The 112640-nt window shown below is 74.1% G+C and carries 111 protein-coding genes and 1 pseudogene (2 of these 112 cut by a window edge); 60 read left to right on the forward strand and 52 right to left on the reverse strand.

The window, feature by feature from the left end; translation table 11 throughout:
• From KKR89_RS05605 to KKR89_RS05630, 6 genes are all read left to right on the forward strand, one after another.
• Positions 1–336, forward strand: partial view of a GNAT family N-acetyltransferase gene (locus KKR89_RS05605; RefSeq protein ID WP_208197359.1) — the 3' portion only. The gene continues 816 nt to the left of window position 1, outside the view; the window shows 336 of its 1152 coding nt (coding positions 817–1152); its start codon lies beyond the left edge, outside the window; it ends in the stop codon at positions 334–336.
• Entirely contained in the window at positions 333–1427 is a 1095-nt protein-coding gene (locus KKR89_RS05610; protein WP_208197360.1) for a nitroreductase family protein, read from the forward strand. Before KKR89_RS05605 ends, KKR89_RS05610 begins: the two co-directional genes overlap by 4 nt.
• A gap of 272 nt (positions 1428–1699) precedes the next feature.
• On the forward strand, positions 1700–3439 hold the full coding sequence (locus tag KKR89_RS05615; protein ID WP_208197361.1) for an alpha-glucosidase: 1740 nt from the start codon (positions 1700–1702) through the stop codon (positions 3437–3439).
• A 45-nt stretch (positions 3440–3484) separates the two neighbouring features.
• Complete coding sequence (locus KKR89_RS05620) at positions 3485–4060, forward strand: pyridoxamine 5'-phosphate oxidase family protein (RefSeq protein WP_208197362.1); 576 nt, start codon at positions 3485–3487, stop codon at positions 4058–4060.
• A gap of 52 nt (positions 4061–4112) precedes the next feature.
• Positions 4113–5096, forward strand: a complete 984-nt coding sequence (locus KKR89_RS05625; protein ID WP_208197363.1) for an ABC transporter ATP-binding protein — start codon at positions 4113–4115, stop codon at positions 5094–5096.
• Entirely contained in the window at positions 5093–6091 is a 999-nt protein-coding gene (locus tag KKR89_RS05630; RefSeq protein WP_208197364.1) for an ABC transporter permease subunit, read from the forward strand. The genes KKR89_RS05625 and KKR89_RS05630 overlap by 4 nt, the downstream gene beginning before the upstream one ends.
• A 16-nt stretch (positions 6092–6107) precedes the next feature.
• On the opposite strand, the gene KKR89_RS05635 is transcribed toward KKR89_RS05630, so the two are convergent.
• The 4 genes from KKR89_RS05635 to KKR89_RS05650 form a co-directional block, all read right to left on the reverse strand.
• Complete coding sequence (locus tag KKR89_RS05635; RefSeq protein ID WP_208197365.1) at positions 6108–6728, reverse strand: AMIN-like domain-containing (lipo)protein; 621 nt, start codon at positions 6726–6728, stop codon at positions 6108–6110.
• Between the two features lie 107 nt (positions 6729–6835).
• On the reverse strand, positions 6836–7864 hold the full coding sequence (locus KKR89_RS05640) for an NAD(P)/FAD-dependent oxidoreductase (RefSeq protein WP_208197366.1): 1029 nt from the start codon (positions 7862–7864) through the stop codon (positions 6836–6838).
• A gap of 8 nt (positions 7865–7872) precedes the next feature.
• On the reverse strand, positions 7873–8397 hold the full coding sequence (locus KKR89_RS05645; RefSeq protein WP_208197367.1) for an isoprenylcysteine carboxyl methyltransferase family protein: 525 nt from the start codon (positions 8395–8397) through the stop codon (positions 7873–7875).
• Positions 8398–8401: 4 nt separating this feature from the next.
• Positions 8402–9478, reverse strand: coding sequence for a type III polyketide synthase (locus KKR89_RS05650; protein ID WP_208197368.1), 1077 nt, complete (start codon positions 9476–9478; stop codon positions 8402–8404).
• A gap of 54 nt (positions 9479–9532) precedes the next feature.
• Here KKR89_RS05650 and KKR89_RS05655 point away from each other — a divergent pair, with 54 nt between their 5' ends.
• The 7 genes from KKR89_RS05655 to KKR89_RS05685 all read left to right on the forward strand — a co-directional run bounded on the left by KKR89_RS05655 (position 9533) and on the right by KKR89_RS05685 (position 17287).
• On the forward strand, positions 9533–10420 hold the full coding sequence (locus KKR89_RS05655) for a UbiA family prenyltransferase (protein ID WP_208197369.1): 888 nt from the start codon (positions 9533–9535) through the stop codon (positions 10418–10420).
• Between the two features lie 299 nt (positions 10421–10719).
• Positions 10720–12588, forward strand: coding sequence for an acetolactate synthase large subunit (locus KKR89_RS05660; protein ID WP_208197370.1), 1869 nt, complete (start codon positions 10720–10722; stop codon positions 12586–12588).
• Between the two features lie 16 nt (positions 12589–12604).
• Complete coding sequence (gene ilvN / locus KKR89_RS05665; RefSeq protein ID WP_191780930.1) at positions 12605–13129, forward strand: acetolactate synthase small subunit; 525 nt, start codon at positions 12605–12607, stop codon at positions 13127–13129.
• A gap of 61 nt (positions 13130–13190) precedes the next feature.
• Positions 13191–14219, forward strand: a complete 1029-nt coding sequence (gene ilvC / locus KKR89_RS05670) for a ketol-acid reductoisomerase (RefSeq protein ID WP_208197371.1) — start codon at positions 13191–13193, stop codon at positions 14217–14219.
• 165 nt (positions 14220–14384) lie between these two features.
• A complete protein-coding gene (locus KKR89_RS05675; RefSeq protein WP_208197372.1) occupies positions 14385–14933 on the forward strand; it encodes an ASCH domain-containing protein in 549 nt (182 codons plus the stop codon).
• Positions 14934–14987: 54 nt separating this feature from the next.
• Positions 14988–16052 carry a 3-isopropylmalate dehydrogenase gene (locus KKR89_RS05680; RefSeq protein WP_208197373.1) on the forward strand — a complete coding sequence of 355 codons (1065 nt, stop codon included), beginning with the start codon at positions 14988–14990 and terminating at the stop codon, positions 16050–16052.
• A 128-nt stretch (positions 16053–16180) separates the two neighbouring features.
• Positions 16181–17287: a branched-chain amino acid aminotransferase gene (locus KKR89_RS05685; RefSeq protein ID WP_208197374.1), complete on the forward strand. Its 1107-nt coding sequence runs from the start codon at positions 16181–16183 to the stop codon at positions 17285–17287.
• Positions 17288–17359: 72 nt separating this feature from the next.
• Here KKR89_RS05685 and KKR89_RS05690 read toward each other — a convergent pair whose 3' ends face one another.
• Positions 17360–17923 carry a hypothetical protein gene (locus tag KKR89_RS05690; protein WP_208197375.1) on the reverse strand — a complete coding sequence of 188 codons (564 nt, stop codon included), beginning with the start codon at positions 17921–17923 and terminating at the stop codon, positions 17360–17362.
• 401 nt (positions 17924–18324) lie between these two features.
• Between KKR89_RS05690 and cimA the strand changes: the two genes are divergently transcribed.
• The 3 genes from cimA to KKR89_RS05705 all read left to right on the forward strand — a co-directional run bounded on the left by cimA (position 18325) and on the right by KKR89_RS05705 (position 22077).
• Positions 18325–19965, forward strand: a complete 1641-nt coding sequence (gene cimA, locus KKR89_RS05695) for a citramalate synthase (protein ID WP_208197376.1) — start codon at positions 18325–18327, stop codon at positions 19963–19965.
• 96 nt (positions 19966–20061) lie between these two features.
• On the forward strand, positions 20062–20964 hold the full coding sequence (locus KKR89_RS05700) for a sensor domain-containing protein (RefSeq protein WP_208197377.1): 903 nt from the start codon (positions 20062–20064) through the stop codon (positions 20962–20964).
• Between the two features lie 36 nt (positions 20965–21000).
• Positions 21001–22077, forward strand: a complete 1077-nt coding sequence (locus KKR89_RS05705; protein WP_208197378.1) for a lipoate--protein ligase family protein — start codon at positions 21001–21003, stop codon at positions 22075–22077.
• A 31-nt stretch (positions 22078–22108) separates the two neighbouring features.
• Here the strand turns inward: KKR89_RS05705 and KKR89_RS05710 are convergent, their stop codons facing one another.
• Genes KKR89_RS05710 through KKR89_RS05720 form a run of 3 tightly spaced genes read right to left on the reverse strand, consistent with a single transcriptional unit; the run spans position 22109 to position 23654 of the window.
• Positions 22109–22462: a DUF202 domain-containing protein gene (locus KKR89_RS05710; RefSeq protein ID WP_208197379.1), complete on the reverse strand. Its 354-nt coding sequence runs from the start codon at positions 22460–22462 to the stop codon at positions 22109–22111.
• On the reverse strand, positions 22459–22854 hold the full coding sequence (locus KKR89_RS05715; protein WP_208197380.1) for a YidH family protein: 396 nt from the start codon (positions 22852–22854) through the stop codon (positions 22459–22461). Before KKR89_RS05715 ends, KKR89_RS05710 begins: the two co-directional genes overlap by 4 nt.
• Before the next feature lie 41 nt (positions 22855–22895).
• Complete coding sequence (locus KKR89_RS05720) at positions 22896–23654, reverse strand: YggS family pyridoxal phosphate-dependent enzyme (RefSeq protein WP_208197381.1); 759 nt, start codon at positions 23652–23654, stop codon at positions 22896–22898.
• 116 nt (positions 23655–23770) lie between these two features.
• On the opposite strand from KKR89_RS05720, the gene KKR89_RS05725 reads away from it, so the two are divergent.
• Both KKR89_RS05725 and KKR89_RS05730 read left to right on the forward strand, forming a co-directional pair.
• The gene (locus KKR89_RS05725; RefSeq protein WP_208197382.1) at positions 23771–24322 is read left to right on the forward strand and encodes a YqgE/AlgH family protein; all 552 of its coding nucleotides are present in this window, start codon (positions 23771–23773) and stop codon (positions 24320–24322) included.
• Between the two features lie 59 nt (positions 24323–24381).
• Positions 24382–24780 (forward strand): YccF domain-containing protein, encoded by a 399-nt coding sequence (locus KKR89_RS05730; protein WP_191780956.1) that lies wholly within the window; start codon positions 24382–24384, stop codon positions 24778–24780.
• A gap of 31 nt (positions 24781–24811) precedes the next feature.
• On the opposite strand, the gene ybaK is transcribed toward KKR89_RS05730, so the two are convergent.
• The 5 genes from ybaK to mgtE all read right to left on the reverse strand — a co-directional run bounded on the left by ybaK (position 24812) and on the right by mgtE (position 30998).
• Positions 24812–25318 carry a Cys-tRNA(Pro) deacylase gene (gene ybaK, locus KKR89_RS05735; protein ID WP_208197383.1) on the reverse strand — a complete coding sequence of 169 codons (507 nt, stop codon included), beginning with the start codon at positions 25316–25318 and terminating at the stop codon, positions 24812–24814.
• A 17-nt stretch (positions 25319–25335) separates the two neighbouring features.
• On the reverse strand, positions 25336–25935 hold the full coding sequence (locus KKR89_RS05740) for a VIT1/CCC1 transporter family protein (RefSeq protein ID WP_208197384.1): 600 nt from the start codon (positions 25933–25935) through the stop codon (positions 25336–25338).
• Between the two features lie 202 nt (positions 25936–26137).
• Positions 26138–28738 carry a DEAD/DEAH box helicase gene (locus tag KKR89_RS05745; RefSeq protein WP_208197385.1) on the reverse strand — a complete coding sequence of 867 codons (2601 nt, stop codon included), beginning with the start codon at positions 28736–28738 and terminating at the stop codon, positions 26138–26140.
• Between the two features lie 71 nt (positions 28739–28809).
• On the reverse strand, positions 28810–29625 hold the full coding sequence (locus KKR89_RS05750; protein WP_251141033.1) for an aminoglycoside 3'-phosphotransferase: 816 nt from the start codon (positions 29623–29625) through the stop codon (positions 28810–28812).
• A gap of 20 nt (positions 29626–29645) precedes the next feature.
• Positions 29646–30998 carry a magnesium transporter gene (gene mgtE / locus KKR89_RS05755; RefSeq protein ID WP_307802239.1) on the reverse strand — a complete coding sequence of 451 codons (1353 nt, stop codon included), beginning with the start codon at positions 30996–30998 and terminating at the stop codon, positions 29646–29648.
• 154 nt (positions 30999–31152) lie between these two features.
• On the opposite strand from mgtE, the gene KKR89_RS05760 reads away from it, so the two are divergent.
• Both KKR89_RS05760 and rnhA read left to right on the forward strand, forming a co-directional pair.
• Positions 31153–32862, forward strand: a complete 1710-nt coding sequence (locus tag KKR89_RS05760; protein ID WP_208197387.1) for an AMP-binding protein — start codon at positions 31153–31155, stop codon at positions 32860–32862.
• A 91-nt stretch (positions 32863–32953) separates the two neighbouring features.
• On the forward strand, positions 32954–33394 hold the full coding sequence (gene rnhA, locus KKR89_RS05765) for a ribonuclease HI (RefSeq protein WP_214765778.1): 441 nt from the start codon (positions 32954–32956) through the stop codon (positions 33392–33394).
• Positions 33395–33430: 36 nt separating this feature from the next.
• On the opposite strand, the gene KKR89_RS05770 is transcribed toward rnhA, so the two are convergent.
• The 4 genes from KKR89_RS05770 to KKR89_RS05785 form a co-directional block, all read right to left on the reverse strand.
• The gene (locus tag KKR89_RS05770; protein ID WP_208197775.1) at positions 33431–34576 is read right to left on the reverse strand and encodes a Gfo/Idh/MocA family protein; all 1146 of its coding nucleotides are present in this window, start codon (positions 34574–34576) and stop codon (positions 33431–33433) included.
• 23 nt (positions 34577–34599) lie between these two features.
• Positions 34600–35736, reverse strand: a complete 1137-nt coding sequence (locus KKR89_RS05775) for a Gfo/Idh/MocA family protein (protein WP_208197388.1) — start codon at positions 35734–35736, stop codon at positions 34600–34602.
• Positions 35721–36407, reverse strand: coding sequence for a ThuA domain-containing protein (locus tag KKR89_RS05780; protein ID WP_208197389.1), 687 nt, complete (start codon positions 36405–36407; stop codon positions 35721–35723). Before KKR89_RS05780 ends, KKR89_RS05775 begins: the two co-directional genes overlap by 16 nt.
• Positions 36408–36490: 83 nt before the next feature.
• Complete coding sequence (locus tag KKR89_RS05785) at positions 36491–37504, reverse strand: LacI family DNA-binding transcriptional regulator (protein WP_208197390.1); 1014 nt, start codon at positions 37502–37504, stop codon at positions 36491–36493.
• Between the two features lie 98 nt (positions 37505–37602).
• Between KKR89_RS05785 and KKR89_RS05790 the strand changes: the two genes are divergently transcribed.
• Complete coding sequence (locus KKR89_RS05790; protein WP_208197391.1) at positions 37603–39879, forward strand: beta-L-arabinofuranosidase domain-containing protein; 2277 nt, start codon at positions 37603–37605, stop codon at positions 39877–39879.
• A 36-nt stretch (positions 39880–39915) separates the two neighbouring features.
• Here KKR89_RS05790 and KKR89_RS05795 read toward each other — a convergent pair whose 3' ends face one another.
• The 3 genes from KKR89_RS05795 to KKR89_RS05805 form a co-directional block, all read right to left on the reverse strand.
• Positions 39916–41232 (reverse strand): alpha/beta fold hydrolase, encoded by a 1317-nt coding sequence (locus tag KKR89_RS05795; RefSeq protein WP_208197392.1) that lies wholly within the window; start codon positions 41230–41232, stop codon positions 39916–39918.
• Entirely contained in the window at positions 41229–42170 is a 942-nt protein-coding gene (locus KKR89_RS05800) for a 3-methyladenine DNA glycosylase (RefSeq protein ID WP_208197393.1), read from the reverse strand. The genes KKR89_RS05795 and KKR89_RS05800 overlap by 4 nt, the downstream gene beginning before the upstream one ends.
• A gap of 62 nt (positions 42171–42232) precedes the next feature.
• On the reverse strand, positions 42233–43765 hold the full coding sequence (locus KKR89_RS05805) for a HEAT repeat domain-containing protein (protein WP_208197394.1): 1533 nt from the start codon (positions 43763–43765) through the stop codon (positions 42233–42235).
• A gap of 99 nt (positions 43766–43864) precedes the next feature.
• Between KKR89_RS05805 and KKR89_RS05810 the strand changes: the two genes are divergently transcribed.
• From KKR89_RS05810 to KKR89_RS05825, 4 genes are all read left to right on the forward strand, one after another.
• Positions 43865–44509, forward strand: a complete 645-nt coding sequence (locus KKR89_RS05810) for a pyridoxine/pyridoxamine 5'-phosphate oxidase (protein WP_251141034.1) — start codon at positions 43865–43867, stop codon at positions 44507–44509.
• Positions 44510–44783: 274 nt separating this feature from the next.
• On the forward strand, positions 44784–45566 hold the full coding sequence (locus KKR89_RS05815; RefSeq protein WP_208197395.1) for an amino acid ABC transporter substrate-binding protein: 783 nt from the start codon (positions 44784–44786) through the stop codon (positions 45564–45566).
• A 25-nt stretch (positions 45567–45591) separates the two neighbouring features.
• On the forward strand, positions 45592–46260 hold the full coding sequence (locus KKR89_RS05820) for an amino acid ABC transporter permease (RefSeq protein ID WP_208197396.1): 669 nt from the start codon (positions 45592–45594) through the stop codon (positions 46258–46260).
• A gap of 13 nt (positions 46261–46273) precedes the next feature.
• Positions 46274–47059 (forward strand): amino acid ABC transporter ATP-binding protein, encoded by a 786-nt coding sequence (locus KKR89_RS05825; RefSeq protein ID WP_307802234.1) that lies wholly within the window; start codon positions 46274–46276, stop codon positions 47057–47059.
• Positions 47060–47089: 30 nt separating this feature from the next.
• On the opposite strand, the gene KKR89_RS05830 is transcribed toward KKR89_RS05825, so the two are convergent.
• Positions 47090–48208, reverse strand: a complete 1119-nt coding sequence (locus tag KKR89_RS05830) for a heparan-alpha-glucosaminide N-acetyltransferase domain-containing protein (protein ID WP_264758019.1) — start codon at positions 48206–48208, stop codon at positions 47090–47092.
• A gap of 103 nt (positions 48209–48311) precedes the next feature.
• Between KKR89_RS05830 and KKR89_RS05835 the strand changes: the two genes are divergently transcribed.
• From KKR89_RS05835 to KKR89_RS05845, 3 genes are all read left to right on the forward strand, one after another.
• Entirely contained in the window at positions 48312–49130 is an 819-nt protein-coding gene (locus KKR89_RS05835) for a methyltransferase domain-containing protein (RefSeq protein ID WP_208197398.1), read from the forward strand.
• A gap of 29 nt (positions 49131–49159) precedes the next feature.
• Entirely contained in the window at positions 49160–49948 is a 789-nt protein-coding gene (locus KKR89_RS05840; RefSeq protein ID WP_208197399.1) for a fumarylacetoacetate hydrolase family protein, read from the forward strand.
• A 67-nt stretch (positions 49949–50015) separates the two neighbouring features.
• A complete protein-coding gene (locus KKR89_RS05845; RefSeq protein WP_208197400.1) occupies positions 50016–51473 on the forward strand; it encodes an alanine/glycine:cation symporter family protein in 1458 nt (485 codons plus the stop codon).
• 19 nt (positions 51474–51492) lie between these two features.
• Here KKR89_RS05845 and KKR89_RS05850 read toward each other — a convergent pair whose 3' ends face one another.
• The gene (locus tag KKR89_RS05850; protein WP_208197401.1) at positions 51493–52245 is read right to left on the reverse strand and encodes a GTP pyrophosphokinase; all 753 of its coding nucleotides are present in this window, start codon (positions 52243–52245) and stop codon (positions 51493–51495) included.
• Positions 52246–52333: 88 nt separating this feature from the next.
• Between KKR89_RS05850 and gltX the strand changes: the two genes are divergently transcribed.
• Both gltX and KKR89_RS05860 read left to right on the forward strand, forming a co-directional pair.
• Positions 52334–53845, forward strand: coding sequence for a glutamate--tRNA ligase (gene gltX / locus KKR89_RS05855; RefSeq protein ID WP_251141036.1), 1512 nt, complete (start codon positions 52334–52336; stop codon positions 53843–53845).
• Positions 53842–54567, forward strand: a complete 726-nt coding sequence (locus KKR89_RS05860; RefSeq protein ID WP_208197402.1) for an HAD family hydrolase — start codon at positions 53842–53844, stop codon at positions 54565–54567. Before gltX ends, KKR89_RS05860 begins: the two co-directional genes overlap by 4 nt.
• 66 nt (positions 54568–54633) lie before the next feature.
• Here the strand turns inward: KKR89_RS05860 and KKR89_RS05865 are convergent, their stop codons facing one another.
• The 6 genes from KKR89_RS05865 to KKR89_RS05890 form a co-directional block, all read right to left on the reverse strand.
• The gene (locus tag KKR89_RS05865; RefSeq protein WP_208197403.1) at positions 54634–55305 is read right to left on the reverse strand and encodes an alpha/beta hydrolase; all 672 of its coding nucleotides are present in this window, start codon (positions 55303–55305) and stop codon (positions 54634–54636) included.
• 67 nt (positions 55306–55372) lie between these two features.
• Positions 55373–56137 carry a class I SAM-dependent methyltransferase gene (locus KKR89_RS05870; protein ID WP_208197404.1) on the reverse strand — a complete coding sequence of 255 codons (765 nt, stop codon included), beginning with the start codon at positions 56135–56137 and terminating at the stop codon, positions 55373–55375.
• Complete coding sequence (gene hisN / locus KKR89_RS05875; RefSeq protein WP_208197405.1) at positions 56134–56916, reverse strand: histidinol-phosphatase; 783 nt, start codon at positions 56914–56916, stop codon at positions 56134–56136. The genes KKR89_RS05870 and hisN overlap by 4 nt, the downstream gene beginning before the upstream one ends.
• A gap of 84 nt (positions 56917–57000) precedes the next feature.
• Complete coding sequence (gene rsgA, locus KKR89_RS05880) at positions 57001–58086, reverse strand: ribosome small subunit-dependent GTPase A (protein ID WP_208197406.1); 1086 nt, start codon at positions 58084–58086, stop codon at positions 57001–57003.
• On the reverse strand, positions 58086–59417 hold the full coding sequence (gene aroA / locus KKR89_RS05885) for a 3-phosphoshikimate 1-carboxyvinyltransferase (RefSeq protein ID WP_208197407.1): 1332 nt from the start codon (positions 59415–59417) through the stop codon (positions 58086–58088). The genes rsgA and aroA overlap by 1 nt, the downstream gene beginning before the upstream one ends.
• A 35-nt stretch (positions 59418–59452) precedes the next feature.
• Complete coding sequence (locus KKR89_RS05890; RefSeq protein WP_208197408.1) at positions 59453–60001, reverse strand: DoxX family membrane protein; 549 nt, start codon at positions 59999–60001, stop codon at positions 59453–59455.
• Positions 60002–60128: 127 nt separating this feature from the next.
• Between KKR89_RS05890 and KKR89_RS05895 the strand changes: the two genes are divergently transcribed.
• Together KKR89_RS05895 and rsrA are read left to right on the forward strand one after the other, a co-directional pair.
• Entirely contained in the window at positions 60129–60899 is a 771-nt protein-coding gene (locus KKR89_RS05895) for a sigma-70 family RNA polymerase sigma factor (protein ID WP_372438587.1), read from the forward strand.
• Positions 60896–61213, forward strand: coding sequence for a mycothiol system anti-sigma-R factor (gene rsrA, locus KKR89_RS05900; RefSeq protein WP_208197410.1), 318 nt, complete (start codon positions 60896–60898; stop codon positions 61211–61213). The genes KKR89_RS05895 and rsrA overlap by 4 nt, the downstream gene beginning before the upstream one ends.
• 82 nt (positions 61214–61295) lie before the next feature.
• Here the strand turns inward: rsrA and KKR89_RS18610 are convergent, their stop codons facing one another.
• Positions 61296–61370: a 50S ribosomal protein bL37 gene (locus KKR89_RS18610; RefSeq protein WP_099052597.1), complete on the reverse strand. Its 75-nt coding sequence runs from the start codon at positions 61368–61370 to the stop codon at positions 61296–61298.
• Between the two features lie 138 nt (positions 61371–61508).
• On the opposite strand from KKR89_RS18610, the gene KKR89_RS05905 reads away from it, so the two are divergent.
• From KKR89_RS05905 to KKR89_RS05915, 3 genes are all read left to right on the forward strand, one after another.
• Positions 61509–62597 (forward strand): type IV pilus twitching motility protein PilT, encoded by a 1089-nt coding sequence (locus KKR89_RS05905; RefSeq protein ID WP_208197411.1) that lies wholly within the window; start codon positions 61509–61511, stop codon positions 62595–62597.
• A 131-nt stretch (positions 62598–62728) separates the two neighbouring features.
• Positions 62729–63619, forward strand: coding sequence for a DUF4097 family beta strand repeat-containing protein (locus tag KKR89_RS05910; protein WP_243883231.1), 891 nt, complete (start codon positions 62729–62731; stop codon positions 63617–63619).
• Positions 63619–64224: a PadR family transcriptional regulator gene (locus tag KKR89_RS05915; protein ID WP_208197412.1), complete on the forward strand. Its 606-nt coding sequence runs from the start codon at positions 63619–63621 to the stop codon at positions 64222–64224. The genes KKR89_RS05910 and KKR89_RS05915 overlap by 1 nt, the downstream gene beginning before the upstream one ends.
• Before the next feature lie 46 nt (positions 64225–64270).
• Here KKR89_RS05915 and KKR89_RS05920 read toward each other — a convergent pair whose 3' ends face one another.
• The 3 genes from KKR89_RS05920 to KKR89_RS05930 all read right to left on the reverse strand — a co-directional run bounded on the left by KKR89_RS05920 (position 64271) and on the right by KKR89_RS05930 (position 65657).
• On the reverse strand, positions 64271–64765 hold the full coding sequence (locus KKR89_RS05920; protein ID WP_208197413.1) for a hypothetical protein: 495 nt from the start codon (positions 64763–64765) through the stop codon (positions 64271–64273).
• Entirely contained in the window at positions 64752–65351 is a 600-nt protein-coding gene (locus KKR89_RS05925) for a GDSL-type esterase/lipase family protein (RefSeq protein ID WP_208197414.1), read from the reverse strand. Before KKR89_RS05925 ends, KKR89_RS05920 begins: the two co-directional genes overlap by 14 nt.
• 144 nt (positions 65352–65495) lie before the next feature.
• Positions 65496–65657: a hypothetical protein gene (locus tag KKR89_RS05930; protein ID WP_208197415.1), complete on the reverse strand. Its 162-nt coding sequence runs from the start codon at positions 65655–65657 to the stop codon at positions 65496–65498.
• Positions 65658–65750: 93 nt separating this feature from the next.
• On the opposite strand from KKR89_RS05930, the gene KKR89_RS05935 reads away from it, so the two are divergent.
• Positions 65751–66758: a GlxA family transcriptional regulator gene (locus KKR89_RS05935; protein WP_208197416.1), complete on the forward strand. Its 1008-nt coding sequence runs from the start codon at positions 65751–65753 to the stop codon at positions 66756–66758.
• 101 nt (positions 66759–66859) lie between these two features.
• Here the strand turns inward: KKR89_RS05935 and KKR89_RS05940 are convergent, their stop codons facing one another.
• The 3 genes from KKR89_RS05940 to KKR89_RS05950 all read right to left on the reverse strand — a co-directional run bounded on the left by KKR89_RS05940 (position 66860) and on the right by KKR89_RS05950 (position 72697).
• On the reverse strand, positions 66860–70642 hold the full coding sequence (locus tag KKR89_RS05940; RefSeq protein WP_208197417.1) for a multifunctional oxoglutarate decarboxylase/oxoglutarate dehydrogenase thiamine pyrophosphate-binding subunit/dihydrolipoyllysine-residue succinyltransferase subunit: 3783 nt from the start codon (positions 70640–70642) through the stop codon (positions 66860–66862).
• Positions 70643–70829: 187 nt separating this feature from the next.
• The gene (locus KKR89_RS05945; RefSeq protein ID WP_208197418.1) at positions 70830–71945 is read right to left on the reverse strand and encodes a HAMP domain-containing sensor histidine kinase; all 1116 of its coding nucleotides are present in this window, start codon (positions 71943–71945) and stop codon (positions 70830–70832) included.
• The gene (locus KKR89_RS05950; protein ID WP_208197419.1) at positions 71942–72697 is read right to left on the reverse strand and encodes a response regulator transcription factor; all 756 of its coding nucleotides are present in this window, start codon (positions 72695–72697) and stop codon (positions 71942–71944) included. The genes KKR89_RS05945 and KKR89_RS05950 overlap by 4 nt, the downstream gene beginning before the upstream one ends.
• 248 nt (positions 72698–72945) lie before the next feature.
• Between KKR89_RS05950 and KKR89_RS05955 the strand changes: the two genes are divergently transcribed.
• From KKR89_RS05955 to KKR89_RS05965, 3 genes are all read left to right on the forward strand, one after another.
• A complete protein-coding gene (locus KKR89_RS05955; RefSeq protein ID WP_208197420.1) occupies positions 72946–74262 on the forward strand; it encodes a hemolysin family protein in 1317 nt (438 codons plus the stop codon).
• The gene (locus KKR89_RS05960; protein WP_208197421.1) at positions 74262–75308 is read left to right on the forward strand and encodes a hemolysin family protein; all 1047 of its coding nucleotides are present in this window, start codon (positions 74262–74264) and stop codon (positions 75306–75308) included. Before KKR89_RS05955 ends, KKR89_RS05960 begins: the two co-directional genes overlap by 1 nt.
• Positions 75309–75544: 236 nt before the next feature.
• Positions 75545–76393 (forward strand): M15 family metallopeptidase, encoded by an 849-nt coding sequence (locus tag KKR89_RS05965; RefSeq protein ID WP_208197422.1) that lies wholly within the window; start codon positions 75545–75547, stop codon positions 76391–76393.
• Between the two features lie 63 nt (positions 76394–76456).
• Here the strand turns inward: KKR89_RS05965 and KKR89_RS05970 are convergent, their stop codons facing one another.
• Positions 76457–77365: an aldose 1-epimerase family protein gene (locus KKR89_RS05970; protein ID WP_208197423.1), complete on the reverse strand. Its 909-nt coding sequence runs from the start codon at positions 77363–77365 to the stop codon at positions 76457–76459.
• An 83-nt stretch (positions 77366–77448) separates the two neighbouring features.
• Positions 77449–77781: a SelT/SelW/SelH family protein gene (locus KKR89_RS05975; protein ID WP_208197424.1), complete on the reverse strand. Its 333-nt coding sequence runs from the start codon at positions 77779–77781 to the stop codon at positions 77449–77451.
• Positions 77782–77911: 130 nt separating this feature from the next.
• Between KKR89_RS05975 and KKR89_RS05980 the strand changes: the two genes are divergently transcribed.
• The 3 genes from KKR89_RS05980 to KKR89_RS18615 all read left to right on the forward strand — a co-directional run bounded on the left by KKR89_RS05980 (position 77912) and on the right by KKR89_RS18615 (position 81087).
• A complete protein-coding gene (locus tag KKR89_RS05980) occupies positions 77912–79375 on the forward strand; it encodes a serine hydrolase domain-containing protein (protein WP_208197425.1) in 1464 nt (487 codons plus the stop codon).
• Positions 79376–79501: 126 nt separating this feature from the next.
• Entirely contained in the window at positions 79502–80776 is a 1275-nt protein-coding gene (locus tag KKR89_RS05985) for a CpaF family protein (protein WP_251141092.1), read from the forward strand.
• Positions 80671–81087 (forward strand): DUF4145 domain-containing protein, encoded by a 417-nt coding sequence (locus KKR89_RS18615; protein ID WP_208197426.1) that lies wholly within the window; start codon positions 80671–80673, stop codon positions 81085–81087. Before KKR89_RS05985 ends, KKR89_RS18615 begins: the two co-directional genes overlap by 106 nt.
• Positions 81088–81662: 575 nt before the next feature.
• On the opposite strand, the gene KKR89_RS05995 is transcribed toward KKR89_RS18615, so the two are convergent.
• From KKR89_RS05995 to KKR89_RS06055, 13 genes are all read right to left on the reverse strand, one after another.
• Positions 81663–82172, reverse strand: a complete 510-nt coding sequence (locus KKR89_RS05995) for a hypothetical protein (RefSeq protein ID WP_208197427.1) — start codon at positions 82170–82172, stop codon at positions 81663–81665.
• Positions 82173–82504: 332 nt separating this feature from the next.
• The gene (locus KKR89_RS06000; protein WP_208197428.1) at positions 82505–82966 is read right to left on the reverse strand and encodes a hypothetical protein; all 462 of its coding nucleotides are present in this window, start codon (positions 82964–82966) and stop codon (positions 82505–82507) included.
• A gap of 76 nt (positions 82967–83042) precedes the next feature.
• Positions 83043–83351, reverse strand: coding sequence for a hypothetical protein (locus tag KKR89_RS06005; protein ID WP_208197429.1), 309 nt, complete (start codon positions 83349–83351; stop codon positions 83043–83045).
• Positions 83348–83707: a hypothetical protein gene (locus tag KKR89_RS06010; protein WP_208197430.1), complete on the reverse strand. Its 360-nt coding sequence runs from the start codon at positions 83705–83707 to the stop codon at positions 83348–83350. The genes KKR89_RS06005 and KKR89_RS06010 overlap by 4 nt, the downstream gene beginning before the upstream one ends.
• 146 nt (positions 83708–83853) lie before the next feature.
• Complete coding sequence (locus KKR89_RS06015; RefSeq protein WP_208197431.1) at positions 83854–84249, reverse strand: HNH endonuclease signature motif containing protein; 396 nt, start codon at positions 84247–84249, stop codon at positions 83854–83856.
• A gap of 1171 nt (positions 84250–85420) precedes the next feature.
• Entirely contained in the window at positions 85421–85699 is a 279-nt protein-coding gene (locus KKR89_RS06020; protein ID WP_208197432.1) for a hypothetical protein, read from the reverse strand.
• Positions 85696–85872, reverse strand: a complete 177-nt coding sequence (locus tag KKR89_RS06025; protein WP_208197433.1) for a hypothetical protein — start codon at positions 85870–85872, stop codon at positions 85696–85698. Before KKR89_RS06025 ends, KKR89_RS06020 begins: the two co-directional genes overlap by 4 nt.
• Positions 85862–85999 carry a hypothetical protein gene (locus tag KKR89_RS06030; RefSeq protein ID WP_208197434.1) on the reverse strand — a complete coding sequence of 46 codons (138 nt, stop codon included), beginning with the start codon at positions 85997–85999 and terminating at the stop codon, positions 85862–85864. The genes KKR89_RS06025 and KKR89_RS06030 overlap by 11 nt, the downstream gene beginning before the upstream one ends.
• Positions 85996–86745, reverse strand: a complete 750-nt coding sequence (locus KKR89_RS06035; RefSeq protein WP_208197435.1) for a hypothetical protein — start codon at positions 86743–86745, stop codon at positions 85996–85998. The genes KKR89_RS06030 and KKR89_RS06035 overlap by 4 nt, the downstream gene beginning before the upstream one ends.
• A 69-nt stretch (positions 86746–86814) precedes the next feature.
• On the reverse strand, positions 86815–87084 hold the full coding sequence (locus tag KKR89_RS06040; RefSeq protein ID WP_214765739.1) for a hypothetical protein: 270 nt from the start codon (positions 87082–87084) through the stop codon (positions 86815–86817).
• A 120-nt stretch (positions 87085–87204) separates the two neighbouring features.
• The gene (locus KKR89_RS06045) at positions 87205–88188 is read right to left on the reverse strand and encodes a hypothetical protein (protein WP_208197437.1); all 984 of its coding nucleotides are present in this window, start codon (positions 88186–88188) and stop codon (positions 87205–87207) included.
• Between the two features lie 303 nt (positions 88189–88491).
• Positions 88492–88833 carry a DUF7169 domain-containing protein gene (locus KKR89_RS06050; RefSeq protein ID WP_208197438.1) on the reverse strand — a complete coding sequence of 114 codons (342 nt, stop codon included), beginning with the start codon at positions 88831–88833 and terminating at the stop codon, positions 88492–88494.
• Positions 88834–89870: 1037 nt separating this feature from the next.
• Positions 89871–91370, reverse strand: a complete 1500-nt coding sequence (locus KKR89_RS06055; RefSeq protein ID WP_208197439.1) for a recombinase family protein — start codon at positions 91368–91370, stop codon at positions 89871–89873.
• An 88-nt stretch (positions 91371–91458) separates the two neighbouring features.
• Between KKR89_RS06055 and KKR89_RS06060 the strand changes: the two are divergent.
• The 14 genes and pseudogenes from KKR89_RS06060 to KKR89_RS06125 form a co-directional block, all read left to right on the forward strand.
• A pseudogene (locus tag KKR89_RS06060) lies at positions 91459–91806 on the forward strand (CpaF family protein); the annotation flags it as partial.
• Positions 91807–91809: 3 nt separating this feature from the next.
• The gene (locus KKR89_RS06065) at positions 91810–92670 is read left to right on the forward strand and encodes a type II secretion system F family protein (RefSeq protein ID WP_208197440.1); all 861 of its coding nucleotides are present in this window, start codon (positions 91810–91812) and stop codon (positions 92668–92670) included.
• Positions 92667–93596: a type II secretion system F family protein gene (locus KKR89_RS06070; protein WP_208197441.1), complete on the forward strand. Its 930-nt coding sequence runs from the start codon at positions 92667–92669 to the stop codon at positions 93594–93596. Before KKR89_RS06065 ends, KKR89_RS06070 begins: the two co-directional genes overlap by 4 nt.
• 63 nt (positions 93597–93659) lie before the next feature.
• Positions 93660–93872, forward strand: coding sequence for a hypothetical protein (locus KKR89_RS06075; protein WP_208197442.1), 213 nt, complete (start codon positions 93660–93662; stop codon positions 93870–93872).
• Between the two features lie 41 nt (positions 93873–93913).
• The gene (locus tag KKR89_RS06080; RefSeq protein WP_307802240.1) at positions 93914–94264 is read left to right on the forward strand and encodes a TadE/TadG family type IV pilus assembly protein; all 351 of its coding nucleotides are present in this window, start codon (positions 93914–93916) and stop codon (positions 94262–94264) included.
• Positions 94261–94746, forward strand: a complete 486-nt coding sequence (locus KKR89_RS06085; protein ID WP_372438588.1) for a TadE/TadG family type IV pilus assembly protein — start codon at positions 94261–94263, stop codon at positions 94744–94746. Before KKR89_RS06080 ends, KKR89_RS06085 begins: the two co-directional genes overlap by 4 nt.
• An 86-nt stretch (positions 94747–94832) precedes the next feature.
• A complete protein-coding gene (locus tag KKR89_RS06090; protein ID WP_208197781.1) occupies positions 94833–95249 on the forward strand; it encodes a pilus assembly protein TadG-related protein in 417 nt (138 codons plus the stop codon).
• A 98-nt stretch (positions 95250–95347) separates the two neighbouring features.
• On the forward strand, positions 95348–96232 hold the full coding sequence (locus tag KKR89_RS06095; protein WP_208197443.1) for a universal stress protein: 885 nt from the start codon (positions 95348–95350) through the stop codon (positions 96230–96232).
• Positions 96233–96271: 39 nt separating this feature from the next.
• Positions 96272–97387 carry a peptide chain release factor 2 gene (prfB, locus tag KKR89_RS06100; protein ID WP_208197444.1) on the forward strand — a complete coding sequence of 372 codons (1116 nt, stop codon included), beginning with the start codon at positions 96272–96274 and terminating at the stop codon, positions 97385–97387.
• 209 nt (positions 97388–97596) lie between these two features.
• Positions 97597–98286 carry a cell division ATP-binding protein FtsE gene (gene ftsE, locus KKR89_RS06105; RefSeq protein WP_191781057.1) on the forward strand — a complete coding sequence of 230 codons (690 nt, stop codon included), beginning with the start codon at positions 97597–97599 and terminating at the stop codon, positions 98284–98286.
• A 12-nt stretch (positions 98287–98298) separates the two neighbouring features.
• Entirely contained in the window at positions 98299–99213 is a 915-nt protein-coding gene (gene ftsX, locus KKR89_RS06110; RefSeq protein WP_208197445.1) for a permease-like cell division protein FtsX, read from the forward strand.
• Positions 99214–99215: 2 nt separating this feature from the next.
• Complete coding sequence (locus tag KKR89_RS06115; RefSeq protein ID WP_243883232.1) at positions 99216–100637, forward strand: M23 family metallopeptidase; 1422 nt, start codon at positions 99216–99218, stop codon at positions 100635–100637.
• 189 nt (positions 100638–100826) lie between these two features.
• Positions 100827–101273, forward strand: coding sequence for an SsrA-binding protein SmpB (gene smpB, locus KKR89_RS06120; RefSeq protein WP_243883286.1), 447 nt, complete (start codon positions 100827–100829; stop codon positions 101271–101273).
• Positions 101270–103201, forward strand: coding sequence for a DUF2207 domain-containing protein (locus tag KKR89_RS06125; protein ID WP_208197447.1), 1932 nt, complete (start codon positions 101270–101272; stop codon positions 103199–103201). The genes smpB and KKR89_RS06125 overlap by 4 nt, the downstream gene beginning before the upstream one ends.
• A gap of 29 nt (positions 103202–103230) precedes the next feature.
• Here the strand turns inward: KKR89_RS06125 and KKR89_RS06130 are convergent, their stop codons facing one another.
• Positions 103231–104580, reverse strand: coding sequence for an NAD(P)/FAD-dependent oxidoreductase (locus tag KKR89_RS06130; RefSeq protein WP_208197448.1), 1350 nt, complete (start codon positions 104578–104580; stop codon positions 103231–103233).
• 175 nt (positions 104581–104755) lie between these two features.
• On the opposite strand from KKR89_RS06130, the gene KKR89_RS06135 reads away from it, so the two are divergent.
• Both KKR89_RS06135 and KKR89_RS06140 read left to right on the forward strand, forming a co-directional pair.
• On the forward strand, positions 104756–106381 hold the full coding sequence (locus KKR89_RS06135) for a RecQ family ATP-dependent DNA helicase (RefSeq protein WP_208197449.1): 1626 nt from the start codon (positions 104756–104758) through the stop codon (positions 106379–106381).
• Positions 106382–106467: 86 nt separating this feature from the next.
• On the forward strand, positions 106468–106704 hold the full coding sequence (locus KKR89_RS06140; protein ID WP_208197450.1) for a DUF6480 family protein: 237 nt from the start codon (positions 106468–106470) through the stop codon (positions 106702–106704).
• A gap of 28 nt (positions 106705–106732) precedes the next feature.
• Here the strand turns inward: KKR89_RS06140 and KKR89_RS06145 are convergent, their stop codons facing one another.
• Positions 106733–107794, reverse strand: a complete 1062-nt coding sequence (locus tag KKR89_RS06145; RefSeq protein ID WP_208197451.1) for an ATP-dependent DNA ligase — start codon at positions 107792–107794, stop codon at positions 106733–106735.
• A gap of 346 nt (positions 107795–108140) precedes the next feature.
• On the opposite strand from KKR89_RS06145, the gene KKR89_RS06150 reads away from it, so the two are divergent.
• A complete protein-coding gene (locus KKR89_RS06150) occupies positions 108141–112301 on the forward strand; it encodes a polymorphic toxin-type HINT domain-containing protein (protein ID WP_208197452.1) in 4161 nt (1386 codons plus the stop codon).
• Positions 112298–112640 carry the 5' portion of a hypothetical protein gene (locus tag KKR89_RS06155; RefSeq protein WP_208197453.1) on the forward strand. It continues 122 nt past the right edge of the window, so only the first 343 of its 465 coding nucleotides appear in the window; it begins with the start codon at positions 112298–112300; its stop codon lies off the right edge, out of view. Before KKR89_RS06150 ends, KKR89_RS06155 begins: the two co-directional genes overlap by 4 nt.

Consider the following 112640-nt stretch of genomic DNA (forward strand, 5'->3'; position numbering starts at 1 on the left):
CGCGTCGGTGGCCGCCTCGGGCTGCTGCAGCAGCTGCTCCTGCTCGCGACACGGGGTCGCTACCGGCGCGAGGCGGTCCTCATCATCCAGGGCACCGATCCCGACCGGCAGGGGCAGGGCGTGCTCACGCTGCTGACGCGCACTCTGCACGCGCACCTCGCGACGGGCGGATACGCCCGGCTGCGCTCGACGTTCGTCGGGCGGGACAACCCCGCCTCCGCGCGGCAGTTCCAGCGCGTCGGCGGGCGTCCCCTGCACGGCGTGACGTTCTACCGTCGGCCGCTGCCGCCGCCGGACGCGACGACCGCCCGCGTGGCGGCGGAGGAGACCCCATGAGCTCGACGCACGACCACGACCTGCACGCCTGGGTCCGGACCGCGGGGCGTGCACCGTCCGCGCACAACACCCAGCCGTGGTCGGTGCGCGTGCTCGACGACCGCATCGAGGTCGCGGTCGTCCCCGACCGGGTCCTGGCCGCGGGCGACCCGTCCTTCCGTGACCTGCTGCTGTCGCTCGGGGCCTGGGTCGAGTGCGTCGCGGTCGCCGCGGCGGCCGACGGTCGGGGCGTGACGGTCGAGCCGATGCCGCACCTGGACCGCCTCGAGGACCTGCCGGTGCGGGGCCCGGCCGACCCGGACGCACCGGTCCTCGTGCTGCGGCCCGACGCGACGGCGTACGCGACACCCTTCACGCCGCGCGACGTGGACGAGCGACGGGCGGACCGCGGACGTCTCGACCGCGCCCCCGACCTGCGGGCCGATCTCCCGGCGCTGCCGCCGTGGCTCGTGCTGCTCCAGGTGGACGACCCGGCCATGCGCCACCTGGTGCGGCTGGGGACGGCGTGGACCGCCTCGCGGCGCGCGGTGGCGGCCGAGCTCATCCGGTGGCTGCGCCTGAGCCCGACCCACCCGCGGTACGCACGCGACGGCATGACCGACCGCATGCTGCGGCTGCCGCCCGTCGCGGCCCGCGTGGCCGCACCGCTCACGCGTCGCCCGGGGCTGCACGACGCGACGCTGACGGTGGCGGGCTGGGCGGGTCGTGCCGTCGAGGCGGTGGTGCGCGCGCGACCGCTGCCGCCCGCGCCCGGGCCAGGCGAGCCGCTCGAGGGCCCGCAGCACCTGGTGCTCGTCGCCCGCACGCCCGGCGTGCTCGGGGCCACGGAGGCGCTCGACGCGCGGCTCGGGCTGCCGCCGGCGGACGTGGTCGAGGCGGGGCGGGCGCTGCAGCGCACGTGGCTGCACGCGGCACGTGCGGGTCTCGCCGTCGCACCCCACTCCGAGGTGGTCGACTCGCCGCACGCCGTCGCCGGGCTGCGCCGTCGCCTGGGGCTGCGCCGGTCGCAGGTCGCGCTCGCGGTCTTCAGCGTGGGCCGGCCGGCGGCGCCGGTGCCGCGCTCGCCGCGGCTCACGGACCGCACCGGCTGACCGCTCGTGCGCGGGCACGCGCCGCGGCCGCGAACGGCGAAGCCCCCCGGGTTCGGCCCGGACAGCGTCCGGTCCCGGCTGGGTGCGGAGCAGGGCGATGAGCCCGTGCGTGAGCACGACGAACGTCGTGCGCACGTGTGCGATCTCCACGCAGTTGACAGAGTCAACGCGACGATGGGCCGAACGTCCCGATCTGCCCGACCTCGGGATGTGCGTGCGGTGAGCCCGTGCGAGGGTCGAGGTCCCGAGGCCGACGACCCCGAGGAGCACACGTGAACCCCACGCCTGACGACGCCCCCTGGTGGACCGGTGCGGTCGTGTACCAGATCTACCCGCGGTCCTTCCAGGACTCCGACGGCGACGGGATCGGTGACCTGCGCGGCGTCCTGCAGCGGATCGACCACCTCGTCGAGCTCGGCGTCGACGTCGTGTGGTTCTCGCCGCTGTACCGCAGCCCGCAGGACGACAACGGCTACGACATCAGCGACTACCAGGACGTCGACCCGCTGTTCGGGACGCTCGCCGACCTCGACGAGGTGATCGACGCGCTGCACGCGCGCGGCATCAAGGTCGTCATGGACCTCGTCGTCAACCACACGAGCGACGAGCACCCGTGGTTCGTCGAGTCGCGGTCGTCCGTCGACTCGCCCAAGCGCGACTGGTACTGGTGGCGCCCGGCCCGCCCCGGCATGGCGCCCGGCACGCCCGGTGCCGAGCCGACCAACTGGGGGTCGTTCTTCTCCGGTCCCGCGTGGGAGTACGACGAGGCGTCCGGCGAGTACTACCTGCACCTGTTCAGCCGCAAGCAGCCCGACCTCAACTGGGAGAACCCGCAGGTCCGCCAGGCCGTCTACGCGATGATGCGCTGGTGGCTCGACCGGGGGGTCGACGGGTTCCGCATGGACGTCATCAACCTCATCTCGAAGGTCGTCGCCGAGGACGGCACGCTGTCCGACGGCCCGGCGACCACGGGCGCGCTCGGCGACGGGTCCGCGCAGTACATGCACGGCCCCCGGCTGCACGAGTACCTGCAGGAGATGCACCACGAGGTGTTCGACGGACGCCGCGACGGCCTGCTGCTGGTGGGGGAGACGCCCGGTGCGACCGTCGAGGACGGCGTCCTGTTCACCGACCCCGCGCGCCGCGAGCTCGACATGGTCTTCACGTTCGAGCACGTCGGCCTCGACCACGGGCCCGGCGGCAAGTACGACCCGCGGCCCCTGGACCTGCGGGACCTCAAGGCCGTGCTCGGCCGCTGGCAGGCGGGCCTCGCCGACGTGGGCTGGAACTCGCTCTACTGGGACAACCACGACCAGCCGCGCATCGTGTCGCGCTTCGGCGACGACGGCGAGTACCGCCGCGAGTCGGCCACCATGCTCGCGACCGTGCTGCACCTGCACCGCGGGACGCCGTACATCTACCAGGGCGAGGAGCTCGGGATGACGAACGCGCACCTCACGTCGCTCGACGACTACCGGGACATCGAGGCGCTGCGCTACGCGGAGGAGGCGCGCACGCTGGGCCACGTCCCCGAGGAGCGCATCCTCGCGGGTCTCGCCGCGATGAGCCGCGACAACGCGCGCACACCCGTGCAGTGGGACGCCTCACCGCACGCCGGCTTCACGACGGGCCGGCCGTGGCTGCCGGTCAACCCGAACCACCGGCACGTCAACGCCGAGGCCGAGCGCGCCGACCCGTCCTCGGTGTTCCACCACTACCGCCGCCTGATCGCGCTGCGGCACGACGACCCGGTCGTGCGCCTCGGGGACTTCACGATGCTGCTGCCCGACCACCAGCACGTCTACGCGTTCACACGCGCGCTCGGCGGCGTGCGGCTGCTCGTGCTGGGCAGCTTCACCGGTGACGAGCAGACGGTGGAGGTCGGGCCGGGGTGGGACGACGCCGAGGTCGTCCTGGGGAACCACGCCGAGCCGGCCCGCGTGGCCGCCGGTGCGGTGACGCTGCGTCCGTGGGAGGCCGTGGTGCTGCGGGCCGGCACGCCGACCGGGTGACGGACGTGCCGGGCGCGGGCGTGTGACGGCTGGCACGATGCACCGATGGGCAAGGTCCACGAGCACATCGGGGAACGCATGCGCGCGTGGCTGCTCGCGCAGCACGTCTTCTTCGTCGCGACGGCGCCGAGCGGGCCGGACGGCCACGTCAACGTCTCGCCGAAGGGCGTCGGCGGCACGTTCGCGGTGCTCGACGAGCGCACGGTCGCCTACGTCGACCTCACCGCGTCGGGGTCGGAGACCATCGCGCACCTGCGCGAGAACGGCCGCATCACGCTGATGTTCTGCGCGTTCGAGGGCCCGCCGGACATCGTGCGCCTGCACGGCCGCGGCCGGTTCGTCACGCTCTACGACGACGGGTTCGACGATCTCCTCGCCCGCTTCGACGGGGATGTCGACGAGGCCAGTGGAGCGCGCGCGGTCGTCGTCGTCGACGTCGAGCGCGTCTCCGACTCCTGCGGGTACGGCGTCCCCCTCATGGACTACCGCGGCGAGCGCGACCTGCTGCCCCGGTACATGACGCGCAAGGGGGTCGAGGGGCGGGCGGCGTACCGCCGGCTGAAGAACCGCACGAGCATCGACGGCCTGCCCGCGTTCGACATGGACCCCGCGGACGGGTGAAACCCCGCGCGTCACCTCGCGCGCGGGGCCGGGCGTGCCGTAGCCCCGGGGGATGACTGCTGCACGGACGGCCGCCGGTGAGCCCGCCGTGAGGGTCCGGGGTCTGCGCAAGACCTACCGGACGTTCACGCTGCGGCAGGTCGTCGCCGTCGACCGCCTCGACCTGACCGTGCCCTCGGGCGGCGTGCACGCGTTCCTCGGCCCCAACGGGTCCGGCAAGACCACGACCATCCGCATGCTCCTGGGACTGGTCCGGCCCGACGCGGGGACGGTGCACCTGTTCGGCACGCCCGTGCCGTCCCGGCTGCCCGACGTGGTCGCACGCGTCGGGGCGATCGTCGAGAACCCCAAGTTCGTGCCGGGCTTCTCCGGCCGGCGCAACCTGCGGCTGCTGGCGACCGCCGTGGACGTGCCGCACACGCGGGTCGAGGAGGTCCTCGAGCGCGTCGGGCTGCGCGACCGCGGGCAGGACCAGTTCCGCCGGTACTCGCTGGGCATGAAGCAGCGGCTGGCCGTCGCGGCAACCCTGCTCAGGGACCCGGACCTGCTGATCTTCGACGAGCCCACCAACGGGTTGGACCCCGCCGGGATCCGCGACGTGCGCGCCACGATGCGCGGCCTCGCCGAGGAGGGCCGCACCGTCCTGGTCTCGAGCCACATGCTCGCGGAGGTCGAGCAGGTCGCGGACACCGTGTCGGTCGTGGCGCGCGGCCGGCTCGTCGCGGAGGGCACGGTGGCGGAGCTGCTCGGCGGGGGTGCCGCCGCCGACGTGCGGGTCGGCGTGGCCGACGCGGTGCGCGCGCAGGCGCTGCTGGGCACCGCGGGCTGGACCGTGCGGCGGGCCGGCACCTCGCTGCTCGTCGGGGGCTCGCCCGGCGCGGCGCAGGTCAACGAGGCGCTCGCCCGCGGCGGCGTGTACGCGCACGAGGTCGCCCTCGTGCGCCGCGACCTGGAGGCCGCGTTCCTCGAGCTCACCGGTCCGGGTCCCGACGGCGCTCCCGGGCCCACGGTCACCTCCGCGGCGGGTGCCGCGTGAGCGGGCTGCTGCGCGCCGAGCTCGCGCGGGCCCGCGCCCGCCCCTTCGTCTGGGGCGTCGTCGCGGCCGTCACGCTCGGCGCGGTCGGGCTCGTGCTCATCGGCTGGTGGGACACGCGCCCGCCGACGTCCGGACAGGTCGACGAGGCCCACGTCGCCCTCGCCGAGGCCGCGCAGCGGTGGGAGGCGGACGGAGCGGCGCTCGTCGCCCGGTGCCTCGAGCTGCAGGACGAGGTCCGGGCCGACGAGGGTGAGGCCGTCGACCTCGGGTGCGACGCGATGGAGCCGGTCCTCGAGCAGTTCCTCCCGTACCGCCCCGGGCTGGCCGACCTGCTCGAGCAGCGGCTCACGTCCACGGCGCTGATGGTGGTCATCGGCATGCTCATGACCGGCGTAGGCCTCGTGTCCGCGGAGTTCGCGTCGGGCGCGATGGGGACGTGGCTGACCTTCACGCCGCGGCGTGGGCGCGTCTTCGTCAGCAAGCTCGCCGCGGCGTCCGTGGCCGCCCTGGTGGTCGCCGTCGTGCCGACGGTGCTCGCACTCGCCGGTCTCACGGCCGTGTGCGCGCTGCACGGCACCGGGACCACGGTCGAGCCTGCGGTGGCCGCGGAGCTGGCGGGGCAGGCGGCGCGGTGGCTCGCGGTCGGTCTCGGGGCGACCGCGCTCGGCGTCGGGCTCGCGTTCGCCGTGCGGCACGCCGCCGCGGTGACCGGCATCGTCGTGTGGTGGATCGCCGCCGTCGAGAGCACGCTCGCGCTCGTGCTGCCGCCCGCGCGCTGGCTGCCGCTGTCGACCAACGTCCGCGCCTGGACCACGGGCGAGGCGATGTACGAGGTGCCCGCGTGCGTCCACGACCCCCAGGCGTCCGGCGGCGAGGTGTGCGAGATGGTGGTCCGCTACGTCGGGGCCGGCCAGGGTGCCCTGGTGATGGGCGTGCTGGTCGCGCTCGCGCTCCTGGCGGGGTGGCTCTCGTTCCGGCTGCGGGACGTGACCTGACGGGCCGCGGTGGGCTTCAGTCGTCCTGCACGTCCACGACGACGCGCACCGGGTCGGACAGCACGAGGACCCGGAACGGCCGCGGTCCGTCGTCGACCCCGACGAACGACTGCGTCATGCCCTCGAAGGTCAGGGGCCGCACGACGTGCTCGACGTCGCCGTCCGACGGGCGCAGGTCCTGCGAGAACTCCTGCGGGCCGCCCTCCACGGGGTACGTCGTGCCGACGAGCCGCACCTGCAGCACCGCGTCCCCGTCGACCTCACGGACCTCGTCGCTGGGGTCCTCCACCGCGCGGTCGACATAGCCGACGCGGTAGCCCGGGGTGCCATGACCGCCCGTGAGCTCGTAGACGACGCGGTCGTACCCGTCGTGCGAGCCGGTGCGCACCTGGGTCACCACGTAGCCGGACGCGTCGCCGTCAGCGGTGGCCTCGGTACCCGGCGCGGTGAACCCGCCGAGGTCCGCCGTCGGCTCTGCGGCCGCGGTCGGCGGCTGGGACGTGGGTGCCGTGGACGCGGTCGGGCGGGGGGACGGTCCGGCGGACGACGGCGTCGACGTCGGCGACGCGGACTGCGGGGGCGCTCCGGACCCGCCACCGCACGCGGCCAGCGCGAGCACCAGTGCCCCGGTCGCCATGCCCACCCTGCCGGTCCTCGCGCGCACGGTCCACCGTCCCTCTGCCGTCGTCGCAGTGCCCGGCCCCACCGTACGGTTCGGCACCGGCGCGGACGGCGACGTGCGCCTCACGCGGCGAGTCGCTCCACGACGGCCGCGAAGAGACCGGGGGACCGGCGCGCGAGCGGCACGATCGTCGGTCGCAGGGGCGACGCCGCCCACGCGACCAGGGCCGACGTCAGCACGCGGTAGTCGCGCGTCGCGGCCCACCAGGCACGCTCGTAGGCGGCCGGGTCGTCGAGGGTCGCCACGGCGGCCCGGGCCTGCGCGAAGCCCACGCGCAGGCCCTCACCCGTCAGCGCGTCGACGTAGCCCGAGGCGTCGCCGACGAGCCGCACCGGTCCCGCGGTGCGCCGTGTGCTGCGCTGCCGCAGCGGGCCCGCCCCGCGCACGGGGCCCGCGGGCGCGCCCGCCAGGCGCTCCGCGAGCTCGGGCAGCGCCGCGAGGGCGGCGTCCAGCGACGCGCCGCGCGGCCCGAGCAGGGCCACCCCGACGAGGTCCGCCGCGACGGGCGTCACGTACACCTCGGCGACGGGGGACCAGTGCACCTCGACGAGGTCCGTCCACGGCGCGAGGTGGTGGTGACGGCGAAGGCCGTAGCGACGTCCGTCCGTGCGGCCCGGCCGGCGCGCCGGGGGCTCCAGCCCGACGAGGCGCCGGACGGGCGAGTGCAGGCCGTCGCACGCGAGCAGGTGGCGCGCGGAGATGCCGGCCACCTCGACGCCGCCTGGGGTCACCCGCACCTCGCCGGCGCGTCCGGTCACGGTGACCGCGCCGAGCGCCGCGGCGCGCTCGCGGAGCGCGCGGTGCAGGACCGTCCGGCGCACCCCGCGGCCTGCCGAGCCCCGGAAGCGGTGGTCGACGTGCCCGGCGGGGGAGCGGTAGCTGATCCCCGCGATCGGGTGGCCCGCGGGGTCGACGTCCCATGCGTGCAGCAGGCGCAGCGCACCCGGCATGAGGCCCTCGCCGCAGGCCTTGTCGACCGTCCCCGTGCGCGGTTCGAGGACGACGACCTCGTGGCCGCGGCGACGTGCCTCCACGGCCGCAGCCAGGCCCACGGGCCCGCCACCGACGACCAGGACGTCCGTGTCGGGCACGTCGTCGCCTACGCCGGCGCCGGCGCGGCCTGCAGCGCCCGCTCCTCTGCCGGGATGCGGAAGCGCAGCAGCAGGACCGCGTTGAGCACCGTGAACACCAGCGCGGTGACCCACGCCGTGTGCACCAGCGGGAGCGCGATGCCCTCGACGACCACGGCCACGTAGTTGGGGTGCCGGAGCCAGCGGTAGGGCCCGCCGCCCACGAGCGGCAGCCCGGGCACCACGATCACGCGCGTGTTCCAGCGCGGGCCGAGCGTGGCGATGCACCACCACCGCAGCGCCTGGCTGGCCACGACGAGCGCGAGCGCGGGCCACCCCAGCCACGGCAGGAAGGGCCGGTGCGCGACGAGGACCTCGACGACGCACGCGACGAGCAGGGCGGTGTGGAGCAGCACCATGGGGGGGAAGTGCCCGCGGCCGCTCTCGACGCCGCCGCGTGCGAACGACCAGCGGGCGTTGCGCGTGGACACGACGAGCTCAGCGAGGCGCTCGACGGCTGTCAGGCCGACGACGACCAGGTAGAGGGTCAGCATGCGCTCAGCCTGCCGTGGACCACCGCAGGAGCACCACCTCTGCGCTCACCCCGGGTCCGAACGCGAGCAGGACCCCGGGCGTGCCGTCGGGCACGCCGGCGCGCTGCGTGCGGTCCAGCACGTCCAGGACGGACGCCGAAGAGAGGTTCCCGACCGCGGACAACGACGCCCGGCTCACGTCGAGGGTGCCCGCCGGCAGGGCCAGCGCCTCCTCGACGGCGTCGAGGATCCGGGGCCCGCCGGCGTGCACGACCCAGCGACCCACGTCCCCCGTCTTCAGGCCGTGGGCCGCGAGGAGACCCTCCACGTCCGGGGCGAGCCCGGCGCGCACGACGTCGGGCAGTCGGGCCGACAGCACGATGCGGAAGCCGGAGCCGCCGATCCGCCAGCCCAGGTCGCCCTCGGTGCCGGGGTACAGCCGGCTGCGGGTCGCCACGACGCGGGGTCCCGTGGCGGCGGCCGCCGCGGGGTGGGCGTCGCCGACGAGGACCGCGACCGCCGCGCCGTCGCCGAACAGGCCGTTGGCCACCAGCGCGGCGGGGTCCGCGTCGCCGTGCTGCAGCGTCAGCGAGCACAGCTCGAGGCACACGAGCAGCGCGGTGTCGTGGGGGTGGCCCGTGAGGTAGTCGTGCACCCGGGCGAGGCCGGCCGCACCCCCGCCGCAGCCCAGACCGAACGAGGGGAGCCGCTTGACGTCGTCGCGCAGCCCGAGCAGACCGACGAGCGCGGCGTCGACCGAGGGCGCCCCGATGCCGGTCACCGAGGTGAACAGGACGAAGTCGACCTCCTGCGGGTCGACCCCCGCGCGGGCGAGCGCGTCGCGCGCGGCCCGTGCCGCGAGGTCGGTGCCGATGGCGAGGTACAGGTCGTTCGCGTGCCCGAAGTCCCGGACCCCCGCGTACTCGTCCGGCGCGAGCGCGAGGTGCCGGGTCGTCACGCCGCTGCTGCGGTGCACGCGCCGCAGCAGCACCCCGTGGCGGTCGTCCGCGGCCGCGACGAGCGGCGCGACGATCTCGGTGATGGCACGCTGGTCGCGCGGGGGGCCGGGGAAGGCCGGTGCGACGGCGAGCACGCGTGACATCTCGAAATCGTGGCACGCACACCCCGTGTCGGCACGGGGGACTACGGTCGCACCGTGCCTGACGCCCCGACCGGTCCCGCGCGCCGCGCGCCCGCGGCCCGGGACGCACGGGCGCGTGCGGCCGCGCTGGTGCGCGCGTGCCACACGGGTCCGACGGTCGTGGTGACGACGCTGTGCACGGCGCTGGCGGTGGCGCTCGACGCCCCGGCCGGCACGGTGCTGCTCGTGCTCGGCGTCGTGCTGGCCGGTCAGCTCTCGATCGGGTGGTCGAACGACTGGCTCGACGCCGCGCGCGACCAGGCCGTCGGCCGGGCCGACAAGCCGGTCGTGGCCGGCGCGGTGACGCCGCGCGAGCTGCGGACGGCGGCCCTGGTCGCGCTCGCGGCGAGCGTGGTGCTCTCGGTGCCCACGGGCGCGGCCGCCCTGCTCGCCCACGCGACCGCCGTGACGATGGGGTGGGCGTACAACCTCGGGCTCAAGAGCACCGCCGCGTCGTGGCTGCCGTACGCCGTCGCCTTCGCGCTGTTCCCCGCGTTCGTCGTGCTGGCGGGACCCGACGACGCGGTCCCTGCCGGCTGGCTGCTGGCCGTCGGTGCGCTGCTCGGTGTGGGGGCCCACCTCGCGAACGTCCTGCCCGACCTGGAGGACGACGCGGCGACCGGCGTGCGGGGCCTGCCCCACCGGTGGGGCAGGCGGGTGACCGGTGTGCTCGCGCCGGCGGTGCTCGGGACGGCCGTGGTCGTCGCCGTGGCGGGCCCGCCGGCCCCCCCCGGCGCCGCGTCGGTCGTCGTCGGCGTGGTGGCCGTCGCGGTGGCACTGGCCGCCGGCACGGCCGGTCTGCTGCGGGAGCGCAGCAGGTGGCCGTTCCGGCTGGCGATGGTCGTGGCGGCGCTGTGCGTCGTGGCGCTGCTCGTGGGGGGTGCGCGCGGGGCGGCCGTGTGACCAGGGGTGCCGGTGTGCGGGACGTCCGCTCCGTGGACCTGTGAACCACGATGCGAGACGAGCGGCACGGCGCGTGACATCCCCCGGGTCCCGGGCGTAGGGTGACGGCGTGCAGATGATCCTCGTAGTACTTCCTGAGCGCGCCGGCTGACGCCACCCGCCCAGGTCGCACGTCGCGCGCGCTCGCCCCTCGTCCAGCCCGGTGCCCGGGTCGAGGGGCTTTTTCGTGCCCGACGTCCGTCCGGCGCGGCCCCCCGCACCGGACGACCACACCCGCACTCGACCCGCAGGAGACGACCATGGTCCAGGGTCCCCATCCCGCACCCCCCCGCAGCACCGTGCGCCCCGTGCGCCCGGCAGCGGACGGGCTGCCCCGCCCCGCCGAGTCGCCGGCCGACGCGCCGCGACGCATCGGGCCCGAGAAGGTCACGGGCGCGCAGTCGATCGTCCGCTCGCTGGAGGAGGCGGGCGTCGAGGTCGTCTTCGGGATCCCGGGTGGCGCGATCCTGCCCACCTACGACCCGCTCATGGACTCGACCCGGGTCCGGCACATCCTCGTGCGGCACGAGCAGGGCGGCGGGCACGCCGCGGCCGGCTACGCGTACTCCTCGGGCAAGGTCGGCGTCACGATGGCGACGTCCGGGCCGGGTGCGACCAACCTCGTGACCGCGATCGCCGACGCCAACATGGACTCGGTGCCGATGGTCGCGATCACCGGCCAGGTCGGCGCGTCGCTGATCGGCACGGACGCGTTCCAGGAGGCCGACATCGTCGGCATCACGCTGCCGGTCACCAAGCACAACTACCTGGTCACCGACCCGGACGACATCCCGCGCACCATCGCCGAGGCGTTCCACATCGCCTCGACCGGCCGGCCGGGCCCGGTCCTCGTCGACATCGCCAAGTCCGCGATGCAGGCGCAGACCACGTTCTCCTGGCCGCAGGACATCACGCTGCCGGGCTACCACCCGGTCACCAAGCCGCACGCCAAGCAGATCCGCGAGGCTGCGCGCCTGCTGGCGACGTCGCGCCGACCGGTGCTGTACGTCGGCGGAGGCGTGGTCCGCGCGGGCGCCTCCGACCTGCTGCGACGCCTCACCGACACCTCGGGCGCGCCCGTCGTCACCACGCTGATGGCCCGCGGCGCCCTGCCGGACTCGCACCCGCAGAACCTCGGCATGCCCGGCATGCACGGGACCGTCGCGGCGGTCGCCGCGCTGCAGAAGGCCGACCTCGTCATCGCCCTCGGCGCCCGGTTCGACGACCGCGTGACCGGCCTGCTGTCGTCGTTCGCACCGCTGGCGACCGTGGTGCACGCCGACATCGACCCCGCGGAGATCGGCAAGAACAAGCGCACCGACGTGCCGATCGTCGGCGACCTGCGCGAGGTCATCGCCGACCTGCTGCCGGAGCTCGAGCGCGAGCACGGCCAGCACGGCAGGCCCGACCTCGAGGCGTGGTGGCAGCAGCTCGACGCCTGGCGCGAGACGTTCCCGCTGGGCTTCGACGAGCCGTCGGACGGCCACCTGGCACCCCAGCACGTGATCTCGCGCATCGGGGAGATCTCGGGGCCGGAGTCGATCTTCGTGGCGGGTGTGGGGCAGCACCAGATGTGGGCCGCGCAGTTCATCAAGTACGAGCGGCCCGGCGCCTGGATCAACTCCGGCGGGCTGGGGACGATGGGCTTCTCGGTGCCCGCGGCCATGGGCGCGAAGGTCGGCGACCCCAGCCGCACGGTGTGGTCCATCGACGGTGACGGCTGCTTCCAGATGACCAACCAGGAGCTCGCCACCTGCACGATCAACGAGATCCCGATCAAGGTCGCGGTCATCAACAACAGCTCGCTCGGCATGGTCCGGCAGTGGCAGACGCTGTTCTACGAGTCGCGCTACTCCAACACCGACCTGCACACGGGCCACGGCACGGCACGCGTCCCCGACTTCGTGAAGCTGGCGGACGCGTACGGCGCCGTGGGCCTGCGGTGCGAGACGAAGGCGGACGTCGACGCGACGATCAAGCGCGCGATGGAGATCGACGACCGGCCCGTCGTCGTCGACTTCACGGTGTCGCGCGACGCCATGGTGTGGCCGATGGTCGCCGCCGGCGTCAGCAACGACGCCATCCAGTACGCGCGCGGCATCAGCCCCGCGTGGGACCGCGAGGACTGAGGAAGGTAGCCGAGCCATGACCCGCCACACCCTGTCCGTCCTCGTCGAGAACAAGCCCGGCGTGCTCACGCGCGTCGCCGGCCTGTTCGCCCGGCGGTCCTTCAACATCCACTCCCTGGCGGTCGGTCCGACCGAGCACGACGAGATCAGCCGCATCACGGTCGTCGTCGACGTCGACGCGCTGCCGCTGGAGCAGGTGACCAAGCAGCTCAACAAGCTCGTCAACGTCATCAAGATCGTCGAGCTCGAGGACGCCGCGTCGGTCCAGCGCGAGCTGCTGCTCGTCAAGGTCAAGGCCGACGTCGCGCAGCGCACGCACGTCCTCGAGGTCGTCCAGCTGTTCCGCGCGCACGTCGTCGACGTCGTGCCGGACACGGTCGTCATCGAGGCGACCGGCGGCCCCGGCAAGCTCGACGCGCTGCTCGCGGCCCTGGAGCCGTTCGGCATCCGTGAGATCGTGCAGTCCGGCACGGTCGCGATCGGCCGCGGCTCGCGGTCGATCACGGACCGGGCGCTCGAGCGCGTGAGCCGCTCCGCCTGACCGCACCACCCGCACCACCCCGTACGCACGACCGAAGACACCACTTCCGAGGAGATCCACCGTGGCTGAGCTGTTCTACGACGACGACGCCGACCTGTCGGTCATCCAGTCCCAGAAGGTCGCCGTCATCGGCTACGGCAGCCAGGGGCACGCGCACGCGCTCAACCTGCGCGACTCCGGCGTCGACGTCACCGTCGGTCTGCGCGACGGCTCGCCCTCGCGCGCCAAGGCCGAGAACGAGGGCCTGAAGGTCGCGACCGTCACCGACGCCGTCGCCGGCGCGGACGTCGTCGTCATCCTGGCGCCCGACCAGGTCCAGCGGATCATCTACCGCGACGAGATCGAGCCCAACCTCAAGGACGGCGCGGCGCTCGTCTTCGGTCACGGCTTCAACATCCGCTACGGCTACATCAAGCCGGCCGCCGGCCACGACGTGCTCATGGTCGCCCCCAAGGGCCCGGGTCACCTGGTCCGCCGCGAGTACGTCGACGGGCGCGGCGTGCCGGTCATCGTCGCGGTCGAGCAGGACGCGTCGGGCAAGGCGTGGGAGCTCGCGCTCTCGTACGCCAAGGCGATCGGCGGCCTGCGCGCCGCCGGCATCAAGACGACCTTCACGGAGGAGACCGAGACCGACCTGTTCGGTGAGCAGGCCGTCCTGTGCGGTGGCGTCTCGCAGCTGATCCAGTACGGCTTCGAGACCCTGACCGAGGCCGGCTACCAGCCGGAGGTCGCGTACTTCGAGGTGCTGCACGAGCTCAAGCTCATCGTCGACCTCATCTGGGAGGGCGGCATCACCAAGCAGCGCTGGTCGGTCTCCGACACCGCCGAGTACGGCGACTACGTCTCGGGCCCGCGCGTCATCACGCCCGAGGTCAAGGCGAACATGCAGGCCGTCCTCAAGGACATCCAGAACGGCGCGTTCGCGGAGCGCTTCATCGCCGACCAGGACGCCGGCGCGCCGGAGTTCGACGCGCTGCGCACCAAGGGCCAGAACCACCCGATCGAGCCGGTCGGCCGCGAGCTGCGCAAGCTCTTCGCGTGGGTCAAGCCGTCCGACACGGACTACCAGGAGGGCTCGGCCGCGCGCTGACCCACCCCGGTAGAGGTCGCGAGAGAGCAATCCGGTCGCACCGGATCGCTCTCTCGCGCCCCACGGAGGGGTGGGCACGGGGTGCGGCGGCGGGGGGTGTGGGGGAGGATCGCCGCGGCCCCGTCGGACGGGGTGGACGATCGCGCACGACGACGAGGGGTGACCATGACCGAGCAGCCGACGGTGGACGCCGAGACCGGCACGCAGGACACGCGGATCGCGGACTTCTGGGACGCGGCACGCGGGCACCTGGGCTGGGGCAAGCTCGACACCGTGCTGGGGGAGTCGGTCGACGGCGCCGTCCCGCCGCCCGCCTGGTCCTTCGGCGACGACGCGCGACTGGCGGACGAGCTGCTCGCGCTGGTCCTCGAGGGCCGCAAGACGGCGACGGCGACCGCGCTCGTGGAGTTCACGTCGGGCGACGAGCCGTTGCCGCGCGTGGGCAGCGTCTCGATCGTGCTGGACTCGTCCGGCGACCCCCGCGCCCTGGTGCGCACGACCGACGTCGAGGTCGTGCCGTTCGACCGCGTGGACGCCGCGCACGCCGCAGCGGAGGGCGAGGACGACGGGACGCTGGAGTCCTGGCGGCGCGAGCACGAGGTGTACTGGCGTCGGGTCCTGGGCGCCGACGGGTTCTCGCCCACCATGGACGTGGTCGTCGAGCGCTTCGAGCTCGTGTACCCGACGCAGGGACCGACGCCGCCCGTCGACTGATCGGACTGTGAGACGCCTCGTTCCGAGGCGTGGACACGGGTCTAGGCTGGTCCCATGGCTGACACGACCTCTCCCTCTTCTCTGAACCTGGCCGTCGTGGCCGGCGACGGCATCGGCACGGAGGTCGTCGAGCAGGGTCTGCTCGTGCTCGAGCAGGCGCTGCACGGCACCGGCACCACGGTGCGCACGACGGACTTCGACCTCGGCGCGCGCCGCTGGCACGCCACGGGCGAGACGCTCACGGACGAGGACCTCGCCGCGATCCGCGTGCACGACGCGATCCTGCTCGGCGCCATCGGCGACCCGGGCGTGCCCTCCGGCGTGCTCGAGCGCGGGCTGCTGCTCAAGCTGCGCTTCGCGCTGGACCACTACGTGAACCTGCGTCCCGGCAAGCTCTTCCCCGGCGTGACGAGCCCGCTCGCGGCCCCCGGCGACGTCGACTTCGTGGTCGTGCGGGAGGGCACCGAGGGGCCGTACGTCGGCAACGGCGGCGCCATCCGCGTCGGCACCCCCCACGAGGTGGCCAACGAGGTCAGCGTCAACACCGCGTTCGGCGTGGAGCGCGTCGTGCGCGACGCCTTCGCCCGCGCCGCCGCGCGCCCCCGCCGCAAGCTCACGCTCGTGCACAAGCACAACGTGCTGGTCCACGCCGGCCACCTGTGGCGCCGCACGGTCGAGGCCGTCAACGCCGAGTTCCCGGACGTCACGGTGGACTACCTGCACGTCGACGCCGCGACGATCTTCCTCGTGACGAACCCGTCGCGCTTCGACGTGATCGTCACCGACAACCTCTTCGGTGACATCCTCACCGACCTGGCGGCGGCCATCACGGGCGGCATCGGCCTGGCGGCGTCGGCGAACATCAACCCCGACCGCACGGCCCCGAGCATGTTCGAGCCCGTGCACGGCTCCGCGCCCGACATCGCGGGCCAGGGCAAGGCCGATCCCACGGCGACGGTGCTGTCGGTCGCCATGCTGCTCGACCATGTCGGCCTGCCGGACGCGGCCCGCGCGGTGGAGACGGCCGTCGCGGCCGACCTCGCCGAGCGCGGCTCCGCCGAGCGAGTACGGTCGACGGCCGAGGTGGGCAAGGACCTCGCCGCGCGCGTCGCCGGCTGACCCCTCCCGGGGCGAGCCGACGACGACGCGCTCGGCGCGTCCGTCGCTGCGCAGGCTCGCGCCTGCTCCTGTCCACCCGGCCGTCCGCACCGGTACCGTCGACGTCGACCCTGGTGAAAGGCCCCCTGATGAGCACCGTGACGACCCCCACGTCCCCGACCTTCGAGATCCACCTCAGCGACACCCCGGCGTCCACCGCCGAGCGAGAGGCGGCGTTGGCCGCGCCCCGGTTCGGTGTCGCCTTCACCGACCACATGGCCCGCATCTCCTGGACGCAGGACGCCGGGTGGACCCACCGCCGGGTCGAGAAGTACGGCCCCCTCCAGCTCGACCCCGCGACCGCCGTCCTGCACTACGGGCAGGAGGTCTTCGAGGGCCTCAAGGCGTACCGGTACCCGGACGGCACGGTGTGGTCGTTCCGCCCGGAGGCCAACGCGGCACGCTTCGCGCGCTCGGCGTACCGGCTCGCGCTGCCCGAGCTCCCCGAGGCGGACTTCCTCGGGGCGATCAAGGCCCTCGTCGAGGTCGACCGCGCCTGGATCCCGCCGGGGGACGAGACGAGCCTGTACCTGCGTCCGTTCATGTACGCCTCCGAGCCGTTCCTGGGAGTGCGGCCGTCCCTCGAGGCCGAGTTCCTCGTCATCGCCTCGCCCGTGGGCCCGTACTTCGCCGGCGGGGTCACGCCGGTGTCGATCTGGGTGTCGCGGGAGTACGCCCGCGCCGGGAGCGGCGGCACGGGCGCCGCGAAGTGCGGCGGCAACTACGCGGCGAGCCTCCTGCCGCAGCAGCAGGCCCACGCCAAGGGCTTCGACCAGGTGTGCTTCCTCGACGCGCGGACGGGCACGCAGCTCGAGGAGCTCGGCGGCATGAACATCGTCGTCGTGCGCGCCGACGGCTCCGTGGTGACCCCGCCGTTGTCCGGCACGATCCTCGAGGGCGTCACGCGCGCGTCGATCCTCACGCTGCTCGCGGAGGCGGGCCACGAGGTCGCGGAGCGCCCCCTGCTGCTGGAGGAGCTGCGCGCCGGCCTCGCGGACGGCAGCGTCACCGAGGTGTTCGCGTGCGGCACCGCGGCCGTCATGACGCCCATCGGCCGCCTCGCGAGCGACGACTTCGACCTCGTCGTGGGCGACGGGACGGCGGGCCCCGTCACGACGCGCATCCGGGCGCAGCTCACGGACATCCAGTACGGGCGCGCGTCCGACTCGCACGGGTGGATGCACCGCCTCGTCTGAGCGGCGGCTGACCGACGACGAGGGGCGGGCACCCGTACGGGTGCCCGCCCCTCGTCGTCCCGGGGGTGGACGTCACACGGCGACGCGCCGCACGGTCCAGCCGAGCACGCCGGTCAGCAGCGACCACACGGCGATGCCGATGAGCAGGTTGACGATGCCGGTGGCGATCGCCGACCCGGCCTCGTCGGTCCACGTCAGCGGCAGCAGGGTCGCCACGACGGTCGCCAGGCCGAGGATCCAGCCGAAGAACGCCCGGGGGCGCGGCGTCGTCAGGACCAGCAGCTGCAGCAGGGCGGCGGCGGCCACGGCGACGAGGACGCCCCCGAGGATGTACGCGCCCATCGCCGAACCGGTGCCGAACGGGTCGCGCAGCACCAGCTCGATCCGCAGGATCCTCTCGAGGACGATGACGCCCACGACCCCCACGAGGGCCGCGACGAACGCGGTGGCGGCCGCGCCGGCCCAGAACCGGCCCGTCTCGACGGTGAGGCGGGTCTCGGTGCGCGGCGGCGCCGTCGAGGCGGGGGCGACCGCGGGCGCCGACGCGGGCACGGTCGGGGGTGCGGCGGTCGGGGGGACCGCCTCGTACCTGCGGGTCGGCTCGTCCTGCGGCCGGCCGGAGGTGGGGATCGACATCGTCGGCTCCTGTCTCGCACGGGACGTCGGGTCGCGCGCACGCGTGACGTCAGCGCTCACCGTAGCGACCGGGTGCCCGTTCGGCACCGGTTGGTCCCCGTTGCCCGGCCAGCGTCGTGCAGGAACCACCCGTCCGCATGATGGACGGGGTGCCGTGCGCGGCCGCGTTGTGCCACGATCGCCGTGTGACCCGCTTCACGCTCATCATCGCGTAGCGCGTCGGCCGACCAGCCGACGCGCAGACCTCCCGTACCTCGGGGGGTCTTTTTGTTGGTCCAGACGTCCGTGGGCACCACCCCCGCCCGCACGACACGTCGACGAGGCACCGGCACCACCCCCGCCGGACGCGCACCCCCTGCCGCCCCGCCGACGCACGCCCGCACCGCCCCGAGGAGCCCTCCGTGACACAGTCCACGGCACCCGCGTCGACCACGTCGTCGCCGTTCCACGTCTACGACACCACGCTGCGTGACGGCGCCCAGCAGGAGGGCATCAACCTGTCGGTCGCCGACAAGCTGGCGATCGCGCCGATGCTCGACGAGCTGGGCGTGGGGTTCATCGAGGGCGGCTGGCCGGGCGCCGTGCCCAAGGACACGGAGTTCTTCCGGCGGGCGGCGAAGGAGCTGGACCTGCGCAACGCGGAGCTGGCCGCCTTCGGCGCCACGCGCAAGGTCGGGGTGCGTGCGGCCGACGACCCGCAGGTGCGTGCGCTCCTGGACTCCGAGGCGCCCGTCGTCACGCTCGTCGCCAAGTTCGACGTGCGGCACGTCGAGCGTGCGCTGCGCACGACCGCGGACGAAGGACTGGCGATGATCGCGGACACCGTGACGCTCCTCCTGGGGGAGGGGCGGCGCGTGTTCGTCGACGCCGAGCACTTCTTCGACGGGTACCGGTACGACGCGGCCTTCTCGCGCAGCGCCGTGCTGACCGCGTTCGAGGCCGGTGCCGAGGTCGTCGCCCTGTGCGACACCAACGGCGGCATGCTGCCGGACTGGGTGCGGGAGATCGTGCTGGAGGTCCGCGCGGCCGCCGGCCCCGACGCGCTGCTGGGCATGCACGCCCACAACGACTCCGGGTGCGCGGTCGCCAACACCCTCGCCGCCGTCGACGCCGGCTGCATGCACGTGCAGGGCACGGTCAACGGGTACGGCGAGCGCACGGGTAACGCCGACCTCCTGTCGGTCGTCGCGAACCTCGAGCTCAAGCTCGGCCGGCAGGTGCTCGCGCGGCACCCGGACGCGCCGGGCGGGCTTCCCGAGCTGACCCGCATCGCGCACGCGATCAGCGAGCTGACGAACATCTCGCCGTTCGCGCGCCAGCCGTACGTCGGCGCGAGCGCCTTCGCCCACAAGGCGGGCCTGCACGCGTCGGCGATCAAGGTCGACCCCGACCTCTACCAGCACGCGGACCCCGAGCTCGTCGGCAACGACATGCGGATGCTCGTGTCCGACATGGCAGGGCGCGCCTCGATCGAGCTCAAGGGCCGTCAGCTCGGCATCGACCTCGCGGAGCACCCGGACGTCCTGTCGCGCGTGATGCACCGCATCAAGGACGCCGAGGCCGGCGGCTACACCTACGAGGCGGCCGACGCGTCGTTCGAGCTCGTGCTCGTCGAGGAGCTCGAGGGTGCGCGGCCGGCGTACTTCAGGGTCGAGTCGTGGCGCGCGATCGTCGAGCGCAACGGCGGACGCGGCACGGCCGCGACGGCCGAGGCGACGGTCAAGCTGCACGCGGGCGGTGAGCGCATCGTCACCACCGGCGAGGGCAACGGACCCGTCAACGCGCTGGACCACGCGCTGCGGACCGCCCTGGGACGCGTGTACCCCGAGCTCGCCGAGTTCGAGCTCATCGACTTCAAGGTGCGCATCCTCGACCAGATGCAGGGCACGGACGCGGTGACCCGGGTGCTCATCGAGAGCACCGACGGTCAGACGTCGTGGAGCACCGTCGGCGTGGGTCCCAACCTCATCGAGGCCTCGTGGGAGGCCCTCACCGACTCCGCCATCTGGGGCCTGCGCCACCACGGGGTCCCGCCGCGCTGACGCGGGCACGTCCCGCGGGTCGTCGCGCAGGGGGCGCGTGCACGACCTAGCCTCGGGGATGCACCCGAGGCCCGACCGATGGAAGGAGTCCCCCGCGTGTCCGGCACCGCCCCCGAGCCGCTCGACGCGTCCAGGACGCCCGTCGGCCCGCCGACGCCCGACGACGACCGCCAGGGCATGCCCCCGGCGCGTCCGCGCAGCCGGTGGTGGCTCGTCGTGGTCGTCGTCGCCGCGCTGGCGGTCGTGCTCGTGTGGCGCCCGTGGGACGGTGGCGAGCCGGCCCCCGTGCCCACGCCCGAGCCGACGCCCGAGGTCACGCCCACGCCCACGCCGGAGCCCTCGCGGACCCCGACGGCGAGCGCCGCGCCCGCGCCGGGTGCCGATGCGATCTTCGACCCGGCGACGGCGGGCAGCCTGTTCGCGACGAGCGCGGACCTCGAGCGGGACGTCCCCGGTGCGGCGGCCGGCGTCGCGCGCGGTCTGGAGCCCGGGACCCGACCGTGGGGGCTGCCCGAGGGTGCGAGCATCGACCCCGCGTCCTGCACGACGGCCGTGACGGTCGTGTCGGCGCCGCCGTCGTTCCACGACGCGACGTCCTGGGTCAACGAGGACCTGACGTTCGAGCAGGACGTCGTGGTGCTGCTCGACCCGGCGGCGGCGCGGGCCGCGTTCCGTGCGCTCGTCACGACGGTGGACGAGTGCCCGCGCTACACGCTGGACGTGCCCGGGGCGGGCGGTACGCGGTGGACGGCGGAGCCCGCACTGGAGGGCCAGGGCGTGTTCCCCGCGATCGTGCACGACCTGACGGCGCAGGTCGACGACGACACCTACCAGCAGACGACCGGCCACGTCCTGGTCGGCAACGCCATCCTCACGTGGACCGCGACGGCCCTCGACGCGAGCGACCGCCAGGACGCCCGCGCCGTGCTGGGGGACCCGGCCCAGCTCAGCGAGATGGTGGAGCGGCGCGCGCTCGCCGCCGTGCGCGGGCTGCCCTGACCCGGGTGCACCGGCGTCGACGCCTAGGCTGACCGCGTGCATGGTGAGTACAAGGTGCCCGGTGGCAAGCTCGTGGTCGTCGACCTGGAGGTCGGTGACGGACGCCTGCGGGACGTGAGCCTGTCGGGCGACTTCTTCCTCGAGCCCGACGACGCGCTGGAGGTGCTGTCGCGCGCGCTGGACGGCACGCCGGCGGACGCGGGCGTCACGCAGCTCGTCGGCGTGCTGGAGGACGGTCTGCGGCTCGCGGTCGACCAGGGCCGCATCGCCGGGCCCGTCGCCATGGTGGGGTTCGACGTGCGCGCGGTCGCGCTCGCCGTGCGCCGCGCCCTGGGGCTGTCCACCGCGTGGGCGGACCACGAGTTCGCGCTCCTGGACACCGGTCCCATGCCTCCGGCGATGCACGTCGCGCTCGACCAGGTGCTCACCGAGGAGCTCGACGCGGGGCGCCGCGGCCCCACCGTGCGGTTCTGGGAGTGGGACGAGCCCGCCGTCGTCATCGGCTCGTTCCAGTCCCTGCGCAACGAGGTGGACCTCGAGGCGGCGGCGCGGTACGGCGTCACGGTCGTGCGGCGCATCTCCGGCGGCGGCGCGATGTTCATGGAGGCGGGCAACTGCATCACGTTCTCCCTGGTGGTGCCGGGGTCCCTGGTCGACGGCATGTCCTTCGAGGAGTCGTACGCGTTCCTCAACGCGTGGGTCCTCGGGGCGCTCGCGGACGTGGGCGTGACGGCCACGACGACGGGGCTCAACGACATCTCGTCGGCCGCGGGCAAGCTCGCGGGGTCCGCGCAGAAGCGCCTGGCGCACGGTGCTGTGCTGCACCACGTGACGATGGCGTACGACATCGACGCCGACAAGATGATGCAGGTGCTGCGGATCGGCCGCGAGAAGCTGTCGGACAAGGGCACGCGGTCGGCGAACCGGCGGGTCGACCCGGTGCGCTCGCAGACCCGGCTGCCGCGCGAGCAGGTGGTGGAGGCCTTCGTGGCGCACTTCCGGTCGCGGTACCGGACGGTCGACGACGTGCTGCGCCCGGCCGAGGTGGAGCGTGCGCGCGAGCTCGTGGCCACCCGGTTCACGGATCCGGCATGGACCGCACGCGTGCCGTGAGCAGGGCGCCCGGGCCCGCGGGACGCTCCGCTCAGCCGCGCCAGGTCAGCACGACGACGAGCGCAGCGGCGCCCAGGAGCACGAGGGCCGCGGCGCAGGCCGTGACGAGGCGACCGCCCGGGTCACGACCGACGGTCCGCTCCGTGGCCGTCGTCAGGTTCGACCGCTGACGTCCGTGCACGCCGGTCCGGCGCCGGCGTGCGGCACGCAGCAGCACCACGGCGATGACGGTCCCGGCGGCGGTGACCGACCACGCCGCGACCCCCCAGGTCTCGACGAGCAGGCGGCCGGCTGCCACCGAGCCCCCGACCAGGCCCAGCGCCGTGCGGCGCCACGCCAGCGCCGTGCGCTCGGCGGCGAGCGACGGGTGTGCCGGGGCGGTCACGCGTGCAGCAGACCGAGCAGGACGAGGACACCGGCCACGGCGACGCCGCCCACGAGCAGGCCGAAGCCCACGGGAGCGGGCAGGGGGTCGCCGCGCCGCATGGCGCGCTCCGCACGGGACCACCCCCACCAGGCCACCGCGGGCGCGAGGGTCCCCAGCGCGATGAGCACGACGGCGGCGGCGAGCCGCAGCGCGGGCTCGACGGGCAGGCCGAGGGCCTCGAGGGCGACACCGCCGGCGAGCAGCGCGAGGCCGGTGCGCGCCCACGCGAGGAAGGTGCGCTCGTTGGCGAGCGTGAAGCGCGCGTCGGGCTCGGCACCGACGCCGTAGACCCACCGGGGGAAGCGTCGGTCGGGCGCGCGCCCCTCGGGCACGGGTCGCTCGTGATCCATGCGCCCATCCTCCCCACCTGGCGTGCCGGCCACCGCCGCGGTCACGCGCCCGGCACAGCGGCGGGAGCCGGTCGGGACCCGAAGACGGCGGTCCCGACCCGGACGACCGTCGCGCCCTCCGCGACCGCCACCTCGAGATCGTTGCTCATCCCCATCGACAGCCCGTGCGCGTCGCCCGTGCCGGGTGCGCCGGACCGGACGACCTCGTCGCGGACCGCGCGCAGCAGGGCGAAGCCGGCGCGCACCACCCCCTCGTCGTCGCTGCGCGCACCCACGGTCATGAACCCGGCCAGCCGGAGCCCGGGCAGCGCCGCGACCCGCACCGCGAGGTCCGCCGCCGTTCCCGGGTGGGCGCCGTGCTTGCTGGCCTCGCCCGACACGTTGACCTGGACCCAGACGTCGAGCGGCACGGCGCGCCCCTGCACGCGGTCGGACAGGCGCCGTGCCAGCGCGTCGTCCGCGACGGACTCCACCGCGGACGCCCACCGCAGCGCCGCGTTGACCTTGTTCGACTGCAGCGGCCCGATGACGTGCCACGTCGGCGCGAGGTCGACCAGCGCGGGCGCCTTCGCGACGAGCTCCTGGACCCGGTTCTCGCCCAGCAGCACCGGCGCCCCCGTCGAGCCGGCCTCCCGTGCGGCGGCGTCGGCCAGCAGCGCGGCGCGCACGGTCGCGACGTCCACCGTCTTGGACGCCAGCAGGACCCGGACCTCGTCCGCGCCGCGTCCCGCCGCGGCGCACGCCGCGGCGACCCGTTCGCGCACCTGCGCCAGACGACGCGTCACGTCCTCGCTGCTCACGACGCCTGACCGTACCCGCCCCCGCGGCGTGCGCCGCGCTCGCCGGGCGGGCGAAACCCGTGCCCCCGCGCCCGCCCGTGTGGCGCGCGGGGGTCGCCGGGTCGCATGCTGGCGGGATGGAGGGGTGCACGGGGCGGCTGCTCGTCGCGACACCGGGGCTGCAGGACCGCAGCTTCCGGCGGTCGGTCGTGCTCGTCCTCGAGCACACCGAGGCCGGTGCGCTGGGGGTCGTCCTCGACCGGCCGCTCGACGTCGACGCGAGCGCGGTGCTGCCGCAGTGGCAGGACCACCTCAGCGCGCCCGGCCGGCTCTTCCAGGGCGGCCCTGTGTCCCGTGACACGGCACTGGCGCTCGCTGACCTCCCCGACGCGGGCGCGCCGCCCGGTGTCCGGCACCTGTCGCCGCGGCTCGGGGTCGTCGACCTCGAGGCCCCGCCCGCGCTCGTGGTCGACGCCGTCCGGGCGCTGCGCGTGTTCGTCGGGTACGCCGGGTGGGCCGAGGGGCAGCTGGACCGCGAGATCGAGGCGGGCGGCTGGTTCGTCGTCGACCTCGAGCCGGGCGACGTGTTCAGCGCCGACCCGCGCGGCCTGTGGCGGCGCGTCCTGCGCCGTCAGCCGGGGGACCTGGCGCTCCTGTCGACGGCGCCGGACGACGTCTCGCTCAACTGAGGGTCGGGTCGGGGTGATCCCCGATGTCGCCCCGTGCCCCGCCGTGGGACGGTGAGCACGTGAAGACCCTGCTGAACGTCATCTGGCTCGTGTTCGCCGGTGCCTGGCTCGCCCTGGGCTACGTGGCCGCCGGCGTCGTCTGCTGCGTGCTGATCGTGACGATCCCGTTCGGCATCGCGTCCTTCCGGATCGCGAGCTACGTGCTGTGGCCGTTCGGGCGCACGATCGTCGAGAAGCCGACCGCCGGTGCGCTGTCGACGATCGGCAACGTCATCTGGGTGCTGGTCGCCGGGATCTGGCTCGCGATCGGGCACGTCGCCACCGCGATCCCGCTGTTCGTCTCGATCATCGGCATCCCGATGGGCATCGCGAACCTCAAGCTCATCCCGGTGTCCCTCGTGCCGCTGGGCAAGCAGATCGTGCCGACCGACAGCCCGTTCGCGGCGTACGGGCACTGACGGGTACTGACCCGCGTGGCGGCGGGGCGGCTCAGTCCCGCGCGACGTCTGCCACGACCGCGTCGGTGAGCCGCACGAGGTCGTCGGGCGCGAGCTCGACGTCCAGCCCGCGCCGGCCGCCGGACACGAGCACGGTGTCGAACAGCCACACGCTCTCGTCCACCACGGTGCGCAGCGTCGTGCGCTGCCCCAGCGGCGAGATCCCGCCCACCACGTAGCCGGTCGCGCGCTCGGCGGCGTGGGGGTCCGCCATCGCGGCCCGCTTGCCGCCGACCGCTGCGGCGAGCGCCTTGAGGTCCAGCCGGCCGGTCACGGGTACGACCGCCACGGTCAGCGTGCCGTCGACCTCCGCGACGAGGGTCTTGAAGACCTGCTCGGGCGGGACCCCCAGCACGCGCGCCGCCTCCAGGCCGTAGCCGAGGTCGCTCGCCGGGTCGTGCTCGTACGTGCGGGCGGTGTGCGGCACGCCGGCCTCCGCGAGCGTGACGAGGGCGGGGGTGCCGCCGCTGCTGCTGCTGCGTGCGTCCTTCCTGGCCACCCGCCCAGGGTAGGACGTCAGAGCGCGACGCCGACCAGTGCACCGACCCCGTACGTGACTGCCATCGCCAGCGAGCCGCCCAGCACGTTGCGCAGGACGGAGCGGCCGTGCGACGCACCCGTGAAGCGCGCCGACGCCCAGCCCGTCAGGACGAGCGCGACGAGGACCGCCGCGAACGTCGCCGGGACCCGCGCGGCCGTGGTCCACGGGGCCAGCACGACGAGCAGCGGGATGAGCGCCCCCGCGGTGAACGCCAGCATGGACGCGAGCGCGGCCTGCCACGGGTTGGTGAAGTCCTGGTGGGCGTCGGTGATGGGCCGGCCGGACGCGGCGGCGACGCGCTCGGCGTCCCGCTGGCTGGAGACGGACACGTACTCGCCCGAGGCCATCGACAGCGCACCGGCGAGCAGCGCGGCACCGCCCGCCAGGGCGATGGTCGACGTCGACGCGGCGGCGCCCGCGACGCCCACGACCGTCGCGCCGACGGACACGATGCCGTCGTTGGCGCCGAGGACCCCGGCGCGCAGGCGGTTGAGACCTGCGTTCGACGCCGCGCGCCGCGGCGTGCGGCGGAGCAGCGCGCCGAACCCGACGACGCGGTCGCTGGTCGTGGTCATGGGCCACGGTAGGCCCGCGCGCGCAGTCCTGTCACCGCAGGAAAGGCTGGCCTGACCTGGGGCGATGCAGGCGTGCCTACCCTGACTCACACCCCGGCCGGCGCCCCCGCCGAGGTGACGGGATCGCTCTTTCGCGCGCGGGGGAGGGGGGGTGGGTTGCTCTCTCGTGCGTGAGAGTGCGATCCAGTCGTGCGGCGCGGCGTCAGAGGGGGCCGACGTCCAGGACGCGCAGGCGGACCTCGCCGGCCTCGTCCGACGCCGCGAGGTCCACGAGGGCGTCGATGCGCCAGTCGTGGTCGCCCGCCGGGTCGTCGAGGACCTGCCGGACGTGCCAGGTGCCGGCCGCTGGCCCGTGCGCGTCGGCGGCGGTCCCGGGCGTCACCTGGAACAGCGCCGGACCGCGCGCGGCGGCGCCGGTGCCCATCTCGTCGTGGTCGTCGAAGTACGGCTCGACCGCGTCGGCCCAGCGGTCGGCCGTCCACGGCTCGCCCTCGGCGTCGACGTCGCCCAGGGCGGCGAGGGCCCCCCAGCGCTCGCGGGCGGCGAGCTCGACCCGCCGGAACATCGCCCCGCGCACGAGCGCGCGGAACACCCGCGGGTCGGCGGTGACGGGCGGCGGGGGAGCGTCCTCGCCGGGCACGTCGGCGTCGTCCTCGAGGACGGCCGTCGGGTCGGACAGCCGCTCCCACTCGTCGAGCAGGCTCGAGTCGGTGCGCCGCACGAGGTCGCCCAGCCACGCGATGAGCTCCTCGAGCTCTTCGGTGCGGCGGTCCTCGGGGACCGTGCGCCGCAGCGCGCGGTACGCGTCGGCGAGGTAGCGCAGCAGGACGCCCTCGGTGCGGTCCAGGGAGTAGAGCTGCACGTACTCCGCGAACGTCGCGGCGCGCTCGTGCATCTCGCGCACCACGGACTTGGGCGACAGCGTGAGGTCCGCGACCCACGGGTTGGTGCGCCGGTACGTCGCGAACGTGGCCTCGAGCAGCTCGCTCAGCGGGCGCGGGTACGTGACGCCCTCGAGCAGCGCCATGCGCTCGTCGTACTCCAGCCCCTCGGACTTCATGCGGGCCACGGCCTCGCCGCGGGCCTTGTTCTCCTGCGCCGCGAGCACCTGGCGGGGGTCGTCGAGCGTGGCCTCGATGACCGAGACGACGTCGTGCGCGTAGCCGGGGTCCTGCGGGTCGAGCAGGTCGAGCGCCGCGTACGCGAACGGCGAGAGGGCCTGGTCGAGCGCGAAGTTGAACGGCAGGTCGGCGACGAGCTGCACGGTCCGGCGTCGGCCGCCCGGCGCCGACGGGTCGTCGACCCACGGGCGCTCCACGACGCCGCCCGCGCGCAGGGACCGGTACACGTCGACCGCGCGGCGCACGTGGCGCGAGCGCGCGCTCGCGGGCTCGTGGTTGTCGGTGAGCAGGTGCGTCATGACCGCCACGGGGTCCGCGCGGCCGTCGCGGCCCCGCTGCAGGACGTGCAGCACCATCGCGTGCGACACCTGGAAGCTCGACGTGAGCGGCTCCGGCGGGGCGTCCCGCAAGCGCTCGAACGTCTTGTCGGTCCAGTTGACGTGGCCCGACGGCGCCTGCTTGCGGACGATCTTCTTCTGCTTCTTCGGGTCGTCGCCGGCCTTGGCGAGCGCCTTGCGGTTCTCGATGACGTGGTCGGGCGCCTGCACGACGACCTCGCCCACGGTGTCGTACCCGGCGCGTCCGGCGCGGCCCGCGATCTGGTGGAACTCCCGCGCGCTCAGGTGCCGCATCCGGACCCCGTCGTACTTGACGAGGCTCGTCAGGACCACCGTGCGGATCGGCACGTTGATGCCGACGCCCAGGGTGTCGGTGCCGCAGACGACCGGCAGCAGCCCGCGCTGCGTGAGGCGCTCGACGACACGGCGGTACTTGGGCAGCATGCCCGCGTGGTGCACGCCGACGCCGTGCCGCAGCAGGCGCGAGAGCGTCTTGCCGAACCCGGGGCCGAACCGGAACCCGCCCAGCTCCGCGGCGATCGCGTCGCGCTGCTCGCGGCTGGCCAGGGGCGTCGAGAGCAGCGACTGCGCGCGCTCGACGGCCTCCTTCTGCGTGAAGTGCACGACGTACACCGGTGCGCGGCGGGTGCTGACGAGCTCGTCGAGCAGCTCGTGCAGCGGCTCGACCGAGTACGTGAAGGTCAGGGGTACGGGCCGCTCGGTGTTCGCGACGACCGCCACGTCACGGCCCGTGCGGCGCGCGAGGTCCTCGACGAAGAACGAGACGTCGCCGAGCGTGGCCGACATCAGCAGGAACTGCGTGCGCGTCAGCTCGAGCAGCGGCACCTGCCACGCCCACCCGCGCTGCGGGTCCGCGTAGTAGTGGAACTCGTCCATGACGACGAGGCCGACGTCGGCGTCGGGGCCCTCGCGCAGCGCCTGGTTGGCCAGGATCTCGGACGTGCAGCAGACGATCGGGGCCCCGGAGTTGATCGCCGAGTCGCCCGTCACCATCCCGACGTTGGCCGACCCGAACACGTCGACGAGCGCGAAGAACTTCTCGCTGACCAGCGCCTTGATCGGCGCCGTGTAGTACGAGCGGCGACCCTGCGCCATCGCCACGGCGTGCGCGGCGACGCCCGCGAGGGACTTCCCGGAACCCGTCGGTGTGGACAGGATCACGTGGGCGCCGGTGAGCAGCTCGAGCAGCGCCTCCTCCTGGTGGGGGTAGAGCGTCAGCCCCTGGTCCGCCGCCCAGGTGGAGAAGACCTCGTACAGCGCGTCGGGGTCGTGCGCGGCGTCTCCTGTCGGCAGGCGGTCGGTCAGGTTCGCAGCGTCGGGCACGTGGCGATCCTCCCACGTGGCGCACGGGCGACCGGGGCCGGCCCGTCGGGCGTCGGGCCGCGGCCGTCAGGTCAGGTGGCGTCCCAGAGCAGCCGGTAGTACGCGATGCGCTCGTGATCCGGTGCGACGCCGTACGCGGCGTACACGTGGCCCTCGTATCCCGGGCCGAAGTTCCACACCGTGCTCCAGGCCGCCACCGCGAGGTCGGCCCAGCGGTCCGCGACGCCGAGGCGGCCCAGGTCGACGTGCGCGGCCCACCGCCCGTCGGGGCCGATGAGGGTGTTCGGTGCGCACGCGTCGCCGTGGCACACGACGAGCTCGTCGAGGGGTGGGGGATCGAGCAGCCGGGCGCGGGCGTCGGCCACCGTGAGGTCGCGGTGCTCGGGCGACCACGCGGCCGGCGTGTCACCGGCGTCGAGGTGCTCCAGGGCGGTCGCCAGCCGCGCCTCCACCGACCAGTCGAAGGGCGACTCGCCCACCGGAAGCGCGTCGTGGAGCGCGCGCAGGCCCGCCCCGATCGCGGCGGCGGCCTCGGCGGGGCGGTCCACCCACGGCGGCACGACGGCGCTGCGTCCCGGCAGCGCGGCCGTCACGAGCCACGTCCCCTCCTCGTCGGCGCCCCCGTCCAGGACCTCCGGGACGGGGGTGAACGGCCGCGCCCACAGCAGGCGTGCCGCCTCGCCGGGCAGGTCGATCCCGGGGACGTCCGCCGGGGCCCACTTGACGTAGCGCGAGGTCCCGAGGCGGAAGGTGCGGCCGCCGAGCTCGTTGACCCACACGGGCTCCACCGGCGCACCGGCGGCGAGGTCCGCCACCGCAGCCGGGACGGCGACCGGCCCCTCGGGCAGGCCTCGGATCTGACGGGGCGCGGGGGTCTCGGGCAGCACGGGCCGATCCTGCCACCTGGTCAGATCCCGAGCACGGCCTTGGCGATGGAGAAGTAGACGATCAGGCCGGTGGTGTCGACGAAGGTCGAGATGAACGGCGCGGACACGATCGCGGGGTCGATGCCCACCCGCTTGGCGAGCAGCGGGACGCTCGATCCGACGGTCGTGGCGAGCGTGCAGACGGCGACGACCGTGAGCGCGAGGACGAGGCCGATCGCCGGGCCCGCGACGAGCATCGCGGGGCCCACTCCCACGGTGGCCAGGGTGAGGCCCAGCAGCAGCCCGGTGAGCATCTCGCGGCCGACGACCCGCGCGACGTCGCCCGTGCGCACGTCGCCCACGGCGCTCGCGCGCACCACGGTCGTGGCGGCCTGCGACCCGGCGTTGCCGCCGGTGCCGATGAGCAGGGGCACGAAGAGGGCCAGCGCCACGACCTGTGCGAGCTCGTCCTCGAAGTAGGACTGCACGCCGACGGTCAGCGACGCCGCGACGATGAGCATGAGCAGCCACACGACGCGCGAGCGCACCAGGCCGAGCACGGACACCGACAGGTACGGCCGGCGCAGCGGCTCGGCGCCACCGGTGCGGGCGGAGTCCTCGTCGTCCTCGGCCTCGAGCACGCGCATGGCGTCGTCCACGGTGAGGACGCCCACGAGGCGGTCCTCGCCGTCCACGACGGGGACGCCGACGAAGCCGCCGTCGCGCACGACGTTCGCGGCGTGCTCGGCGTCGTCGGTGGCGCGCACCGTCGTGGCGGGCGACATGACGGCGTCGACGGGCGTGGCCGGGTCGGTGAGGACGAGCCGGCGCAGCGACACGACCCCGCGCACACGCCGCCCGTCGGCGACCACGGGGACGACGTAGACGGTCTCGGCGTCGTCGCCGGCGGCGCGCACCTGCGCGATGGTGTCGCCGACCGTGGTGCCGACGGGGACGGCGACGACCTCCGGTGACATGCGCCGCCCGGCGCTGTCCTCGGGGTACCCGAGCAGGGCGGTCGTCGCGGCGTGCTCGTCCGGGGGCAGGGCCGCCAGCAGGCGCCGCGCGACGCCGGCCGGGACCTCGTCCAGCAGCGCGGCGCGGTCGTCGGGGTCCAGAGCCGCGAAGATGGCGGCGGCGTGGCCGTGCAGCGAGGCGACGAGCTCGGCCTGCAGGGCGGGGTCGAGGTCCTCGAACACCTCGACGGCGCGGTCCTTGGCCAGCAGGCGGAAGGCCACGGCGCGGTCCGTGGCGCCCAGCCGACCGAGCTCGTGGACGACCTCGGCCACGTTCAGGGTCGCCATCCGGGCCTGCAGGTCGCGCAGTGCGGGGGAGCGTTCGGCGGTCAGCGTCGAGTTCGGCGTCTCGTCGTCGCGGTCGTGCTCGGGGATGATCCCTCCTCACGTCGTGCGCGGGACGGGTCCGGCCGGGGCGGCGCGGCCGTCCCGGGCGGTCGGCCCTGGCAGCGTACGTGCCCCTGGCGCGGGCGGCCTCCCTAGGACCTACGGGCCGGTAACCTACGGTCGCGTAGGTTACGCTGGCACGGTGATGTCCAGCGCTGCCCCAGCCGATCTTCCCGCCGCCTGGCCGCAGGGAGTTCCCCGCGACATCGAGATCCCGGACGAGCCCCTCACCGCCACGCTCGACCGTGCGGTGTGCGACCACCCGGACCGCGTCGCCGTCGACTTCCTGGGCCGGGCCACCACCTACCGCGAGCTCGGCGCCCGCGTCGAGCGCGGCACCCGCGTCCTGCACGACCTCGGCGTGCGCGCGGGCGACCGCGTCGCGCTCGTCATGCCGAACTGCACGTCGCACGTCGTCGCGTTCTGGTCCGTCCTGCGCCTCGGCGCGGTCGTCGTCGAGCACAACCCCACGTACACCGCCGACGAGCTCGCGCACCAGCTGGCCGACTCCGGCGCGACCGTCGCGATCGTGTGGGAGCAGACCGTCCCGCGCGTGCTCGAGGCCAGGGACCGCACCGACCTGCGCCACGTGGTGGCCGTCGACCTGTCCGCCGACCTGCCTCGCACGTCGCGCTGGGCGCTGCGGCTGCCCGTGGCCAAGGCGCGTGCCACGCGCGCGGCGATGCGCGGGCCGGTGCCCGCCGGTGTGCCGCACTGGCACCGGCTGCTCGACGCCGCCGAGCCCCTGCGGCCGTCGGACGCCCCCGAGGCGTCGGACGTCGCGCTCCTGCAGTACACCGGCGGCACCACGGGGACCCCGAAGGCCGCCGTGCTGACCCACCGCAACCTCGTCGCCAACGCGCTGCAGGGCCAGACGTGGACGCAGCACCGGTCCGGCACCGAGGTCGTCTACGGCGTCCTGCCCTTCTTCCACGCGTTCGGTCTGACGCTGTGCCTCACCTACTCGGTGCGGATCGCCGCGACGCTCGTCGTGCTGCCGTCCTTCGACCCCGCGCGCGTGCTCGCCGCGCAGCGCCGCCGGCCCGGCACGTTCCTGCCCGCCGTGCCGCCCATGCTCGACCGTCTCGCCGTCGCGGCGGAGGAGGCTGGAGCGGACCTCACGTCGTTCCGCTACTCGATCAGCGGCGCCATGGCCCTGCCCCGTGCGACGGCCGAGCGCTGGGAGCGGGTCACCGGCGGCATCGTCTCCGAGGGCTACGGCATGACCGAGACCTCGCCCGTCGCGCTCGGCAACCCGCTGAGCCGCGACCGGCGGCCCGGTGCGCTCGGCCTGCCCTTCCCCTCGACCCGCATCCGCGTGGTCGACCAGGAGGACCCCTCGCGCGACGTGCCGACGGGGGAGCAGGGCGAGCTGCTCATCTCCGGACCGCAGGTGTTCCAGGGCTACTGGAAGCGCCCGGAGGAGACGGCGCACCAGCTGCTCGACGGTGGCTGGCTGCGCACCGGCGACGTGGTCCGCGTGGACGAGGACGGCATGGTCGTCCTGGTCGACCGCATGAAGGAGATGATCGTCACCGGCGGCTTCAAGGTGTACCCCTCGCAGGTCGAGGACCACCTGCGCGGCATGCCGGGCGTGTTCGACGTCGCCGTCGTGGGCGAGCCCGCCGGCGACATGGGCGAGCACGTCGTGGCCGCCGTGGTGCTGCAGGAGGACGGGTCCGGTGCGGGCGTCGACCTGGCCGCGGTGCGCGAGTGGTGCGAGACGCGGCTCGCGCGGTACGCGCTGCCCCGCCGGGTCGTCGTGCTCAAGGACCTGCCGCGCTCGCAGGTCGGCAAGGTGCTGCGCCGGGTCGTCCGCGAGCAGGTGCTCGAGAAGTCGTCGAAGAAGTCCTGACCCGCCGGCGCCCCGTCGTGCGCGCCGAGCCGGCGACGGACCGAAGTACGGTGTCCGCGTGAGCGAGACCGACGACATGACCCCCGTGGAGATGTGGACCGACGGCGCCTGCAAGGGCAACCCCGGCGTCGGGGGGTGGGGTGCCTGGATGCGCTTCGGCGACCAGGAGAAGGAGCTGTGGGGCGGTGAGGCCGTCACCACCAACAACCGCATGGAGCTGTCGGCCGTCATCGAGGGGCTGCGCGCGCTGCGCCGGCCGTGCCGGGTGACGCTGCACGTGGACTCGACGTACGTCATGAACGGGCTCACCAAGTGGCTGCCGAACTGGAAGCGCAACGGCTGGCTCACGGGGGAGAAGAAGCCCGTGAAGAACAAGGAGCTGTGGCAGGCGCTCGAGACCGAGGTCGAGCGGCACCACGTGACGTGGGTCTGGGTGAAGGGGCACGCGGGCGACCCGGGCAACGAGCGCGCCGACGCGCTGGCCAACCGCGGCGTCGACGACGTGCGCGCGGGAGCGGGCGCCGGTCGCTGACCGGTCGGCGCCTGCCCCCGCGCCGTCAGGGCCGCGTCAGGTCGCGACGGGCGTCCACCGGGAGTCGTCGGCCGCCGAGCGCTCGACCGCGTCGAGCACCTGCTGGACCTGCAGCCCGTCGGCGAACGTCGGCGCGGGCTGCGTGCCCGCCGCGACGGCCTCGACGAGGTCGACGACCTGGTGCGTGAACGCGTGCTCGTAGCCCAGCCCGTGCCCGGTGGGCCACCAGCTGCCCGTGTACGGGTGCTCGGGCTCCGTGACGTAGACGCGGCGGAAGCCCTGCAGGCCCGCCGGGTCGTGCGCGTCGTACACGTGCAGGACGTTCATGTCCTCGAAGTCGAACGCGATCGACCCGTCGGTGCCGTTGATCTCGACGCGGATCGCGTTGCGGCGGCCGAGCGCGAAGCGGGTCGCCTCGAAGAGCGCGAGCCCGCCGCCCGAGAGGCGTGACGTGAACACCGCCGCGTCGTCGACGGTCACGGGGCCGGTCGCCCCGCCCGCGTCCCCGACGCCCGACAGGCCGCCGAACGCCGCCGCGACCGGCCGCTCCTCGACGAACGTCGCGAGCTGCGCGGACACCCCGGTCAGGGTCTCGCCGGTGATGAACTGCACGAGGTCGATGACGTGCGCGCCGATGTCGCCCAGCGACCCCGACCCGGCCTTCGCCTTGTCGAGACGCCACGACAGCGGCGTGGCGGGGTCCGACAGCCAGTCCTGCAGGTACAGGCCGCGCGCGTGCCGCACGGTCCCGATGCGCCCCTCGGCGACGAGCCGGCGTGCCAGCGCGATGGCGGGGACGCGGCGGTAGGAGTACCCGACCATCGCGACCTGGTCCGGCGCGGCCTCGGCGGCCGCAACCATCGCCTCGGCCTCCGCGACCGAGTTGGCCAGCGGCTTCTCGCACAGCACGTGCTTGCCGGCCTGCAGCGCCGCGATCGCGATCTCGGCGTGCGTGTCGCCCGGCGTGCAGATGTCGATCAGGTCGACGTCGTCGCGGTCGAGCAGCTCGCGCCAGTCGGTCGTCGAGGACCCCCAGCCCAGCCGCTCCGCCGCGGCGGCCGCGCGCTGCGGGTCGCGCCCGGCGACGACGGTCAGGTCGGGCCGCAGCGGCAGGTCGAAGAAGCGCGGCGCGGTCTGCCAGGCGTGCGAGTGGGCCAGGCCCATGAACGCGTGGCCGATCATGCCGACGCCCAGGCGCGGGGCGCTCACGACGCGACCGCCGTCGGCGGGGTGGTGCGGGCCATGTCGGGCCTCCCGAGGGCGTCGAGGTCGGTGAGCGGCACGAGCGGCGGGACGTCGCACGTGCTGGCGACCTCCAGCCTGGTGCCTGCGTCCGCGGCGCGCAGCACCGTCTCCATCGTGTCGAGCACGTGCAGCGCGACGTCCGCGGACGCGCGCGTCGTGCGCCGGTCGGCGCTGCGGGCGGCGTCGACGAGCCCGACCCCGCGGCCGGCGTCCCGGTAGCCGGCGGACGCGGGCAGCGTGCGCCACTCGTCGCCGCGCGCGTGCACGCGCACCTCACCGTCGAAACGGTTGGGGTCCGGCACGAGCAGCGAGCCCTCCTCGCCGTGCACCTCGATCGGCCGCGCGAGGGACGCGGGCGCGTCGAAGCTCATGAGGAGCGTCGTGACGGCGCCCGACGCGTGCTCGACGAGCGCGGTCACGTGCGTCGCGACGGCGACGGGGACCTGCTCGCCGGCCCGCGGGCCCTGCCCGATCGTGCGGTGCGTGCGTGGCCGGGTCGCCAGGCCCTGCACGGCCGTGACCGGCCCGAGCAGGTGCACGAGGGTCGTCAGGTAGTACGGGCCCATGTCGAGCAGCGGCCCGCCGCCCGGTGCGTAGTAGAAGTCCGGCTGGGGGTGCCACGCCTCGTGGCCGCCGCACGCCATGGTCGCGGTCGCGGCCACCGGTCGCCCGATCGCGCCCGACGCCACGGCCGCGCGTGCGGTCTGCACGCCCGTGCCGAGCACCGTGTCGGGTGCGCCGCCGACCGCGACGCCGGCGGCCCTGGCCGCCTCGACCACCCGGTGGGCCTCCTCCACCGTGGCGCACAGCGGCTTCTCGTTGTAGACCGAGCGGCCGTGCGCGATCGCCGCCAGGGCGACCTCCTCGTGCGCGGCGGGCGTCGTCAGGTCGAGCACCCACTCGACGTCGTCGTGCGCGAGCAGCGCCGGCAGGTCGAGCGCGCGGACCCCGTGACGCGCGGCCGTCGCGTCGGCGCGGGTGCGGTCGAGGTCGGCGACGGCGACGATCTCCAGCTCCGACGTGCGGGCGGCGGTCGTCAGGTAGGCCTCGGAGATGACGCCGCAGCCGACGACCCCGACCCTCAGCGGCTCGCCCACACCATGCTCCTCTCGATCATCGTGCGCACGCTGGGGTGCTCGAGGACGTCGAGGCTGTGGCCCGGCGTGACGACGCAGATGCGGCCCTCGCCCCACTGGCGCGTCCAGACGGCCGGGCACGTGATGGTGCGGTGCCACGGGTGCCACGGCGGTGCGGGGTGCGTCGTGGTGGCCAGGACGTCGTTGAGGTCGTCCGTGAGCACCCAGTACTGCTCGGTCGTGAGCTCGAACGACTCGATCCCCGCGGTGACCGGGTGGTCGGCGGCGGCGGGCAGCATGTCGACCGTGTACGGCAGGTAGTTGTCGGACTGGTCGCCGGTGCACTGGTCCGGGTGCTGGGACGGGTGCGTGGCGAACTGCCCGCCGATGAGCTGCAGGTAGTCGGAGCTGTTGCGGAACGAGTCGGCGATGCCGCCGTGCCAGCCGACGAGGCCGGTGCCGGCCGCGACGGCCTTGCGCAGCCCGGCGACGGCCGCGCCGGAGGCCTCGCCCATCGTGTAGCACTGCACGATCAGGTCGACGTCCGCCATCGCGTCCTCGGCGTAGACCTCGGGGGTGTCGACGACGCGGACCGTGTGGCCCGTCGCCTCGAGGTGGGGGAGGAACATGTCCGTCGCGGCGAGGGGCGCGTGCCCGTCCCAGCCGCCCCGGACCACCAGAGCCTGCTTCACGTGGAGCCTTCCGTGGGGATCTCGCACCGGTGAGAGATCGATCTCCCGGACGCTACCGGGGGAGCCCGAGGAAGGCCAGGGGCTCAGACCGACTCGCGTGCAGTGAGCGTCGTGGGCAGCACCACGTGCTGCGGCTCGACGCGCGGGTCGTCGAGGACCTCCAGCACGAGCTCGGCCGCACGCGCCCCCAGCTCGCGCAGCGGCTGGCGCACCGACGTGAGCGGCGGGTCGCACGTCTCGGCGACCACGGTGTCGTCGAACCCGACGACCGACACGTCGTCCGGCACGCGCCGGCCACCGGCCTCCAGCACGCGCATCGCTCCGAGCGCCATGAGGTCCGACCCTGCGAACAGGGCGTCGACCATGGGGTCGCGGCGCAGCACGGAGGCCGCGGCCGAGGCGCCCGACGACATCGAGAACGATCCGTGCACCACGGGCCCCGGGGCCACGTCCCATGCCGCCAGCTCGTCGCGGAACCCGCGCGTGCGCGCGTCGGCCGGTGCGTAGCCCGCCGGGCCCGCGACCGCGGCGATCCGGCGCCGGCCTGCCTCGAGCAGCGCGCGGGCCGCGAGCCGCCCGCCGCCGTAGTGGTCGCTGTCCACCGAGGTCAGCGCGTCGTCCATGGTCGCCCGAGGCCGTCCGACGAACACCACCGGCAGGGGCAGGTCCCCGAGCTCGGCGAACAGCGGCTCCGACTCGCGCTGCAGCACGACGACCGCGGCGTCCACGTGGCCCGACGTCAGGTAGCGCAGCAGCGGAGCGCGGTCGCGCGCGTCGTCGAGCAGGAGCACCGGCTGCACGGACCGGGCGAACAGCACCGCGGTGGCACCGCGCAGGGGGGCGCCGACGAACGGCCCGCCCTGGCCCTCGAGCTCGCTGCTCGGCGCCACGAGCGCGACCGACCCCGTCGCCCCGCTGCGCAGGGCGCGCGCCGCGGTGTTGGTGCGGTAGTCGAGGTCGGCGGCCGCGGCGCGCACGCGCCGGACGAGGTCGCCGTCGACGCTCGTGAGCCCGGCCAGCGCGCGCGACGCGGTCGCGCGCGAGACGCCGGCAGCGCGCGCGACGTCGAGCAGCGTGGGGCGTGCGGACCGGCTCATGGGGGCATGCTGCCACGGGTGCGCCCTGCGGGACGACGGATCGGAGATCGATCTCTGCGGGACGTGACGAACGCGCCGCCGGATGCGAGGCTGACCGCGTGAGCACCGTCGCCGCCCCCTCGTCGTCCGTCGCCGTCCCGTTCGACCTGTCGGCCGTGCGGCTCACCGACGGCCCGTTCGCGGCGGCGCAGCGCACCGCGCGGGAGTACCTGCTCGGGCTGCGTCCCGACCGGCTGCTGGCGCCGTTCCGGCGCGAGGCCGGGCTGCCTCCCGTCGCCGAGCCCTACGGCAGCTGGGAGTCGATCGGCCTGGACGGGCACATCGGCGGGCACGCGCTGTCGGCCGCGGCGCTGCAGTGGGCCGCGACGGGCGACGAGCGTGCCGCCGCGCTGGCCCGCGCGCTCGTCGACGGGCTCGTGGAGTGCCAGGACGCGCTCGGGACGGGCTACGTCGGAGGCGTCCCGGGCGGCGTCGCGCTGTGGGAGTCGGTGGCCTCCGGTGGCGCCGAGGCCGGCTCGTTCGACCTCGGTGGTGCGTGGGTGCCCTGGTACAACGTCCACAAGACGTACGCGGGCCTGCTCGACGCGGCCCGCGACGCGCCGGTCGACGTCGCGGCGCGGGCGCGGGACGCCGCCGTGCGCCTGGGGGACTGGGGCGTCGCGCTGTGCGACAGGCTCGACGACGACGCCTTCGCCCGCATGCTGCGCACCGAGTTCGGCGGCATGTGCGAGGCGTACGGCGACCTCGCCGAGCTCACCGGCGACCCGCGGTACGCGACCCTCGCGCGCCGCTTCGCCGACGCCTCGCTGCTCGGCCCGCTGCGTACGGGACGCGACGCGCTCGACGGCCTTCATGCCAACACGCAGATCGCCAAGGTCGTCGGCTGGCCGGGGATCGGCCAGACGCAGGCGGCTGCCGCGTTCGTCGCGACGGTGCTGCACCGTCGGACCCTCGTCTTCGGTGGCAACTCGGTCGCGGAGCACTTCACGCCCGACCCGCAGGCGCATGTGCTGCACCGCGAGGGGCCCGAGTCGTGCAACACCGCGAACATGCTCGAGGTCGAGCGGCGCCTCTATGCGGTCACGGGCGACGTGAGCCTGCTCGATGCCGCCGAGCGTCAGCTCGTCAACCACGTGCTCTCCGCCCAGCACCCCGACGGCGGCTTCGTCTACTTCACGCCCGCCCGGCCCGGTCACTACCGCGTGTACTCGACGCGCGACGACGGTATGTGGTGCTGCGTGGGCACGGCGCTGGAGACCTACGCGCGGCTGGGCGAGCTCGCGTACGCGCACGCCGACGGCGACCTGCTGGTGAACCTGCCCGTGCCGTCGCTGCTGCACTGGCCCGAGCGCGGCGTGCGCGTGCGGCTCGCGTCGACGTACCCCGCCCCGGCGCCCGTGACCGTGGTGGAGCTGACGGTCGAGGTCGACGCCCCGACCACGTTCGGCCTGCACGTGCGGCGCCCCGCCTGGGCGCGCGAGGAGGTCGTGCTCACCGTCGACGGCGCCGACGTGACGCCCACGGACGAGCGCGACGGCTACGTGACCGTGCGGCGCACGTGGCGGGGTGGCGAGACGGTCGCCTGGCAGCTCGTCGCCGGCCCGTCGGCGGAGCGGCTGCCGGGTGACGACGGCTGGGTCGCGCTCCTGTGGGGACCGGTCGCGCTCGCGGCCCGCGGTGACGCCGACGACCTCGACGGGCTGCGGGCCGACGACGCGCGCATGGGGCACGTCGCGCACGGCCCGCTGCGTCCGCTGGCGGACGCACCGCTGCTCGTCGGGTCGGACGACGACCTGGCGGCGGCGCTGCGTCCGGGCGACGACGGCGCGTTCGTCCTGGACCGCGGCGTCGACCACCCGCTCGCGCTCGAGCCGCTGCACACGCTGCACGACGCGCGGTACACCGTGTACTTCCCGGCCGTCCGCGACGCCGCCGACGTCGAGCGGCGGCGGGCGGCGCTCGCAGCCCTCGACGACGAGCAGCTGGGGCTCGCCGCGCGCACGGTCGATGCGGTCGCGTGCGGTGAGCAGCAGCCCGAGACCGACCACCGCTACCGCGGCTCGGACACGTGGACGGGCGCCGCCGACGGCCGCCACTGGCGCGCGACACGCGACCGGTTCTCCTACCGGCTGACGGACCCCGACGCCCGCGGGGCGGTGCTCCGGGTCACGTACCTGGCGCAGCCCGGGAGCGCGCGCGTGGTCGTCGACGGCGCACAGGTCGGCGTCCTCGACGTCACCGAGCCGGGCCCCGACACCCGCACCGTTGACCTGCTGGTGCCGCCCGGCACCCACGACGTCGCCATCGCGGCCGTCGCCCCGGCCCCGACGCCCCCGGTCGTGGCGATCCACCTCCTGACCTCGCCGACCGGCTGACCGCATCCCGCCCCGGCCGGCTCCGCGCCGGCGACGTCAGGGGTGCCGCGTCGTCGCCCGGACCACGGCCGTGACGGCCGTGCCGACGAGCCGGGACGGGCCGCGCCGCGGCAGGGCGGCCAGCCGGTCCGCGAGGGCCGGCAGCCGGGGCACAGCACCGACCGTGGCCGCGTGCGCCGCCAGCAGTGCCGCGCGCCGGTGCGTGTCGAGCGCGCTGTGGCCGGTCGCGGTGAGCGGCACGAGGACCGCGCCGGGGACCAGGTCGACGACCCGCTGCGCCACCGGCCGTGGCGTGCGCAGGTCCCGCTCGCCGGACAGGACCGCCGTCGGCCAGGCGAACGCCGGCAGGGCCGCGGGCAGGTCGACCGTCCCGGGTCCCGTCGGCACGGCACCTGCCGGGGCGTCCCGCCCGGCGGTCGCCGCACCGCCGGGCGGGGCGGTGTCGCGGCCCGCGTGCCGGGCCGCCGCGTCGGCGAAGGCCAGCTGCGGGTCCAGCGGGCCGCCGTCCGGTGGCAGACCGAACCCGAGCTCGTCGTACATGATCCCCGCGACGAGGTCCGGTTCCATGACGAACGGCACCCCCGTGCCCTCGCTCTCGCCCGCGCCGAGGGACGCGACGCGGTCCCACACGGCGCGCAGGCGGCCGGCGCGCCGCGCGAGGAGCAGGCGGTGCAGCACGTCGGGACCGGCGAACTCGTGCACCACCTGCACCACGTGCGCGAGCTCGGCGGCGGGCACGTCGTCCGCCAGGGCGCGGACCGCGGCGGCGACGTCCGCCAGGGCCGGGTCGTCGCCGTCCCGCAGCGCGCCGTCCCACAGCAGGCGCCGCCGGTGCCGACGGGACAGGGTGAGGTCGCCCGGTGGGTCGAGGACGGGGGAGTCCAGCACCATCGCGGCCACGCGGTCCGGGTGGCGGGCGCCGAACACCTGCGCGACGTACGTCCCGTAGGACGAGCCGTAGAGGACCGCGCGCTCGACGCCGGCGTCGTCGAGCACAGCCGCGACGTCGTCGACGACCGCCGCCACGGTGACGGCCGACCGCGGCAGCTCCGCGCCGCCCGCGTCCCGGCGGGACAGCCCGATGCCGCGGTGCTCGACCATGAGGACGTCGAGCCCTCGCCGGGCCGCGTCCGCGCGGAGCCGCACGTACGGCAGGACGGACGCGAGGCCGGGACCACCCGGGAGCACGACGACGGGCGGGACGTCGGTGCGCGGCCCCGTGCGCACGTACGCGAGCGGGAACGTCGCGCCCGACCCCCCGCCCACCGGTCGGTCGACCGTCCGCCCGTCCCGCGCGAGCACCTGCCGCGCCGCGCCCTCGGTCCCCGGCCCTGTCGTGCGCTGCGTCGTCATGACCTCCGTAACGGGGGCGCTGCGCCACGGGTTCCGACGAGCGCGCCGCGGTCGCGCACGAGTGCGCCGCACGCCACCAGCAGGCGCTCGCGCAGCGCGTTGGAGCGCTCCGCGTAGTCGCGCTGTCGCTGCACGTACTCGGCCTTGCCCGCCGGGGTTTCGATGGCGATCGGTGGAAGCCCGTAGGACGACACGTCGTAGGGGGAGGCCCGCATGTCGGTGGTGCGGATCTCGCGCGCGAGCTCGAAGGAGTCGAGCAGCAGGTCGCCGGGCACGAGCGGGCCGAGCTTCAGCGCCCACTTGTAGAGGTCCATGTTGGCGTGCAGGCACCCCGGCTGCTCCGTCGCCGTCTGCGTCTCGCGGGTGAGGGCCACGGTGTTGCGCCCGACCGCGTCGGGCGTGAAGAAGCGGAACGCGTCGAAGTGCGTGCAGCGGATGCGGTGCGCCTCGACGACGGCGTCGGTCCCCGCACCGCCCAGGCGCAGCGGCAGGGGGTGGCGGTGCTCGCCCGCGCGCTCGCGGTAGACCATCGCCCACTCGTGCAGCCCGAAGCACCCGGTGGCGGCCGGGCGGGACGCGGTCGCGGCGAGCAGCCCGGCGACGAACCGCACGGTGTCGCCCCGCGCGGCGAGGAACGCGTCGACGTCGAGCGTCGCCGCGCCCGCGTCGTCCGTCCGGTACCAGCGCCACGCCGCGTGCGGAGCGGGACCGTCGTCGCCCGGCGCGAGCGCGACGCCCGCCCCGGGGTGCCACCGGCGCAGCTGCGCGGGCGTCGCCGGGTAGTACTCGAACAGGAAGTCCTCGACGGCGTGCTTCTCGTGCCGCGACCGGCGTGCCCGGTGGCCGGCCGTGAGCGCGTCGGCGCGCTCGGCGTGCGCCGCGGCGTACGTCGACCAGGCTGCCGCGTCGAGTGCGGTCGGGGTGGGGGCGGCGGGCACCCACCCAGGGTAGGTCGACCGGGTCGGCCCCCGCGTCCGACGCCCTCCGCGCCCCATGCGTCTCAGCTCAGGAGCCGGCGCCACCAGTGACGCCGTCCGACCGGACGTGGACGCGGCCCCGGGCGCTCGACCGCGGCTGTCTGCGCGGAGGTCGGTCGCGCGAGCCCGGCGTGGAACGCGACCGACCGGACGTGGCGGTCCGGCAGCCCGCTCGCCGGCAGCAGCACGGCCATGCGGTCGCGCTCCTGCGGTGTCGGGGTGCCCCAGGTCGTCGCGGCACCGTGCCCGAGCCAGGTGGTCACGCCGGCCCGACCCGACGCCGCCAGGTGCGGGTCCGCGTCCACCGCCGCCCGCAGATCGGCCCCGACACGGTCCCAGCCGCCCACCGCACGTGTGACGCGCCACGCGCCCTGCCGGTGGGCGGGGACCGGCGACGCCCACGCCAGCTCGGTGCACGAGGCCGGGGCGCCGAGGCGCGCGAGGTGACGTGCGGCGGTCGAGCTCACGCGTGCGCTCGGGTCGAGCAGCAGGGGCGCGAGCCGGGTGACGGCGTCCCGGACGTCCGTGAGCCCGGCGACCGCGCGCGCGGCCGACGCGCGCACGTGCGGGCTCGGGTCGCCGAGCGCGGCGACGGCGGTCGGGAGATCGCGGCGGTCACCGGCGACGGCGAGCTCGGCCAGGCACGCTGCCCGCACCCGCGACGGCACCGAGGACGCCTCCGCCAGCTCGCGGTAGCGGGCCACGGGGTCGAGACCACGGCGCCGGGCACGGGGGATCGCGAGCTCGCGGACGCGCGGCGCCCGGTCGAGCAGGAGCGCGGCGATCACCTCGTCGTCGAGCGCCGCGTCCGGCAGCGCACCGACGGCCGCGACGCGCACCTCGACTGACCGCGCCGCGACCAGGTCGGCGAGCCGGTGGGCGTCGGTCGACGCCGTGAGCCAGCGGGCGCACGACGCACGCACCGCCTGGTCGGGGTCGTGGAGCGCTCCGTCGACGAGGTCGTCGCCCGTCAGCGTGCCGTCGGCGTACGCGCGGGCCCACGCCCAGCGGCGCACCGCCCGCCGACGGCTCGCCCGCAGGAGGCCACGCGGCTCGACGCGCCCGGCCAGGTGCCGGCAGGTCTCCTCGACCGTGTCGCCCTCGTCGTCACGCTCCTGCCCCGCCAGGAGGACGTCGAGCACCGCCTCGATCCGCTCGACGTCGCGGACCGTCGCCACGGACGCCCGGGCGGCGGCCCGCACGGGCCCGACGTGGTCGAACGTCCGGACGGCCAGCGCAGCGGCGGCCAGTGGTCCCGCCTGCGTGCCGAGCACGCGGGTGGCCCGCTCACGGACACGGCCGTCGGTGTGCAGGCTCGTCACGGCCGCGACGAACCCCGAGGGCTCGAGCAGCGACGGGCCCAGCCATCCCGAGGTGCCGCTCACGCGGGGCGTCGGCCCGGCCGGTCCGTGCCTCCGTGCCGCGCGGTCGAGCCGCAACCACCCGCGACCGTCGAGCCCGCGCAGGACGGCGGCCGCGTCGTCCCAGCGGGCGGGGTCCTGGGAGACGGCCGCCGGGACGACGCGATGGAGGAGGTCTCGGCTCGACGTCGTCATCACGGGTCCACTGTGCCGTGGCAGCGCGTCGGCGGTCACTCCCTTTGCGCCGACGCAGGCCGGTTGCCCCGACGGTCCTCACCCGGCAGGGTGACGCTCGTGCGCGAGCTGCTGCGGTCCCTGCCCGCCGTGTCCGGCGACGCCCCGCCGTTCGACCAGGGCACGGCCTCCGACGACCCCCTCGAGCTGTTCGCCGCGTGGTTCACCGCTGCGGTCGAGCTCGGCGTCCCCGAGCCGCACGCGGCGACGCTCGCGACCGCCGACGCCGACGGCCGGCCGTCGGCGCGCGTGCTCTTCCTCAAGGACGTCGGCCCCGAGGGCTTCGCGTTCGCGACCGACGCCCGCAGCGCGAAGGCGGCCGACCTGGCCGCGAACCCGCAGGCGGCGCTCGGTTTCTGGTGGCAGCAGCTGGTGCGGCAGGTGCGGGTCGCCGGGGCCGCCCGGTACCTCGGCGCGGAGGTCTCCGGGGTCGACTACCTCGCGCGGTCGCCTGCGTCGCGCGCGGCCGCGGCGGGTGTCCGGCCGGGGGAGCCGCTGACGTCCGTCGACGACCTGCGGGCGGCCATGCGCGACGCGCGCGGCCGCATCGACGCCGACCCCGGCTTCGTCCTGCCGACGTGGCAGGCGTGGCTCGTCGTCCCGCAGGTCGTCGAGTTCTGGCAGGGCAGCGCCGACCGTGCCCACGTCCGGCTGGTCTACCGCCGCACGGGCGACGGCTGGGACCACGCGCTGGTGTGGCCCTGACGGGCACTGGAGGGCTCTGGAGGGCTCTGAAGGGCTCTGACCGGCACCGACGCGGTGCTAGGGTCGCCCGCATGACCACGACCTCCCGTGACGCCCTCGTCGTCGCGTGTCGTGCTTGTCGCTGCTGTCGCTGACGCAGCCCCCGTCGGACGTCTCCCGTCCGGCCCGCGACCTCCGTCGCCCCCGGTGGCACGAGCCACCCTCCCGTGGTGCTCTCTCCTCATGTCTCTGCGTGCCCCGTCGCGGCACGCGGGCCCGTCCCGAAAGGTCCCTCATGTCCCGCACCCCCCGCCTCCTCGCCGCCGCACTCGTCGTCGCCGTCGGGACGCTGGCCGCGTGCTCGTCCGGCGACCCGGAGCCGAGCGGTGAGGGCACGTCGCAGGCCGGCGTGCTGCGCGTCGGCACCGAGGGCACGTACTCGCCGTTCAGCTTCCACGACGCGGACGGTGAGCTGACGGGCTACGACGTCGAGGTCATCACGGCCGTCGCGGACCAGCTGGGCCTGGAGGTCGAGTTCTCGGAGACCACGTGGGACTCGATCTTCGCGGGGCTCGAGGCGGAGCGGTACGACGTCATCGCCAACCAGGTCACGGTCAACGACGAGCGCGCCGAGAAGTACGACCTCAGCGAGCCGTACACCGTGTCGACGGGCGTCGCGCTGGTCGCCGCCGACAACGACGCCGTGACGTCGATCGCCGACGTCTCGGGCCTGACCGCCGCGCAGTCCGCGACGTCGAACTGGTCGCAGGTCGCCACCGACGCGGGCGCGACGGTGGAGTCCGTCGAGGGCCTCACGCAGGCCGTCGCGCTGCTCAAGCAGGGGCGCATCGACGTGACGTTCAACGACGACCTCGCGGTGCTCGACTACCTCCAGCAGTCCGGTGACACCTCGGTGAAGATCGCCTTCGAGACCGGCGACACCGTCGAGCAGGCGTTCGCGCTGCGCAAGGGGTCGGACCTCACGGCGCAGCTCGACGAGGCGCTCGCGGCGCTGCGCGCGGACGGCACGCTCGCCGAGATCTCCCAGACGTGGTTCGGCCAGGACGTCTCGCAGTGAGACCGGCGCGGCGCGAGGAGGTGGCGTGAGCGCGGACACGTGGGACCTGGTCGCGTCGTCGATCGGGCCGCTGCTGTCCGGGGCCGTGCGCGGCACCATCCCGCTGACGCTCATCTCGTTCGCCATCGGGCTGGTGCTCGCGCTGGTCGTCGCCCTCGCCCGGCTCTCGCGCCGGCGCGTGGTGTCGGCGCTGGCGCGGGTCTACATCTCGCTGATCCGCGGGACGCCGCTGCTCGTGCAGCTCTTCATCATCTTCTACGCGCTGCCGTCGTTCGGGCTGGTCATCGACCCGTTCCCGTCGGCGGTCGTCGCGTTCTCGCTGAACGTCGGCGGGTACGCGGCCGAGACGATCCGCGCCGCGATCCTGTCGGTGCCCAAGGGCCAGTGGGAGGCGGCCGCGACCATCGGGCTGAACCACACGCTGACGCTGCGGCGGGTCGTGCTGCCGCAGGCCGTGCGCGTCGCGGTGCCGCCGCTGTCGAACACCTTCATCTCGCTGGTCAAGGACACGTCGCTGGCGTCGACGATCATGGTCACCGAGCTGCTGCGCAAGGCGCAGGAGATCGCGGCGCCGACGTACGAGTTCATGACCCTGTACTCGCTGGCCGCGGTCATCTACTGGCTCATCTGCCTGGTGCTGTCGACGCTCCAGTCGCGGCTCGAGCGCCGGCTCGACCGGTTCGTGGCGCACTGACGTGGGAGACGTGATGACGACGAGCGACGCGACGACCCCGCCGGATGCCCGCCTCCTGGTCGAGGTCCGCGATCTGCACAAGTCCTTCGGGGACCTGCACGTGTTGCGCGGCATCGACCTGAGCGTCGACCGCGGCAGCGTCACGGTGCTGATCGGCCCGTCCGGGTCCGGCAAGACGACGCTGCTGCGCTGCCTCAACTCGCTCGAGGTCCCGGAGGCGGGCACCGTGCGCGTCGACGACGTCGAGCTCGACCTCGCGCGTCGCCCGACGGCGAGCGAGCTGCGCCGCCTGCGTGCGACCTCAGGCATGGTCTTCCAGTCCCACCAGCTCTTCCCGCACCGCACCGCGCTGCAGAACGTCACCGAGGGTCCGCTGTACGCGCAGCGCCGGCCCGCCGCCGAGGTGAGGACCGAGGCGACGGCGCTGCTGGCCAAGGTCGGGCTGGCCGACAAGGCCGCCGCCTACCCGCACGAGCTGTCGGGCGGTCAGCAGCAGCGGGTGGGCATCGCGCGTGCGCTCGCGCTGCGGCCCCGGCTGCTGCTGTTCGACGAGCCCACGTCGGCGCTCGACCCCGAGACGGTGGGGGAGGTGCTCGCGGTCATGCGGGACCTGGCCGCCGAGGGCTGGACGATGGTCGTCGTGACGCACGAGATCCGGTTCGCGCGGCAGGTGGCCGACCACGTCGTGTTCATGGACGACGGGCACGTCGTCGAGGAAGGGCGCCCCGACGACGTGCTGGGTGCCCCGCGGCACGAGCGGACGCGCCGCTTCCTGCAGCGGATCCTCGACCCGCTCTGACCTGACCCGGACCCGCCGCCGCGCCCGTGCTCAGCGCGGGCGCTCGGCCCCGGCGACGGGCCGGTCGGGGTCGCCGGCGCCCTCGTCGCTCGCGTCGCGCGCCGCCCCGCGACGCGCGGGTAGCACGTCCGGCGCGACGTCGGCGGCGCGCAGCGACACCGTGTGGAGCAGAAGCTCCAGCGGTCCCCGCCCGAGCGTCGCGTGCCACACCCAGCACAGCGCGAGCGTCACGAGCAGGAACGCGAGCCAGCTCCCGAGGGTCGGCTCCCAGACGACCTCGTCGCCGAGCACGGCGATCACCAGCAGCTGGCCGGTGTAGGCGGTGAGCGCGAGCGCGCCCGTCGCCGACAGCGGTGCGAGCAGGCGCGGCCACCGCGTCCCCACGGCGAGGCAGACGGCCAGCACCAGCAGGCACGCGCCGGTGTTCCCGGCGACCTCGAAGAACGTCGACGAGTGCGGCTCGGACGTCGTGAGCTCGGTGACCCGGCCCAGCACGAGCCGCGCGGCCCACGCCCCGCCGTGACCGAGAGCGACGAGCGCGACCCCCCAGACCAAGAGCGCCGCGTGCGTGCGGGCGGCGCGCAGGTCGCTGCGGCCGACCGCGAGCCCGACCAGCACGTAGGCGAGCCACACGACCGCGGGGTAGTAGTCGCCCACCAGCACGGCGGGCAGGTCGAGGGGGCGCGCGTCGGTCACCTCGAGGTGCGGCGCGACCTGCCGGCGCACCACGGGCCCGAGGAGCGCGACGACGACGGCGGCGACGACCAGCGCCCAGCGCGGCCACCGCAGGACGGCGACCCCCGCGGCGAAGAGGCCCGCGTAGACCACGAGGATCACGACGACGGGCGTGTCCAGGAGCACGAGCAGCGTGCCGAGGACGACGAGCAGCACGGCCCGCACGAGGACCCGCAGCCGCGCCTGGACCAGGCGGGTGCCGTCCACGGGGTCGTCGCCGCCGGACAGCAGCGCGAGACCGACGCCGGCCAGCAGCACGAAGAGCGCCGAGGGTCGGCCGTCGGCGAGCTGCGACCAGCCGCCGGGCGGGAACGCACGGTCGGGGTCGTCGAGCCCGACGTGCGCGGTCACCATCCCGAGCACGGCCAGCCCACGGGCGGTGTCCACCCCGACGATGCGTCGCACCCTGGGCATGCTAGACGGCACCGGCGGGCGCGGCGCGGCGCTGCTTCTCGACATGTGAACTCATCCGTCCCGGTTGTTGGTCCGACGGGGAACCGCGTGCCTACAGTTCCCCGTGACCACGCGGACCCACGACGTCTACACGCACGGCCACCACGAGAGCGTGCTGCGCTCGCACCGGTGGCGCACGGCGGAGAACTCCGCCGGGTACCTGCTGCCCGCGCTCGCGCCCGGGCAGCGGCTGCTCGACGTCGGGTGCGGGCCCGGCACGGTGACGGTGGACCTCGCGTCCCGCGTCGCGCCCGGCGAGGTCGTCGGCGTGGACCGGTCCGCCGCCGTGCTCGCGGTGGCCACGGAGCACGCCGCCGAGAAGGGCGCGGCCAACGTGCGCTTCGAGGTCGGGGACGCGTACGCGCTGGAGTTCGAGGACGACACGTTTGACGTCGTGCACGCCCACCAGGTGCTGCAGCACCTCACCGACCCCGTCGCCGCGCTGCGCGAGATGCGCCGGGTGACGCGGCCCGGTGGCGTCGTCGCCGTGCGGGACGCGGACTACGCGGGCATGACGTGGTACCCGCCGCACCCGGGCCTCGACGAGTGGCAGGCGCTCTACCACGAGGTCACGCAGGCCAACGGGGCCGAGGCGGACGCCGGACGTCGCCTGCTGTCGTGGGTCCGCGAGGCCGGCTTCGACCCTGCCGGCGTCGCGCCGGGCGCGGGCGTCTGGTGCTACGCGACCCCCGAGGACCGCACGTGGTGGGCGGGGCTGTGGGCCGACCGGTGCGTGACGTCGAACTTCGCCGTGCAGGCGATGGAGCACCACCTCGCCGACGAGGTCGCACTCGAGCTGCTCGCCGACGCGTGGCGCGAGTGGGGCACGTCGCCCGACGGCTGGTTCCTCGTGCCGCACGGCGAGGTGCTCGCGCGCGCCTGACGCGTCCGCAGGGGACCTAGGCTGGACCCGTGCGCATCGCCAGGTTCACCAACGGTTCCGACCCCCGCTACGCGCTCGTCGAGGGCGAGCCCGGCCACGAGGAGCTCGTCGTCATCACCGGCGACCCGATCTACACGCCCGTGCAGCCGACGGGTGAGCGGGTCCGGCTCGACGACGACGGCGTGCGCCTGCTGGCGCCCGTCATCCCGCGCTCCAAGATCGTCGGTGTGGGCCGCAACTACGCCGCGCACGCGGCCGAGCACGGCAACGACGTCCCGACGTCGCCGCTGCTGTTTCTCAAGCCCAACACCTCGGTCATCGGCCCGGACGACCCGATCGTGCTGCCGGACTGGACGGAGCACGTCGAGCACGAGGCCGAGCTGGCCGTCGTCATCGGCAAGGTCACCAAGGACGTCAGCCCCGAGCGTGCCCTGCACCACGTCTTCGGCTACACCGTCGCCAACGACGTCACGGCGCGCGACATCCAGCGCTCCGACGCCCAGTGGACGCGCGGCAAGGGCTTCGACACGTCGTGCCCCATCGGCCCGTGGATCGTGCCGGGCCTCGACGTCGACGACCTGCCCGTCACGGCCCGGGTCAACGGCGAGCCGCGACAGGACGGGCGCACGTCGCAGATGGTCTTCGACGTCGCGTTCCTCGTGTCGTACGCCTCCGAGGTGTTCACGCTGCTGCCCGGCGACGTGATCCTCACCGGGACACCCGCGGGCGTCGGGCGCATCGAGCACCGCGACGTCGTCGAGGTCGAGGTCGGGGAGATCGGGGTCCTGCGCAACCCCGTGGTGCGCCGCACCCCGTAGCCGTCGCCGCACGCGGCCCACGGACCTACGCTCGGCCTCACGGGACCGGCGGACCGGGGGGCACGGCATGGACCTGCAGGTGGGGATCGACTGGCTCACGAACGCGCTGTACTCGTACTGGCTGGTCTACGTGCTCGTCGGCGTGGGCCTGTGGTTCACGGTCCGCACGGGTGCCGCCCAGGTGCGGCTGTTCCCGGCGATGGTCCGCCAGCTGTTCTCGTCCCGGTCGGACGCGGCGGGCGGCATCTCGTCGTTCCAGGCGTTCGCCGTGGGTCTCGCCTCGCGCGTGGGGACGGGCAACATCGCCGGTGTCGCGGTCGCGCTGACGCTCGGCGGACCGGGCGCGGTCTTCTGGATGTGGGTCGTGGCCTCGGTCGGCATGGCCACCGCCCTCATCGAGGCGACGCTCGCCCAGGTGTTCAAGGTGCGCCAGGAGGACGGCTCGTACCGCGGGGGACCGGCGTACTACATCCAGCGCGGGCTGGGGTCGTACCGGTGGGGCGCGGTGTTCGCGGTGCTGCTCGTGGTCACGTTCGGGTTCGCCTTCAACATGGTGCAGGCGAACACCATCGCCGACACGCTGTCCGCCAGCCACGAGGTCCCCGTCGCGTGGACCGCGGTGGGTCTCGTGGTCGTGTCCGCACCGGTGCTGTTCGGAGGGGTGCGCCGCGTCGCGCGGGTCGCCGAGATCGTCGTGCCGCTCATGGCCGGCGCGTACCTGCTGCTCGCGATCGTCATCGTGGCGCTCAACCTGTCGGCTCTCCCGGACGTCGTCGGGCAGATCCTGCGGGGCGCGTTCGGGCTGGACAGCGCGCTGGCCGGCACGGCCGGGGGCGTCCTGGCGGCGGTGCTCAACGGCACCAAGCGCGGCCTGTTCTCCAACGAGGCCGGCATGGGCTCGGCGCCGAACACCGCGGCCACTGCCACCGTCTCGCACCCCGTGAAGCAGGGCCTGGTGCAGTCGTTCGGGGTGTTCGTGGACACCATGCTCGTGTGCTCGGCGACGGCGTTCATCGTCCTGTCCGCCGGGCCCGAGGTCTACGTGCCGGGCAGGACCGGCCCGAACGCCGGTGCGGCGCTGACGTCGGCCGCGATCGAGCACAAGCTGGGGTCATGGACGGCCCTGCCGATGACGGTGCTGGTGTTCTCGTTCGCGTTCAGCTCGGTCCTCGGCAACTACTCCTACGCGGAGACCAACCTCACGTACCTCGGCATCCACGGCCGCGCCCTGAACGCGCTGCGCACGCTCGTCCTCGCTGCCGTCGGCGCGGGCTCGCTCCTCGCGCTCACCACCGTGTGGGCGGTCGCCGACATCGCCATGGCGCTGATGGCCACGGTCAACCTCGTGGCGATCCTGCTGCTGTCCGGCTGGGCGCTGGGAGCGCTGGCGGACTACCGGGCGGCGAGCCGCGCGGGCCGGCACGACCGGTTCGTCGGGCACGGCAACCCGCTGCTGCCCGGCGACGTGCCGGGTGACGTGTGGGAGGCGGGCGTGCACGACGGCGACGCCGTCCCCGCGCGGTGACGGCGGCCGCGGGGACGGGTCAGACCGGCGACGTCGCGGCCCCACGAGGTGCGCCCGGGGTGCCGTCCCCGCCCAGGTCCCGCACCTCGTCGCGCAGCCGGCCCATGCGCGCGTCGAGCTCGGCCGCCGACGCGGCCGCGTCCAGCAGCTCGTCGCGCAGGTGCGGCGGCAGCGCGCCCCGGTACTTGTACGAGAGCTTGTGCTCGACGCTCGCCCAGAAGTCCATGGCGATCGTGCGGATCTGCACCTCGACGAACACGTGCTCGGTGCGGTCGGACAGGAACACCGGTATGCGCACGATGAGGTGCAGCGAGCGGTACCCGTTCGCCTTGGGGGCGGCGACGTAGTCCTTGCGCTGCACGATCTCGACGTCCGGCTGCCGCGACAGCATGTCGGCGACCCAGTACGCGTCCGACTCGAAGCTGCACGTGATGCGGATGCCGGCGATGTCGCGGATGCGCTCGCGGATGGTCGGCAGGTCGGTGGCGCAGCCGTACCGCACGGCCTTGTCGATGATGGAGTCCATCGACTTCAGCCGCGACGTGACGTGCTCGATGGGGTTGTGGTCGTGCGTCTGGCGGAACTCCGAGCGCAGGATGCGGATCTTCGTCAGCATCTCCTCGATGCCGAACTCGTAGCCCATCCGGAACCGGGCCGTCTCCCGCTGCGCGTCCCGCACGTGCTGCGCGACACCGGCGGGGTCCAGGTGGGCCGCCGTCGCTGCGGGACCCCAGGTCGGCTCGGTCAGCGGTCCTGCGACGGTGCCGTGCATGCCCTCTCCAACGACGGGCGGCACCTCGGGGTTCCGGCCGCTCGGTAGGCTGGAGGGGATCCCGCTCCTGCCACCTCCGAGGTGTTCCGTGTCCGCCAGCAGTCCCGTGCGCGTCCGTTTCTGCCCGTCCCCGACGGGCACGCCCCACGTCGGCCTCATCCGTACCGCGCTGTTCAACTGGGCGTACGCACGTCACGTGGGCGGCACGTTCGTGTTCCGCATCGAGGACACCGACCCGGCGCGCGACTCGCAGGAGTCGTACCTGCAGCTGCTCGACGCGCTGCGCTGGCTGGGCATGGACTGGGACGAGGGTGTCGAGGTCGGCGGCCCGCACGAGCCGTACCGGCAGTCGCAGCGCTACGACCTGTACCGCGACGTCGTCGCGCGCCTGGTCGAGGGCGGCTACGCCTACGAGTCGTTCTCGACCCCCGAGGAGGTCGAGGCGCGGCACCGCGCTGCCGGGCGGGACCCCAAGCTCGGGTACGACGGCTACGACCGGGACCTCACCGACGAGCAGAAGGCCGCCTACCGGGCGGACGGACGCGAGCCGGTCATCCGGGTGCGGATGCCCGACGAGGACGTCTCGTTCGTCGACCTGGTGCGCGGCGAGATCACGTTCAAGGGCGGGTCGGTGCCCGACTACGTCATCGTCCGCGGCAACGGGCACCCGCTGTACACGCTCGTCAACCCGGTCGACGACGCGCTCATGGGCATCACGCACGTGCTGCGCGGCGAGGACCTGCTGTCCTCGACGCCGCGTCAGGTCGTGCTCTACCGGGCGCTGCTCGACCTGGGCGTCGCCACCGTCATGCCGCAGTTCGGCCACCTGCCGTACGTCATGGGCGAGGGCAACAAGAAGCTCTCCAAGCGCGACCCCGAGTCCAACCTGTTCCTGCACCGGGACCGCGGGTTCACCCCCGAGGGGCTGCTCAACTACCTCGCGCTGCTGGGCTGGTCCATCGCGCCCGACCGCGACGTGTTCACGATGGCCGAGATGGTCGCGGCGTTCGACGTCGCCGACGTCAACCCGAACCCCGCGCGCTTCGACCTGAAGAAGGCCGAGGCCATCAACGGTGCGCACGTGCGCATGCTCGCCCCCGAGGACTTCCGCGACCGCCTCGTGCCCTACCTGCACGCCGCGGGCCTGGTCCCCGCGGACTCCTACGCGGACCTGTCGCCGGAGCACCGCGCGCTGCTCGACGCGGGCGCCCCGCTGGTCCAGGAGCGCATGACGCTGCTGGGCGAGGCCGTCGGCATGCTCGGCTTCCTCTTCGTCGCGGACGACGCGCTCGAGGTCGCCGAGGACGCCCGCGGCGCGCTGCGGGCCGAGTCGGCCGACGTGCTCGACCGCGCCGCGCAGGTGCTGGACGGGATCCCCGCCGACGGCTTCACGACCGACGCGACGCAGACCGCGCTCGGCGCCGCGCTCGTGTCGCCGGTGGAGGAGGGCGGCCTGGGCATCAAGCCCCGGTTCGCGTACACCCCGCTGCGCGTCGCGCTGACGGGCCGCCGCGTGTCGCCGCCCCTGTTCGAGTCCATGGAGATCCTCGGCAAGGACGCGACCCTGGCGCGGATCGCCGCGCTGCGCGCGACCCTGTGACGGCGGTCGACGGCGTCCTGTTCGACATCGACGACACGCTCGTCGAGACGCGTGCGGCCTTCCGCGTCGCGCTCGCCGCGGTGCTCGACCGGTACGCGCCGGGCGTGGACGTCGACGCGGCGCTCGTCCTGTGGCGAGCGGACCCCGGCGGGCACTACCGCGCGTACACGCGCGGCGAGCTGACGTTCCGCGAGCAGCGCATGACGCGCGCGAACGAGCTGCACGCGGCGGTCGGTGGCCCGGTGCTCGACGACGACGCGTACGACGCGTGGGACGCGCTCTTCGACGACGCGTTCGCCGCGGGGTGGACGGCGCACGCCGACGCCGACCCGGTGCTGGCCCGGCTGCTCGACGCGGGCGTCCGCATCGGGGCGCTGACGAACGCGCGGCACGCGTACCAGAGCACCAAGCTGGCGCGCGCCGGACTGGGGGAGCGGCTGGAGGTGCTCGTCGGCGTCGACACCCTCGGCTTCGGCAAACCGGACCCGCGGGTCTTCCTCGAGGCGTGCCGGCGCCTGGGCACGGCACCGGCCCGCACGGCCTACGTCGGTGACGAGCTCGACGTCGACGCCGTGGCCGCGCGGGACGCGGGACTGGTGGGCGTCTGGCTGGACCGGCCGGGTCCGCGCCGCGTCCCGGTGACCGACGCCGAGGTCGCGTCGGCCGACGTGCTCGTCATCCGGTCGCTCGACGAGCTCCCCGGCATCCTCGACCTGGCCTGACCCATCTCGCCGGCCCCCGGCCGAGAAGGCTGCCGGGCGCGCGCCCGCTCCTGCACGTGCCGCCGCTCAGCCGATCCAGTGCTGCCTGAGCACCTGGGTAGCCCGTGGGTGGTCCTGTACGCGGTGGCCGGCGCCCTCGAGGGTCACGTGCTGGGCGCCGAGCGCGACGAGGGCCCCGGCGGTCTCCTCGTAGATGCGGCTCCCACCGCCGGTGACGACCAACGTCCTGGCGGGCAGGCCCCGCTGCGACCGCAGTCCGATGCCCCACGGCGGGCGAAGCGCCCGCAGGCGGCTGACCCTCGCCTGCAGCTCCTCCTCCGGCACGTCAGGGGGCTCCATCCCCATCGCAGCCGAGAACCGCCGCGAGAAGTCACGCGCTGACACGGACGCGTCGTCGGCGGCCTCGAACACGGGCGTCATCGCCGCGATGTGCTCCTCGACGGCCGGCTCTCCGCGCGCCAGGTCGAAGCACGCGGGCTCCAGGAGTGCCAGCGACCGCACCACGGCGGGCTCGATCTGGGCGGCCAGCACCGCCGCGTTCGCGCCGTACGACGAGGCGACGACGTGCCCTCCGCCGCGAGCACGGAGCCACGCCAGGAGGCGTCGAGCGTCCCGAGCGGCATCGTCGGCGACACCTTCGCGCGTCAGGAACAGCCAGCCGGGCTCCGCGGCCGCCGCCTGCTGCGGCCAGGCGGCGGCTCCCGCGCTCCCCGATCCGTGAACGAACACCACATCCATGGCAGGCATGGTGCCGCACTCCCGCCGCACCGCAAACGAATTGCGACGCGTCGACCCGGTGCCGGAGTCAGCGGCGACGGGCCGTGTACACGCGCGCCACGTAGGGGACCGGGACCCGGTCGAGCCCCGCGAGGTCGGGGTGCGTCGTGACGAGCGTCCGCACCCGGTCCAGCAGCGCGGCCCGCTCGTCGGGCGGCAGGACCAGCGCGTAGGAGCGCGTGCCCGCGAGTCGGACGAGCTCGTCGGGCGTCAGGACGTGCTCCCACCGCACGTCGGTGCGCAGGACGTCGGTGAACGCGTCACCGAGCGTGGGGTGCGTGCCGCGTGCGAGCTGGGGTCCGGCCGCCTCGTGCAGCAGCGCGCCGTACGCCCCGACCCAGGGCACGTCCTCGTCACGGTCGTTCCAGACGATCCCGAGCGTGCCGCCCGGGCGCAGCACGCGCGCGACCTCGGCCGCCGCGACGGGCTCGTCGAACCAGTGCCACGCCTGGGCGACCGTGACGGCGTCGACGGACGCGTCGGCCAGGGGAATCGCCTCCGCCGTGCCCGCGTGCACCTCGACCTGCGGGAGACGCGCGGCGAGCTGCTCGCGCATGCCGTCGGCGGGCTCGACGGCCACCACGCGCAGCCCGCGCGCCACGAGCGACTCGGTGAGCTTGCCCGTGCCGGCGGCCAGGTCCAGGACGTCGTGAGCGTCCGACGGGACCAGCAGGTCGACCGCGGCGGGCGGGTAGCCCGGGCGGACGGCGGCGTACTCGTCGGCGTGGTGCGTGAAGGACGCCGCGTGCTCGGCGTGCGGGCCCACCGGGCGGTCCCGGTCCGGAGCGCTCATCGGCCCTCCAGCACGGCCAGGACCTCGTCGTGCAGCAGGCCGTTGGTGACGACGGCGTTGCCGCCGTGCGGGCCGTCGACGCCCTTCAGGGACGTGAAGCGGCCGCCCGCCTCGGTGACGACGGGGACGAGCGCCGCCATGTCGTACAGCTCGAGCTCGGGCTCGGCGGCCACGTCGACCGCACCCTCCGCGACGAGCACGTACGACCAGAAGTCGCCGTAGGCCCGCGTGCGCCACACGCGACGGCTCAGGTCGAGGAACGGGTCGAGGCGCCCGTGCTCCTCCCACTCGCCCAGGTCGGAGTACGACAGCGACGCGTCCTCGAGCCGCTCCACGCCCGAGACGCGCAGCCGCGTCGCGGCCGCGAGGGACTTGCCCGTGAACGCGCCCGTGCCCTTGGCGGCCCACCAGCGCCGGCCGAGCGCCGGGGCGCTCACCACGCCGAGCACGACCTCGTCGCCGTCCATCAGTGCCAGCAGCGTCGCCCAGACGGGGACCCCGCGGACGAAGTTCTTGGTGCCGTCGATGGGGTCGACGACCCAGCGGCGCGGGCCGTGCCCGGTGTCCGAGCGCTCCTCGCCGTGCACCGCGTCACGCGGTCGCGCGCGGCCCAGCTGGGAGCGCACCAGGTCCTCGGCCGCACGGTCCGCGTCGGTGACGGGCGTCAGGTCCGGCTTGGTCTCGACCTGCAGGTCCTGCGCCTTGAAGCGCGACATCGTCAGCGAGTCGACCGTGTCGGCGACGACGTGCGCCAGCCGGAGGTCGTCGTCGTAGGCCATGGGGCTCCTCACTGCAGGTGCGGTACCCGTCCACCGTCGTCGACGGGCGGTCCGCGGCGTCAACCTACCGAAGCGGGGCGGACATCACCGGCCGCGCGCGCCGTCCCCGTCGGTCTCGTCCTCGACGCCGAGGCGGCTGACCAGCAGACGGCGGAACGAGTCGAGCCGTGCGGCGCGTGCCGCGCGGACGACGTCGTCCGGTGCGTCGGCCACCCACTCGTCGAGCAGGCAGTCGGGGGAGTCGGCCAGGTGCGTGCACCCGCGGGGGCACTCGCGTGCCACGTCGTCGAGGTCGGGGAACGCCCCGAGCAGGTGGCTCGGGTCGACGTGCGCGAGCCCGAACGACCGCACGCCGGGGGTGTCGATGACCCACGTCGGGGCGTCCGTGCCGTGGACCTCGAGCGCGATGGCCGAGGAGGACGTGTGCCGCCCGCGGCCCGTCACGTCGTTGACCACGCCGACGGCGCGCCTGGCGTCGGGGACGAGTGCGTTGACGAGCGTGGACTTGCCGACGCCCGAGTGGCCGACCAGGACGGACACGTCGCCCGTCAGCACGTCGCGCAGCCTGTCGAGCCCGACGATCGTGCGCTCACCCGTCACGGGGTCGACGCCACGGCTCGTCACGACGACGTCGACGCCGATCGGTGCGTACATCGCGATCAGCTCGGCGGGGTCCGCCAGGTCCCCCTTGGTCAGGGCGAGCAGGACCTCCATGCCCGCGTCGTACGCCGCAGCCACGCACCGGTCGATCATCCGTGTGCGCGGCTCGGGGTCGGCCAGCGCGGTCACGACGACGAGCCGGTCGGCGTTGGCGACGATGATCCGCTCGACCGGGTCGGTGTCGTCGGCCGTCCGGCGCAGCACGGTGCGGCGCTCCCCGATCCGCACGATGCGCGCGAGCGACCCCTCGGCGCCGGTGGTGTCACCCACGACGTCGACGCGGTCGCCCGGCACCACGCGGTCCCGTCCGAGCTCGCGCGCCTTCATGGCGAGGATCCGGGTCTCGTCCGGGCCGCCGGGGTCGAGGAGCACCGTGTAGCGGCCCCGGTCGACCGCGACGACCATCGCCGTGCGCGCGTCGGCGTGCTCGGGGCGTCGCTTGGTGCGGGGGCGCGAACCCCGACCAGGACGGATCCGTACGTCCCGCTCGTCGTAGCGCCGCTCGGGCATCAGGCGGTCGGTCCCGCGGTCAGGCCGTCACGCACCACGTGGCCGGCGGACGCCGCGAGCATGCCGGTCCACAGGTCGACGAAGCCGGGCAGGGTCTTGGCGGTGGTGGCGACGTCCTCGACCTCGACGCCGGGCACGCGCAGCCCCACGAGGGCGCCGGCGGTCGCCATGCGGTGGTCGGCGTACGTCCGCCACACGCCGCCGTGCAGCGGGCGCGGCGTGATGACCAGGCCGTCGGACGTCTGCTCGGCCTGCCCGCCGACGCGGGTGATCTCCGCCGCGAGCGCGGCCAGCCGGTCGGTCTCGTGGCCGCGCAGGTGCGCGATGCCGCGCAGCCGCGTGGGGGAGCCGGCGTGCGTCGCCAGCGCGGCGATCGTCGGCGCGAGCTCACCGGCGGCCCGCAGGTCGAGGTCGACACCGCGCACCTCGCCGGTGCCCGTGACCGTGAGCACCTCGCCGTCGAGCGCCACGGACGCCCCCATGCGCGTCAGGATGTCCGGCAGCAGCCCGCCGGGCTGCGTCGTGCGGGCCGGCCAGCCGGGGACGCGCACGGAGCCGCCGGCGACCATCGCGGCGCACAGGAACGGCGCGGCGTTCGACAGGTCCGGTTCGACGTGCACGTCGCGACCCGCGACCGGCCCGGGCTCGACGCGCCAGATCTCGGGACGCGAGTCGTCGACCACCACGCCCGCGGCGCGCAGCACGTCGACCGTCATCTCGATGTGCGGCAGGCTCGGCAGCGTCGGGCCGGTGTGCCGGACCGTGAGCCCGCGCTCGAACCGGGCACCGGCGAGGAGCAGGCCGCTGACGAACTGGCTCGAGCCTGACGCGTCGATGTCGACGTGGCCGCCGCCCACCGTCCCGCGGCCGTGGACCGTGAACGGCAGGTGGCCGGGCTCACCCTCGTCGTCCACCCGCACGTCGAGCGCGCGCAGCGCCTGCAGCAGGGGGCCCATGGGCCGCACGAGCGCCTCGACGTCGCCCTTGAAGTGCACGGGGCCGTCGGCGAGCGCCGCGATCGCGGGCAGGAAGCGCATGACGGTTCCGGCCAGGCCGCAGTCGATCGTGACGTGCCCGCGCAGCCGCCCGGGGGTGACGCGCACGGCGTCACCGCCGAGGTCCACCTGCACGCCCAGCGTCTCGAGCGCCGCCGCCATGAGCCGCGTGTCGCGCGAGACGAGCAGCGATCGCAGCGTGCTCGGGCCTTCGGCGAGAGCGGCCAGGGCGAGGTAGCGGTTGCTCAGCGACTTCGAGCCGGGCACCGCGACCGTGGCGTCCAGCGGCGCGTCGGCGACGGGGGCGGACCACAGGTCGGTGTGCGGGCTCGTCATGCGGCCAGGCTAGCGGCGTCGGTGCACGGCGGGCGTCAGCCGTCCACGTGCTTGGCGGCCTCGGTGGCGCGCGCGGCCTTCAGCGCCGCGCGGTCGGCCCGAGCGTGCTGCACGCGCCACGACACGCCCGGGCGGCCCTCGAGGTCGACACCCACGAGAACGGCGCCGCCCGCGAACGACAGGGCCCGCACCAGGCGCTCGGAGCGCGCCTTCTTCTCCTCGGGCGTCAGGGAGTCGCGGCCGACGGGGAGGTTCACGAGCACGAGCGGGACGGTGAGCCCGGCGAGCGCCAGGGCGGCGGTGCGCGGCGCGCGTCCCACGGCCAGCATCGCGCCGGCGACGAGCATCGCGGCACCGTGCGCCTGGGTCGCGGTCGCGAGCTGCTTGTCGCTGAAACCGCCCGTGAGGGCCTTCGCGACGGGCCCGGGTGCCGAGGACCGGGCGGACAGCGGCACGCGGGCACGCACGCCGTCCAGGCCGTCGCGCACGACCTGGGCGTGGGCGCCGGGGTGCCGCAGCGCGTCGAGCCCCTGGCTGACGAACCACGACGCGAACAGGGGACGGGCGAGGCGACGCAGCAGCACGGGTTCCTCCTGGGGGATCGACCGCGGGTCGGCGGTGGTCCCACGCTAGTGTCGTCCGCCGCCCGGCGCGCACCCACGGCAACGCGTGCCGGGAATGCCCGCACGGTGGGCGGGTGTTGGACCGGTCATGAGCTGTGCCGTCGAGACCCGTCCCCTGCCCGGGCCCGCACCCGCCGTGTCGCCGTGGGGCGTGCCCGACGCCCGGTCGGGTGACCTGGTGCGCGGAGCACTAGGCTCGTGGGCGATGAGTGAGCTACCCGAGGGCGTCGAGGAGGACCAGGGCACGACGCGTGCCCCGGCCGGCGAGGACGACGCCGCCCGCAGCGACCGGTTCGAGGCGGAGGCGCTGGTCTACCTGGACCAGCTGTACGGCGCTGCGCTGCGGATGACGCGCAACCCCGCCGACGCGGAGGACCTCGTCCAGGAGGCCTTCACCAAGGCGTTCGCGGCGTTCCACCAGTACCGCCCGGGCACCAACCTCAAGGCGTGGCTCTACCGGATCCTCACCAACACGTACATCAACACGTACCGCAAGAAGCAGCGCGAGCCGCAGCAGTCCCGGTCGGAGGAGATCGAGGACTGGCAGCTGGCGCGTGCGGAGTCGCACACGTCACGCGGCCTGCGCTCGGCCGAGGCCGAGGCGCTGGACCACCTGCCGGACTCCGACGTGAAGGACGCCCTGCAGCAGATCCCCGAGGACTTCCGCATCGCGGTGTACCTCGCGGACGTCGAGGGCTTCGCGTACAAGGAGATCGCCGAGATCATGGGCACGCCGATCGGGACGGTGATGTCCCGCCTGCACCGAGGACGCGCACAGCTGCGCGAGCTGCTCTCCGACTACGCACGCGGCCGGGGGCTGGCCGGTGCCGCCCCGACGGTCCCGGACGGTGCACGATGAGCGCCCCCGAGGACGCCGGCTCCGGCCCGTCCACGGGCCCGGGGCCGGTGGACGGCACCGCCTGCGGGTGCGACGAGGCGGTCGAGCGTCTCTGGGAGTACGTCGACTCCGAGCTGGGCGACCTGGACCAGAAGCGCGTCCAGGCGCACCTCGACGAGTGCGCGCCGTGCCTCGAGGAGGAGCACGTCGAGGTGGTCCTCAAGCAGCTCGTGCGGCGCTGCTGCCAGGAGGAGGCGCCGGCCGCGCTGCGGCTGCGGATCCGCGAGCAGCTGACCGTCCTGCGCCAGCGCGCCGGGGCGGAACCCGAGGCCTGACGCAGGCGTCGGGCACCAGGTGGGACGGCGACGGGCCCGGAGCGATGCTCCGGGCCCGTCGGCACGTCAGGGCGTCGAACGCTCAGGCGTTGGGACGCTTGCCGTGGTTGGCGGCGTTCCCCTTGCGGGAGCGACGCTTGCGGCCACGCTTGCTCATCGCTGGTTCTCCTCGGTTCGCGGCGCGCGCTCAAGACCGCACGCGCCGGGGATATCGCTCCATCGTCCCACACCGCGCGGGTCGGGCGCGCCCCCCGTGTCGCTCAAGTGCGGGCACCCGGATCCCGATACCCCTGACGTGAGCCAGCAGCCGCAGTCCGTGATCCCGTTCCTGCACGCCCTGGCCAGCACCGGGGGCTCCGACCTGCACTGCAAGGTCGGCTCCGCCCCGCGCGTGCGGGTCGACGGACGCCTGCGCAAGCTGCAGGCGCCGGAGCTGCGGCCGTTGGATACCGAGCGGATGCTCGAGGAGGTCCTGCCCGACGACCTGGTGGAGAAGTTCCGGGACACCAAGGAGGCGGACTTCGCGTACTCGCTGTCCGGCGTCGGGCGGTTCCGTGTCAACGCCTACCAGGCGCGCGGCACGTACGGCATGGTGTTCCGCCGGGTCGCGGTGGGCGCGCAGTCGCTCGGGGAGCTGGGGCTGCCCGAGGTCGTCGGCGAGCTCGCGCTCGAGCCGCGCGGCCTGGTGCTGGTGACGGGCCCGACGGGGTCGGGCAAGACCACGACGCTGGCGTCGATGGTCGACCTCATCAACTCCTACCGCGAGGTCAACATCGTCACGATCGAGGACCCGATCGAGATCCTGCACTCGGACAAGAAGGCGATCGTGTCCCAGCGCGAGGTGCGCCAGGACACCGCGGACTTCACGGTCGCGCTGCGTGCGGCCATGCGCCAGGACCCGGACGTCATCCTCGTGGGCGAGATGCGCGACGTCGAGACGGTGCGCGCGGCGCTGTCGGCCGCGGAGACCGGCCACCTCGTGCTGTCGACGCTCCACACGATCGACGCCGCCGAGACGATCAACCGCATCGTCGACTTCTTCCCGCCGCACGAGCAGAAGCAGGTCCGCATCGCGCTCGCGCAGTCGCTGCGCGGCATCGTCTCGCAGCGACTGGTGCGCAAGGCCGACGGCAGCGGGCGGCAGGCGGCGATCGAGGTGATGGTCAACACCGGTCGTACGGCCGAGGCGATCATCGAGCCGCAGGAGAACCCGCCGCTGCTGGACCTCATCAAGGACGGCGACTTCTACAAGATGCAGACGTTCGACCAGCACCTGTACACGCTCGTGCGCGACGCGGTCGTGACCTACGAGGAGGCGCTGGCCGTGGCGTCGAACCCGCACGACCTGACGGTCGAGCTGCGCGGCGCGGGCATCGTGGTCTGACGCGCGGCGCGAGCCGTCGACGGCCGGTGACCCCCTGGGGCGCCGGCCGTCGTGCTGCCTGGGGCGTTGTGCTCTGCGCACTCGCGATATAGCGTGTCTGCATCACACGACATATCGCGTTGGAGGTCCACATGTCCACGGAATCCTGGGTCGTCGCCGGCCCGCAGGTCATCGAGGTCGAGGACGTCCGCGCGCTGCGCGTCGGGCTCGTCGGCGGACGTCTCGACGTCGTCGCGCACGACGACCCCGACGCGCGTGGTGCGCGCCTCGAGGTGCACCGCGTCGACGGCCGCCCGCTGGAGGTGACCCTCGCCGACGGCGAGCTGCGTGTCGGGTACAGCTTCACGCTGGGCGGCTGGGAGGGGTTCGTCGAGAAGTTCCGCAACTTCCAGGACAAGGACCGCGCCGACGTGCACCTCGCGGTCCCGCGCAGCGTCCTGGCCAAGGTCGCCACCGTCAGCGCCGACGGGCTCGTCGCGGGTCTGCGGCAGGATGCGTCGGTGTCGACCGTCTCGGGGTCCGTGGTCGTCGACGACGTGCGCGGCAAACTGTCGGTCAACACCGTCTCGGGTGACATCGTCGTGCGCCGGCACGACGGCGACCTGCGCTTCAACACCGTCTCGGGCGAGATCGCCGCGTCCGGCGACCTGACCCTCGTGCAGGGCAACTCGGTGTCGGGAGCCGTCTCGCTCGACGTCGGCACCGGCACGTCCTCGCTGACGGTCACGACCGTCTCGGGCGACCTGACGGTGCGGCTGCCCGAGGGCGCCGGGCTGCAGGTGCGCGCGCAGTCCGTCTCCGGGCGGCTCGTGGTCGACGGGCGCGAGCACAAGGGCGCCGGGCCGGGGCACCGCACGGTCGACCTCGACGCGGGCGACGGCGGCACGTTCCTCTCGGCGACGACGGTCACGGGCCACGTCACGGTCCTGCGCGCGCCCGGGGTCGCTGACGACGTGGCGGACGCCGTGCCGGGTGACGCGACGGGCGACGTCGCCGACGACGTGACCAGCGGCCACGCCTGATGGCCCAGGTCTTCGCGCACGGCCAGCTGCGGCTGTACCTCCTCGCGCTCCTCGAGGACGGGCCGCGGCACGGCTACGAGCTCATCACCGCGCTGTCGGACCGGTTCGGCGGCACCTACCGGCCGAGCGCCGGCACGGTCTACCCGCGGCTCGCGAGGCTCGAGGAGGAGGGCCTCGTCCGGCGCTCCGACGACGGGCGCAAGGCCACGTACACGCTGACGGACGCCGGCCGGGCCGTGCTCGACGAGCGGCGCGGCGACCTCGCCCACCTCGAGGCCGAGATCTCGGAGACGGTGCGGGCCCAGGCGTCGCAGGTGCGGGACGACGTGCAGGCGGCCATGCGCGGGCTGCGCGCCGACCTCGCGTCGGCCGCGCAGCGGGCGCGTGACGCGGCGACCCCGGTGTCCGGCGCGCCGGACCCGCAGCGCACGGCGTCCCACCGGCGCCGCGTCGAGGCGGAGGCTGTCGTGCGGCGCTTCGGCGACGAGGTCCGCGCCGACCTGCGCCGTGCGGACGCCGCGGCGGGCGTCGACGAGCTCACGGTCGAGACGCTGCGCACGGTGCTGGACACCGCGCTGCGCACGATGCGCTCGACCCTGCGCTGACGCACGCCCGGGGGCGGTGGGGCCGCGACCGATGCAGGTGCGGCGGCTAGGCGCGGGAGGGGTGGACGGCGCGGCGGCGACGGGCGCGACCGGTCCACGCGCGCGCCGCTCCCGCGGACGCGGCACCGACCACAGCCCACACCGCCGCGGCGCCGACGTGCCCCACGACGAGCAGGACCGCGGCACCGAGCACGGCGCCCGTCACCGCGAACCCGGCGACGTGGCGGGCCTCGGACGTCTCGTGGCGCAGCAGGTGCGCCGTCGCGATGCCGCCCGGCCAGCCCAGCACCAGCAGCGCGGCGAGGTGCAGCGCGTACATCATGGCGAGGATCGCCGCGGCGGTGGCGGCGTCCACGCCCTCACGGGACGTCGGGCGCTCGACCACGATGTACCCGACGTAGAGCACCACGGCGGCGCCCAGCAGGATCAGCGCGGCGCGCCCGCACACCTCGAGGACGGCCCACGGGCCCACGACGCGCGGGGCGGGGGTGTCGAGCCGGGGTCCCGTCGACGGGACGGGCAGGGGATCAGGCGCCGTCATCGGGCAGACCGAGCCAGGCCTGCCACCCGGTGTGCAGGACGAGCCAGGCCATGAGGCCGTAGCCGGCCTGGCCGGGTAGCTGGTGCGGGGAGGTCGCCATGTCGGCGAGCCACTGGTCGTGCGCGGCGAGCGGCGAGTACATGTCGACGTACGGCACCCGACGCCGTGCCGCGACGTCGCCCAGCGCCGCCGACAGCTCCGCGAGCCGGTCGCCGTCGTGCGGTGCGCCCGGCGGCGGTCCGACGACGAAGGCCGGGATGCGGCGCTGGTCGGCGATGTCCAGCACGTTGGCCAGGTTGAGCCGGCTGCGCGCCAGCGACAGCCCGGCGCCGATGTCGGCGCGGCCCAGCGCCACGACGAGGCGGTTGTCGGCGTGCGGCGAGAGCCGGCGGGAGACCTCGGCGTCCCAGCGGGCGCCGAGCTCGGTGCTGGTCTCCCCGGGGACGGCCAGGGTGAGGACCGTCAACGGGTCCGGGGCGGGCGTGCGGGCGGTGACGCGTCCGACCCACCCGAGGCCCTTCGGGTCGCCCGCGCCGGCCACCAGCTCGTCCCCGACGACCGCGAGGCGCAGCGGCAGCTCACCCACGCAGCATCACTCCTGCCCATGCCCGCAGCGCCGGGCCGTCCGGTGCCTGCTCGGGCGACAGTCTCTCAGGCGCGGGCCGCCTGGTCGTGCCGTTCGGTGCGCGGGTCGGCCCGAGTCGCCCGGCGTCCGGGCGACCGGACCGGGTCAGCGGGAGAAGACCTGCGTCAGGGGTGTGCGGTGCGCGTCGTCGACGTGCGAGGGGGGCGGTTCACGGTGGCCCAGGCCGTCGTCGCGCACGGCGCGGGCCAGGCCGCCGAGGACGGCGGCGACGGACAGGGTCGCGAGGATCAGCCAGAAGATGTCCATGGCAGAAACTGTGCTCTCGTCGATATCGTGCCACGAGTGGCAGATGTGCCGACAAGCGTTGAGATCCTGCCAACCACGTGCGACCGTGGCAACATGCTCCGGACCGTCACCGTCGTCGCCCTGCCCCACGCCGCGCCGTTCGAGCTCGGGACCGCCTGCGAGGTCTTCGGGATCGACCGCTCCGACACGGGCGGCCCGACCTTCGACTTCCGGGTCTGCGGCCCCGTCGCCGGCGCCGTCATGCCCACCAAGGGTGGGTTCTCCATCGTCGTCGAGCACGGCCTGGAGGCCACGCTCGACGCCGACCTCGTCGTCGTCCCCGCGTACGGGATGCCGGCGGCAGGCGTCCCCGCCGAGGTGCTGATGGCACTGCGCGACGCCCACGCCCGCGGGGCGTGGATCCTGTCGATCTGCAGTGGTGCCTTCGCCCTGGGGGAGGCCGGCCTGCTGGAGGGACGGCGCTGCACGACGCACTGGATGCACGCCGCGGAGCTCGCCGCGCGGTTCCCGGCGGCGACCGTCGACCCCGACGTGCTCTTCGTCGAGGACGGCCGCGTGATCACCGGCGCCGGGACGGCCGCCGGCATCGACGCGTGCCTGCACCTCGTGCGCCGCGAGCTCGGTGCGGCGGCCGCGACCAGCGTCGCGCGCCGCATGGTCGTCCCGCCGCAGCGCGACGGCGGCCAGGCGCAGTACGTGGACACGCCGCTGCCGTCCGTCGCCGACACCCTCGCCCCGCTGCTCACCTGGATGCTGGAGCACCTCGACGAGGAGCTGGGCGTCCCGGTGCTCGCCGCGCAGGCGCTCATGTCGGAGCGGACCTTCGCGCGCAGGTTCCGTGCCGAGACGGGCGTCACGCCGGCTGCGTGGGTCGCACGCCAGCGCGTGGGGCGCGCCCAGGAGCTCCTCGAACGCACCGACGCGCCCGTCGACGAGGTGGCCCGGCGCTGCGGCTTCGGCTCCGCGGCGCTCCTGCGCCACCACTTCGCGCGGACGCTCGGCACGACGCCGCTGGCCTACCGCCGCCGGTTCACCCGCACGCCGGTGGCCGGGTCCGCCGACGGCCTGGACGACGAGGAACGGGCTGAGCGCGCCTCCTGACCGGGCGACGCCGGCACGCGGGCGCACACCCGGGCAGGACGACGACGGGGCCGGCCCGGCCCTCCCGTGCGGGAGGGCGGTCCGGCCCCGTGGGCGTCGGCTCAGCGCGCGAAGGCGGCCTCGATCAGCGCCTTCTGCTCGACGGCGTGCTTCTTGGCCGACCCGGCCGCGGGCGAGGCGGACTCGGGGCGGGACACCACCTGCACGTCGCGCCCGACGATCCGCGGCAGGTGCGTGGACATGAACGTCCACGGCCCCTGGTTGCGCGGCTCGTCCTGCACCCACACCAGCTCCGCGTCGCCGTACGGCGCGAGCGCCTCGGCGATCGCGTCCGGCTCCAGCGGGTAGAGCTGCTCGAACCGCACGATCGCTGTCTGCTGGTCACCCGAGGACACGCGCTGCGCCAGCAGGTCCCAGTAGACCTTGCCCGAGCAGAGCAGCACGCGCGTGACCTGGTCGGCCTTGCCGGCGGCCAGGTCGTCCCCGACCACGGTCCGGAACGTGCCCGTCGTGAAGTCCTGCACGTCCGACGTCGCCGCCTTGAGGCGCAGCATCGACTTGGGCGTGAACACCACGAGCGGGCGGCGCGGGCGCTGGTACGCCTGACGGCGCAGCAGGTGGAAGTGCGACGCGGGCGACGACGGCTGCGCGATCGTCATGTTGTCCTCGGCCGCGAGCTGCAGGAACCGCTCGATCCGGGCCGACGAGTGGTCCGGTCCCTGGCCCTCGTAGCCGTGCGGCAGCAGCAGCACGACCGACGAGCGCTGGGCCCACTTCTGCTGGGCGGAGGAGATGAACTCGTCGATGACGGTCTGCGCGCCGTTGACGAAGTCGCCGAACTGCGCCTCCCACAGCACCAGCGCGTCCGGGCGCTCCACCGAGTAGCCGTACTCGAACCCGAGCGCCGCGTACTCCGACAGCGAGGAGTCGTAGACCCAGAACTTCGCCTGGTCGCCCGACAGGTACAGCAGCGGGGTCCACTCGGCGCCCGTCTCACGGTCGTGCAGCACCGCGTGGCGCTGCACGAACGTGCCGCGACGCGAGTCCTGACCGGCGAGGCGCACCGGCGTGCCCTCGATGAGCAGCGAGCCGAACGCGAGGATCTCGCCGTAGCCCCAGTCGATGCCCCCGTCCCGGCTCATGCGCTCGCGCTTCTCCAGGAGCTGGGCGAGCTTCGGGTGAACCGTGAAGCCCTCGGGCGGGCTCACGTGGGCGTGACCGATGCGCTGGAGGACGGAGGCGGGCACCGCCGTCTGCCAGCCGACCATGACGCCGGCGTCCTCCTGCTGGGACTCCGGGCGCTCGAGGCCCGCGACGGTCTCGACGTCCGCCGGGGGCGGCGTCCAGCCGTCCTCGCGCGTCTCGCTGAACACGCGCTCGAGCTGCGACTGGTAGTCGCGCAGGGCCTGCTCGGCCTCCTCGATCGTGATGTCGCCGCGCGCCACGAGGGTCTCGGTGTAGATCTTGCGCACCGACCGCTTGGCCTCGATGAGGTTGTACATCAGCGGCTGGGTCATCGACGGGTCGTCGCCCTCGTTGTGGCCGCGCCGGCGGTAGCAGACCATGTCGATGATGACGTCGCGGTCGAACTGCTCGCGGTACTCGAACGCCAGCTCGGCGATGCGCACCACGGCCTCGGGGTCGTCCCCGTTGACGTGGAAGATCGGGACCTGCAGCCCCTTCGCCACGTCCGTCGCGTACTGCGACGAGCGCGACGACGACGGCCCGGTGGTGAACCCGACCTGGTTGTTGACGATCACGTGGATCGTGCCGCCCGTGCGGTAGCCGCGCAGCTGCGCCAGGTTCAGGGTCTCGAACACCACGCCCTGGCCGGCGAACGCCGCGTCGCCGTGGATGAGGATCGGCAGCACCGAGAAGCCGTCGCCGCCCAGGTCGATGAGGTCCTGCTTGGCGCGCACGATGCCCTCGAGCACCGGGTCGACGGCCTCGAGGTGCGACGGGTTGGCGGCCAGGTACACGTCGGTCGTCGCACCGGACTCCGCCGTGAAGACCCCCTCCGTACCCAGGTGGTACTTCACGTCGCCGGAGCCCTGCACCGACTTCGGGTCCTGGTTGCCCTCGAACTCGCTGAAGATCTGCCCGTAGGACTTGCCGGCGATGTTCGCCAGCACGTTGAGCCGCCCGCGGTGGGCCATGCCGATGCCGACCTCGTCGAGCCCGCCGTTCGCCGCGCGCGACAGGATCGCGTCGAGCAGCGGGATGAGGGACTCGCCGCCCTCGAGCGAGAAGCGCTTCTGGCCGACGAACTTGGTCTGCAGGAACGTCTCGAACGCCTCGGCCGCGTTGAGGCGGCGCAGGATCCGCAGCTGGTCCTCGCGCGGGGTGCGTGCGTAGCCGGACTCCAGGCGCTCCTGCAGCCACCGCCGCTGGCGGGGGTCCTGCAGGTGCATGTACTCGGCGCCCACGGTGCGGCAGTACGAGTCCCGCAGCAGGCCGAGGACGTCACGCAGCGTCGCGCGCGTCTTGCCGGTGAAGCCACCGGTGGGGAAGGTGCGGTCCAGGTCCCACAGCGTCAGGCCGTGGTTCTGCACGTCCAGGTCGGGGTGCTTGCGCTGGCGGTAGGCCAGCGGGTCGGTCTCCGCCATGAGGTGGCCGCGCGAGCGGTACGCGTGGATGAGCTCGGCGATGCGGGCGGGCTTGATCGCCTCGGCGTCGGGGTCGTGGTTGGCGTCGCGGACCCAGCGCACGGGCTCGTAGGGCACGCGCAGCGCCGCGAAGACGCGGTCGTAGAAGCCGTCCTCGCCCAGCAGCTTGCGCGAGAGGATCCGCAGGAAGTCGCCCGACTGCGCGCCCTGGATGATGCGGTGGTCGTAGGTCGACGTGATCGTCAGGACCTTCGAGACGCCCATCCGGTTGAGCTGCTCGTCCGACGTCCCGGCGAACTCCGCCGGGTAGTCCATCGCGCCGACGCCGACGATCGTGCCCTGGCCCTGCATGAGGCGCGGGACCGAGTGGACCGTGCCGATGGTGCCGGGGTTCGTCAGCGAGATCGAGGTGCCGGCGAAGTCCTCGACCGTGAGCTTGTTGGTGCGCGCCCGGCGCACGACGTCCTCGTACGCGGTCCAGAACTGCGCGAAGTCGAGCGTCTCGGCCTTCTTGATCGAGGGCACGAGCAGCTGGCGCGTGCCGTCGGGCTTGGCCAGGTCGATCGCGAGACCCAGGTTGACGTGCGCGGGCGTCAGGACGCCCGGCTTGCCGTCGACGAGCGTGTACGACGCGTTCATGGCGGGCATCTCGCGCACCGCCTCGACCAGCGCGTAGCCGATGAGGTGCGTGAACGACACCTTGCCGCCGCGACCGCGGGACAGGTGGTTGTTGACGACGATGCGGTTGTCGACCATCAGCTTGGCCGGCACGGCGCGCACCGACGTCGCCGTCGGCACCTCGAGCGACGACTCCATGTTCGTCACGACGCGGGCCGCCGGCCCGCGCAGCCGCTGCACGTCGTCGACGGGCTGGACGTCCGGGGCGTCGGTGCGGCGCGTCGCGACCGCCGCGTAGGGCGCGGTGGCCGGCTGCGCCGTCGCGACCGGCGAGGGCGTCACCTCGACGACGCGGGCCTCGGCTCCGTCGGCCGGCGCGGGGGCGGCAGGCCTGGCGGCGCCGTCACCCGCGGGCGCGGCCGGAGCGGCGGGCGCAGCGGGCGCCGCAGGTGCCGGGGGTGGCGCGGGGTTCCCGGGCGGGGACGCGTCGCCGTTGGTCGCGGCCCCCGTCGTCTCGGGCTTGTAGCCCTCGAAGAAGTCCCACCAGGCGGGGTCCACCGCGTTGCGGTCCTTCTGGTACTGCTCGTACAGCTCGTCGACCAGCCACTCGTTCGCACCGAAGTCGGCACGGGTGGAGTCTGACTGCGCGTTCTGCGTCACGCTGGGATCGCCCACTTCCGGTGCGCGGTGCCGGACCGCGCCATCGCCAGTTCTGTTGACGACAACACTACGTGCTCGGCGGCGGCGACCGCCCCTCGCGGCGCACCCGCGGACGTGATCTGTGCAGCCTCTTCACCCCGCCGGCGGGCGGGGGTCAACGGCCCCTAAAGACGACCTGGGAGAGCGCTCAAGGGCGGGTCCGCGGCAGCCCTCCGCGGCGGACCGCACCGTCCGCCGGCAGGAGCACGCGCATCGTGCAGCCGGACGCCGAGTCGGCGACCGCGACCGAGCCGCCGTGCAGCTCGACCGCCCAGCGGACGATCGCCAGCCCCAGGCCCGTGCCACCCGTCGAGCCCTGACCGGTCAGCGCGGGGGTGTTGCCGCGCACGAAGCGCTCGAACACGTGCGCGCGCTGGTCCCGCGCGATGCCCGGACCGCGGTCGATCACGTCGACCCGCACGTCGTGCCCGTCGCGGCGCGCGACGACGCGCACCTCCTCGTCGGGCGGCGAGTGGCGCGCGGCGTTCTGCAGGAGGTTCGCGACCACCTGGTGCAGGCGCTCGGGGTCGGCCGGGACCGTGAGGTCCGCCGGCTCGACGTCGACGGAGAAGCGCAGGTGCTTGTCCGCGCCCACGAGCGACGCCTCGTCGGCCGCCTGCCGCAGCAGCTCGCCGACGTGGACCTCCTCGAGGCGCAGGTCCATCGCACCGGCCTCCACCCGCGACAGGTCGAGCAGCGACGACACGAGACGCGAGAGCCGCTCGGTCTGCGCGAGCGCGACCTGGAGCGTGGCCGGGTCGGGCTCGCTGACACCGTCGACCATGTTCTCGAGCACGGCCTGCAGCGCGGTGACGGGCGTGCGCAGCTCGTGCGAGACGTTCGCGACGAGCTCGCGACGGAACGTGTCCAGCTGCTGGAGGTCGTCGGCCATCGTGTTGAACGCCTCGGCGAGCTGCCCGACCTCGTCGCGGCTCGTCGAGCGCACGCGGCGGCTGTAGTCGCCGCCTGCCATGGCCCGCGCCGCCTCGGTCATCTCGCGCAGGGGCGACGTCATGCCGCGCGCGAGGATCTGCGTGACAACCAGGGACAGCGCGATCGCCAGGGGCAGCGTGCGGCTCGGGCCGAGCGCCTGCCCGTACCCCACCCAGATGACGAACGCGGCCAGCGTGACGGTCGCCGCGACCAGCACGCCCAGCTTCATCTTGATGCTGCGCAGCGGGTCGAGCGGGCGCACGTCGGGCAGGCGCCAGCGCTCGGAGTCCCCGCGGGCGTGCCGGGCGTGCGGCTCGGGGCCGGACGTCACGAGCTCCCGTCCGCGTCGTCGGCGGGGGCGTCCCCGGCCGGCTCGTACGCGTACCCGACCCCGTGCACCGTGCGGATGAGGTCGGACCCGAGCTTGCGGCGCAGCGCCTTGATGTGCGAGTCGACCGTCCGCGTGCCGCTCGCGTCGACCCAGTCCCACACGTCGGCCAGCAGCCGCTCGCGCGTCAGGACGGTGCGCGGCGAGGAGGCGAGCGTCAGCAGCAGGTCGAACTCCGTGGGCGTCAGGTGCACCTCTGCGCCTGCGCGCTGCACGCGTCGCTGCGCGCTGTCGATCGTCACGTCCCCGACCACCAGCGGCGGGTCGGGATGCTGCACGGTGGCCAGCTCGGCGGCGCGCGCGGCGCGCTCCGTGCGGCGCAGCAGCACCTTGGTGCGGGCGACGAGCTCGCGCATCGAGAACGGCTTGGTCATGTAGTCGTCGGCGCCGACGCCGAGACCCACGAGCATGTCCGTCTCGTCGTCGCGGGCGGTCAGCATGAGGACCGGTACCGGCCGCTCGGCCTGGATCTGCCGACAGACCTCGAGCCCGTCGATCCCCGGCAGCATGACGTCCAGCACGACGACGTCGGGCTGGAGGCGGGCCGCGGCGGCCACGCCGGCGTGACCGTCCCCGACGGCCTCGACGGTCCAGCCCTCCGCGGTGAGACGGTGCACGATCGCCTGGGCGATGGCGGGCTCGTCCTCCACGACGAGGACGGTGGTGACGCCCGGACGCGACACGGTGGTGACCATGGGGTCAGCGTGGCACACCGACCTGGCACGAGTCCCGGCGAGCACTCGGCAGGTCGGTCGGAGGTCCGTAGGATGTGCCCCACCATGAGCAGCTCAAGTCGCTGCCGGCATCGCGTCCCGTCCCGCTCCCGCCGCGCCCCCGGCGCAGGAGCAGGCTCGGTCCCCCCGGGGCGCGAGACCGCCGGCCCACCCTCGTCATCCTCCGCAGCGGCGGAGGGCCACCGTGCCACCCGGACGCGGGTGGCCACGTGCTGACCGACTGGTTGCTCGTCGGCCTCGGCGTGCTGCTGACCGCGGGGACCGCGATCTTCGTCGCCGCCGAGTTCGCCCTCGTCACGCTCGACCCCGGCCTCGTGGAGCGTCGGACGGCCCCCGACGACGCCCGGGGTGCCTCGGTGCTGCGGGCCCTGCGGCGCCTGTCCACGCAGCTCTCGGGCGCGCAGGTCGGCATCACCGTCACGACCGTGCTGCTCGGCTACACGACGCAGCCCGCCGTCGTCCGGCTGCTCGGCATCCCGCTCGAGGCGACCGGAGCGGGTCGCGCCGTGGCCGGCGCGATCGCGGCCGTGCTCGCACTCGTGCTGGTCAACGGCTTCTCGATGCTGTTCGGCGAGCTGGTCCCCAAGAACTTCGCCATCGCCCGCCCGCTGGGCACCGCGCGCGTGGTCGCGCCGCTGCAGCTCGGGTTCACCGCGGCGCTGCGGCCCGTCATCGCCGTCACCAACGGCACGGCCAACGCCCTGCTGCGGCGGGTGGGCGTCGAGCCGCGCGAGGAGCTGTCGGGGGCACGCTCGCCTGCGGAGCTCGCGTCACTCGTGCGCCGGTCGGCGGCGCAGGGCACGCTCGACCAGGCCACGGCGACGCTGCTGACGAACTCGATCGACTTCTCCACCCTCACGGCCGTCGACGTCATGACGGACCGCACGCGCCTGGTCGTCGTGCGCCGCGACGACTCGGCCGCCGACGTCATGGCCCTGGCCCGCCAGACGGGCCACTCGCGCTTCCCCGTGATCGGTGACTCCGTCGACGACGTCGTCGGGCTCGTGCACCTCCGCAAGGTCATGGCCGTGCCCCACGAGCGGCGCACCGAGGTGCCCGCCGCTGCGCTCATGGTGGAGGCGCCCCGGGTCCCCGAGACCGTCGGGCTCGGCCCGCTGCTCGTGGACCTGCGGGCGCAGGGCCTGCAGATGGCGCTCGTCGTCGACGAGTACGGCGGCACGTCCGGTGCCGTGACGCTCGAGGACGTGGTGGAGGAGCTGGTGGGGGAGGTGGCCGACGAGCACGACCGCACGCGCGGCCAGCTGGCCCGCCAGGCGGACGGCTCGTGGGTGCTGCCCGGCGTGATCCGGCCCGACGAGCTGCACGAGGCGACCGCGCTGCGCGTCCCCGAGGACGGCCCCTGGGAGACCGTGGGAGGACTCCTCATGGCCCGGCTGGGCCGGGTGCCCGTGGAGGGCGACGAGATCCTCGAGGGACGCGTCAGCCTGCGGGTCGAGCGCATGGACGGCCGTCGCGTCGAGCGTGTGCTCGTCCGCGAGCTGCAGGACGAGGGGGGTGAGGCGTGATGGACAGCACCGTCGCGCTCGTCCTGGCCGTCGTCCTGCTCGCGGCCAACGCCTTCTTCGTCGGCGCCGAGTTCGCGATCATGTCCGCGCGGCGCTCGTCCGTCGAGCCGCTCGCCGAGGCGGGTGACCGCCGGGCCGTCACCGTGCTGTGGGCCATGGAGCACGTGTCGCTCATGCTCGCGGCGGCGCAGCTCGGGATCACCGTGTGCTCGACGAGCCTGGGGCTGGTCGCCGAGCCGGCGATCGCGCACCTCATCGAGTCCCCGCTGCACGCCCTGGGCGTCCCGGACGCGTTCACGCACCCGATCGCCTTCGTCCTCGCGCTGCTCGTGGTCGTGTACCTCCACGTCGTGCTGGGCGAGATGGTGCCCAAGAACCTGGCCGTGTCCGGGCCCGACCGTGCCGTGCTGCTGTTCGGTCCGCCCCTCGTGTGGGTCGCGCGCGTCCTGCGGCCCGTGATCGTCGTGCTCAACTGGCTCGCGAACCATGTGCTCCGGGCGTTCCGCGTCGAGCCGCGGGACGAGGTCGCCTCGGCGTTCACGGCGCAGGAGGTCCAGTCGATCGTCGAGCGCTCGCAGGCCGAGGGCCTGCTGGCCGACGAGCAGGGCCTGCTCGCGGGTGCCATCGAGTTCTCCGACCGGACGGCGGCCGAGGTCATGGTGGCGGTCGACGACCTCGTCACGGTCGACGCGGCCAGCACGCCCGACGACATCGAGCACCTCGTCGGGCGGAACGGCTTCAGCAGGTTCGTCGTCCTCGACGGCGACGGTCGGCCGACCGGCTACCTCCACATCAAGGACGTCCTGTACGCCGACGACACGACCCGCACCCAGCCCGTCCCGTCGTGGCGCGTGCGCACGCTCGCCGTGGTCGGGCCGCAGGACGAGGTGGAGACCGCGCTGGAGGCCATGCAGCGCTCGGGGTCGCACCTCGCCCGGGTCGACGACGCGCAGGGCCGCACGACGGGTGTGGTCTTCCTCGAGGACATCCTCGAGGAGCTCGTGGGTGAGGTCCGCGACGCGATGCAGCGGGGCCAGCTGCGGTGAGGCGAAGGGGGTGCAGGGCGCACCCCGAACGCTCCGCGGGTGCCCCGGGTTGTGGGCCGTCCGGTGGAGGATCGGTGAACGCGCGGCGTGTCGGACGGCGTGTCGCACCGGGTGCCCGATTCGGGACCGGTCTGTGACATGGCCGGGTCTTGGAGAGGGCACCCACATCCCGTTATGGTTCCGTGACCGCATCGGGGGGGACCGATGTCACGCGGGACGAGTGAGGCGGAGGTGTCGTGGGATCCCACCGAGCGGAGCCGACGACACGCGCGCGCCGGGACCGGCAGCAGCGCACCGACGCGCCCCCGGTCCCCGTGGCCGCCGCCCCCGCCGTCGAGGGCCTGGGCGCCCCGGCCGCGGACGCACCGCGCCGATGGTCCACCCGCATGCTCGGACGGACCGGCGTGCTGGCCGCGCTCGTGGCCGTCACGGTCGTCGTCCCGGTCTCGCAGGGCGTCGCGGACGGTGAGATCGTCGTCGGCGAGCGGCAGGTCGACCCGAACCTGCCCTCGACGGTCACCGCGCTGACCGCCATCCCGCTGTCCGACCTGCCGCCGACCCCGCTCGTCTCCGCCGACGGCGCCTCGCGGCTCCGCGCGCTGGCGGAGGTCTCGCGCGACGCCGAGCGGTCGGCGCTGCCCGGCTGCGACGGCGGCGTGCGCGCCGCGGGTTCGAACGGCCTGCTGGCGACCAAGGACCTGTGCACGCTGTGGGACGGGCGCACGCAGATGCGCGCCGACGCGGCCGTGGCGCTCGCCGAGCTCAACGAGGCCCACGTCGCGCGGTTCGGCACCGACATGTGCCTGACCTCGGGCTACCGCACGCTCGCGCAGCAGAAGGCCGTCAAGGCGCAGAAGGGCGGCATGGCCGCCACCCCCGGCAAGAGCAACCACGGCTGGGGCCTCGCGATGGACTTCTGCTCCATCCAGACCTCGGGCGCCCGCTGGACGTGGCTCAACGACAACGGCCCGACCTTCGGCTGGGAGCAGCCGAACTGGGCGGTCAAGGGTGGCTCCGGCCCCTACGAGCCGTGGCACTGGGAGTACACCAAGGGCGTCAAGGCCGACGGCGAGTACTACGGCTGACGGACCGGCGCGCCCGCCGCAGCGGGCCCACCGGTCGTCGGCAGGCTCGGCCCGCTCGTCCGCTCAGCGCAGCGACATGCCCCAGCGGACCTCGTGGGACGCACCCGGCTCGAGCTCCACGAGCAGCTCACCGGTGCGGAACGCGTCCGCGATGCACGTCATCGGCTCGACGGCGACGCCGCGGCGCTCGATGCCCGCGATCCCGTCACCCGTGCACACCTGCCACGCGGGCAGGGTCGCGTCCGCCCACACGGCGACCGTGCGGCCGTCGCCGCCCGTGAGCGTCGCCCACGTCAGACCGTCCGCGTCGGGCGTCGCGTCGACCCACGCGTCGTCGAGGGCCACGCCCGCGAGCGGGCGGCCCTCGCGCAGGTCGAAGCGGCCGGCGACCGCCTCGGTGCCGACGGGCAGCAGCCGCTCGTCGACCGTCACGCGGCGCGCGGCGTCGAGCCGGAGGGTGCACGCGTCGACAGGACCGGGGCCGGGGGAGAGCCACGGGTGGAACCCGACGCCGTACGGCGCCACGCCGGTGCCCAGGTTGGTCGCCTCGACCGTGACGGTCAGGCCGTCCTGCGCCAGCGCGTACGTGACGTCGAGGCGCAGGGGCCACGGGTACCCGGGGATCGGGACCAGGTCGTGCCGCAGCGTCACGGACTCCGGCGTCACGTCCACGGCCGCGAAGCGGGCGTAGGACACCAGGCCGTGCAGGGCCGTGAGGCGCTCGTGCTCGGTCAGCGGCACCTGGTAGGTGACGTCGCGGAAGCGGTAGGTCGCGTCCCGCAACCGGTTGGGCCACGGGGCGAGCACGCCACCGGAGAAGGCGGGGGCGATCGCGTCGACCGCGAAGGGCAGGACGACGTCGCGGTCGCCCACGCGGTACTCGCGCAGGCTCGCGGCGACGGACGTGACGACGGCGACCTGGTCGCCGTGCCGCAGCACGTGCTGGTCACCTGTGGGGGAGGGCGTGTTCACGTGCACAACCTATCCGGGGCCGGCCGAGGTCACCGCCGGGGGACCCGCCGAGACGGGCGTGCGCCGTACGCCCGGCGCGGGGGTCAGACGGTCGGGACGTCGTCGTCCGGGACCGCGCGCGCCCCGGCCCTGACGTCGGAGTGCCCCAGGGGCCTGTCCGGTGCGACGCGGTCGCGGACGAGCTGCTTGAGCGTCGTCACCTCGGGGAAGCCGCGCCCGTCCGAGCGGTCCCAGATCGTCTCGCCGTCGACCTCGACCGTGAAGACGCCGCCGGTCGCGGGGCGCAGCGCCACCTCGCCGAGCTCGCGGTGGAAGGTCGTCAGCAGCTCCTGCGCGTACCAGGCGGCCCGCAGCAGCCAGCGGCACTGGGTGCAGTAGGTGATGGTGACGCGCGGCTGCGGGTCGTCGGCGCTCATGGCGGCAGTCTTCCGCACGCACGCACGCACGCACGCACGCACGCACGCGACGACCGTCCGTCCGGGGGAAGTCCTGCGACGTGCCGCGGGGCCTGCCCCGATCGTCGCAACGTCCGGCGATGATGCGGGCATGACGCACACCTCCGAGGCCCGCGACCTGCCCCGACGCGCACCCGAGGAGGTCGGTGTGCCGTCGGCCGCGCTCCTCGCGCTCGTCGACGCCCTCGACGCGCACGACGAGACCCACTCCGTCATGGTCGTCCGTCGGGGCGCCGTGGTGGCCGAGGGCTGGTGGGCCCCGTACGGCCCGGACCTGCCGCACGACCTGTACTCCCTGTCGAAGACCTTCACCGCGATCGCGGTCGGGCTCGCCCGGGAGGAGGGGCTGCTCACGTTCGACGACCCGGTCCTGTCGTTCTTCGGCGACGAGGCACCCGACGAGCCGTCGCCGCACCTCGCCGCGATGCGGGTGCGCCACCTGCTGACGATGCGCACCGGCCACCACGACGACGCGAGCTCGCGCACCTTCGCGGGCGACGACCTGGTGCGGGCGTTCCTGTCGCTGCCCGTCGAGCACGAGCCGGGGAGCTGGTTCGTCTACAACACCGCGGCGACCTACATGCTGTCCGCGATCGTCACCCGGCTCACGGGGCAGCGGCTGCTCGACTACCTGCGGCCACGCCTGTTCGAGCCGCTCGGGATCACGGGCGCGACGTGGGAGCAGTGCCCGCGCGGCGTCGACATGGGCGGGTTCGGGCTGGCGCTGCGCACGCGCGACATCGCGGCCCTGGGGGTGCTGCTCGCGCAGGACGGCGTGGTCGACGGCGTGCGGGTCCTGCCCGCCGGCTGGGTCGCCGAGGCCTCGGCCGACGGCGGTCCGTCGGTGCCCGAGCAGGACGGCGACGGGCCGCCGGAGTGGCACCAGGGCTACGGCTACCAGCTGTGGCGCTGCCGCCACGGGGCCTTCCGGGGCGACGGCGCGTTCGGCCAGTTCTGCGTCGTGGTGCCGGACCAGGACCTCGTGGTCGCGATGACGTCGGGCGACCTGGACATGCAGGGGGTCCTGGACCGGGTGTGGGACCTGCTGGCGCACCTGTCGGCCGACGCGCTGCCGTCCGACCCGGCCGCGCACGGGGCCCTGGTGCGTCGGCTCGCGGGCCTCGCGCACCCGGCGCCCGCCGGCTCCGTGGGCGACGGGGTCGGCGCGCTCGCCGGGCGCGACCTCGTGCTCGAGCGACCCGTCGGGCCGGTGCACGGCGTGCGGATCGACGTCGGGCCCGACGAGGACACCCTCGTCGTGCGCACGGCCGACGGTGACGTCCCGCTCCGCGCGGGCCACGGCGACTGGGCCGCGCAGACCGTCACGCTGCCCAGCGGGCACGGCGGCCCGCCGCGCGACCTGCTCACCCTGGCGTCCGCGGACCGTCCCGAGGCCGGCGCCTACCGGGTCACGGTGCGCGCTGTGACCACGCCGTTCCGCTGGACCGCGACGGTGCGTGTCGCGTCCGACGGCACGGCGACGCTGGCCGCCGAGCAGAACGTGGGCTACGGCGTGACGTCGTCGGGGGAGGTCCCGCTGCGCCTTCAGGGGTGACGGTGTCACCCGTCCGTTCTGTCCTGTGGACGAAGTTCCACGGGCGCCCGGCCGATGCCCTACCGTCACTCCCGAAACGGACGAACCCGGCATCGGTCGTCCGCTGCACCGGGAGCGGGGGTGGACGTGGACGGCGTGGCGATCCTCGAGAGCGAGGTCCGCGAGCTCATCCGGCGCCGCGGGGTCGACCCCGTGCGCGACCGCGCGGGCGTCGTCGCGCTCGTGCACGCCGCCATGGCGGACTACGACGAGCGCTCGCTGCTGGGGTCGGTCCCGCAGCTGGGGGACACGGCGGCCGCGCACAAGGCGGTCGTGGACGCGGTGGCCGGGCTGGGACCGCTGCAGCGCTACCTCGACGACGACGAGGTCGAGGAGATCTGGATCAACTCGCCGTCCCAGGTCTTCGTCGCGCGGCGCGGCGAGCCTGAGCTGACGACGACGATCCTCACCGACGCGCAGGTCCGTGACCTCGTCGAGCAGATGCTCAAGGTCTCCGGGCGCCGGCTGGACCTGTCCAGCCCGTTCGTCGACGCGTCCCTGCCGGGCGGGGAGCGCCTGCACGCCGTCATCCCGGACGTCACGCGGCGGCACTGGTCCGTGAACATCCGCAAGTACGTCGTGCGCGCGACGAGCATGCAGGACATGGTCGGCCTCGGGTCGCTGACCCCGCAGGCCGCGGCGTTCCTGCAGGCCGCGGTCCGTGTCGGTCTCAACGTGCTGGTCTCCGGGGCCACGCAGGCGGGCAAGACGACCATGCTCAACGCGCTCGTCGGCGCGGTGCCGCCGCGCGAGCGGGTCATCAGCTGCGAGGAGGTCTTCGAGCTGCGGCCGGCGGTCCGGGACTGGGTCGCGATGCAGACGCGGCAGGCCAACCTGGAGGGCACCGGTGAGATCACGCTGCGGCGCCTGGTCAAGGAGGCGCTGCGGATGCGTCCCGACCGGCTGCTCGTCGGTGAGGTCCGTGAGGCGGAGGCGCTCGACCTGCTCATCGCCCTCAACAGCGGCGTGCCGGTGCTCAATAGTGACACATGTCGCCCGTCGCAGGTCGTACCATCGACGGCATGCCGTCAAAGTCGCCGGAGTTCCAGGAGACCGCGTTCAACTGCCCGTTCTGCGACGCCTATGCGGCGCAACACTGGTCGGGCGTCCTGCTCCAGGACGAGAAAATGGGACAGTTTTGGCACGACAATTTTGATGCGGCAAAGTGCACGCACTGCCAGCGGTGGAGCGTGTGGGCCGATGAACGTATGGTCGTGCCCTCCGGGGTCCGTCAGGGCTCGGCGCCACTGGACGGCATGCCGGACGACGTGCGACGCATATTCGAGGAAGCGCGAGAGGTCTCGGCTGTCTCGCCTCGAAGCGCTGCCGCGCTACTCAGGCTTGCGCTGCAAGTCCTCATAAACGACCTAGAGCCCGGCAATGGGACACTCGACGTCAAGATTGGCCGTCTCGTAGCCCGCGGACTCAGTCAGGAGGTCGCGCGGGCGATGGACGTCGTCCGCGTTATCGGGAACAACGCAGTGCACCCCGGTCTAATCGAGATGGGCGGGGACGTGACACCGGTCCCGGCGATGTTCACGCTGCTAAACCTCATCGTGGAACAGGTGATCGTCCGAAAGGCGGAGGTCGACCGACTGTTCGACTCACTGCCCGGGGGGTCTCGTGAGGCGATCGCGCGGCGAGACGGAACTGTCTCGTCGCCAGAGTCCTGACGGGCTGCCTGACACAAGGTTCCTGAGGTGCCCTAGCGCTCGGACCGGCCGTCATTCGCTGGATGATCGTGGCTCGCCCGTAGCCGGGCTGTATGGGCACACGAGCGGTCACGATTTGGTGGCTTTGGTCGGGCCTGCCGCCGTCGGCGCGCCTGGGCGGCGGCGCGTGTCGATCTTGAGGGCTGTGACACTTTTCCGCACGGCTCACCGGTAGGGCAGGGCGCGTGGAACCTCTAGGGCGCTCCGTGGGCGCGAGCGGGTCAGGCGGTCACGGTGTCGCTCAGCCCAGAGGCGCCGCCCTCGGACTGGCCGGGGGCGGTCGCGGTCTACCTGGACGGCGCGCGGCTCGGGTGGGTGAACGGGGGTGGGGCGCCGATGCGCGAGGCGCTCGGTCGGGCGTGGGCGCTCGGTTTCTACGTCGTCGTCCCGGGTGTCGTGGAGATTCTGGACCGCGCTCCAGTGGTTCGGCTGGCCCTACCCCGATCGGTGCAGGTGGTGAAGTGGCTCGACGAGCAACGGCCACCCGGACCCGGCGGGTAGACCCGATCGTCGGTGGCCCCTCGCGATGCCCGTCGTTAACGGCTCTTCGGCGGAAGGATGAGCCTCTGTGTCTCCGGCGCATCAGAATGTGCTGCGTCCAGCCATTCGACGACGCAAGAGGCCGGACCCGGAGTCGCCTCGGTCGCTGCAGTGATGACCTCGATTGAGCCACCCGCTGCGACGCGGTCACAAGACCGAAGGTTGCTCGGGGAAGAATTGGGAGGGGGCGTCACGGTGACGCTCATGACCTCCCGACCGCCGACGTTGGTCAGGATGTACAGGTCCCCCGAGTGGTGCTCGATGGCCCATGTGGGCTGGGCCGCCCGTAGGTCGAGTGCATCCGCGCGCTCAGCCCTCATGATGTTCAGTTGCTCCTCTGCGGCGGACGCCTGGCGTTCGCTCGCTTCCGTCGCGGCGTTAGCCACCTTGACGCTATCTCGGGCGGAGTCTCGTTGGTCGCGCGTGAACTTCGCTGCCACCGCTGCAACCACGAGCGCGACAAGGGCCGCAATGCCTGTGACGGTGCTCCAGAGCGATTCGTCCATGCGGCGACGCTAGCGTTAGTGCCGCCCCCGGCTCGGCCAGCCAACGAGCGACGCGCCGCAGCGTGTAAACGACGAAAGCCCCGGCCCTCTCAGGTTACGGGAGAGGGCGGGGCTCGGGTCGTGGCGGCTTAGGCGAGCACGGGCGGCGCTGTTGAGGTCGCGGTCGACATGATCGTCGGCCGTGCGGCGGGCGGGTCGTCGAGGTGGTGCGTCGGGAACGCCAACCCAGAAGCGCCGACGGAACCGACCTCCCGGGCGACCTCCGCGGGACGAGGCGCCTAGGTGACTTCGGTTGAACCCGCGTGTCCGCGCGCGGGCGGTCCGACGCCGCGTCAGGAGTTAAGCGCTCGGCGCATGGCAATGAGAACGGCGCGCTTTTGTTCGTCACTACCCTTGACCATGCGTGCCTGAATATCAATGCGGGCCTCATCGCCGACGACACCATCCGTGTGGGGAAGGTTGGGATGGGCGAACTCGACGATATTTTCGAGCATTGCCAGATACTTGCCTGCTGGGATGGCAACGTCTGGGGCAAGAATGTGGAGAACCTGGAGAGCAGGTTGTGCATCGGCGAGGGCCTCTGGAGGGGGCTTCACAATTCGGGTCGATTCGGTGTGGAAATCGCCTAGAGACGTCCACGCCGCGCATGCTGCGAGGTACCGTCCAAAGGCGTCGCGTAGTACATCGGCGCGGCGCTGCGCTACGGAGTGTCGGGCGGTAAGCCACGCCCCGAGCCACACACCGACGAGGGCGAGTGGTGCGGACGAGAGCGCGATCCACAACTCTGGGGTCATCGCGCGACGGTAGCGTCAACCGCCCGGGAGCGGAGGGGGGACCGCTGGATCGTCGTCGCCAGTCGCGCGCTGACCGTCACTGAAACGTCTGGGCGTTCGTGTCGCTCACGAGCCCGGCGCGAGTCGCCGCGAAGCGTGCGGCGGCGGCGAGCGGGCCGGGATACTGGAGGCCGAGGCGGGGGCCGACAGCCCGGGCGTACGCGAGCGCCGGATCTGGGCCGGGCCAGTCGATCGGGTCGAATGGCGGGGCGTGCGGGTGGAACACGGGCGGCGGGCTCGGCTCGGGCTCACCGACGTCGTGCGGCGTCTGCGTCGTGGGGCGCAGTGGCACCACGCCGCGGGCGACGGCCTGTGCGGTCCGGCGTGAGCGCAGACCGTGGCTCACCGCGTCGCCCATCGGGCGCGGGCTGCGGTGCGGGCTCGGGCCGTCGAGGTCATTGCTCCGGTGCCCGCGCTCGGTGAGGCGAGCCGGGCAAGGATCGACGCCGCGGCGGTGCGGGCGAGCCGGGCCTCGATGATCGCCGGGTGCACGACGGTCTGACCCGTCGAGCCAGCGGTCGTGTACCCGTCCGCGCGTGCCGCGGAGGCAAGGGCGTCGGCGGCGGTGATGAGGTCGGCGACCTGGGTAAGGGCTGCGAGGTCCGCTCCGGCGAGGTCGCCCCGGACCTCGAGCACCTCCTCGACGGCGTCGCGGGCGGCGGCGGACCAGTGGTCGGGGTAGGGCTGGTCGTCGGTGGTCAATGTGGCTCCGAAACGGGGTCGTGTGGACGCGCGATGAGGGTGGTCGCGTGTCGGTGGAAAAACAGGGGGCATGCCGGCACGCACAGGCAGGCGCTATGCCACTTCGGGGCGGCGACCCCCCCGGGTGGGGAGGTGGTGCCCCACCCCTAGACGCTGGACGCCCGTGCGACCCGCTCGCGAAGGGCGGGCGGGACGGCGTCGCCTAGGGCGAGCACCAGGGCGTATATCGCATCGGCCTCGGCGAGGCGTGCGTCGTACGCGCGTCGGGTGAGCATCTCGGCGATGTTCTCGCGGGCCGTTGCGAGGCGGAGGTGTGCGGGGCTCACGCATAGGCGGTTGCCACAGGCGTGATGTACGTGGTCGCCGGTCGGGATAGGTCCGCGGGTGGCGGTGTAGACGAAGCGGTAGGGGGCACCCTTGCTCGTCGTGGGGTAGCCGTCGCGGTTGACCATGCCGACCCACTCCCAGCACCCGCCGGGGCGCCGGGCCGAGCGGTGCTTCGCCCACGCCACTACGGCGCGCGCGTCCCCGCTCGCGGCCATGCTGCGCATGCTCCGTTGGGGGAGGTACGGCGGGCGGGTCTCGCGCTCGAAATCCTGACGGCTTGGGTAGCGCCCTAGGCCCCCGCCGCGGACAAGCGCCTTGCACCTGTCAGAGCACACGCGCACCTGTCCGCGAACGCCGGGACGGGACGACACGAACTCGGCACCGCACACGCCGCACCGCACACGCCGCACCGCATGCGCCGACGCCGAGCACCCGAAGAGGTACGGCACGCCGGGTATGACTTCGGGCGCTGCCCCTTCGTGGGCTTGCGCTGCCATGCCTGCCCGCACGTCTCGCACGTGTGATTCTCCATGCCGAGGCAGTGCGTAGGTGGGGCCTACCCGTTGCCTATTAGGCCGGGGTGAGGCTCGGGGTCGCGGACCTGTGTGGGGCGGGGCTTGCGTGCGGCGGCCCCCTCCGCGCTGCTCTTGCGTGCGTGGTGCCAGCGGCACAGGGCCTGGAGGTTGCCGAGTGAGTGATCGTCGCCGGGCACGATGTGGTCCGCCTGATTGGCAGGCTCACCACACGGTGAGCCCTGCGAGTCGCGGGCCTGACAGCGGTAGGCGTCACGCCTCAGCACCCGCACGCGGCGGGTCGTCCAGTCGCTCGGTAGGCGCGCTGCTCGGGCGCTCGTGCTCGCGGTCCCCCATGCCATGCGCGCCACCTCCAGGGGACGACAAAGCCCTCGGGTGGCGCTCTATTCTGCGAGGGAGGAACGCCACCCGAGGGCGGGCCGGGGCGCGGCGTCGCGCTCGCCCGGCGGGGTGGGTGGGGTGTCAGGCAGCGTGAGCCGCACAAACGGGCCGGGCGGACAGGAGACGCGCGGGGCCTCGGGCCACCGTGCTCCCGCGCTCACCTGTCGTCGACGCTCCGGGCTCGGCGGGCCGAGGGCACCCGTGCTGCGGAGCCCCGCGGCCCGGTCCCCGCGGCGAGGCGATCGTGTGCGCGACCGCCGGAGCGGAAGCGCCTGACGTCGGGCTCTGCATCCCTCACAGTCCCGCGGCTCGCGTGGAGCCTCCGGCAGCGTCGCTGACGCCACGGGGGCGACGTGCGGTGCGCCGCCCGGTTCTGCGGGGCTGTGCACGACCACGGTTCGGGGGAAGGTCGGCCGCCGCTCGGTGGGCGGGGTAGAAACCGACGAGTGACCGGGGATGAGCGCGAGCCTCCTCACGGTCTGAGTCCGACCAGCGGGCCGACGAGCACGCGCCCGGAGAGCAGTTGCTCGCATTCGCGAGCCTCGGCGAGACGGATCGTCGGCGCGTCGTCATGCTGCCAGGGCGATGCCTTGGCGGCCGCATGAGTCGCGCGCGAATGCGCGACGGCGGGCTCGGCCCCGGCGATGCGTTCGCGGCCGTAGGTGTCGCCGTAAGTCGAGAGGTGCCGGTCGCGCGGTGAGAGGTGGGCCGCGCGAGGGCTGCTCCTCGGGTGCTGGCGGTGTGTCTTCACGAGCGGGCCTCCTCGGTCGAGGCGGGGGCGCCGACCGCGCGAGAGCGCGCGACGACGAGGGCATAGAACTCGGCAGGGTCGACGCCGCGCGCGGCAGCGCCGCGGCGCACGATCCGCGCCGCGGACGCGGGCAGGCTGCCGAATCGGGCGGGTAGGGCGACGTCAGCGGCCACGGAGGGCCTCCTCGGCGACGCGGTCCAGGGCCGCGCGCTCGGCAGCCTCGGCGCGCTGCGCCGCGGTGCCGTGCTCGGCGATGACCTCGGCGACGGTGGCCTCGATGGATTCGAAGGAGAGGGTCACGCGGTCGCCTCCTGGTCGTCGGTCTCGAACACGTGTGCCGGGAAGCCGTTGACGATCGTGCGCAGGTCGTCGATGACGCGGGTAAGCGCGAAGTCCGGGAATCCTCGGTGAGGCACGACCGGCGACAGCGACCAGTGCGTCAGGCGATGCCCACGCTCGCCGTGCCACTGGCGCGCTGGGTACCCGGCCAGCGCGTGTCCTCGCTCGCGTACGGCGAGCGCCTGCTCCAGGGTCGCCAGGGCCTCGACGGCCGCGGCGTGCGCCGCCGGGACAGCGTCGATCGCGGTGTCGGCACGAGCGGTGCGGGTGGCCTCGTCGACCGCGAATACGACGGTCAGGTAGCCGCGGTGTGCGCGCACGGTCTCAGCCTCGGCGCGCCTGACGGCCTGCTCGTGGGGCTCGATGAGGTCGTAGATCGCGTCGCGCCGCATCTGGGTGGTGCCGTCGTGACGCAACTCCTCCACGTGTTCGCCCTGCGTCGCGGCGAGCGCGGCACGGGCCTCCCCGAGTGCCTCGCGTGCGGCCAACCAAACGTCGCGCGCCTCGGTGGCGCCGGGCGTGGAGGTCAGGAGGTTGTCGGTGGCCTTGGCCGTCAGCGCGGTCCGGTCGACAGCAGTCATGTTCGCGATCGCTTCGGCAGGAACGTAGATCGTCGGCCGCGGGTAGCCGGTGTACGCCTGCGGAGCGGTGCGCGTGTCGGGCGGGAAGAGCGCCGAGGCGGCGCGAGGGGACGGCGTGGAGGGCACGGGTGGTTCCTTTGCTGCTGGAGGGAGAGGAGGGACGGTCGGGAGGGAGGCCGCCCCCGTGGCGGCGGGTCAGCCGGGGGTGAGCGGCGAGCGGTGCTGTGGTCGTTCCATGCGTCCGTCGGCGTGCCGAAGCCGGGTCACGCGCGCGCCGCGGGCGACGAGCGCGTCGGCCTTCGCGGTCGCCATGACGCACGAGCGCAGGTAGTCGCCTTCGGCGACGTAAGACACCTCGACGTGCCCGGGTGCCACATGACGAGGCGGCCGCGCGATGAGGAACACGTCATCGGCGCCGACGGGCGCGTGGAGTCGGGCGCTGGGGTGCGGGGCGAAGCGATCCACGGGACGGGACTCCTAGCGGGCGAGCGGTCGGGGACGTGCGGACGAGCGCGGAGACGCCGGGACGCAAGTTCACGAGCGCCCAGCCGCGGGGCGCGTCCCGTATGGCCCCGGTAGGCGGCCTCACGCTGCGGCCCGGCGGGCGCGTGCTGCCTCGAAGTCGAGGACCGTCGCACCGGGCGCGGTGTGGCGCTCGCTCTGGGCGCGGAGTGCGCCGAGCCGGTCGCCCACGGCCCATGCGGCACGCTGGCGCTCCAGGAGGTCGAACGCGCGCTCCTCGGCGTCGGTGAGCGCGTTCGTGGCGTCGGCGGCGGCGTAGCGGGCGTCAGCGAGTTCGTGGGTGGCGTCGGCCTCGACACGGATCGCCGCGACGGTCGGGCTTGCGGTCACGGTGGGCTCCTCGGGGACAGCGGGGACGACGAGGACGCGGCTTCGCGCGTGGCCGGTGCGGACGTCGGCGCCGTCGCTCAGGAGCGCGTAGAAGGTGGTCCGCCCGATCATGTCGAGGGCGTCGCGCCGCGGGCCGGGGGCCGTGCGCTCGACCGCGGCGCCCCATGCGGCCCAGACGTCGGGCAGGCGGTGGCGGCCAGTGGGGAGCGTCGCGGCCCACTTGGCTACCAACGGGCGGGCGACCTCTACCGGGGAGAGGCGCACGGTGCGGTGGCGGGCGTTTGAGGTGGCAGCGGTGGCTGCGGCCTCGGCGCGGGCTGCGGTGCGCCGGGCGCGGGCGTGTCGGTCGGTCTCGTGCTCGGCGTCGGTGGGTGCCGGGAGCGCGTTGGCGGTGGCCGTGCGGACGGCCCAGAGGTAGCGGGTGTGCCCCGCCGCTCGGCGGGCGAGGAGGTTCGCTGCGTCCCACGGGCGCCGGGCGCGAGCGGGCTCGGCGTCGGCTGCGGCGCGCAGGACTGCGACAGCGACCTCGCGGACGGTTTCGCGGAACTCCGCCACCGTGACGGCGGCGAGCATGCCGTCGTCGTCGGCTCGCAGGGAGGTCGGCCGCAGCGCCTCGTCGTGGAGGCGGTGCCCGTCCTGGGCGAGCCGTTGGGCGACGTCACGTCCCAGGGTCAGCGGGTCGGGTACGCCGCGCCCGGCGACTGTGGGGCCGTGCACGTCATAGAGGGTTCGAGTTCGCATCGGTCTCTGGGCTCTCTGTGAGGGATCGCCGGGTCAGGGAGATCGCGTGTCGTCTGCCCCAGCCCGAACGCGCGAAGACGCCCCCTGGCACGCGCTCGCTCACGGTGACTAGCCGTGAGGTCTTCGCAACGTGTCAGGGAGGCGCATCCGCCCTCGGCCCGGGACAGGACCAGCCGCCAGGGGATCAGTCCCGGCAGCGTCGATGTGACGTCGAGGAAGTGGCTCGGGCTAGCGGCTTTGTTGCCCACGAGTTCGCAGACGGGCGCCGCGAGGCGTCCGCTACGCGGCGGCGGCGGGAGCGGGGTCGATGCCCTGCCAGGCGTCGAGGGCGCGATCGACCTCGCGCTCCGCGGCGGCGGTCGCGTCGATCGCGGCGCCGAGGGCACGCTCTCCGCGCCGGACCGCGGCCCGGAGGACGAGCCGGGCGTCGTCGAGCACGGTCGCGGACGTCGGGTCGTTCGGCGGGGCGCCCTTGCTCCGCTCGGTCGTGTCGTCCCGGGGGCGCTGCCGCGGGGCGGCCTGCCACTGGACGGCCTCGGCGTCCTCCAGGCGGAGCGCGAGCGAGCGGGCGGTGAGCACGAGGTCGCCGAGGGCGGTGCGGGCATCGGTGACGGCGGTCATGCGGGCTCCTCGGTGTGGTGGGCGACCAGGAGGGCGACGACGGCGTCGAGGGTCGCGACGTACGCGAGCGCCTCAGGCAGCGAGTCGGCGTCTCCGCGGCGCAGCACCTGAAGCGCTGCGCGCTCACGAAGATGCCCTGCGTTGCGGCGACACGTCCCGGAGCAGTACCGGGCGCGGGCGTCGCGGCCCGCGAGGTCTCGGGCGCACTGGAGACAGCGACGGTCGGTCATGGCGGCTCCTCTCGGGGCGTGTGGCGTGTGGGGTGTGGGGTTACCCCCCCGTAGAGGTAGTAACCCGGGCGTTGCCCGGAGCCGGACGGAAGCGGGCGGGCCTCTCACGTTGCCCGCTGGCGCGGGTGAAGCAGGTAGGCGGCGACGCCGAGGGCGCGGAGCACTCGCCCGATCGCGGCAGGACGCGCGCGCTGTGCCTTGAAGAGTGCGGCGGCCGGTCGGCTCGGTGGTGAAGAGTTGGACATGGGGCGTGTTGCACATGCCCTCCAGGTCTCTTCTCTAGGGCGGCTCTCTCTCTATGAAGGAACTAGAGATGCATGTGCAACACGCCCCATCGCGAACTCTTCACCACGGGTACCCCTCCCCGGCGCCCCCCGGCGCTCGGGGCCGACGTCGACACGGCTCGCCGCGGCGCCGAGCGGGGAGCGCCTCGCCGCGCGTCCGTCGGACGGCCCCTCTCGAGGGAGGCGGAGGGGTCGGGGTACGCGGACGCCCCGTCGCGGCCAGGGGCCGGGAACGGGGCTCTCCGAGATTGCTAGGGGGCCACAGACGCCAGAGGGTCCGGGCCTCTTCGATGAGGCTCGGGAGGGGCCTCACGCAGGGGCCGATGATCGCCCGACGAGGAGGTGCTCCGCGTCCGGCGGCGTAGCCGAGAGGAACGCGAGCGCGTCGCCCTGCCTCACGAGCCACCCGACGATCGCGTCGCCGGGCACGAAGACCTGGGCGACGAGCGCGTCGGCGCTCCAGTCCGGCGCGGGGTAGCGCGTCGGGGCGACGACGAGGTCGAGCGGTGCTCGCGGTGGGCAGTCACGCCGCGTTGTAATCGTCGTGGTTGTTCGCCTGGTCGGTCTCTCCGCGCCACCGGACCTCGACCCGGGCTCGGTCGAGGGGACCGGTCCTGCCCCGGACGCCGGGGTGCACCGCGACGTAGTCGAGCGCGGTCATGAGGTGGTCGCGCCGCGATGACGTGTCGGCGAGGCGGCTCCACACCTCCGCGTAGGTTTCGCCCGTCTCGTGGAACTGGACCTCGGGCGGGGTCGCTGTGGCCTCGGCGCGGAGGGCTCGGACGCGAGCGCGAAGCGTGCTTCGCTGCGCGAGGAGTGCCTCCTCGTCTGCGTCGTCGAGGTCGGCGTTGCCGAGCCGACTACCGAGGTGCTGGAGAGCCTCTTCGGCCTCGGCGAGAGCGGCAGCCACAGGCTCGACCTCGACGGGATGGACGACGGCGAGACGGCCTACGGCCGACAGGAACTCCCGCACGACGAACTCCTCTAGACGCTCGGCGGTCACGCTCGCGGCGCCTGCGCACGGGCGCCCGTTGGAGCGTGAAGCGCAGCGGTACGCGGGGGTCCCGTTCTGCTGCTGGCGCACGTACAGGGGCGCGCCGCAGGAAGCGCAGACGGCCACGCCGGAGAGGAGGCGGGATCGCGCGCTACGGGCGCGTGTCCCTGCGGGCTTGGACGACTCAGCGCGGGCAGCGAGTACCGCGCGCACCTCGCGCCAAAGGTCGACCGGGAGTGCGGGCTCCCAGACCTGACGCGGCATCCCGTCCGCGTCGCGCATCACCTCGCCCTTGATGGTCACGCGCCCGACGATCGCCGAGCCCGTTAGCGACTGCTTCACGGCCTGGAGCGACCAGGACGGCGCCCGGCGGGGTCGGAAAGGCGTCGAGTTCATGTACGCCGTGACGGCGTATACGGACTCGCCAGCCACGATGCGCCGCGCGGCCTCCACCAAATACCGCACCTCGTCGGTCGCCGGGATGAGCACGCGGCCCGGCCCGTCGGGGTTCGGCGCGCTTGCGTATCCGACCGGCGCGGGACCACCGGTCCAGCGGCCCGCCGCGCGGTTGCTGGCGATCGCCGAACGAACGCGGATCGCCGTGTTGTTCGACTCGCTCCGGGCGAACGTCGCCAGGATCGGGGCGAGCATGTCCCATGCGCTCGTTCCGGAGCGAAGCCCGTCCTGGAGAGCGACGAAGGTCGACTCGGGTCGCGAGTCCAGCGCGTCGAGAAGGGGCACGAGGCCGCGGACGCCCTCGCGTGAGAACCGGTCAAACTTCCAGACCGCCAGGACGTCGATGTCACCGCTGCGGAGAGCCTCGACGGCGGCGGTCGCCTTCACTCGTGCGGCGCGGCCGGACATGCCGTCGTCTATGAGCACCGAGACGACGTCCCAGCCTTCGGCGGCTGCGAGGCGACGGAGGTCGCGCTCTTGGCGTTCGATTGAGGTCGACTCGTCGTCGGACGCGACGCTGAGTCTGAGGTAGAGACTGGCTCGAAGTGGGCGGGAGTGCTGCGTGGCAGGCATGGTGCTGGGTTCCTGTTCGTCGGGGTCACCGGGGGAGTAGTCCCCACGGCGCCCGGCGTTGCCCGGCCTGTATCACTAGCGGCGGCCGGGCGTGCCGGCGATGTGCACGATCCACGCGAGCTCCGCGCGCGAGGCGCTGGTCAAGCTCTGCACGCTGCCGCTGCTCGCGGGCGAGAACATCTCCGACCGGTTCGTCGTGCCCACCGTCGCGTCGTCGGTCGACCTCGTCGTGCACCTGGAGCTCGACGCGCGCGGACGGCGCCGCACCCGGGAGGTCGTCGCGGTGCCCGGCCGCGTCGAGGCCGGCATCGTCGAGACCGCCGACGTGTTCACGACGCGGGACGGTGCGCTCGTGCGCGGCGACGGCTTCCCGCCGCACGCCGAGCGCTTCGCGCGTGCCGGCGTCGACGTCGTCGCCCTGCTGCGGCAGGTCTGACCCGTGGGCGTCGTCGTGGGGCTGCTGCTCGGGGCCGGGCTCGCGTGCGTGTGGTGGTCGTGGTGGCCGCTCGCCGTGACCGTGGAGGGGGGCCGCGACGGCTGGTCGGCGCGCGTGCGCGACACCCTGACGCAGGCCGAGGTCACCGGCGTGAGCCCCGGCGGGCTCGTGGCGGTCAGCGGGCTCCTCGGGCTCGTGGTCGCGGCCGTGTCGTTCCTCCTCGTCCCCGTGCCGGCGGTGAGCCTGTGCTTCGGCGCGTTCGCCGCCACCGCGCCGTGGACGCTGGTGAGAGGACGCGCCCGGCGCCGGCTCGCCGGCACGCGCGAGCTGTGGCCCGACGTGGTGGACCACCTGGCCTCCGGCGTCCGGGCCGGGCTGTCGCTGCCGGAGGCGGTCGCCCAGCTGGGGGACCGCGGCCCGGCCGAGCTGCGGGCGCCCTTCCGCAGGTTCGGCGAGGACTACCGCGCCACCGGCCGGTTCACCGACAGCCTCGACGCGTTGAAGGACCGGCTCGCGGACCCGGTCGCCGACCGCATCATCGAGGCGCTGCGGCTCACGCGCGACGTCGGGGGCACCGACCTCGGGCGGCTGCTGCGCACGCTGTCGTCGTTCCTGCGCGACGACCTGCGCACGCGCGGTGAGATCGAGGCCCGGCAGGGGTGGACCGTCTACGCGGCCCGGATGGCGGTCGCGGCGCCCTGGATCGTGCTCGCGATGCTCGCCACCCGGCCCGAGGCGATCCGCGCGTACGACTCGCCCGCCGGGGCCGTGGTCCTGCTCGCGGGCGCGGCGAGCACCGTCCTGGCCTACCGGCTGATGCTGCGCGTCGCGCGGCTGCCCGACGACCCGCGGGTGCTGCGGTGAACCCGGGACTCACTGGAGCGCTCATCGGGCTGCTCGGCGGGTGCGGGGTCGTGCTCGTCCTGCTGCGGCTGCGCGCGCGGCGGATCTCCCTCGAGCAGCGCGTCGGACCGTACCTGCGCACGCGCGGCACGTCCTCGCTGCTGCGGATCGAGACCGTCCGGGGGCCGTGGGGCACCGTCGAGCGGCTCGCCACGCCCTTCCTCGCCGACGGCGTGCGGCTCATGGCGCGCATCGGGTCGCCCGCGGGCGAGCTGCGGCACCGGCTGTCGCGCGCCGGTCGGACGGAGACGGTCGAGCAGTTCCGTGCCCAGCAGGTCGTCTGCGGCGTCGTCGGGCTCGCCGCGGGACTGCTCCTCGCCGTCACGCTGGCGGCGACACGCGGCGGCGGGCTCGTCCCGCTGGTCGCGCTGGTCCTCGTGGTCGGCCTCCTGGGCGCGCTCGCACCCGACTGGCTGCTGGGTCGGCAGGTCGCACGCCGGGAGGCGCGGCTGCTCGCCCAGATGCCGACCGTCACCGAGCTGCTGGCGCTCGCCGTGAGCGCCGGGGAGGGCGCCACGGGCGCGCTCGAGCGCGTCGTGCGCCAGACGCGCGGCGAGCTGGCCGACGAGCTCGCGCGCACGCTCGCCGACGCCCGCGCCGGTGCGCCGCTGACGACCGCGCTGCAGTCGCTCGCCGACCGGACGGGGATCCCCGCGCTCGCGCGCTTCGCCGAGGGGGTCGCGGTCGCCGTCGAGCGCGGCTCGCCGCTCGCGGACGTGCTGCGCGCCCAGGCGCAGGACGTGCGCGAGGAGGGGCGCCGCGCGCTCATGCAGACAGGCGGGCGCAAGGAGGTGCTCATGATGGTCCCGGTGGTGTTCCTTATCCTCCCGGTGACCGTCCTGTTCGCCGTCTTCCCCAGCGCGGTGGTCCTGCGGGTGGGGCTGTGACCCCGGCCCTGATGCACGCGGAGGCGCCGACCGGCGCGCTCCGGACGACGACGGAGGTCGACGATGAGGTTCTTGGCTCGAACGTGGTGCGCGCTCGCGCAGCGGGCGGCAGCAGTGCCGGAGGACGACAGGGACCGCGGAGACGTGCCCGGCTGGGTGCTCGTCACGCTGATGACCGCAGGCCTGGTCTCGGTGCTCTGGTTCGTGGCGGGCGACGCGCTGCAGCGGCTCTTCGTCGACGCGATCTCGGACGTCAGCCCGCGCTCGGGCACCTGACAGGACCGGCGCGGACGGGCGGCGCGGACCGCGGGTCCGCGATCGTCGACTTCACGCTCGTCGGTGGCCTCGTGGTCGTGCTGTTCGCGTCGGTGCTGCAGCTCGCGCTCGTCCAGCACGTCCGCAACACGTGCGTCGACGCGGCCGCCGAGGGCGCGCGCTACGCCGCGCAGGTGGGACGAGCACCGGCGGACGGTGCGCAGCGCACCGCGGACCTCCTGCGGGCGTCGCTCGCCGAGCGCTACGCCACGGACGTCACGGCACGCCGGGTCGACGCCGCGGGGCTCGCGCTCGTCGAGGTGACGGTGCGCGTCCCGCTGCCCGTGGTCGGGCTGCTCGGGCCCGGCGGCGTGATGGAGCTCGACGGGCACGCACCCGTGGAGCAGCCGTGACCGGGTCGGTGCGCCGCGCGGCGCGGTGGTGGGCGACCCTGCGGCAGCGGTGCGACGGGGACAGGGGCAGCGCGCTCGTCGAGTTCCTCGGCATCTCGCTGGTCCTGCTCGTCCCGACGGTCTACCTCGTGCTCGTGCTGGGACGGATCCAGGCGGCGACCTTCGCGGTGGAAGGGGCGGCGCGTGAGGCCGCACGCGTCTACGTCGCCGCCGACGACGCCGCCCAGGGCGCGTCGCGTGCGGTGACGGCGGTCGGGGTCGCGCTCGCGGACCAGGGCTTCGACGACGACCCCGCCGGTGCGCTCGACGTGCGCTGCTCGGCCGACCCGTGCCTGACCCCCGGCGCCGAGGTCGCCGCCACCGTGCAGGTGCGGGTCCCGCTGCCGTTCGTGCCGACCTTCGTGGGTGACGTCGTCCCGCTCGAGGTGCCGGTGCGCGCGGAGCGTGTGGCACCGGTCGACACCTACCGGGTCGCGCGGTGAGGCGCGTGCCGGCCGGGCACCGGCGCGCGGCGCGGGGCGATGCCCGGGCGGGTGACGAGGGGCGGGGGCGTGACGAGGGGCAGGTGATGATCCTGTCCCTCGGGTTCGGTGTGGTCGCGATCCTGCTGGTGCTGGTCATCACGGCCGCCACCGGGGTGCACCTCGACCGCAAGCGGCTGCTGGCGCTGGCCGACCTCGCGGCGCTGTCCGCCGCGGACCAGGTGAGCACCACGTACTTCGGTGAGCCCCAGAGCCGCGCCTCCGGCGGGATCCCGCTGACCGACGCCACGGTCCGTGCCGCGGTCGAGGAGTACGTGCGCGACCACCCCGAGCCGGCGGCACGCTGGGACGGCGTCCGGGTGCTCGAAGCCACCACGCCGGACGGGCGCTCCGCCGTCGTACGGCTGGGTGCGCTGACGCGTCCACCGCTCGTGACGTGGGTGCTGGCGCCGTGGAGCGACGGGATCGAGCTGGTCGTCGGCGCGAGCGCTCGCGCGTCCTGACCCCCGCCGGACCGGGGCGCCAGGGCGACCTCCCCCGGTTGTCCTTCCCGACGTGCGGCGGGACGATCGGGGCGTCACCGAGCGTCGAGGAGGACGCCATGGAGGGGCACGTGGTCGCGGGGTACGACGGGTCGCCGGAGGCGGTGACAGCGGTGCGGTGGGCGGCAGGGTCCGCGAAGCGGCTCGGGGTGCCCCTGAACGTCGTCCACGTGTGGGGCCTCGCCGGGCACCTGGACGCACCGCCGCTGAGCGCGGCGTCCGCGTACGTGCGGGCCGGTGCGCAGGAGGTCGCGGACGAGGGCGCCGAGGTCGCGCGCCTCGCGGAGCCCGGCCTCGAGGTGGTCGCCGTCCTCGACGACGGTCCACCGGCGCGTGCGCTCGTGCGGCGGGCCGAGGGTGCGGTGCTCATCGTGCTGGGCCGGCACGGCTCGGCCCGGCTGTCCGGCGTGCTCCTGGGCTCCGTCGCGCTCGGCACGGTGCAGCACGCGCCGTGCCCGGTCGTCGTCGTCCCCAGGACGCAGGTGGACCCGGCGGCGACGGACCTGGTCGTCGTCGGTGTGGACGGCTCGGCCCACTCCCTGGGGGCCGTCGACGCCGCCGGTCGCTACGCGACGGGCGCCGGTGCGCGCCTGCGGGTCGTGGCCTGCTGGCAGGAGCCGACGCGTGGCCGATCCCTCGCAGGCTGGTTGCGCGAGAACCCCGGAGTGCCGCTCGCGGACCTCGCGCGGACGCGTGCCGAGGGGGCCGTCGACGCGGCCGCGGCCCGGCTCCGCGAGCGGTGCCCCGAGGTGCAGGTGGAGCGGGTCGTGGAGGAGGGGCCGGCGCCGCACGTCCTGGCACGGCACGCCGAGAAGGCCGACCTGCTGGTGGTCGGCACGCGCGGGCGCGGCGGGTTCGCGGGGCTCGTGCTGGGCTCCGTGAGCCAGTGGCTGGTGGCGCGGGCGTCGTGCCCCGTCCTGGTCTCGCGCGCCGCACCGGACTGACGGGGGCGGGGCCGCAGGGAGCGGGTAACCTGGTCGGTCGTGGCCACCACCGACTTCCCTGCCGAGCTCCGCCAGCTGCGCACCACGCTGGAGTCGATCGAGACGGTGAGCGACCCGACCGCCCTCGAGGCGAAGATCGCTCTGCTCTCCGACCAGGCCTCGGTGCCGAACCTGTGGGACGACCCCGACGAGGGGCAGAAGGTGACGAGCGCGCTGTCCGCCGCGCAGTCCGAGCTGGAGCGGGTCAACCGGCTCCGCTCGCGCATCGACGACCTCGAGACGCTGGCGCAGATGGCCGCCGAGGAGAACGACGAGGACACGCTGGCCGAGGCCGAGGCCGAGCTCGTCGGCATCCGCAAGGACCTGGGTGAGCTCGAGGTCCGCACCCTGCTCGCGGGTCCGTACGACCAGCGCGACGCCGTCGTGACGATCCGCGCGGGCGCGGGTGGCGTCGACGCGGCCGACTTCGCCGAGATGCTGTTGCGCATGTACCTGCGCTGGGCCGAGCGCCACGGGTACGCCACGACGGTGCTCGACACCTCCTACGCCGAGGAGGCCGGCCTCAAGAGCGCGACCTTCGAGGTGAAGACCCCCTACGCGTTCGGCCACCTGTCGGTCGAGGCCGGTACGCACCGCCTCGTGCGCATCTCGCCGTTCGACAACCAGGGGCGCCGCCAGACCTCCTTCGCGGCCGTCGAGGTCATCCCGCTCATCGAGCAGACGGACTCGGTCGACATCCCCGAGTCCGAGATCAAGGTCGATGTCTTCCGGTCCTCCGGCCCCGGCGGGCAGTCCGTCAACACCACGGACTCCGCCGTCCGCATGACCCACATCCCCACGGGCATCGTCGTGTCCATGCAGAACGAGAAGTCGCAGATCCAGAACCGCGCCGCCGCGCTGCGGGTCCTGCAGTCGCGGCTGCTCCTGCAGCGCCAGGAGGAGGAGCGGGCCGCGAAGAAGGAGATGGCCGGCGACGTCAAGGCGAGCTGGGGCGACCAGATGCGCTCCTACGTCCTGCAGCCGTACCAGATGGTCAAGGACCTGCGCACCGAGCACGAGGTCGGCAACCCGTCGGCCGTCTTCGACGGTGAGATCGACGACTTCATCGAGGCGGGCGTCCGCTGGCGGCGCGCGCAGCAGGGCCTCGACGACTGACGCCGGGCCGCACCGCGCGGCAGCGTCCGGCGGGTGCGCAGGGACGGACCGGGACGACCCGGACACCGGTTCACGAGACCGCCGATTCACAGGGGTGCGGGCGGCGTGTCCTGCCCTCGTCGGGGTGACGACCTTCCTACCCTCGATGAGGCCCGCGGCCTGCGGGCGGCCACGGGTACGCCCGGGGGCAGGACGAGGCGAGGTCGGCTGTGATCCGGTTCGAGAACGTGACGAAGGTCTACGCGCGTGGTGCACGGCCCGCGCTGGACCGGGTGTCGCTCGACGTCGAACGCGGTGAGTTCGTGTTCCTCGTCGGGGCCTCCGGGTCCGGCAAGTCGACCTTCCTGCGGCTCGTGATGCGCGAGGAGCGGGCGTCGGCGGGCAAGGTGTTCGTCGCCGGCAAGGAGCTCGGCACGCTGTCGAGCTGGAAGGTCCCGCACCTGCGCCGGCAGATCGGCGCCGTGTTCCAGGACTTCCGCCTGCTGCCCACCAAGTCCGTCTTCGAGAACGTCGCGTTCGCCCTGCAGGTCATCGGCAAGCCGCGGCACCACATCCTGACGACCGTGCCGGACGTGCTCGACATGGTCGGCCTGGCCGGCAAGGAGAAGCGGCGGCCGCACGAGCTGTCGGGAGGCGAGCAGCAGCGCGTCGCCATCGCCCGCGCCTTCGTCAACCGGCCCTCGATCCTGCTGGCCGACGAGCCCACCGGCAACCTCGACCCGACGACGTCCCTGGGGATCATGCGCCTGCTCGACCGCATCAACCGCACCGGCACCACCGTGGTCATGGCCACCCACGACGACGAGATCGTCGACCAGATGCGCAAGCGCGTCATCGAGCTGAGCACGGGCGAGATGGTGCGCGACCAGTCGCGCGGCGTCTACGGCTCGGACCGCTGAGGGGGCCGGCAGATGCGCGCCCAGTTCATCCTCTCCGAGATCGGCATCGGCCTGCGCCGGAACCTGTCGATGACGATCTCGGTCGTCCTCGTGACGTTCGTGTGCCTGACGTTCCTCGGCGCCGCGGCACTGCTGCAGGCGCAGATCGACAAGATGAAGGACGACTGGTACGACAAGGTCGAGGTCTCGGTCTTCCTGTGCCCGGCGAACTCCGCCGCCCCGACCTGCGCGGCCGGTGAGGTCACCCAGGAGCAGCGCGACGACATCCTCGCGGCCCTCGAGGCGCCGCAGGTCGACGCCTTCGTCCAGGAGATCTACCCGGAGTCCAAGGAGCAGGCCTTCGAGGCGTTCCAGCGGCAGTTCGGCGACCAGTTCTGGGCGTCGGCCGCCACTGCGGACGACATGAACGCGTCCCTGCGCATCAAGCTGAGCGACCCGGAGCAGTACCAGGTGGTCGCCGACGTGGTCTCGGGACGTCCGGGGGTGGAGTCCGTCGAGGACCAGCGAAGGCTGTTCGACAACCTGTTCCTGGTGCTCGACCGCGCGACGTGGGCAGCGGGTGGGCTGGCGGCGATCATGCTGCTCGCGGCCGTGCTGCTCATCACCACGACCATCCGGCTCTCCGCGCTGAGCCGCAAGCGCGAGACGGGCATCATGCGGCTCGTCGGCGCCTCGACGCTGTTCATCCAGCTCCCGTTCATGCTCGAGGGCGTCATCGCCGCGACGCTGGGCGCCGCACTGGCGATCGGCGGGCTGTGGCTGGGTGTCGAGTACCTCGTCACCGACTGGCTGGGCCAGTCCGTCACCTGGATCCCGTACGTGAGCACGTCCGACGTCCTGGCGGTCGCACCGCTGCTGGTCCTCGTGGCACTCGTCCTCGCGGCGATCTCATCCCTGGTCACCCTGAGCCGATACACGAAGGTATGACCATGCGTCGAACCGACCGCACGTCGCCCACCGTCGCCCCGCGGCACCCGCGGCACCCGCTGCGGGCGCTCGTCGCGCTGCTGTCCGCCCTCGCGGTCGCGCTGCCCGCGCTGCTCGTGGGTGCGGGCCCCGCGGTGGCCGACGACCTGTCGAACCGCCGCGCGGCGAGCGAGAAGCGCGCCGCGGCGGCCGACCAGCGCGCCGCCGACCTCGCGGAGGCGATCGAGGAGCTCAGCGGGGAGCTGGCCGCCGCGCTGTCCAGGCTCGCCGAGGTCGAGGCCCAGCTGCCGGTCGCGCAGGCGCGGCTCGACGAGGCCGTCGCGGCGGCGCAGGCCGCGCAGCGCGAGGCCGAGATCCTGGCGGCGAGGCTCCAGGCCGCGCGGGACGAGGAGGCCGCGATCACCGAGCAGATCGCCGTCGACGACGCCCGCGAGCAGGAGATCCGCACGGCCATCGGGCAGATGGCGCGCGAGGCGTACAAGGGTGGGCGGGACGTCTCCGGCATGAGCGTCATGCTCGACGCCGAGAGCTCGCAGGACTTCGTCGAGAAGTACGGCCTGGTGTCGACCGCGCTGCGCACGCAGACGCAGGTGCTCGACGAGCTGACGGCGCTGGCCGCGAAGAACAAGAACGCCCAGGCCCGGCAGACCGCCGTGCGCGCCAAGGTCGACGAGCTGAAGGTCGCCGCCGACGCCAAGCTCGAGGAGGCCCGGCAGGCGCAGGCCGAGGCCGAGTCCGCCAAGGCGGAGGTGGAGCGGCTCGTCGCGGAGCAGCAGCAGCGCAAGGCCGACATCGAGTCGCGCAAGTCGGAGGCGCAGGCGCAGGTCGCCGCGAACGACGCCGAGCGCGCGCAGGTCGCCAACGAGCTGTCCGCGATCATCGAGCAGCAGCGCGTCCAGCGGGAGAAGGAGGAGGCGGCGCGTCGTGCCGCCGCGCAGGCCGGTGGCGGTGGCGGCGGTGGTGGCGGCGGTGGCGGCGGCGGGGGCAGCGCCCAGCCCGGCGGCGTACGGCCGGGCGCGATGTTCGCCAACCCGACGGCGCACAACCCGATCGTCGTGACGTCCGAGTACGGCAACCGGCTGCACCCGGTGCTCGGCTACTACCGCTTGCACGCCGGGATCGACCTGCGCGACCGCTGCGGCGAGCCGGTGTACGCGGGCCGCGACGGCACGGTGCAGTGGGCCCGCCACCGCAGCGGCTACGGCGGGCAGGTGATGGTCGACCACGGGTGGGTCAACGGCTCCTCGCTGATGTCGAGCTACAACCACATGTCGTCGTTCGCCGTGGGCGGTGGCGCGCAGGTCCGCGCCGGTCAGCTGCTCGGCTACGCCGGCAACACCGGGACGTCGGCCGCGTGCCACCTGCACTTCGAGGTGTACGTCAACGGCGGCACGGTGAACCCGCGTTCCTACCTCGGGCTCTGAGCCCCCGCGTCCGCGGTCGGCGAATGACCGGGGGACCGCGCGCACGTCGCCGGTAGGCTCGTCATCGGTGCGACGTCCGTCGCGCCCCGCCCGTCCCGGGCGATCCTCGTTCGGTTGCCAGCGTGCGCCGGACCAGCACCAGGAACGGAGGGCCGTGTCGTGGCGAAGGCGAAGGCCGACGGCCGCACGATGGTCGCCGCCAACCGCAAGGCCCGGCACGACTACCTCATCCAGGACGTGCTCGAGGCCGGGCTCGTCCTGACGGGGACCGAGGTGAAGGCGCTGCGCGCCGGACGCGCGTCCCTCGTCGACGGCTGGGGCGAGATCGAGAACGGGGAGGCGTGGCTGCACGGCGTCCACATCCCGGAGTACTCGCAGGGCACCTGGACCAACCACGCGCCGCGCCGCAAGCGCAAGATGCTCCTGCACCGTGAGGAGATCGAGCGGCTCGAGGCCCGCACGCGCGAGAAGGGCCACACGATCGTGCCGCTCGCGCTGTACTTCCTCGACGGGCGCGCGAAGGTCGAGATCGCGCTGGCCGTCGGCAAGAAGGAGTGGGACAAGCGCCAGGCGCTGCGCGAGCGGCAGGACAACCTCGAGTCGCAGCGGGCGATCCGCGAGCGACGCGACCGGTGACCGTCGTGCGGTCGTCGCTCCCCGGTGCACCGGGCGAGCCCGCTGTCGCCCGTGCAGTGCGTCGCCTCGCGGTCCTGGGCCTCGTGCTGCTGCTCGCGCTCGGGGCGATCCTCCTGGCGCCACCGGTCGCGCTGGCCTCGTCCGGCCGCGCCGACCTGAGCACGGGACGCGAGATCACGCGCTACGACGTGACGGCCGACGCGGCCGCCGACGGCACCGTGGACGTGGTGATCGACTTCGACTTCGACTTCGGCGACGATCCCGGCCACGGCCCGTACCTGACGTTCCCGACCCGCGTGTCCTACGACGACGAGACCGACCGGTTCTTCGAGTTCAGCGACGTGCGCGTCACCAGCCCCACGGGTGCGCCGGCACAGCTGCACCGCGAGGACGAGACCTCGGCGGTGATCCTGCGGATCGGCGACGAGGACGTCGACGACGTGTCCGGCGTGCAGACGTACCGCGTCGAGATGACGGTCGACGGGTGGATCAACCCGGCCAACGCCCAGCACTCGGGCGACGAGCTGTACTGGAACGTCATCGGTCCCGGTTGGGAGGTCCCGCTCTCGGACCTGTCCGTCACCGTCACCGGGCCGGCCGCGGTGGAGGGCGTCGCGTGCTTCACCGGGCCGCAGGGGTCGACGACGCCCTGCGACGACGCGACGACCGCGGGGGACTCCGCGACCTTCACACAGTCCGTCGTGCCGGTGGGGGACCAGCTCACGACGGTCACGGGCTGGCCCGGGGGGACGTTCCCCGGCGTGCAGCCGATCCTGCGTGACAAGCCCGACCCGGTGCTGCCGCTGCGTCCCACGACCGTGGGCGGCGGGGTCGCCGCCGCGGTCCTCCTGCTCGGCGGCGGGCTCGCGGTCCGCCGTGTACGGCGGACGGGCCGGGACCAGGCGTACCTGGGCCTGACGCCGGGGCTGCGACCGGCGGACGGCCAGGGGACGGCCAGCGGTCCGCGGGACCGCCGCGCACCCGTCGCCGTGCAGTTCCAGCCGCCCGAGGGTGCGCGCCCGGGGGAGATCGGCACGCTCGTCGACGAGAAGGCCGACGCGGTCGACGTGACGGCCACGATCATCGACCTGGCGGTCCGCGGCTGGCTCCGCATCGAGGAGGTGCCGCGCGAGGACCCGCGCAAGAAGCCCAAGGACTGGACGCTCGTGCGGCTGCGCGCGGGTACCGAGGGCCTGCTGCCGTTCGAGGCGGGGTTGCTCGGCGACCTCTTCGAGAAGGGTGACGAGGTGAGGCTGTCCGACCTGCGGCAGACCTTTGCCTCGTCGCTCGCCAAGGTCCAGGGCATGCTGTACGACCACGTGACGGATGTCGGGTGGTTCCGTGCGAACCCCAAGAGCGTGCGTACCGCCTGGATCGTCGTCGGTGTGCTGCTCCTGCTCGCGGGCGGCATCGGCGCCGCGGTGGCCATGGCGGTGCAGGTCGTGCCCGGGCTGGCCCTGGTCGGGATCGCGCTGCTGCTCGTCGGCGTCCTCGTGCTCGTGCTCAGCGGGGCGGCGCCCGCGCGCACGCCCGCTGGCACCGCCGTCCTCGCGCAGGCGCTGGGGTTCCGTCGCTACCTCGCCACCGCGGAGGCCGACCAGATCCGGTTCGAGGAGGGGCAGGACGTCTTCAGCCGGTACCTCCCGTACGCCATCGTCTTCGGTCTGGCGGACCGGTGGTCCCGGGTGTTCGCCGAGCTCGCGGCGCAGGGGGTGCCGGTGGCGGCTCCGACCTGGTACGTCGGGGCGTACTCGCCCGGCACCGTCGGATTCTGGGGCGCCGGGTTCGTCGGCGCCCTCGACCGGTTCGAGTCGATCACGACGGCGGCCATCTCCGCCCCGACGCCCGGCACCTCGGGCGGGTCGGGGCTCGGTGGGGGCGGGTTCTCCGGTGGTGGCGTCGGCGGTGGCGGCGGGGGCGGCTGGTAGGACCGGAACCACCGTCGGGCGAGGCTCGCTCAGGTGTCGTCGGCGCGCGAGCCGAGCGCCGCCTGACCGGTGCGACGCAGCGTGGTGCGTGCGACGACCTGTTGCCACGTCGACGCCCGCTCGGAGCGACCGCGCCCGACGAACGACACCGCCCAGTGCAGCAGCGTCGTCAGCCGGTTCTTGAAGCCCACCAGGTACACCAGGTGGACGCCCAGCCACAGCGCCCAGGCCACGAGCCCCGAGGTCCGCACGGACCCGATCTGCGCGACGGCGAAGAACCGCGAGACCGTGGCCATGCTGCCCTTGTCGCGGTAGACGAACTCCTGCCCGGTGGGCTCACCCTGCACGCGACGGCGGATCTGGTCCGCGGCGTGCTGCCCGCTCTGGATCGCGACCTGCGCGACGCCCGGCAGCTTGCCGTGACGCATGAGGTCACCGACGACGAACACCTCGGGGTGCCCCGGCAGCGTGCAGTCCTGCTCCACGGGCACCTGGCCGGACCGGGTCGGCTCGACCCCCGCGCGCTCCGCGAGGACACGGCCCACCGGCGCACCGGCCACGCCCGCGGCCCACACCTTGCACACCGACGGCACCACGCGCCGGTTCCCGTCCTGGTCCTCGACCGTGACCGAGCGCTCGTCCACGTCGACGACCTTCCAGCCGGTCCAGACCTCGACCCCGACGTGCTCGAGCTCGCGCGTCGCCGCGGCGGACAGCTGCTCCGGGTACCCGGGCAGCACGTGCGGCACCGGGTCGACGAGCAGGATCCGCGCCCGCGACGGGTCGACGTGCCGGAACTGGCCCGGCAGCACGCGGTGCGCGAGCTCGGCGACCTGCCCGGCCATCTCGACGCCCGTCGGGCCGGCGCCGACCACGACGAACGTCAGGAGCCGCTCGACGACCTCCTCGTCGCCCGTCAGCTCGGCCAGCTCGAACGCGCCGAAGATCCGCGCCCGCCCCTCCATCGCGTCGTCGAGGCTCTTGAGGCCGGGCGCGTACTCGGAGAAGTGGTCGTTCCCGAAGTACGACTGTCCGGCCCCCGCGGCGACCACGAGCGAGTCGTACCGCGTGCGGGTCACGCCGAGGGGCGACCGGTGCACGACCTCGTGCGCCTCGAGGTCGACGTCCTCGACGAGACCGAGGACCACGCGCGCGTTGCGCTGTCGGCGCAGCACGTCGCGCGTCGCGGGCGCGACCTCCCCGGAGGAGAGGATGCCCGTGACCACCTGGTAGAGCAGCGGCTGGAACAGGTGGTGGTTGACCCCGCTGATCACCGTGACCCGCACGCCGGGCACGCGCGCGAGCGCCCGGGTCGTGAACAGCCCACCGAACCCCGAGCCCACGACGACGACGTCGTGCGGGCGCCGCGTCGGTGCCATCAGTGCCTCCCGTACCACCGGTCGGCCACCGGCAGCGTCGTGGCGTCCTCGTCGCGTCCGACGCTACGGGCGTCGGGCGCCGAGCGCGCGTCGGCGGTCATCGCACGGTTCGGCGCGCGCCCGGGCCGCGCAGGCGGTAGACCTCCACCCGGGGATCGACGGTGAGGACGGTGGCGTGGCGACGACGACGGACAGCACGACGGGGACGAGGCTCGACGAGGCGGTGCACCGCGTGCTCGGCGAGGGCACGGCGCTGCGCCAGGCGCAGCGCGACGCGCTGGCAGGGCTGGACGCCCATGACACGGTGCTCGTCGCCCGCACGGGCGCCGGCAAGACGGCGGTGTACGCGATCGCGACGCTGGTCGCCGCGCGTCTGACCGTCGTCGTGTCGCCGCTGATCGCGTTGCAGCGTGACCAGGAGCGTGCGTTGGCCGAGGCGGGGCTTCGGGTCGCGTCCGTGAGCTCCGTCCGGACCGCGCGCGAGCAGCGCGAGGCGCTCGAGGCGGCGTCGTCGGGCGGGCTCGACGTGCTCCTGCTCGGTCCTGAGCAGCTTCAGCGGAGCGTCGTCCTGGAGGCGTTGACAGGTGCCGACGTCGGTCTGGTCGTCGTCGACGAGGCGCACTGCGTGGCCGAGTGGGGTCACGACTTCCGTCCCGACTACCTGCTCGTCGGGTCCGCCGTCCGGCGGCTGGGCTCGCCCCGCTTGCTCGCGCTGACGGCGACGGCGTCGACGCACGTGCGCGACGAGATCGTCGCGCGCCTGGGGATGTGCGACCCGCGCGTCCTCGTGCACGACGCGGACCGGCCCAACATCTGGCTCGGCGCCCGCCCCGCCGCCACGCAGGACGAGCGGGACGCCGTGGTGCGCGAGCTCGTCGCCGACGAGCCGGGGCCCGTGATCGTCTACGCGCGGACCCGGACGCACTGCGAGGAGCTGGCCGCCCGGCTCGCGGAGGTGCGGCCCGCGTCCGTCTACCACGCGGGCCTGCCGGCGGCCGAGCGGGCGGCGACGCAGGACCGCTTCCTGTCCGGCCGCGACGACCTGGTGGTCGCCACCTCGGCGTTCGGCATGGGCATCGACCGGCCCGACGTGCGCCTGGTCGTGCACGCGGGCCCGCCCACCACGCTCGACCAGTACTACCAGGAGGTGGGCCGCGCGGGCCGCGACGAGGAGCCCGCACGCGCGGTCGTCGTCGTGAGGTCCGAGGACCACGCCCTGGCGCGCTACCAGCGGTCCGGCGGCGGCCCGCGGCCCGCGACGCTCCTGCGGCTGCTGCACGCGCTCGCGACGACGCCGGGTGACCAGGCGGCGCTCGCCACGGCCACCGGGCTGGGGCGCCGGACGGTCGCCCGGGCGCTGGGCACGCTGCAGCACGTGGGCGCGGTCCGCGACGACGGGGGCACGCTGCGGCTGGCCGACGGTGCCGACGGCCGGCAGGTGCTCGCGGACGTGCACGAGGCGCGCGAGCGCAGGACACGGCTGGAGGCCTCGCGCGTCGACCTCGTGCGCACCTACACCGACACCACGGACTGCCGTCGCCGCCTGCTGCTCGAGCTGCTCGGCGAGGAGCGGCGCGAGCCGTGCGGCCGGTGCGACAGCTGCGACGCGGGCACGTCGCTCGCCGTCGCGGCGCAGCGCGTGCGACCCGGCCAGCCGGTGCGCCACCAGGAGTTCGGCGCCGGGACGGTGAGCGTCGTCGAGGCGGAGCGGGTGACCGTGCTGTTCGAGGACCGCGGCTATGTGACGCTCGACACGCAGATCGCCATGGACTCCCAGCTTCTGACGCTTCAAGCGCGGTGACGAGGCACGCGCCGACGCGCCAGCGGTTGCCGGGACGCGGCGCTGCGAGCACGGTGGAACGCACGAAGCGACAGGAGGCCCCCTGCATGAGCGAACCGACCAGTCCCGACCCGGACCCGGCGACCACCCCCGGTCTGGAGCCGGGCGGCGGCGTGTCGCCCGGTGACACGCCCCCCGGCGAGTCGTCGACGTCGGAGGCGATGCACCAGCAGCCGGACACCGGCTCACGCGGGGCCAACTGGATGGCCTACGTGATCATCGGCGTCGTGGTCGTGTTCGCGGCGCTGTTCTTCGTCGGGTACGCGATCGGTCTGGCGGACTGACCGGCCCGTCGTGACGGTCTGAGGCAGGTCAGCCGCCCAGCACGTCGGCCAGGTCGTACCCCACGGGCTCCTCGAGCTGCTGGTACGTGCAGGACCGCGGGTCGCGGTCCGTGCGCCACCGGCGGAACTGCGCGGTGTGCCGGAAGCGGTCGCCCTCCATGTGGTCGTAGGCCACCTCGACGACGAGCTCGGGGCGCAGCGGGACGAACGACAGGTCCTTGGTGGCGTTCCACCGGCTGACCGCGCCCGGCATGCGGCGGTCGGCGTGGGCCTCCTGGTCCGCCCAGGCGCCCCACGGGTGGTCGGCCAGGTCGACGTCGCGGTAGGGCGCGAGCTCGTCGAGCAGCGTGCGCCGCCGCACCATCGTGAACGACGCGCTCACCCCGACGTGCTGCAGGTGACCCTCGTCGTTCCACAGCCCCAGCAGCAGCGAGCCGACCACGTCGCCGGACTTGTGCCACCGGAAGCCCGCCACGACGCAGTCGGCCGTGCGCTCGTGCTTGATCTTGAACATCGCGCGCTTGTCCGGCTGGTACGGGGCGGTCAGCGGCTTGGCGACGACCCCGTCGAGGCCGGCGCCCTCGAACTGCGTGAACCAGCGCTGTGCCTCGGTCATGTCGGACGTCGCGCGCGTGACGTGCACCGGTGGCCGGGCGTCGGCGAGGGCCTCGACGAGCAGCGCCCGGCGCTCCGAGAACGGGCGGTGCGTGAGGTCCTCGTCGCCGAGCGCGAGCAGGTCGAACGCGACGAACGACGCGGGTGTCTGCTCCGCCAGGAGCTTCACGCGGCTGGCCGCCGGGTGGATGCGCTGCTGCAGCGCGTCGAAGTCCAGCCGGTCGTCCGAGACGACGACGATCTCGCCGTCGAGCACGCACCGCTCCGGCAGGTTCGCCTTCAGCGACTCGACGAGCTCGGGGAAGTAGCGCGTCATCGGCTTCTCGTTGCGGCTGCCGAGCTCGACGTCGTCGCCGTCGCGGAACACGATCGTGCGGAACCCGTCCCACTTGGGCTCCACGTGGCCGGTGTCGGGGATCTCCTTGACCGACTTCGCGAGCATCGGCGCGACGGGGGGCATCACGGGCAGGTCCATGGGGCCATCGTGGAGCAGACCACCGACAGGCGCACCGGTTCGGGCGCCCGACGGGCGTCGTGCGATCGCGCGGTAACTCTTTCGAGGTAATTCTCACTTTCGTGGTCATAGACCCGCTACTGTCCCGGATCGAGAGGTTTGCCCCGCGAGTGCAGCGTGGTGCGGATCGCCCTTCCCGGGTCCGCCGAACGGTGTGCTGCGTCGTCGCGCACCGCGCTGTGACCGAGATCTGAGCCCCACTGCTCACTCGTGCCCGCCGCGATGCCGACGCGTGCGCGGCAGACCGTGTCAGGGGTGACGAGAGCGACCGCCGTGGCAGGGCTGCGGGCGGTCCGAGGGGGTTCATGTGGCGCGCGCTCGCATGCGGTCGGTCATCGCCGCCGTGGTGGCGGTAGTCCTCGGTCTCACGCTGGGCGGGCCCGCTGCGGCGGCCACGACCGACGGAGTCGACCCCCTCGCCGACCGCTCATGGGTCGTGTCCCTGGTGTCCTCGGGGACGCCGTCGGTACGGCGCGCCGCAGAGGCTGCGCTGCTCGGATCCGACGCCGACCTGCAGGAGTTCGTGGAGTCGGGCTTCGACGAGGCGCTCGCCGCGGACTACCGGGCGGCGGCACAGGTGCTGGGCAGCACGGACGGACCGGCGTTGCGATCGGCGGCGACCAAGGCGCTGGCGGGTCCACCGGAGGCGTTGCGGACCTTCGTCGACGGGGGGTTCCGCACCGCTTGGGCAGCCGACGAGGAGCTGCGCGTGGTGCGGGCCATGGACAGCGCCGGCGCCAAGACGCGAGAGGTTGCCGAGAAGGCGTTGGAGGGGGACGTCGAGGAGTGGTCCCACTTCCTGTCCTCCGGCCTGGCACAGGCCCGGTTCGTCGACGAGGAGATGGCCGCCACGCGGATGCTCGACGGAGGGGCGAACAACAGTGCTCCTGCGTCCTCGTCGCCGAGTGCCCTGGGCCTCGCCGCGCAGGCCGCCCTGGACGGGTCCCCGGAGGAGCTGCACGAGTTCCTGACGCACGGCCAGCACGTCGCGCGGGCGCGCGACGCGGAGATGGCCACGGTCGCGGGACTGACGGAGCAGGCGAAGGTTGCCGGCGAGGCGACCGCGACGCATGCGGCGGACGCGACGTCGGCCTCGGCGCGCGCGGTCGCGGCAGCCCAGCGCGCCAAGGAAGCGGCGCAGGAGGCACTGGCCCAGACCGAGGCGGCCGGTGGTGCGGCGCAGGGCGCCTCCGCGGCGGCGGGACGCGCGGCGGATGCCGCGGCGGCGGCAGAAGGTGCGGCAGCGGAGGCGTCGGCCGCGTCGAGTGCCGCGTTGCGTGCCGCGCAGACGGCCGCCGACGGGGCGCGTCGGGCCACCGCCGCGGCCTCCTTGACGGCTCGCGCTGCCGCGGCAGCGCAGTCCGCCGCCGCGGCGGCACGTGCCGATGCAGGGAAGGCTGCCGAGGCGCGCGCCGCGGCACAGGCGGCGCGGGACGCCGCTGCGCAGGCGGCGGTGCTCGACGAGGTGCGTCGGCAGCGTGACGCCGCCTTGGCGCAGGCGCGAACGGCGGCGGGTGCGGCGGCCGGCGCCAGCGTGAACGCCGATGCCGCGGCGACGGCGGCGGACACCGCGTCGCGTCAGGCCGGGGTCTCGGCCGCGCAGGCGAAGCGGACGCGGGCCGCGGCTGCGTCCGCCAAGAACCAGGCGGCGGTCGCCGCCTCCGCGGCGGCCCGCAGCCTGAAGTTCGCCGAGGACGCCGCGGCTGCCAGCGACGAGGCGTTCTCGTTCGCGTCCCAGGCTGCCCGGTACGCGACGGCCGCGGCGGCTGCCGCTGACGAAGCCGCGGCACAGGCGGGCATCGCTGGTGCAGCCGCTGCCGAGTCCGCGGCGCACGCGGCCGAGGCGACCAAGGCCTCGGAGCTGGCAGTGGCGGCAGCCGAGCAGGCGGCGAAGGTCGAGCAGCTCGCGCGGCGAGCGGACTCGGCACGGCTGGAGGAGGCGACCGACCAGGGTATCGCCGCCGCACAGGAGGCCTTGGCCGCGGAGAAGGCGTCGACCGGTGCGGGCGGGGAGGCCGCCGGATGGGACCGGGAGCTGCGCTGGGACACGGAGGAGGAGGACCGGGTCCCGCCTGCGACGCGCGAGCTGCTGGACGCGGCCGGTGCCGACGGGGCCTCGGACCGGGTCGTGGTGGACAAGGGGCGCCGCGCGGCGCTGGCCCTGATGAGCACGGGCGGCGAGTGGACGAAGGCCGCCGCCGTGGAGGCGCTGGCCGGTGACGAGACGGTCCTGAGGTCCTGGCTGGAGACCGGACGGGCGCTTGCCGCCGGCCAGGACAACCGGGCACGGCTCTGGCACCTGGTCGACACCCTGCCAGACGGGCAGGAACGGACGGCCGCGCGTACGGCGCTCGACGGGGACGACGCCGCGGTGGCCACGTTCCTGCGGACCCGCGCCTACCCCCGCAAGGCGTTGGACGACCAGGTGGCGTTGGCGCGGATCCTGGAGTCGAACCCCGGACCGGCGCTGTACGAGGCGACGCAGCGCGCACTGGACGGCACGGCGCACGACGCTCACGAGTTCCTGCGCACCGGGCAGTACGTAGCCCGCACGGCCGACCAAGAGGTCGAGATCGCCCGGGTGATGCAGGCCGGCGGGGCGGAGGTCAAGGCCGCCGGGCAGGTGGCGCTGGAGGGGCCGGCGTCCTACAAGTCCTACTTCCTCGCCGTCGGGCAATACCAGGCCGCTCAGCGAGACGTGGAGCAGGCGGCGCACGTCCAGGCGGTGAAGGGCCTGATCGCTCAGGCGCAGCAGTACGCCCAGACCGCGCTGGCCGACGCCGCCCGTGCCCGGCGCGTGGCGGCGGAGGCCCAGGGTGCGGCCGCGGAGGCCGCGGCCGCCGCGAACCAGGCCGCCGCTGCGGCGTCCAGAGCCGCCGGCTACGCCGACGAGGCTGCCCGGTCCGCGGCTGCGGCCAAGAGCTCCGCCGATCAGGCCGCCGCGTCGGCGCAGGCCGCCCTGGTGGCGGCCGACACGGCGCACGCTGCGGCGCGCGACGCCGCGGGATCGGCCACGACGGCCGCTGCCGCCGCGCAGCGGGCAAGCGGCGATGCCGCCGAGGCGCAGTGGGCCAAGCAGGACGCGCGCGCATCGGCCAAGGCGGCGGGCATGGACGCGGTGGCCGCCGAGGCAGCAGCACAGCAGGCAGTCGTGACCTACTCGAGCCGGCTGGAGGAGTGGCAGCAAGCGAGCCGCAGCTCGGCACCCGGTACGGGCAGTGACGGCGCGAGCGCCGCCGTCGACACCCACAGGTACTGGAACTGTCTGACATCAGTCGACACGGCGCTCGGCTCGCCGGACGTCTGCATCAACGGCTTCAAGGCGTTCGGTGAGGTGATGCTGAATCCCGCCAAGTGCGCCACGCCGCTGAGTCGGGATTCGTTGGGCTGCTCGATGCTCAGCGAGTTCAAGCGCTTTGTCGGAGGCAACGCCGATCTCATGTGGGACGTTGCCCAGCTGGCACTGGGGCTGTGCGGTCTCATCCCCGCGGTCGGCGAGGTTTGCGACGCACTGGATGGCGCCGTTTCCGCAGCGAGGGGCGATTGGGCCGGAGCCGGGCTTTCCCTCCTTGCGATGGCGCCTGGTGTCGGCGTGCTGGCCGGCTCGGCCAAGGTTGCACGTCTCACGGATCGATTGCGTGAATATGTCGACACCATCCTCGATGGGCTGACCGCCGGACGTCGTGCGAACGTGGATGAGATTCCGACGGGCCGTGCCTGCCGCACTGCCAGGAGTTTCGGTGCTGAGACCAAGGTGCGACTGGCCGACGGTAGTCACCGGCGGATCAGCGAGATTCGCGTGGGCGACGAGGTGCTCGCGAGCGATCCTGTTTCTGGTGTGCGCGGTGGGCGAAGGGTCACCCACGTGTGGGTGCATCAGGACGATCTTTATGACCTTGAAGTCGACGGTGAAGTCGTGGTCACCACCGAGGATCACCCGTTCTGGTCGGTCACGGACCAGAAGTGGGAGGACACGTCTGATCTTCACGAGGGCGAGTTGCTTCTCGGCGCCGACGGTCGGGAAAGTGTCGTCACGCGTTCGGTCGACTTCGGCTCTCGTCGCGTCGGCACAGCCTTCAATCTGGCTGTCGAGGGTCTTCACACCTACCACGTCGGTCTGTTCGCCGTGCTGGTGCACAACTCGGACGGCATCGATCTGTCGGACGCCACCGAGTGGCCGGCCGGCGACTTCCCGGCGGGAGGCGCCAGGAGTGCGGCCGGCCCGCCCGGGGGAATTCTCTTCCGCGCGAGGAACGGCAGCATAACGAACTACGCCGTCTACGACGAAAACGGGACGATCCTCTATCGGGTCGACCTCACGGGCGGCACGCACAGGGGTGTCCCTACGCCGCACGTTCAGGAGTACAGGCACGACGAGCGCCCTGACGGAAAGGTGTTCCCGAAGCCGACCGGAATCGCGAAGCCCGCCGGTCCCGACGATCTTCCGCAAGGGTGGTGCGAACTGTGACCGCGCATTCCGAGATAGTTCTGACGGACTTCAAGGAGCTCGATGAATTCCTTGACGACAGAGAACATGACGACCCGAGGACGTTCGTTTCCTACAAAGGGTCGCCAGGGTTGCTTGCTGCGGTGATGAAGTTGTTGGACCCGCCGCTCGTCGAGCACCGTGGGGCAGTCTTTCTCGGGTTCGCCTTCGATGCTGCGGTGGTGGACGAGTGGTTCCTTCGTCTTGCCGGCGACGTAGCGGGAGTCGAGCGCATCGTCAACCATCTGCACGTCTGGGAAATTCTTCCGACGAACGCCTTCGACGAGGATGAGGCAAAGCGCCTTGTTGGGCCGATCGCGC

Source organism: Cellulomonas dongxiuzhuiae, assembly GCF_018623035.1.
Lineage (GTDB): Bacteria > Actinomycetota > Actinomycetes > Actinomycetales > Cellulomonadaceae > Cellulomonas > Cellulomonas dongxiuzhuiae.

Excerpts from the sequence above, each read along its gene's own strand:
- KKR89_RS05960 (WP_208197421.1), top strand. The coding sequence starts at position 74,262 with ATGGACAGCACCGTCGCGCTCGTCCTGGCCGTCGTCCTGCTCGCGGCC.
- aroA (WP_208197407.1), bottom strand. The coding sequence starts at position 59,417 with ATGACGAGCCCGCACACCGACCTGTGGTCCGCCCCCGTCGCCGACGCG.
- KKR89_RS05950 (WP_208197419.1), bottom strand. The coding sequence starts at position 72,697 with ATGGTCACCACCGTGTCGCGTCCGGGCGTCACCACCGTCCTCGTCGTG.
- rsrA (WP_208197410.1), top strand. The coding sequence starts at position 60,896 with ATGAGCGCCCCCGAGGACGCCGGCTCCGGCCCGTCCACGGGCCCGGGG.
- KKR89_RS05850 (WP_208197401.1), bottom strand. The coding sequence starts at position 52,245 with ATGCACGGCACCGTCGCAGGACCGCTGACCGAGCCGACCTGGGGTCCC.
- KKR89_RS06130 (WP_208197448.1), bottom strand. The coding sequence starts at position 104,580 with ATGGCACCGACGCGGCGCCCGCACGACGTCGTCGTCGTGGGCTCGGGG.
- KKR89_RS05660 (WP_208197370.1), top strand. The coding sequence starts at position 10,720 with ATGGTCCAGGGTCCCCATCCCGCACCCCCCCGCAGCACCGTGCGCCCC.
- KKR89_RS05975 (WP_208197424.1), bottom strand. The coding sequence starts at position 77,781 with ATGAGCGCCGACGACCCGCAGCCGCGCGTCACCATCACCTACTGCACC.
- KKR89_RS05935 (WP_208197416.1), top strand. The coding sequence starts at position 65,751 with ATGCTCCGGACCGTCACCGTCGTCGCCCTGCCCCACGCCGCGCCGTTC.
- KKR89_RS18615 (WP_208197426.1), top strand. The coding sequence starts at position 80,671 with ATGCCGGACGACGTGCGACGCATATTCGAGGAAGCGCGAGAGGTCTCG.
- KKR89_RS06075 (WP_208197442.1), top strand. The coding sequence starts at position 93,660 with ATGAGGTTCTTGGCTCGAACGTGGTGCGCGCTCGCGCAGCGGGCGGCA.
- KKR89_RS06145 (WP_208197451.1), bottom strand. The coding sequence starts at position 107,794 with ATGGACCTGCCCGTGATGCCCCCCGTCGCGCCGATGCTCGCGAAGTCG.
- rsgA (WP_208197406.1), bottom strand. The coding sequence starts at position 58,086 with ATGCCCGAGCGGCGCTACGACGAGCGGGACGTACGGATCCGTCCTGGT.
- KKR89_RS05740 (WP_208197384.1), bottom strand. The coding sequence starts at position 25,935 with ATGACCACGACCAGCGACCGCGTCGTCGGGTTCGGCGCGCTGCTCCGC.
- KKR89_RS05795 (WP_208197392.1), bottom strand. The coding sequence starts at position 41,232 with ATGACGACGCAGCGCACGACAGGGCCGGGGACCGAGGGCGCGGCGCGG.
- KKR89_RS05620 (WP_208197362.1), top strand. The coding sequence starts at position 3,485 with ATGGGCAAGGTCCACGAGCACATCGGGGAACGCATGCGCGCGTGGCTG.
- KKR89_RS05610 (WP_208197360.1), top strand. The coding sequence starts at position 333 with ATGAGCTCGACGCACGACCACGACCTGCACGCCTGGGTCCGGACCGCG.
- KKR89_RS05625 (WP_208197363.1), top strand. The coding sequence starts at position 4,113 with ATGACTGCTGCACGGACGGCCGCCGGTGAGCCCGCCGTGAGGGTCCGG.
- KKR89_RS06115 (WP_243883232.1), top strand. The coding sequence starts at position 99,216 with ATGCGTCGAACCGACCGCACGTCGCCCACCGTCGCCCCGCGGCACCCG.
- KKR89_RS05725 (WP_208197382.1), top strand. The coding sequence starts at position 23,771 with ATGGAGGGGTGCACGGGGCGGCTGCTCGTCGCGACACCGGGGCTGCAG.
- rnhA (WP_214765778.1), top strand. The coding sequence starts at position 32,954 with ATGTGGACCGACGGCGCCTGCAAGGGCAACCCCGGCGTCGGGGGGTGG.
- ilvN (WP_191780930.1), top strand. The coding sequence starts at position 12,605 with ATGACCCGCCACACCCTGTCCGTCCTCGTCGAGAACAAGCCCGGCGTG.
- KKR89_RS05915 (WP_208197412.1), top strand. The coding sequence starts at position 63,619 with ATGGCCCAGGTCTTCGCGCACGGCCAGCTGCGGCTGTACCTCCTCGCG.
- KKR89_RS05770 (WP_208197775.1), bottom strand. The coding sequence starts at position 34,576 with ATGATCGGCCACGCGTTCATGGGCCTGGCCCACTCGCACGCCTGGCAG.
- ftsX (WP_208197445.1), top strand. The coding sequence starts at position 98,299 with ATGCGCGCCCAGTTCATCCTCTCCGAGATCGGCATCGGCCTGCGCCGG.
- KKR89_RS06050 (WP_208197438.1), bottom strand. The coding sequence starts at position 88,833 with ATGACCGCCGTCACCGATGCCCGCACCGCCCTCGGCGACCTCGTGCTC.
- KKR89_RS05650 (WP_208197368.1), bottom strand. The coding sequence starts at position 9,478 with ATGTCACGCGTGCTCGCCGTCGCACCGGCCTTCCCCGGCCCCCCGCGC.
- KKR89_RS06055 (WP_208197439.1), bottom strand. The coding sequence starts at position 91,370 with ATGCCTGCCACGCAGCACTCCCGCCCACTTCGAGCCAGTCTCTACCTC.
- KKR89_RS05815 (WP_208197395.1), top strand. The coding sequence starts at position 44,784 with ATGTCCCGCACCCCCCGCCTCCTCGCCGCCGCACTCGTCGTCGCCGTC.
- KKR89_RS05760 (WP_208197387.1), top strand. The coding sequence starts at position 31,153 with ATGTCCAGCGCTGCCCCAGCCGATCTTCCCGCCGCCTGGCCGCAGGGA.
- KKR89_RS05865 (WP_208197403.1), bottom strand. The coding sequence starts at position 55,305 with ATGGATGTGGTGTTCGTTCACGGATCGGGGAGCGCGGGAGCCGCCGCC.
- KKR89_RS05635 (WP_208197365.1), bottom strand. The coding sequence starts at position 6,728 with ATGGCGACCGGGGCACTGGTGCTCGCGCTGGCCGCGTGCGGTGGCGGG.
- KKR89_RS05685 (WP_208197374.1), top strand. The coding sequence starts at position 16,181 with ATGAGCACCGTGACGACCCCCACGTCCCCGACCTTCGAGATCCACCTC.
- KKR89_RS06015 (WP_208197431.1), bottom strand. The coding sequence starts at position 84,249 with ATGGCCGCGAGCGGGGACGCGCGCGCCGTAGTGGCGTGGGCGAAGCAC.
- KKR89_RS05920 (WP_208197413.1), bottom strand. The coding sequence starts at position 64,765 with ATGACGGCGCCTGATCCCCTGCCCGTCCCGTCGACGGGACCCCGGCTC.
- KKR89_RS05645 (WP_208197367.1), bottom strand. The coding sequence starts at position 8,397 with ATGCTGACCCTCTACCTGGTCGTCGTCGGCCTGACAGCCGTCGAGCGC.
- KKR89_RS05805 (WP_208197394.1), bottom strand. The coding sequence starts at position 43,765 with ATGACGACGTCGAGCCGAGACCTCCTCCATCGCGTCGTCCCGGCGGCC.
- KKR89_RS05910 (WP_243883231.1), top strand. The coding sequence starts at position 62,729 with ATGTCCACGGAATCCTGGGTCGTCGCCGGCCCGCAGGTCATCGAGGTC.
- KKR89_RS05895 (WP_372438587.1), top strand. The coding sequence starts at position 60,129 with ATGAGCTGTGCCGTCGAGACCCGTCCCCTGCCCGGGCCCGCACCCGCC.
- hisN (WP_208197405.1), bottom strand. The coding sequence starts at position 56,916 with ATGGCCTACGACGACGACCTCCGGCTGGCGCACGTCGTCGCCGACACG.
- smpB (WP_243883286.1), top strand. The coding sequence starts at position 100,827 with ATGGTCGCCGCCAACCGCAAGGCCCGGCACGACTACCTCATCCAGGAC.
- KKR89_RS06095 (WP_208197443.1), top strand. The coding sequence starts at position 95,348 with ATGGAGGGGCACGTGGTCGCGGGGTACGACGGGTCGCCGGAGGCGGTG.
- KKR89_RS05830 (WP_264758019.1), bottom strand. The coding sequence starts at position 48,208 with ATGCCCAGGGTGCGACGCATCGTCGGGGTGGACACCGCCCGTGGGCTG.
- KKR89_RS05825 (WP_307802234.1), top strand. The coding sequence starts at position 46,274 with ATGACGACGAGCGACGCGACGACCCCGCCGGATGCCCGCCTCCTGGTC.
- KKR89_RS05870 (WP_208197404.1), bottom strand. The coding sequence starts at position 56,137 with ATGAGCGCTCCGGACCGGGACCGCCCGGTGGGCCCGCACGCCGAGCAC.
- KKR89_RS05675 (WP_208197372.1), top strand. The coding sequence starts at position 14,385 with ATGACCGAGCAGCCGACGGTGGACGCCGAGACCGGCACGCAGGACACG.
- KKR89_RS05930 (WP_208197415.1), bottom strand. The coding sequence starts at position 65,657 with ATGGACATCTTCTGGCTGATCCTCGCGACCCTGTCCGTCGCCGCCGTC.
- KKR89_RS06000 (WP_208197428.1), bottom strand. The coding sequence starts at position 82,966 with ATGACCCCAGAGTTGTGGATCGCGCTCTCGTCCGCACCACTCGCCCTC.
- KKR89_RS05980 (WP_208197425.1), top strand. The coding sequence starts at position 77,912 with ATGACGCACACCTCCGAGGCCCGCGACCTGCCCCGACGCGCACCCGAG.
- KKR89_RS06140 (WP_208197450.1), top strand. The coding sequence starts at position 106,468 with ATGAGCGAACCGACCAGTCCCGACCCGGACCCGGCGACCACCCCCGGT.
- KKR89_RS05845 (WP_208197400.1), top strand. The coding sequence starts at position 50,016 with ATGGACCTGCAGGTGGGGATCGACTGGCTCACGAACGCGCTGTACTCG.
- KKR89_RS05785 (WP_208197390.1), bottom strand. The coding sequence starts at position 37,504 with ATGAGCCGGTCCGCACGCCCCACGCTGCTCGACGTCGCGCGCGCTGCC.
- KKR89_RS05715 (WP_208197380.1), bottom strand. The coding sequence starts at position 22,854 with ATGGATCACGAGCGACCCGTGCCCGAGGGGCGCGCGCCCGACCGACGC.
- KKR89_RS05995 (WP_208197427.1), bottom strand. The coding sequence starts at position 82,172 with ATGGACGAATCGCTCTGGAGCACCGTCACAGGCATTGCGGCCCTTGTC.
- KKR89_RS05680 (WP_208197373.1), top strand. The coding sequence starts at position 14,988 with ATGGCTGACACGACCTCTCCCTCTTCTCTGAACCTGGCCGTCGTGGCC.
- KKR89_RS06090 (WP_208197781.1), top strand. The coding sequence starts at position 94,833 with ATGATCCTGTCCCTCGGGTTCGGTGTGGTCGCGATCCTGCTGGTGCTG.
- KKR89_RS05690 (WP_208197375.1), bottom strand. The coding sequence starts at position 17,923 with ATGTCGATCCCCACCTCCGGCCGGCCGCAGGACGAGCCGACCCGCAGG.